This window comes from Chitinophaga sp. G7 BAM 1005 (assembly GCF_057126945.1).
On record NZ_CP181478.1, the window covers coordinates 1,903,158 to 2,018,500 of the forward strand.

The window sequence follows — 115,343 nt, forward strand, 5'->3', positions numbered from 1 at the left end:
ATAGCAGAGATCGCAGTCGGTGAGGTGTTGTTCTACCAGGTGGCGTTCCACATCGGTCAGCCTGCCTTCCATATAGCGGGGCAGCTGGTCCCTGCTGAGGCACCGGATGGCAGAAAAGATCTTCAGTACTTTCTCATTATTCGGTTTGTTACTTAGCATATCCCTGGTTCATAAATAACTTGGCAAGTTTCGCTTTGGCGGCTTTGAGTTGCGATCTTAACTTCTCCCTGGGAAGTCCGGTAGCAGCTGTAAGGTCGGCAAAGGATTTATTTTCAAGATAGAATTGCGTGATTAGTGCGTTGTCATCTGCACTCAGCCGTTGGAGGGCCTGTTCCAGCCGTACGATGAGGTCCTGGCGGTCGATGATATTGGTAGCGGCTTTGTCTACCGTATTTTCGATATGCAGCAGGTCTCTTCCGTCGCGTGATGGATAGAAGGGGATGTTCTTTTCAGGTTTCCCGAGGTATCCTTTCTGTATATGCAGGATCCATTCGTTGGCTCTGTAGATGGTTTGCGTTTTAAGACTGGCATTTAGTCTTTGCAGCAGGGCCGGGAAAACAATGTTGGGGTCGAGGTTGGGTTGGCTACTCAGATGAGGAATTGTAACAGCAACCAGTAAATGACTGTACCTGTCCATCAATACGCCTTCTGCTTCCCGGTCAAGCTGTTTCCTGGCGCGGGATATTAACTCCTTATCCGATAAATTGGTTAACTGTTGTTGCATAAACTTATTACTTTATATTTACGTACAAAAGCGGAAAAAGTTCATTTAGCGCATAAGATTATTGAATAGTAAACCGGATTTATACAATTAATATGCCATACGCCATTGTCATTGTGCCAGTTGCGCCATTAAGGAGTGCTGCCTCACATAAAAGCGAAATGATTTCCCAGCTCTTATGGGGAGCAGGGGTGGAGATCACCGAAACAGTTCCCGGCGGCTGGGTGAAAGTGAAAAACCAATACGACGGGTATACCGGCTGGGCCACTGCTGCCCACCTGGAAATGATAGATGAACCGTTGTACCTGGCGCCTGCGAAGTATTATTTCCCGGGCTGGGTAAACCGGGTTACCATGAACGGCCAGCCTATGCTGGTGCCATTTGGGTGCCTGGTGAAGAGCGACAGCGATATTTCCACGCAGTGGGGAACTATTGCTGTAAAATTTGAGGATAAGCCCCTTCCGCTCACTCATCCTGCATCTGTAGATATTACCGCCTTAAAAAGCGCTGCAACGCAGTTTCTGAACACCGGGTATCTCTGGGGTGGTTCCAGTGTTTTTGGTGTGGATTGTTCCGGTTTTACGCAGAACGTGTTTAAGCTGTCCGGTATTCCGCTTTGGCGGGATGCTTACCAGCAGGCTACCCAGGGGCATATTGTTGATTTTTTACAGGAAGCGCGCCTGGGGGATCTCGCCTTTTTCGATAATGAAGAGGGGCGGATTACGCATGTTGGTATTTTGCTGAACGATCATGAAATTATCCATTCTTCCGGAAAGGTACGGATAGATCCGATAGATAACGAAGGAATTATAAATGCGGATACGGGTTTGCGTACGCATCATCTGCGGATTATAAAGCGGTACTTTTAGGGGATCGCCTTCGGCGATTTTAAATTGTCTTGGAGCAGGATTACGCTGATTATACTGATTTTCTTGATTTTGATTCTTTTGATTTTTTATGATTTAATAATAATTAAGGGAGATATAAGCGATTATATCCGCTTATATCTCCCTTAATCCTTTATAAAATCCCAAAAATCAAAATCAGGAAAATCAGTATAATCAGCGTAATCCTGCTCCAAGACAATTTAAAATCGCCGAAGGCGATCCATCCGCTAACTCTGTTTGAAGATCTTCTTGTAATCTTCAAAGCTTTGCAGAATAATCTGTTTTGCTTTCTCTTTATTCTGGAATTCTTCCACCACAACGGTTTTCTTTTCCAGTTTTTTATATTCTTCGAAGAAATGGCGCATTTCGTCGATGAAGTGAGGGGGCAGTTCAGTAATATCGTTGATGTAGTTTACGCTCATATCGTTGGCTGCAACCGCGATGATTTTGTCATCTGCTTCGCCGCCATCTATCATCTGCATTACGCCAATGATTTTGGCATCAATGATACACATGGGAACACATTCAATCTGGGAGATTACCAGGATATCCAGCGGATCATGGTCATCGCAGTAAGATTGAGGAATAAAACCGTAGTTGGCAGGATAGTATACAGAAGAATATAAAACCCGGTCCAGTTTCAGCAAACCGCTTTCTTTATCCAGTTCATATTTAGCGCGGCATCCCTTTGGAATCTCTATAATTGCATTTACAACATTAGGCACTTCAGAGCCGGGACTCACACTGTGCCAGGGATTTGTCATCATAATAATCTACTTTACTTTAAGGTTTATTGTTCAATATTGGATTAATGTTGAAAAGTGAATAAAGTACTCACCTCACTTTTCATGGAGATATGGTCATGTTTCCGGTAAGTAAAAACAGGAATAAGCCACACATCTGATCATTAATGCGTGGCAAAATTAAGGGAACTAGCCGTTAATAGCTAAAAATTATCCTTTCCTTTTATGTAAAATACAAAAGAGGTGGTAATTATTTAGTTTCCGGGCGCCGACAGGCTGTTGACAGGCGCGCTGTCTGCGGGCAAAGCAGTAGAGTCGAAGGCAGCATTACCACCGGTTTGCGGTGTGTAATTGGGAATGATGCTGTCGAACGTCAGGGAAATTTTCCACTGACCATTTTCTTTCACCATCTGCAGGACTTCTTTCTGATGAGCGGAGGAATTCAGTATTGTAACAGCTGCTTTATCTCCGTTTTCTTCGATATTGACTACCTCGATATGGGCGTTTTTAATTTTTTCCCTTTCTGCGCCACTGCGGCGGCCGTCAAAGATGGCATAGATCTGTAATACCTGTTGAGATTCTTTTGTGGCATAATCCCTGGCCTGGTCGTAGTTCGAATCCTGAATCGCATGCATAAACGCCAGCGCTACCTCTTCGGGGGAAGCCCTTTTCTTACAACTGCCTAACAGCAATGTTGTAATCAATGCCAGTGTCATGATTCGAAAAAAATTGGTCATGCGGTCGATAAATTATAATATATCACAACAAAAATAGGGGTAAACTTCAATACTGCAAAGTCATCAGCTATAGCTCAGCGCAATTACAGGCTTCCGGACTGAAAGTCTCCCTCGGATAAAAACAGGTGAACTTACGGCAATCGCCGTTAACAAAGAGTTAAATATTGAGATAATTGTTATTTTGATACCCGGTTATCTGCCTGGCGGCTGCGCCATCCAAACAAATAACCAGCTATCAGAATAACAGGATATCAGCATGCCTTATTTTTCTTTATTGGCTTCATAAGCCTTGATGATGGCCTTTACAAGCCGGTGTCTTACCACATCTTCTTCATCAAGTTCCACATGCCCGATACCATCGATGTTACGAAGGATGCGGGTAGCCCTTTCCAGACCGGATTGCTGATTTTTGGGTAAATCTATCTGTGTAAGGTCACCGGTGATGATGGCCTGCGCAGATGCGCCGATACGGGTTAGAAACATCTTGATCTGCAGGTCGGTGGCATTTTGCGCTTCATCCAGGATGATAAAGGAGTTATCCAGGGTACGTCCACGCATATACGCCAATGGTGCAATTTCAATGACGCGGTTGGTCATGTAGTAACTCAGCTTTTCTGCAGGAATCATATCATCCAGCGCATCGTACAATGGCCGCAGATATGGATCGATCTTTTCTTTGAGATCTCCCGGCAGGAAACCGAGGCTTTCGCCTGCTTCCACCGCAGGGCGGGTTAGAATGATCTTTTTAACTGCTTTGTTTTTGAGTGCACGAACCGCCAATGCCACGGCGGTATAGGTTTTACCGGTACCGGCAGGACCTATTGCGAAAATGATGTCGTTCTTTTCCGCCAGCGCTACCATCTTTTTTTGATTGGCAGTGCGGGCCCTTACGGTTCTGCCGTTGGGTCCAAACACCAATACTTCATTGGGATTACGCTCGCTGAAATTGTCGACTCTAGTGCCTTCCTCATCTCCCAGAATCTGTTCAAAATAGTTCTCTGTCAGGTTACCATTCCGTTCCAGGTATTTAACGATCTGACTGATTTTTTCCGCCGCTGTAGCCACTTCTTCCGGTGCCCCACTCAATTTTAACTGGGTGCCCCTGGACAGGATCTTAAGCAATGGGAATTTCTTTTTCAGCAGATCAAGCTTTCCGTTGTTAACGCCGAAAAACTCAATGGGATTAATACTGTCTAAATTGATAATGGATTCAGTCAATGATTCTAAGGTTTAATTGTCCAGGAAATGATCGGTATTTTTCAATCCGAATATATTTAAATCTTGTATAACCTGGAGGATGCAATTGTTAAGCTATCACTAAATCCTGTACCCGTTCTGTTTAAAGGCTTCTACTTTAGCGGCGATATCTTTATTGCCCAAAGCCAGGATACGTGCCGCCAGTATAGCTGCATTACGTGCACCTGCCTTTCCAACTGCCAATGTACCTACGGGTAATCCTGCAGGCATCTGTACAATTGAATACAAGGCGTCAATACCACCCGGTAAACCGCCATCTAAAGGAACTCCCAGAACAGGCAGCGAAGTGTAAGCTGATACAACTCCCGGTAAAGCTGCTGCCATGCCCGCCGCGGCAATAATTACGCCAAAACCCTTTTCCTGAGCGGTTATACACAACTCTCTTACTTTATCAGGATTGCGGTGAGCAGAAGCTACTATCATCTCATTCTCAATTCCAAAATACTGTAAATGCTTCTGAGATTCTTCCATTACTGGCTTATCACTCTCGGAACCCATGATAATCAAAACTTTCATCTGATAATATTTAAATAATAATAATGTAATAAGTTATCTCAAAGATATTGATCGTTTAACAATTTCAGAAAACTCAAAATCCACAAGAGGTGGATAAATGATTGAACCAATCCACTCTTTCCCCTGTTAATTATGCGTTTATAAGGAATTGACCTTTAACCGACATTTTATTACTTTTACCTGTCTAATATTGTTTTTTATTATATAATGCCTACTTTAGGCGTTTCCTGACACAACGATCTTAGATTCTGCTATCATATGAATGTAGTTATGCAGGAACAGCATTACAGCCACTTACAGCATCTTGAAACCGCTATTAACGCCTTTGCACTCTCTGTTACCATAGATGCAGCGGGTGTGGTGACTGCGGTTAATACGCAGGTGATAGCGGCATTGCAGCCATCAGACGGCCCCTTCACCGGCCGTCCTTTTTTCGCCCTCTTCCGGCCTGCTCACCCGGAACACTGGCAGGACCTCTGGAGAAACCTGACGGAAGGAAAACCCGTACAGGAACAACTGTGTTTTCTTATCAATGCTGCAGATACCCAACTGTGGCTGGAAGCAGGCATTACACCGTTTTTTGGTGAAACCGGCGTCTTTACACACTGTATGCTTATCGGCATCGACATCACCGAAAGGAAACTCACTGAAATCAAACGCGCCCGTAATGAAGCGTACTACGGCCAGGTGCTGGAAAATCTTCCCCTCGGATTGCAGCAGTTTTCACCGGATGGCGACAACATGGACATGAACAGCCGCCAGCGGCAGATCTGGGGAAAACACCACGCCTTCTTTACCCAACCGGACTATAAATGGCTGAAAGACCCCTTCTACCGGCTTAATGGCCTCGCCGGTATGTTTGAAGAAGCCCGGAAAACAGGTAAAACCATCAAAAGGGAAATCCTCCTCAGCTACCGCGAGAAACACCACGAAAACATTACCCGGCTTTATCCCGTATACTTTGAAGCTACCATATTCCCGCTCACAGACCAGCAACGGAATATGGACAATATCTTCCTGATACTGGATGATATCACAGAAAAAAAATTATCGGAACTCAGTCTCCAGAAAAGCGAAAGACTCCTCGACAACATCATTGAGAACCTGCCTATCGGCTATATCCAGTTTGATAATTTTGGCTTTATCCGCCGGATCAATCAAACACAACGCTTCTTTTTTAATTCGCCGCATCCCGTCAGCCGTCAGCCTTTTAACGTGATGAACGATGAACTGGCTACCATGTTTGAACTGGACAAACTGTTTGTGCAGGCCCTGGAAGAGAACAAATTGCTCCGCGTGGAAAAGCGGATCGATTTCTCCCAGGACAAGCGATGGACGACCATAGACCGGGAAGTGTACCTTGACCTGACCGTGTTTCCGGTGATTGAACCGGTAGACAAGGAGATGATTGTGGTAGCGCTGGTGAATGATATCACCGACAAGAAACTACAGGAGCTGGAGATCAAGAAGAACCAGGAGTTCCTGCAGCAAACAGGTACCATTGGCAAAATAGGCGGATGGGAGCTGGATCTGGATAGTGGCCAGGTGCGGTGGACGGACCAGTCGTACCACATCCACGACTGCCCGGTAGATACCCGCATCGACCTCGAAAAGGCACTGGCGTATTATACGCCGGAAGCCCGGGAAAACCTCGAGGGGCTGATGCGGCAATGTATTGAAACGGGCAGGCCCTTCGATGCACAGCTCACGATCATATCTTCCAAACAGCAAGTAAAAAGGGTGAGAGCCATTGGGCAGCCAGGTTATGTGAACGGCCGGCTGGTACGCATGTACGGGGTGGTGCAGGACATGACCGAACAACTGGAAATCCGGGACGCACTTACCCGGAACACAGAGCTGATGCGCCTTTTCTTTGACACCATTGATATGGGATACGCCGCGATGGAGAAATCCGGGAACCTCAATTTCCTGAACCGGAAGGCAGAGAAAATGATCGGTCATCCGGTGGCAATGGGCAACAATATCTTCGAGGAGTTTCCGCGCCTGAGCGGCACCGTGTTTTATGCGCGGCTGCAGGAATGTATCCAGCAGCAGGCGTCACAGTCGTTCGGCATCTACTTCCCCGGGGCGGATAAATGGTACGATTTCCTCCTTACTCCCATGCAGGATGGAGGGATTTCCGTGTTTATGCGCGATATCACCGACAGCCGGAAATTGCAGAAAGAACTGCGGAAGGCTAACGAGCAACTGTCTAACCTGAACAAGAGCCTCCTGAACCAGAATAAGCAGCTGGAAGATTTTGCCCACATCACCTCCCATAACCTCCGGGCGCCTATTGCCAACCTGAAGGCGCTGATGCAGATGCACAACGAAGCTACAGCCCAGCAGGAAAGAGATCTTTACCTGGGCATGGTACACGAGGTGATTAAGAAGATTGATGAAACGCTGAACGACCTTGTGGAGGTGGTGCAGATCCGGAAAGATGTGAATGTGGAGAAAGAAAAACTGTTGTTTGCCGAAAGATTACAGAAGGTGAGGGATGTTTTGCTGGTAGATATTGAAACCAGCAATATCCAGATCACCTATGATTTTGATGATGAGCCGGTGATTGAATACCCGCGGGTATACCTCGACAGTATCCTGCAGAATTTCATTACCAACGCTATCCGGTACCGTTCTTCGGAACGTACGCCTGCATTGCATTTGCGGAGCTGGAAGGAAAATGACAACATTATCCTGAGCGTGGAAGACAACGGGGTGGGAATAGATATGGAGCGGTTTGGCAACAAACTTTTTGGCTTCCGTAAAACCTTCCATAAAAACAAGGATGCGAAGGGAATTGGCTTATTTATCACTAAAACCCAGGTGGAAGCAATGGGTGGTAATATAAGAGCAGAAAGTCATCCCGGAGAGGGAACCAAATTTATTATTACTTTTAGATCAGAATAAACCCCCTTTATGAGTTTAATCAATACGATTTTTATTGTAGATGATGACCCGATTCACCAGCAGATTGCCAAAATCATGATCGAACGTCAGGCTATCAGTAGTAATATCCGTGTATTTTCCGACGCACAGGATGTACTGGATCTTCTCCGGGAAAATGCGGGAGCAGCGCAGGCCTTACCGGATCTTATATTGCTGGATCTTAATATGCCTGTAATGGATGGCTGGGAGTTCCTGGAAGAATATGCTGTTTTTCAGGCGGAGTTGCCGAAGCAAATCAGGATTTTTGTATTGACTTCCTCCATTGATGAAAAGGACAGGGAACGTGTGAATGCTTACAAGTTTGTAACAGGATATCTCACCAAGCCACTATCAAAGGAAATTATTGCGCACTTGTCTTGAGTGCGTGAATGGTTTTTTCTGGATCGGCGGAAGAGAAGATGGCACTGCCTGCCACCAACACATTTGCGCCGGCCTGGATGAGTTGTGCGGCGTTGTCGGCGCTTATACCGCCATCCACTTCAATGAGTGCATGTGCATGGTTGTCTGTGATCAGCTGTCTCAGTTGTCTTATTTTCTGATAGGTTTGTTCGATAAATGTTTGTCCGCCGAAGCCGGGGTTCACGCTCATGATCAGCACCACATCAATATCCCGGATCACATTTTCGAGCATGCCCACGGGGGTATGAGGGTTTAGCGCCACACCGGCTTTCATGCCCAGACCTTTGATTTGCTGAATATTCCGGTGCAGGTGGATACAGGCTTCGAAGTGAACGGTGAGTATATCGGCGCCGGCCTTTTTGAAGTCGGCTGCGTATTTTTCCGGTTCTTCGATCATCAGGTGCACATCACAGGGTTTCAGCGCTTTTTTCTTGATTTGTGCAATCACGGGCAGGCCGTAGCTGATATTAGGTACAAACCGTCCGTCCATTACATCGAGATGGAACCAGTCGGCTTCGCTGCGGTTCACCATATCCACTTCTTTTCCCAGCTCCAGGAAATTTGCTGCCAGTAAAGATGGCGCTACTAAAACAGGATGTTTTTCCAAGTGCTCTATTTTTGAATGATGTAAATTTAAGTAATTACGGGTTCAATCTTCTCAGGGCTTCCTTTGCTTCACTGAAATCTTTCTTAAAGGAAGCGGCTTTTGTATAGTCTTCTATCGCCTGAGTTTTGTTGCCCAGTTGTTCGTGTACCGTTGCCCGGTAGTAATATGCCCATGCATCTGTTGGGGCTGATTTGGCCGCCAGGTTGTAATAGGTGTAAGCAGTTTTCCAGTCTTTTTTATGGCTGTAAATTTTTCCCAGCGCCAGGTAGGCCGGTTCAAAGCCGGGATCTGCCACGATGCATTTGCGATAGGCATTGAGTGCAGCGGGCAGGTTGCCCAGTTCTTCCTGGAATTGAGCCGCTTCAAATAAAGGATAAGCGTTGGTGGTATCCAGTTGCCATGCCTGTTGGTAATAGTTGAGGGCGGCAGTGGCTTTGCGGCTGCGGAGCAGGTCGCCCAGCTCCATGACGGCTTCAAATTCAGGTTGTTTACCGGCGGCCTGAACAGCGGAGGTGAGGTGACGGATAGCCGTGGTGGTGTCCTGTTTATCTTCCGCCATGCGTGCTTTCAGGTAGAATGCCTTGTCGCGGGCATCTGTCGTTTGTGCGAGCACGTTAGCGATGCTGTCTGCTTCGGCGTATTGTTTATTTTCTATCAGCGCAGTGGCCAGGCGGTATTCCAGGTACGTATAGCCGGGAGCGGTAGCCAGCGCCTGCTGAAAATTTGCGGCTGCTTTTTTATAATCATTCACGATCAGGGCGGCCTCGCCGGCGCCGGCCCAGTAGTCGGTGTTTCCCGGCATCAGGGAGGCGGCCTTTTCAAAATCGGCCTGCGCCAGTGCCGGGTTGGTATTAAACAGCAGCAGTGCGCGATGGTAATACAGATCGGGACTGTTGGGAAACTGTGAAATAGAATCCGTTACCGGCCGGATGATATCGCTGTACAACACGGAGTCCGGGCGGCTGGCAGTATTTTGCTGCCGGGTGCCGGCATTATTACATGCCTGGGCACCCATCAATAACAGGAGGATAGGTAAATACTTCATACTGGCGCCAAAACTACAGAATCATTATTGCATTAACCAGTTTTTGAAAGCAGGATAGTCGGCAGCCAGCAGGGTAGCCTGTTTTTCTTTACCATATAAAGACATCACTTTCGCGGGAGTATATATTTCTTCCCGGATAGATTTAGGGGCGGTGTCTTCAAATTTCACCGGGTGGGCTGTTTCCAGGAAAACGCCTGTCAGCTCCGGTGAATGTTCCAGGTAACGTTGCAGTCCCATGAAGCCTACAGCGCCATGAGGGTCCAGCATATAGTGGTTTTCCTTCCATACCTGCTCCATTGTGCGGGCGGTATCTTTATCATTAAAGCTGTAGGCTGTGAGTTTTTCTGCGAGGGAGGGGCGGCTGTTGCCAAACAGTTCCAGGATACGTACAAAGTTACTCGGGTCTGCCACATCCATCGCATTGGACATGGTAGGGGATGCTTTGCCGGGTTCATATTTACCACTTTCCATAAAACGGGGAACCGTATCATTGATATTGGTGGCGGCTACAAAGTGCGATACCGGTAATCCCATTGCGGCGGCCATCATGCCTGCGCAGATGTTGCCGAAGTTACCGCTGGGTACGGAGAACACAAGTTTGGGATGTGCCGCCTTCATTTGTTTGTATGCCAGGAAATAATAGAACATCTGGGGCAGCCAGCGGGCTACGTTGATGGAGTTGGCGCTGGTAAGCGGGCGTCGTGCCTGCAGTTCCTGGTCGAGGAAAGCGGTTTTTACGAGCTGCTGGCAGTCGTCGAAGGTGCCTTCTATTTCCAGTGCATGAATATTATTGCCGAGTGTGGTGAGTTGTTTTTCCTGCAATATACTCACCTTTTTGGAAGGGTACAGGATCACTACTTCCACGCCGGGAACATTATAGAATCCGTTGGCCACGGCGCCGCCGGTATCGCCGGAAGTGGCTACCAGTACGGTTACCGGGGTGGTGCTGTTGTGGCGGAAGTAGCCGAGGCAGCCGGCCATAAAGCGTGCGCCCACATCTTTAAATGCGAGGGTAGGGCCGTGAAACAGTTCCAGGGCGTAGGTATGACCGGTTACTTTTTGTACCGGGAAAGGAAAATGTAAAGTATCGGTTACTATCTTTTTTAATGCTTCTTCGGGTATTTCATCGCCTACAAACGGGCGGATTACTTGTAGTCCGATCTCGTGGTCCGTATAATTGTGCAGGTTATTGATGAAGTCTTTATCCAGCGTTGGTATCTGTTCCGGAAAATAGAGTCCTCTGTCTGGTGCTAATCCCTGTACTACTGCTGTTTCGAAATTTACCTGGTGCTGCTTGTTCTGTAAGCTGAAATACTGCATGAATAAAACGTTGTTAATTAGTTAGTCAATCACTTTTACACCGGCGGTGTTAATCTGGGAAACGTAGATTTTATAATCCACGCCAAGTGGCGCGTAAACGCTATCCATTGTAGCCGCTACTTTGCGGGCATTTTCTTCTCCTTTGCTGAGCATAAAAACAGAGGGACCGGAACCGGAGATACCGCCACCGAGGGCGCCGGCTTCTTTACATTTCAGTTTCAGTTCGTGGAAAGCCGGGATGAGGATGGAGCGGATGGGTTCCACAATCACATCTTCCAGCGAGCGGCTGATCAGTTCATAATCGTCCTGGTAAAGCCCGGCTACCAGTGCGCCTACGTTGCCCCATTGCCGGATGGCGTCTGTCATGAGTACTTTTTGTTTCAGTATTTCGCGGGCGTCGGATGTTTTCACTTCTATCTGCGGATGTATCACGGTTACCCACAGGTGTTCGGGGGTATGGAGGGTGGTAATATCCAGGGGGCGGTAGCTTCTTACCAGTGTGAAGCCGCCGAGGATGGCGGGAGCTACGTTATCTGCGTGGGCGGAACCGCAGGCCAGCCGTTCTCCTTCCATCGCGAACCTCACCAGTTGTTTTTTGGTGAAGGGTTCTCCCAGTAAGTGATTTACGCCTACCACCGCGCCGGCGCTGCTGGCGGCGCTGGAGCCGATGCCGCTGCCCGGATGGATCTTTTTAAAGATCTCTATTTCGATACCGATATCCGGCTGGTCGTATTTCTGTAATAATGCCTGAACGGCTACGCCGGCTACATTGCGCGATGTTTCCAGGGGCAGGTCCGCACCGTGGATGGCAGTAATGCGGATGCCTGGTTCGCTGCTCCTGCGAAGGATCATTTCATCTCCCGGCGCATCCAGCGCCAGTCCGATTACGTCAAAGCCACAAGCTACATTGGCCACTGTTCCCGGCGCAAATACTTTTATACTGTCCATATCACCTTTAAGTTAGTTTAATTTAATAATTGATTGTCAGGATTGCAACTCAATTCATGGAAAGTTTACAACCTGGCGCTCCGGATGATGTCTGCAAAGATGCCGGAGGCGGTAACGTCTGCTCCTGCGCCTGCGCCTTTTACGATCAGCGGCTGGTCTTTATACCGGCTGGTGGTATACAGCACGATATTGTCTTTGCCTTCCAGTTTAAAGAACGGATGATCGGGGGCCACGCTTTGCAGTCCTACAGAGGCTTTGCCATCTTCATAGCGGGCTACGAACTTCAGGCGTTTGCCTTCGGCGTCTGCAGCTTCGCGTAGTCCCTGGAAGTGACCGGCGTGTACATCCAGCTCTTCATAGAAGGCGGGTACAGAAGGGGCGTCGAGACATTCGGCGGGCAGGAAGGAGTAGTTGGTGATTTCATCCATTTCAATGGCGGCGCCGCTTTCACGGGCCAGGATGAGGATCTTTCTCATTACGTCTTTACCACTGAGATCGATGCGCGGATCGGGTTCGGTGTAGCCTTCATCCTGCGCGGCTTTTACTACTTCGCGGAAGCTGGTACCATTTAAAAAGTGGTTGAACACGAAATTGAGGCTGCCGGAAAGAACGGCTTCGATGCTGTGTACTTTGTCGCCGCTGCGGATCAGGTCATTCAGTGTATTGATGACCGGTAGTCCTGCTCCCACGTTGGTTTCAAACAGGAAGGAGGCGTTGTATTTGCGGGCGAGGTCTTTCAGTTGTTTATAATAGGCATAGTCTGATGAGCAGGCAATTTTATTGCAGGTAACCACGGAAATACCGTGTTGCAGGAATTCGTGGTATACGGCTGCAATGTCGCCGCTGGCGGTATTATCCACGAATACGCTGTTGCGGAGGTTCAGGTTTTTTATCTGTTGCACGAAATCGGCGGTGCTGATATGTTTGGCCTGTTGCAGTTGTTCGCGCCAGTTCAGTAGCGTGATGCCGGTTTCGCTGATGAGGGTATGGCGGCTGTTGGCCAGGCCGGTTACCCGGATCTGCAGGCCCAGTTCATGCTGGAGGTAGTGTTGTTGTTGTTCCAGTTGTTCCAGCAGTTTGCTGCCTACGTTTCCTGCGCCGGCAATAAAGAGGTTCACCTGTTTGAGGGGTGTTTCAAAAAAGGTTTCGTGCATTACGTTCAGTGCTTTTTTGATATCGGCTTTGTTGATTACAGCGGAGATATTTTTTTCGGTAGATCCCTGTGCGATGGCCCTTACGTTTACACCGTTCCTGCCCAGGGTGCCAAAGAGCTTACCGCTGGTGCCGTGATGGTTTTTCATTTTATCGCCCACTACGGCTACGATGCAGAGGTCTTTTTCCACCAGGAGGGGTTCTATCCGTTTTTCGCTTATTTCCTGCGAAAACTCGCTGTCTACCGCAGTTTTGGCTTTCAGCATATCTGCTTCATGGATGCCCACGGTGATAGAGTGTTCAGAAGAACTTTGGGTAATAAGGATTACGTTGATGCGTTCCCGTAAGAGGGATTCAAACAGCCGTTTGGAGAAACCGGGGATGCCCACCATGCCGCTACCTTCGAGGGTGAGCAGGGCGATGTTGGGGATACCGGAGATGCCTGTTACGGGGAAGCTGCGGTCGGCGCTATCCTGTATGAGGGTGCCATGATCTTCCGGGGCAAAAGTATTTTTGATCCAGATGGGGATGCGTTTACTCATCACCGGCTGGATGGTGGGGGGGTAGATGACTTTGGCGCCGAAGTGCGACAGCTCCATTGCTTCCACATAAGAGATGTGTGAGATAGGAATGGCCTGTGATACGATGCGTGGGTCGGCGGTCATCATGCCGCTGACATCTGTCCAGATATCGAGAACGGCTGCATTTACAGCGGCAGCGACGATAGCGGCGGTATAGTCGGAGCCGCCGCGTCCGAGGGTAGTGGTTTCGCCATCGGGGGTAGCGGCCACAAAGCCTGGGAGTACTACATAGTCGGCGGGCGACTGTGCAAAGAACTGTGTAATATGGTGATTGGTGGCAACAAAGTTAACGGCGGCGTGGCCGAAGTGGTGATCTGTTACAATGAGTTCTCGGCTGTCTTTACAAGTAGCGGAAAATCCCTGTTGTTTCAGTTTTTCGGCTACTATTACGCAGGACATCAGTTCGCCGTAGCTCATAATTTTATCCAGGGTACGGGGACTGAGTTCTGCTACCTGGAATATACCATCGCAGAGGTTTTCGAGGGCATTGAGTTTTTTCTTCAGCTGGCTGATTTGCCCGCTTTGTGCGGTGATAGGGAATAGTTCGCGGATGGTATCGAGGTGCCTGGCTTCAATTTCCTGTAATACACTTTTATAGTCTTCATTGCCCTGTTCCGCGAGTTGTCCGCAGCGTATAAGCTTGTCCGTTACTCCGCCAAGTGCAGATACAACGATAGCATATTTACCGGCTGGTTTATATTGTTTGAGGATGTTGCAAACCTGTTCTATTGCTTTGGCGCTTCCCACTGAAGTGCCGCCAAATTTTAATACTTGCATATGGAAAATTTATACGTAGATAAGTCCGGGTCCTCCCGGTTATGTACCACCCATGTGGTCGTTGGATAATATGTGAAAACTAACCCCGCAGTGGGGTTGTAATAATGGTGGTCGTTGTCGCCATAGTGCCCGCTATCTGCCTGGAGGCAGAAACCGAAGAGAACTGGTATGTGTAAAACGGTATCACTATTGGAATATGACGATTGTGTAACAAAAGTCCATAATTACACTGGTAAATAAAAGCGCAGTGGCTATTTTTAGAAATGTTTTAAAATTAGGGTAATTTGTTGATTTTTGATGCTTGTTATGGTTGTTTTTTAGAATTATATTCAAAATATAAACTGTGAAGTTGTGATTTCGTGATTTGAGATATTTGATAGAATGCTGTTTGTGTGACAATTTAATGACTATTATCTTTCCAAATCCTATCTGTCACAAAAACCATTTGGGAGTCACCGTTTTTCCTTACCTTAGCCGCCTAAACAATTGCCACTTGTCCATTTCACTGAAATATACAAGCAACAGTCAGCTTAACTACTACTTTCTCATGGCCACGCTTGCCATGGATTCGACTTTGGCATAACCTTTCCCAACGGCCGCTACCGGCCATCCTTCGTGTTTATATACCGTAACTTTGTAATAGTATTCAGTTGCTATTCCTGCGCATGTGTATCTTAATTTTTGCTGCCATCAGCAGGTTGCGCTGTATCATATAAATAAGGATCGTACACCAGTACAATGAATCATACACCCATTCAATCTTTTAATTGTACACCAGAACAATTTTCTCAAACCACCTGTCATGCCACATTATTATAAACTAGGACAAATACCGCATAAGCGCCATACCCAGTTCCGCAAACCGGACGGCCAGCTGTATTCGGAGCAGTTGTTTTCCACGGAGGGATTCTCTTCCCATTCCAGCCTGTTGTATCACTGTCACCCCCCTACGGAGATTGTAAAAGTAGATGAACCTTATTCCGTTGCGCCAAAGGTAGCCGAAGAGAAGATGCTGAAGCACCGCAGCTTTACCGGGTTTAATATTAAGCCGGAAGACGACTTTTTAAACAGCCGCAAGGCAGTGCTGGTAAACAGTGATCTCCATATTGTGCTGGCATCGCCCCGGAAAAGTATGGAAGGATATTTTTACAAGAATGCCGATGCCGATGAAATGATTTTTGTACATGAAGGCAGCGGCGTATTGAAAACACAATATGGTCAGCTGGAGTTCGGCTATGGCGATTACCTGGTAGTACCCCGCGGCACTATTTACCAGATTACTTTTAATACAGCAGATAACCGCCTGTTTATTGTAGAATCGTTTAGCCCTATCCGTTATCCGAAAAGATACCTGAGCAAATACGGGCAACTGTTGGAGCATTCGCCTTACTGTGAGCGGGATATCCGGCAGCCGCAGCACCTGGAAACCATTGATGAGGAGGGCGACTTCCTGATCCGTATTAAAAAGAAAGGGGTGATTTATCCCATTCACTATAAACATCATCCCTTCGACGTAGTTGGCTGGGATGGATGCGAATACCCGTTTGCCTTTTCTATCCACGATTTTGAACCGATCACCGGGCGGGTACACCAGCCGCCACCGGTGCATCAGACCTTTGAGGGTAACAACTTTGTAGTGTGTTCCTTCTGCCCGCGGTTATTTGATTATCACCCGCAGGCGATCCCGGCGCCGTATAATCACAGTAACATCGACAGCGATGAGGTATTATATTATGTAGACGGTGACTTTATGAGCCGTAAGCATGTGGTGCGGGGGATGATCACGCTGCATCCTGCGGGTATTCCGCACGGGCCGCACCCGGGAGCCGTGGAGAAAAGCATTGGCGCAAAAGAAACAAAAGAGCTGGCAGTGATGGTAGATACCTTTCACCCGTTGCAGATCACTGAAGCAGCACTGGATATTGAAGATGGCAGCTATGTAATGAGCTGGGCAGAATAAATGATTCACAAAAACCAACCAACTTATAAAACCAAAACAATTGAATGTTATGGAAACAGCATTAGTGAATGCGGACAACTTAACCGGTCAGCAGGACTTTTTACCACTCAACGGTACCGACTACGTTGAGTTTTATGTAGGCAACGCCAAGCAGGCGGCTCATTATTATAAGACTGCTTTCGGCTTTCAGTCGGTGGCTTATGCCGGTCCTGAAACCGGTGTAAAAGACAGGGTTTCCTATGTGCTGGTGCAGAATAAACTGCGCTTTGTACTCACCACCTCCCTGTTGCCGGATACAGAAATCGCCCGTCATGTTGCGAAACATGGCGATGGCGTGAAAGTACTGGCGCTGTGGGTAGACGATGCCCGCTCTGCTTACGAGGAAACGGTGAAACGCGGGGCTACGCCTTACCTGGAGCCGGTTACAGAGAAAGACGAATTTGGCGAAGTAGTGCGGAGTGGTATTCATACCTATGGCGATACTGTGCATCTTTTTATAGAGCGTAAAAACTATAAAGGATTGTTTATGCCGGGTTACAAGGAATGGAAAACGAATTACAATCCAACTGATACCGGTTTATTATACGTAGACCACTGTGTAGGGAATGTAGGCTGGAATGAGATGAATACCTGGGTTGGATTTTATGAGCGCGTGATGGGTTTCAGGAACCTGATCTCTTTTGACGACAGCGACATTTCCACCGAGTATTCTGCATTGATGAGTAAAGTGATGAGTAACGGTAACGGCCGTGTGAAATTCCCGATCAATGAACCGGCGGAAGGAAAGAAAAAATCGCAGATCGAAGAATACCTTGATTTCTATGGCGGGCCTGGTGTTCAGCATGTGGCCATTGCTACCAACGATATTGTGAAAACGGTAACTGAGCTGCAGAACAGGGGGGTAGCATTCCTCACGGTGCCACCGGTGTACTATGAAACCTTGCTGGATAGGGTAGGTAAGATTGATGAGGAGATTGCGCCGTTGCAAAAGTTAGGCATCCTGGTGGACCGGGATGATGAAGGGTACCTGTTGCAGATTTTCACCAAGCCTATCCAGGACCGGCCAACGGTGTTTTTTGAAATTATTCAGCGCAAGGGCGCGCAGTCTTTTGGCAAAGGCAACTTTAAGGCGTTGTTTGAGTCGATAGAAAGAGAACAGGCACTGCGCGGTAATTTATAATTCTTCTTATAATTCTTCAGCTCCCGGTGGGAGGTTACAATTATTTTAACTGCAGTCCGCTCTGGTTTCCCGGAGCGGATTTTGTCTTTTTGCCTGATTACACTGATTAGGCGGATTTTACTTTTTTCTTTAGGAGATGGGAGATTTAAAGATGGCGTGAACAGGAGATAGCCGATACTTAGCTCATACTTTACACATGCCTTTAATGTGGAGATGACGCGGACTTGATGTGGAGGTGACGTGGACTTGATCGGTAACGTATTGTCTATCAATGTGCTATAAGGGGTCCTGAGATATTCTTTCGATAGGTTTCATTCCGGAAAGGAACTGAATATCAATGCTTTAGGCACATTGTAAATGTAAACATAATCTGGCAAAAAGACAAAATTCCTCAAGGGATGTCATATTCAGATGTTAATAATATGTAAATAACGCGTTATTTTAAACCGTCCACTGATAGCCAGGCGCTACCAGTTTGGCCGTAATACTGCCTGCGCCTACAACGGAAAGTACCCGGTTCGCGCCACTTTCAGTTCCGGCCTGGACGCGGCTACTGTAAAACCGGAATGGATAAAGCTACAGTAAAGCAATAAACGCGTAACTTTACAATATAAAAATAAGAGTTCCGTTTTTTATGAGGATGCAAACGCTGTTCGGTGTATTGTTTTTGTTAGGTGGAATTTTCCAGGCCTTTACGGCTATATTGATTTATCAGGGCCATAAGCACTATATATTGAAGATTGCCAACAGGAAAGTGAGTATGGTAATATATTTTATTTTTGCCCTGTTATTGTTTTATCTTGCTTATATAAACCTGGTATAAACATTAAAATTTGTTAAATAGCATTATGAAGCGACTTGTTGTAATCGTCCTGATTTTGTTGGGTGCAGGTAAAGTTTTTGCCCAGCAATCTTTCCTCGACAACCAGAAAATGTTTCCTAAAGTAGGGGAGGCATACCGTGAAAAGGAGGAGTTGCTGAAAAAAGAATTCGAAAAGAAGGGTCTTACCTACCCTGCGAGATATATGTTTGTCCGTTCCTTCAAACTGGACAGTGAAATGGAGATCTGGGTGAAAAATAACCCCCAGGATACCTTCCGTTTGTTCAAATCCTACCGGGTATGTACACTCTCCGGTAAAATGGGGCCTAAACGCAAGGAAGGCGACCGGCAGGTACCGGAAGGATTCTATTATATCAACGATTTTAACCCTAACAGCAACTATCACCTGTCGCTGGGGATTAACTACCCGAATTTTTCCGACCGCATCCTGAGCGATCCGAAAAACCCCGGCGGTGAAATCTATATCCACGGGAATTGTATCACCGTAGGCTGTATTCCTTTAACCGATGAGTTCATCGATGAGGTATACATTTTGGCGGTAAATGCAAAGAATGCAGGGCAGGACTTCATACCGGTACATGTGTTCCCGGTGAAATTCGGTAACCCTGGTTCCATGAACTACCTGGGCACTTTTACGATGACAGACGGTTCTTCCAAACAATTCTGGGCGGAACTCAGATCGGCGTATGATTATTTTGAAAAACACCACCGCCTGCCGGTTGTACTGGTAGACGACAAAGGAAAATACATCCTGTAGCAGTTGCCACATTGCACAGGCCGATGGGTAGATGGAAGTCGTTATACAGACTTACATCTACCCATCTTCTTTTTTACTTCTTCCTGTTTTTAACATCGCTAATGCATATTTCACCCTTCTTTATTTGGTTTTTAGAAGAATTTTTTCCAACTTGTTCGAAGGTCAAATCAACTTACTATTTATGCACAGAAGAGACGCAATAAGGAATGTGGCGATTTTGTTGGGCACCGCCATTTCCGCTTCCACGTTATCGGCTTTAGAAAGCTGTACAGGTTCCGCTCCTAAGAACTACGATCTTCAAAAGCCGGAAACCAAAGCTTTACTGGCGGAGATAGCGGAAACCATCATACCCAAAACCAGTACTCCTGGTGCAAAAGATGCCAAAGTAGAAGACTTTATCATTGTGATGATGAACGATTGCTACAAGAAGGAAGATCAGCAGGTATTCCTCGACGGGTTATCAAAAATTAATGAGGCAAGTGAGAAGCAATTCAAAAAAGGCTTCATGGATATTACACCGGAGCAACGCACCGAACTCCTGACAGGAATTGAAAAAGAGCGCGTAGAATACAACAAGCGCAAAGATAAAAAAGAAGGGGATCCTACCCATTATTTCCAGTACCTGAAAGAATTAACCCTGCTGGGTTATTTCACCTCCGAACCGGGCGCCACCAAAGCACTGCGCTATGTAGCCGTTCCCGGTAAGTACGAAGGTTGCACTCCTTACACCAAAGGAGAGAAGGCCTGGGCGATATAATCTTCTTTTTACTTTCTAAATCCAAATTAAATGAACCTGAATATAAAAGCACAGGCTGAAAATACCTATGATGCCATCGTAATTGGCTCAGGTGTGAGTGGTGGATGGGCTGCCAAAGAACTGACGGAAAAAGGCTTAAAAGTACTCATGCTGGATCGTGGTAAACCACTGGAGCATGTGAAAGACTACGAAACCGCTACCAAAGATCCGTGGGAATTTAAACACCGCGGCCGCATCACTGTAGATCAGCGCGAAACACATCCTAAACTGAGCCGCGACTATCCCTACAGTGAACACAACGAGAAATACTGGATCAACGATTCCGAAAGTCCTTATAATGAAGTAAAGCGTTTCGACTGGTACCGCCCGGATATTGTGGGTGGTAAATCCATTATGTGGGGCCGTCAGTCGTACCGCCTGAGCGATATTGATTTTGAAGCCAACCTGAAAGACGGCATTGCCGTAGACTGGCCTATCCGTTATAAAGACATTGCTCCCTGGTATGATTATGTAGAGAAATTTGCCGGTATCAGCGGTACCCGCGAAGGTCTTCCGCAGCTGCCTGATGGTCAGTTTATGCCTGCAATGGAAATGAACTGCGTGGAGAAAGATGTAAAAGCCAGCGTGGAAGGAAAGTTCAAAGGCCGTATTATTACAATGGGTCGTGTGGCCAACATCACGCAACCGCTTCCGGGTCGGGAGAAATGCCAGTACCGTAACCTTTGCAGCCGCGGATGTCCGTTTGGCGCTTATTTCAGCACACAGTCCTCCACATTGCCGGCAGCGGTAGCTACCGGTAACCTCACGCTTCGTCCTGATTCCATTGTAAATTCCATCATTTATGATGAAAAGCAAGGCAAGGCCACCGGCGTAAAGGTGATAGATAAGCACACGAAGGAAATGGTGGAATACTATGCGAAGGTTATCTTCATCAATGGTTCTACCCTGGGATCTACCTTTGTAATGATGAACTCTACTTCGTCCCGCTTCCCGAACGGATTGGGTAACGACAGCGGTGTACTGGGCAAATACCTGATGGATCACCATTTCCGTACAGGCGCTGGCGGTACTGCAGAAGGATACGACGATAAATATTATTTCGGCCGCCGTGCGAACGGGATCTATGTTCCCCGTTACCGCAACATCGGTAGCGATAAACGTGATTATATCCGTGGATTTGGTTACCAGGGTGGCGCCAGCCGCTCAGGCTGGAGCCGTGGTATTGCTGAAATGGGTGTGGGTAAAGACTTCAAAGAAATGCTCACCGAACCGGGCCAATGGAGCATCGGTTTAGGTGGCTTCGGTGAATGCCTGCCTTATGAAGCCAACCAGGTAACCCTGGATACCTCTGTGAAAGATGCATGGGGCCAGCCTGTGTTGAAATTTGATGCAGAGTTCAAGGAGAACGAAAAGAAAATGCGTGTAGACATGATGAATGACGCCGCAGAAATGCTGGAAGCAGCAGGTATTAAAAACGTGAAAACATACGACAACGGATCTTATCCGGGTATGGCCATTCACGAAATGGGGACCGCACGTATGGGCCGTGATCCTAAAACATCGGTGCTCAACGGCTTTAACCAGATGCACGCTGTGAAGAATGTATTTGTAACAGATGGCGCCGCCATGACCTCCGCCTCCTGCGTAAATCCTTCTCTCACATATATGGCGTTAACTGCCCGTGCAGTAGACTATGCCGTGAAGGAACTGAAGAAAGGCAATATTTAAAAAATAATAAGTGCGTAGCGGTCAGGGATAGCTTTGGGGAAAGCTGATCCCTGGCCGCTTGTCGCGTTAAACACAACGATATGAATCTTAATATAAAGGCAGAGAAGGAAAATACTTACGACGCCATCGTAGTAGGTTCCGGTATCAGCGGCGGATGGGCCGCCAAAGAGCTGAGTGAAAAAGGACTGAAAACGTTGGTATTGGAAAGAGGCCGCAATGTAGAGCATATCAAAGACTACACCACCGCTATGAAAGCGCCGTGGGAATTTGCGCACCATCTCAGCACCTCCAATGAAATGCGGGACAATCATCCCATCCAGAGCCGTTGTTATGCTTTTGATGAAGCCACGCAGCAATTCTGGGTAAATGATAAAGAGAATCCTTACAATGAAGTAAAGCCCTTCAACTGGCTGCGGGGATACCAGGTAGGTGGCCGCTCCCTCATGTGGGGCCGCCAGGTATATCGTTGGAGCGACCTTGATTTCACTGCCAATGCCAAAGACGGTCATGGTGTAGACTGGCCTATCCGCTACAAAGACATTGCCCCCTGGTATAAATATGTAGAAGAATACATTGGTGTAAGCGGTCAGGCGGAAGGCCTGCCCCAATTGCCCGACGGCGTTTTCCTGCCGCCGATGGAAATGAACTGCCTGGAGAAGCATGTTGCTGCGCGCGTGAAAGAAAAGTACAACGACCGTATCATGACCATTGGCCGTGTGGCGCATCTTACCAAAGGATTAAAGGACCGTGGTCCTTGCCAGTTCCGTAACCTGTGTGCCCGCGGATGCCCGTTTACCGGTTACTTCAGCAGCAACGGCGTTACGCTGCCGGCAGCCGCCAGAACAGGTAATATGACCCTGCGCCCGGATTCTATTGTACTTGAAGTATTATATGATAAAGATAAAAGTAAAGCTACCGGCGTAAGGGTGATGGATTCCCATACCCTGCAAACAGTAGAATACTACGCAGATATTATTTTCCTGAACGGCTCCACACTGGGTACCAGCTGGATTATGCTTAATTCAGTTTCTGAACGTTTCCCTAATGGATTTGGCAACGACAGCGGACAGCTGGGGCATAACCTGATGGATCACCATTTTGGCGTAGGCGCCGGTGGAGAGTATGATGGTTTTGAAGACCAGTATTACAGCAGTGGCCGCAGGCCAAACGGTATTTATATTCCGCGTTTCCGTAACACCAACGCCAACACCCTGCAAAAAGATTATGTGCGTGGATTTGGCTACCAGGGCGGCGCACAAAGGGACCGTGGCATAAGCATGGACGGCATTGGCGTTCAGCTGAAAGAAGCCCAGGGCGAACCCGGCAAATGGAATATGGGCATCGGTTCCTGGGGCGAGCACCTGCCTTATTTTGAAAATAAGGTAGTGCTGAATAAAAACAAGAAAGATAAATACGGATTACCTACCCTTGATATTGACTGCGAATTTAAAGGCAACGAGCTGGCTATGCGCAAGGATATGAAGGCCAGCGCGATAGAAATGCTGGAAGCAGCAGGACTGAAAAATGTATATGGCTACGATAGTGCGCCTCCTCCGGGACATTGCATTCACGAAATGGGAACGGCCCGCATGGGTAAAGATCCGAAAACGTCGGTACTGAATGGTTTTAACCAGGTACATGCGGCTAAAAATGTATTTGTAACAGATGGCGCCTGTATGACGTCTTCCTCCTGTGTGAATCCTTCTATTACTTATATGGCGCTTACCGCGCGGGCATGTGATTATGCCGTTAAGGAACTGAAGAAAGGAAATATTTAAACTCCGCAAAAGGGAAACCAGCTTACCGGTTTCCCTTTCGCTTTTTTTTGCAGGTATACTGCAATGATAACTGTTAGCCTCTGAACAATCCCCGGAAGTATCCGTTAAGTCCCCGAAATTTCTTTCTCCACAAGATTATTTTTATTAATATTGATGGACGTAAAATTCCACCAGACGAACAATGGAAAATAATGGACTGCGCTGTTAATCATATCGTAACCTTACGTTAACAATGGCTTATTAATTTTGTCTCCTGCATGGACAATACAACTATTCTTATTTCACCTTTTCTGTTGCGTCGTTTCCGTGAAGGGGACGAAGAAGCGCTGCGTAGCTTACTGGATCTGCTGGGGCCAAGAGTATTGGGCTATTGCAGGAAGAAGGTGGCCATTGAGGAAGATGCCGAAGAACTATTGCTGGATATTTTCCTCAAACTATGGCACTTCCGCGAAAAACTGGATGAGACTGCTGATGTACAGGTGTTGTTATTTACGATTGCGAGAAATCATATCCTGAATTTTATCCGTAATAAAGCGAACCGCCGGCTGATGACCACAGATCCGGAGAACGCCTTGCTGCAGCCGGCAGACAGTATCTTACACCGGCTGGATTATAATGAGCTGTACAGGCAGTACCAGGGCGTGCTGGATTCGCTGGGCGACAAGCAGCGTGCAGTATTTCGTATGAGCAGGGAAGAGGGATTGTCGCACCGCGAAATCGCCGACAAACTCGGGATCTCCATACGTACTGTAGAAGCGCACATCCACAGCAGCCTTAAAGTAATAAAAGCAGAGTTGAAAGATGCCTATATCCTGTTGCTGATATTATTCTTCCTGAAATAATTTTTTTCTTCCACTAAGTAGTTCCCCCTTTTTTAGTGTATATATAGGAAGAAGTGAACTGTATATGATGAAACCTGATGCCGGCCTGTTACAGGAGCTGATAGAAAAAGTACAACATAACACTGCCAGCCAGGAAGAACTCCGGTTGCTTTTACAGTTGCTCGAAGAAAACAACCACGGCGAGCTGATGCCGGCGGAAGAATGGTTTCAAATCGAGCCGCAACCACTATCTGCCGGGTTGAAAAACAAAGTAGTGAATACAGCGCTGCAAAAAAACAGGTTGGTGAAACGGGGCTATTTCCGCCGTTGGTTGCCTTACGCTGCTATGTTGCTGGTATTGCTGGGCGTACTGTTATTATGGCCTCGCCATGATCCGCAGTATACCACCATTGCCGCCAGGGACGGGGAAATTAAACGGGTGGTACTGCCGGATAGTTCCGTGGTGATCTTAAATGCCAGGTCTGTTGTCCGTTACAGCGAAGCCTATAAAGCTGTATCCCGCGATGTAACCCTGGATGGGGAAGCTTTTTTTGAGATACATCCCGACAGGAAAATCCCTTTTGTTGTGCATACAGGTAACATGCGGACGCAGGTGTTGGGAACTTCTTTCAATGTGAAACATTATCCGGGTGAGAAACTGGTGGTGAGCGTTGCTACGGGGAAAGTAAAAGTAGTGGCGCCTGAAGGGAAACAGGTTGTGCTGGAAAAGGGAAGTAAGGTAAGCTATGATAGCGTCAGCGCTGCGTTTACAAGCTTCATGGAAGAACCGCATAAGATGAGCTCCTGGCAGCAGGGAATTATCAATATGGATAATCTTACGCTGGGCGAAGTGACTACTATACTGGAGCGATGGTACAGTGTGCGTATCATCCTGGAAACGCCGGGAATGGGAAGGCATGTATTGTCCGGGTTACAGGCCAATACATCGCTGGAATCTGTACTGGAATCTATTTGTTTTATCTATCATCTGCAATACCGGCGAGAGGGAAATATTATCCGTATGGGGAAAAAATAAACCGCTTAATCCTGTTTTAATACATACTACGCTAACAAAACCTAACGTATGATCCTAATTTTATTGTCTGCATTACGCGGCCCGGGAAGGGCCGTGAGGGTCTTTCTGTGCTCATTCCTGGCTGCAGCCATTTATATGGCGCCGGTACAGGCACAGGTGCAGGACCCGAAAACACAAACCGTCACTATTCAATTAAAAGAGGCGCCGGTAACTGTGTTGTTCCATGCCATAGAAAAGCAAACCACTTTCCGTTTCCTGTATGATAAATCGCTGGAAACTACCGGGAAGAAATTAACAGTGAACTACAAAAATATTGCGGTGGCCAAACTGCTGCAGGACATTGGTGAGCGTACCGGTTTGCAGTTCAGAACTTCCGGTCAGAACATTTCAGTGGCCATAAAAGATCAGTCTCCCGCCGCCAATCCTTCTGCCGGAGGCAAAAGAGAAATTACCGGTGTAGTAGTAGATTCTGCAGGCCAGCCGATGGTTGGTGTAACCGTTGCCATTAAAGGCACCCGGCTGGGTACCGGTACAGATGGTAATGGTAAATTTATTTTATCGGTAGATGACAACGCGGTGCTGGTATTTAGTTTGATGGGATTCCGTAAACAGGAAATTCCTGTACAGCGGAGAGAGAAGATAGACGTGGTGTTGGAAGAAGCATCTTCTGCGCTGGAGGAAGTAGTAGTGGTGGGTTTTGGTGAACAGAAAAAGATCAGCCTGGTAGGTGCGCAGGCAACTATTACGCCCAAAGAGCTGAAACAGCCGGTATCCAATCTTACGCAGTCGCTCGGTGGCCGCATAGCCGGAATGGTATCTGTACAACGCAGCGGGGAACTGGGTTACAACGATGCCAATATTTATATCCGCGGTATTTCCACGTTTACGCAGGGCTTCAGCGCACCGCTCACCTTAGTGGATGGTGTGCCCAGGAGTATTTCCAATGTGGACCCGGAAGACATTGAAAGTTTTTCTGTGCTCAAAGATGCTTCTGCTACGGCCGTATATGGTGTACGTGGCGCCAACGGCGTTATCCTGATCACTACTAAAAGCGGCAAGCCGGGTAAGCCCGCCTATAACCTGCGCTACACGGAAGGCATTACCCAGTTCTCCAAGCTCCCATCTTTTGCCGATGGGCCTACTTATATGAAATTGTCGAATGAAGCGTTAACCACGCGGGGAAGCGCGCCGGTATACTCCGATGAAGCGATCCAAAAAACCGCCGATGGCAGCGATCCTTATCTCTATCCCAATGTAGACTGGTTTAAAGAGCTTTTCCGTAACAACGGGAAAGTGAGAAATGCGAATGCCAATATCAGCGGTGGTTCCGAGAAAGCGGTGTATTACATTGGTCTTGGTTATTATGATGAGCTGGGGATGTATAGAACGGATGAACTCACGAAATATAATTCTTCCATCTTCCTGAAACGGTATAATGTTACTTCCAATATTACGCTGAAGCCTTCCGCTACTACTACTGTAAAGCTGGGGATACAGGGTTACCTGAGTAACGTGAACCTGCCCACGACCGGTGTATCCGACATCTTCACGGATGCATATTTTATGACACCCGTGCAGATTCCAACGCGTTATCCCGATGGCAAGGTGGCTGATATTCGTTCCGGCGGTTTGTCCAATCCCTGGGCAAGCCTTACCCAGGGCGGTTATGCCAATCAGTGGAGAAGCCAGGTGTACTCTAATCTGCGTCTTACGCAGGAACTGCCCTTCCTCACGAAAGGATTATCCGTAACGGGCATGTTTTCATTTGATGCCTATAACTATACCAGTAACCGCTATACAAAAGTACCGGATACCTGGCTGGCCACCGGCCGGGATGCCGGTGGTAATCTCCTGTTTGACCAGGTAGCTATTGGTACAGAATTTCTCCAGTATACAAAAAGCAACCAGGGAGAACGCACGTTCTATTCTGAATTTGGACTCAACTATAACAGGAGTTTTGGTAAGCACGATGTATCCGGCATGTTGCTGTACAACCGCAGCGACAAAGCCAATACCTATGCCGGCGACCTGGAAACTTCCCTGCCTTATCGTTTTCAGGGACTGGCGGGCCGTTTCACCTATGGTTTCCGGAACCGGTATTTTGCAGAAGTGAACTTTGGATATAACGGCTCGGAAAACTTTTACCCCGATCAGCGTTATGGCTTTTTCCCTTCCGCAGGTTTGGGTTGGGTAGTATCTGAAGAAAACTTCTTCTCCGGTATAAAAAATACGGTGTCACTTTTTAAGATCCGCTTCTCGCACGGGATTGTGGGCAACAGCAATATCGACGGCAGAAGATTTGCTTACCTGGCAACAGTAGCCAATACCAGCGATTATTATTTTGGAAAGAACATCAACCAGAAATTTACCGGTAAAGAAATTGGTGAATACGCAGTGGATGTGCAATGGGAAACTTCCCGCAAAACCAACCTGGGCTTCGATATCGGGTTATTGCATGATAACCTCACCTTACAGATAGATCTTTTCAGGGAATACCGCAGCGGCATTTTCCTGCGCCGTAAATCGTTGCCGGGTTACATAGGTATGATCAATGCACCTTTTGGTAATGTGGGCATCATTGATAATAAAGGGATAGATGCTTCCGTAACCTATAACCGCCGTTTCGGCGACTTCTCCCTGCAGCTGCTGGGCAATTTTACCTACAACAGGAATAAAGTAGTGGAGAATGATGATCCCAGCTGGAAGTATCCGTGGCTGGACCGTAAAGGACTGCGCGTAGGACAGCGGTTCGGGTACATCGCGCTGGGGCTTTTTGAAAGTGATAAAGAAGTACAGAATTCACCCAGGCAAACAGGCGATGTACGGGCCGGTGATATTAAATATAAAGACATCAACGGCGATGGCGTGATCGACTCCTATGATCAGGCTCCCATCGGGTATGGCGACGTTCCCGAAATTGTATACGGCTTCGGATTTACACTCGGCTATAAAGCGTTTGCACTGTCGGCGTTATTCCAGGGCGCCGCTCATGTGGATGTACTGCTGAACGGTGAAGGCACCATGCCTTTCCAGCAGGGACTGAGCCGCGGAAATTTATTCAGTAATATCAACGACCGTTGGACAGAAGACAACCCGCGGCAGGATGTTTTTTATCCCCGTATGATGGCAGGTTCATTGAATGATAACTATGCCGCCAGCACCTGGTGGATAAAGAACAGCGACTATATCCGTTTAAAGACTTTGCAGTTAAGCTATAACCTGCCCGCTTCCTGGATGAAACGAGCGAAACTGAAATCTGCCAACATCTTTCTGCAAGGGGTAAACATACTCACCTTCTCACCATTCAAGCTCTGGGATGTAGAAGTAGGCAATGGAAGAGGCGCTTCTTATTCAAGTACTAAATCATATTCTGCCGGCGTTGCCGTCAACTTCTGATAACAACGATCATTCATAAACATATTAATTCTCTCCGGATGAAAATAAAAAAGATAGTTCACGTTTTACTGGTCGGCGTTTCCCTGCAAACGGCTTCCTGTAACAGTAACTTCCTTGACCAGGTTCCCAGCGATCGTATTACCATTGAGCAGGTATTTAACCGAAGAAGATATTCCGAAGAATACCTTGCCAATATCTACGTTACTATTCCCAATGAAGCATACCGCAATACCTGTGCCTGGGAAGGATGCTCAGATGATGCAGACATCACTTATGACCGGCCCGGTTCCGGTTATAACACCTATCCCATGAACCTGGGTAACTGGAGCGCCGCTTCTGACTACATGAATAACTGGACTAAATTCTACCAGGGTATCCGTTCCGCCACTTATTTTATGCAGCATATTGATGGGAATAAAGAGATCCTGGCGCTGCCGAACGGACAGGATCTCATTGACCAGTATAAAGCAGAGGCGCGTTTCCTGCGGGCATTCTTTTATTATGGTATCATCCGTCAGTATGGCCCCGCCATTATCCTGGGGGATATCCCGATTGCAGGCGACTTACTCCCTACAGATGAAGAGATGCAGAAGCCACGGAATTCCTACGACGAATGCGTTAACTATATTGTATCGGAGCTGGATCTCGCCGCGCAGAAACTCCCCAAACATTTTACCGCGCAGGGCGAAAATGACTATGGCCGGGCCACACAGGCCGCCTGTAAGGCTTTTAAAAGCCGGGTATTATTACTGGCTGCCAGTCCGCAGTTCAATGGCAACCCCGACTATGCCGGCTTCCGTAACCTGGATGGCAAGCAACTGGTAAGCGCGCAATACGATCGTGAAAAATGGAAACGTGCCGCCGATGCTGCCAAAGACGTTATTACCGGTTTCAATTTTTCCCTGTACCGTAAGAATGATGCCGACGGAAACTTTGATCCTTATCTTTCTACCCGTGATGTATTCCTTGACCCCTGGAATTCAGAAGTGATCTTCACCAGGACCTCCAACGGGCTGAAAGACTGGGAACGTTCCGTAACGCCCCGTTTGGCCAGCGGATATGCAGCTGTAGCCGTTACACAGCAGCTGGTAGATGAATTTGAAATGGAAAACGGGAAAGGCATCTATGAATCCGGATCGGGTTATAAGGAAACGGGTTTTTCTTCAACAGCCACCAAATATACTACTGCCGGCACTTACAACATGTATGTAAACAGGGAGCCGCGCTTTTATGTGAATGTTAGTTACAATGGGAGTCTCTGGATCAATAAGAGCGAAGGCAACAAAGTGATAGAAACATTCTTCACAGGTAATACCGGTAAAAAGGGGTCCTGGGACTTTCCGCGTACCGGTTACATTGCCCGGAAAAACGTGCATCCCGACAGCAATCCGAGGATCACGCAGTATGTAGCCAGGCCTTTTATACTACTGCGTTACGCAGAAATATTACTGAACTATATCGAATCATTGAATGAATATGAACCTGGTAACCCGGATATTCTCAAATACCTGAACGAGATCCGTAACAGGGCCGGTGTACCTGATGTTGCCGGTGGACTGGGCCAGGCCGCCATGCGTGAAAAAATCAGGCATGAGAGGAGAGTAGAGCTGGCACTGGAAAGTTTGCGGTACTTCGATACCCGCCGCTGGAAGATTGCAGAACAAACCGATGGTGGAAATTTCTACGGGATGAATGTAGATGCCGGTACCAAAGTTACCGACCTGGTATTTTATCAGAGAACCATTTTTGAGCGGAGGGTTTTTCTGAAGAATTATTACCTGTTCCCTATTCCTCAATCGGAAATAGACCGCGACAGAAAGCTGGTGCAAAACCCGGGGTGGTGATTATTTCCTGACGATCAATTTTAGAAAAATGAAAATAAGAATATTACTACTATCGCTTGCCGCAACCACCGCCTGGAGCAGTTGCCGGAACGACAGCGAGGAACTGAAAGACATATCCGACAGCACCGCTGTTGTGTACATGCCACAGGCAGTTATTTCTCCTGCGGTGTATTCATTTGAAATATCCGGAAAGGGCGATAGTATTGTGTATGGCGCCTGTTATGGAGGGCCGCACTCACCTGCGTCGGACATCAACATAAAATTCAGGGTGGATGCTTCGCTGACAGATCATTTCAATAGCAACAATTTCACCAGTTACCCCGTGTTACCGGAGGGGAGCTATGAGCTGGAGCAGTCTGCTGCGGTAATACCGGCAGGACGATTCAGCACGGCGCCGTTGAACCTGGTAGTGCATATGGATAAACTGGATGGAGTAGGAAATTACCTGTTGCCGGTAACTATTGAAACCAGTATGAAAGTGAATGAAAAGCTGCGCACTGCTTACTTCCTGATCCGCGGGCATTATGCTTCCAACCCGTTTCCTATGCTGGACCGCAGCAACTGGAATATTACCGGTTTCTCGTCGGAGGAGGCCACCGGCGAAGGCACTGCCAACGGTCATGCTATCCATGCGCTGGATGGCGATACGACCACCTTCTGGAGCACCCGTTGGAAAGCGTCCAAGCCCGGGCCTCCGCATTATATTACCATTGATACGCAGGCGGAGCAAAAAATACACGGTATCCGTATTACCGGCCGCACGGATAAAAATACCGGCGAAGCAAAGGCCACCGGCAACCCGAAAAATATAATCGTGGAGCTGAGCCGCGATGGCGCCACCTGGAGCTATTCGGAGTCCTTTACGCTGGCCAATGATAAAGTAAGCACTATCTACCTGGCATATGCGCAGCAGGCCCGGTTTGTGAAGCTGACGGTTAATACCAGCCAGGGAGACATTTACCTGACGCATATAGCGGAGATCAATGCTTTCTGATGAGGAGATAAGCCGGACCGCACCATCGATTATATCATGACAACGCCGGTAAACCGTTTCTCCGTAACCCGGTATAACAGCCTTACCGGTTATGACGAAGCATTGAAAGCGTATGTTTCCGATCACCGGGCTATAGTAGCGGATATTAGTGTACAATAATAAGAACAGGCATCTTATAAAAAATCTTTAGAATCAAAGATTTTTGGTGTATTTTGTACGCTTATCTGCAACTTATTTGAACAATGAAGAAAGTAATCCTAAGCGGCATGCTGGCGCTATCCTGTTGGATGGGGCAGGCAGTGCAGGCGCAAAACAAACACTCTTTTGCATTAAGTAAAACTGATTTTATGCTGGATGGTAAACCCTTCCAGATGATCAGCGGAGAGATGCACCCGGCCCGTATACCGCATGAATACTGGCGTCACCGCATTCAGATGGCGAAGGCAATGGGTTGTAATACCATTGCGGCATATGTTTTCTGGAACTATCATGAACCGGTGAAAGGACAGTTTGATTTCAGTACCGGTAATCACAACATTGCCGAATTTATTAAAATAGCCCAGGAAGAAGGTATGTGGGTATTGCTGCGCCCCGGTCCTTATGTATGTGCTGAATGGGAGTTTGGTGGTTTACCTCCTTATCTCCTGCAAACACCGGATATAAAAGTGCGTTGCATGGATCCGCGCTACATAGCAGCAGTCGCCACCTACGTGGATCGTTTGGCAGCAGAAGTAAAGCCGTTGCTGGTAACCAATGGCGGACCGGTGGTAATGGTGCAGATTGAAAATGAATACGGCAGCTACGGTAACGACAAAGAATATTTAAATACGCTGAAAGATATGTGGGTAAAGAATGGTATCAATGTTCCATTCTACACTGCTGATGGGGCCACTGCCTATATGCTGGAAGCCGGAGGCGTGGAAGGCGCTGCCATCGGACTGGACTCCGGCGGATCGGAAGCGGATTTTGCCGCTGCAAAAAAACAGAATCCCGATGTACCTGCCTTCAGCAGTGAATCCTATCCGGGTTGGTTAACCCACTGGGGCGAACAATGGCAACGGCCGGGCATAGATGGCATTGCAAAAGAAGTGAAGTTCCTGATGGATACCAAACGTTCTTTCAACCTGTATGTGATTCATGGCGGCACCAACTTTGGTTACACTGCCGGCGCCAACTCCGGCGGAAAGGGTTATGAACCTGATGTAACCAGTTACGACTACGATGCGCCTATCAATGAGCAGGGAAATGCGACGCCTAAATACGAAGCATTGCGTAAGCTGATCGGTTCCTATCTCCCGAAGGGCAAAAAATTGCCAGCCGTTCCAAAACCAATCCCGGCAATTACGATTCCCGAATTTAATCTTACTCCATTTACCTCTGTATGGGATCATTTGCCGCAACCGGTGAAATCCCCGCAGCCAAAGCCGTTTGAAGCATATGGACAAGACTATGGCTTTATGGTGTATAAAACCACGCTGATAGGGCATAAGAGCGGCAAGCTGAGTGTAAAGGACCTGCATGACTATGCAACCGTATTTCTCAATGGCAAGTACATCGGGAAAATTGACCGCCGGCTTGGTGAAAAAACAATTGACCTGCCGGTGAGTGAGGTGAAGAATCCTGTACTGGAAATCCTGGTAGAGGGAATGGGCCGCATCAACTTTGCAGAAGCGCTGATTGACCGCAAAGGAATCACGGATCGTGTAGTGCTTAACGGTATGACACTGATGAACTGGGAAGTATACGGCCTGCCTATGACGGAGAAATTTGTACAGGAGCTGAGTGCTTCTTCCAATAATGCTGCTAAACCAGGTCAGTTTTTTAAAGCTACTTTTAACCTTGATAAAACCGGTGATACTTACATCGATATGTCGGGATATAAGAAAGGAATTGTTTGGGTAAACGGTCACAATCTTGGCCGCTACTGGGAAATAGGACCGCAGAAGAACCTGTACTGTCCTGCTCCGTGGCTGAAGAAAGGCGCCAACGAAATTGTGGTGTTTGATTTGCACCAGGAAACGGCTGCGCCGGTGAAGGGGGAGGATCACCTTCTGTGATTTTAAATTGTCTTGGAGCTGGATTACGCTGATTATACTGATTTGATTATGTTTTGATTTTTTGATTAATAATAATGAAGGGAGATAAAAGCGAATGTATCCGCTTCTATCTCCCTTCATCTTTTTAAAATCATAAAAAATCCAAAAACAAAAATCAGGCTAATCAGTATAATCAACGTAATACTGAGAAAGGCAAAATCCGCATCGCCGAAGGCGATCCTCTCCCCACCTTTGTGTACTATTTACACAAACGATTTATTTTCACTGCCTTGCTTTTAACAATGAAAATTGGTAACTTAGAAATGGTGGTTTTTCATTTATTTACTATTCTAAAAGTCTTGCTATGGGAAAGGTACGTAATATCCTGCAGGTAAAGGGTCATGCAGTATACTCCATAAATCCCGACAACACTGTTTTTGAAGCGCTCCAACTCCTTGTAGATCATAACGTGGGCGCATTAACAGTAGTTGATGAAGATGAACATTTCATGGGAATTTTTTCCGAACGTGATTATGCCCGCCGGGTGATCCTGAAGGGGCGTGCATCAAAGGAAACTTTGATCCGGGAAATTATGACAGAGCGTCCTATCACGGTTACCGAGGATGATTCCATTGAAGATTGTATGGGATTGATGACAGATAAAAGGATCCGTCACCTGCCGGTAGTTGACCAGCAGAACAGGCTGATGGGTTTGATATCTATTGGTGACGTAGTGAAATTTATTATTGACGACCAGCAGCACATCATCACCAGTCTTGAATGCTATATTACGGGTACGCATACCTGAGTATCGCATTTTAATCTTTTGTTTTATCATTGTATTTTTTGTAACTTCAGTTTCATATAGTCTTTACCGTATAGCAGCACTTGAAACGTTATGAAACCGGGTCCGTATCCGGTCTTCCCTCTTGATTTGGCGGTTTACAGACTAGCATTACCAATAATAGACATGTTCAGTAGATTGGAAAGCATACTACTGGTTTTATCTGATAGACAGGCATAACGGACTTTTAAGTAAATCGCTCGGGAGGGCGAACACTTTGAAAAGCGCTGTTTCTGACATCACCCCCATCTGGCCATTTTTAGCATATGGTGCTATTGTAGTGATACTCATCAGTATCATACTGGGGCTCTCTTATGTACTGGGGCAGCGGCATAAAGACCGCGCCACCGGTGAGGCTTATGAGTCCGGCATCATCTCCACCGGCTCTGCACGATTACGGTTCCCTTCCCAGTTTTACCTGGTAGCGATGCTCTTCGTTATTTTTGACATTGAAACGGTATTAATCATATCCTGGGCAATTGCCTACGAAGAAGTGGGCTGGACCGGCTTCCTCGGCGTTTCTGTTTTTATCTTCATATTACTGGCTGTACTTATTTACGAATGGCGTAACGGCGCATTGGACTTCGGGCCCGATGGGAAAAAGATTTTACGCGCGTATAGAAAAATGCGGAAGAAAACTCCGGCTCACGTTAACGGTTACACGGACATTAAGACACCAACACCACAGGCACTGACGTAGCAACAGCATGTTGATTTTATGAATCACGCATAGGTAAATCAACTTTTATATGAAATGGTGGCTGACCAACGCAAATGATGTAACGGGTAAGATATCCGGCAATACTTCTATGGAAGAAGTGATACAGCAAAGTGTAATGCTCACTTCCGTAGAAAGCCTGCTGGCATGGGGACGGAAAAATTCGCTATGGCCCTTCCATTTCGGCCTTTCCTGTTGTTTTGTAGAAATGGCTACCGCTATGACCCCTAAGTATGACATGGCCCGGTTTGGCGCGGAAGTAATCAGAGGTACTCCCCGCGAAGCAGATGTCATGATCATCGCAGGCACCGTATTTATAAAAATGGCGCCCGTCATTCAACGTTTGTATGAGCAGATGATGGAACCCCGCTGGGTAATATCTATGGGCTCCTGTGCAAATTCCGGCGGTATGTACGACATCTACAGCGTAGTACAGGGAGTAGATAAATTCCTACCTGTAGATGTCTATGTACCCGGTTGCCCCCCGCGCCCGGACGCATTTATGTCGGGTCTCGTTATGCTGCGCGACAGCGTAGGTAAGGAGAAACGCCCCCTCAGCTGGGTGATTGGCGAACAGGGCGTAATCCGGCCGGAAAAGATCTCCATGAAAGATACCCTGCGGGAGAAACGGCAACAAATGACAAAGTTTAAAACACCCGATGAAATATAATAACAATGCTTACTAACATTAACGGATATATGAAAAATTAAACCGGAAAAAGACCACAGTATTATCTTACCCCCATCTAAACTTAATACGCCATGCCAGAGCGCATTGCAGCGGAATTAAGCTCCCGTTTTGGTGATATCACCTTCGAACCTCAGGTTACACGGGATGGGACGCCCACCTTCTGGACGCCACAGGAGCATATTGTGGCCGTACTACAGTTTCTTAAATCTGAAATACAAATGCCTTATCGCATGCTCTATGACCTCACGGCCATTGATGAGCGTGCGTATAAACGGCAACAGAACGGGCATAAACCCTATGATTTTACCGTTGTTTACACACTTTTTTCCTTCGACAGAAACCAATTCCTGCGAATAAAGGCCGGTCTCCACGGCGAATACCCAACGCTGGAAAGTATCACTTCCGTCTGGACGGCAGCCAACTGGTATGAACGCGAAGTGTACGATATGTTTGGCATCCGGTTCAATGGTCACCCCTTACTGAAACGCATCCTCATGCCTTCCACCTGGGAAGGGCATCCGCTCCGGAAGGAGCACCCCGCACGCGCAACTGAAATGGGGCCGTTTAAGCTCTATGACGAGAAGCAGGACAGGGAGCAGGAGGCCCTGCGGTTTAAGCCCGAAGAATGGGGCTTAAAAAGCCATAGCGAAGACGCCGACTTTATGTTCCTCAACATCGGTCCGCAACACCCGGGTACCCACGGTGTTTTGCGCATCATCCTCCAGCTCAACGGTGAAGATATTGTGGACGCTGTACCCGACATCGGGTTCCATCACCGCGGCGCGGAAAAGATGGGAGAGCGGCAATCCTGGCATACCTACATTCCTTATACCGATCGTATCGATTATCTCGGCGGTGTGAATAATAACCTGGCCTACCTCTTATCGGTAGAGCAGCTGGGCGGCATAGATGTACCGCTCCGCGCACAGGTGATCCGCATTATGCTCTGCGAACTGTTCCGTATTGCCAGCCACCTGGTGTGGTATGGCACCTTTGCCCAGGACCTCGGGCAGCTGTCGCCCGTATTCTATATGTTCACCGACCGTGAACGCGTGTTCGAAATTATAGAAGCCATTTGCGGCGGTCGCATGCATCCTAACTGGTTCCGCATTGGCGGCGTAGCCCAGGACCTGCCCAATGGCTGGGAGCCGCTCGTGAAAAACTTTATCAGCTATTTCCCGAAACAGCTGAAAGAGTACGACAGCATGGTGATGAAAAACTATCTCTTTAAAGCCCGTACCAAAGGTATCGGTATTTATACACTGGAAGAAGCTATTGAATGGGGCGTAACCGGCCCCGGACTCCGGGCTTGCGGCCTGGAGTGGGATATGCGCAGGAAGCAGCCATATAGTGGTTATGAGAATTTTGCTTTCGAGATCCCGGTCGCACACAACGGAGATTGTTACGACCGAGCGGTAGTACGGGTGGAAGAAATGCGACAGAGCCTCCGCATTATTGAACAATGCGTGGCCTACATGCCGTCCGGCGATTATAAGTCGCACCACCCGCTGGCTACCCCTCCCGTAAAAGCACGCACCATGCAGGATATTGAAACCCTCATCCATCACTTCCTCAACGTAAGCTGGGGACCGGTAATACCCGCCGGGGAAGCCGCTGTTTGCACGGAGGCCACCAAAGGCTGGAACAGCTATTACCTGGTCAGCGATGGCAATACCGCCTCATACCGTACCAGGGTACGAACGCCTTCTTTCCCGCACATGCAGATGATTCCGCTGATCAGCCGCGGGTATACCGTGGCCGATCTGTTATCGATACTCGGAGGAATGGATTACGTACTCGCAGATATTGACAGATAATACAACAACATATGCTTTCTGCTATTGAAATAGAACAGATCACACATGAAATGCAGCAGGTGCCTGTGAAAAAAGCGGCCTGCATTGAAGCATTAAAAATTGTACAGGGGCAGCGCCGCTGGGTATCTGATGAAAGCGTGGCAGACATTGCCGCTATACTGGACATGAGCACGGCGGAAGTAGACAGTGTAGCTACTTTCTACAACCTCATCTTCCGGCGGCCGGTAGGCAGGCACGTGATCCTGTTGTGCGATAGTATCAGCTGCTACGTGATGGGCTATACGGAGATCAAACAACAACTGATGGAACTGCTGCAGATCAAATACGGACAAACCACACCTGATGAACGTTTTACGCTGCTGCCCAATGCTTGTCTTGGTACCTGCGACCATGCACCGGCAATGATGATAGACAACGACCTGTACAGGGATCTGACAACAGCTTCCCTTTCACAAATACTGGATCAATATTTATAAAGATGGAAAAACCGCTCACACAACATATACCCGCTTCCGGAGCGCCTCTTCACCTGAAGGAGTATGAAGCAGTGGGCGGCTATGCCGCATTACGTAAAGTATTGCAGGAGCTCACTCCTGCGGAAGTAACCGGCAAGGTAAAGGACGCCAATCTCAAAGGCCGTGGCGGCGCAGGTTTCAGCACCGGTATGAAATGGAGTTTTGTTCCGGCAGCAATAACCGGCCCGCGTTACCTCATCTGTAATGCCGATGAGATGGAACCCGGCACCTTCAAAGACCGCTGGCTACTGGAAGGCAACCCGCACCAGTTGCTGGAAGGAATGATCATTGCCGCTTATGCCATACAGGCCACACAGGGTTTTGTGTTTATGCGCTGGGCATACAAAGAAGCAGCGCAGATCATGAACCAGGCAATTGCAGATGCCTACGCCGCAGGATATCTCGGTAAAAATATACTTGGTAAAAACTACAACCTGGAGATGCAGCTGCATACAGGCGTTGGCAGATATATGTGCGGAGAAGAAACCGCGCTGCTCAATTCGCTGGAAGGGAAACGCGCTGTACCCCGCGCCAAACCGCCCTTTCCACAGGTAAGCGGGTTATTCGGCAAACCTACTATTGTGAACAACGTGGAAACGTTGTCTTATATACCGCATATTATGAGCAAGGGAGGCGACTGGTTCAAATCATTGAGCTATACCGCCGACGGGGGTACGAAAATATATGGTGTAAGTGGAAAAGTAAACAAGCCCGGCGCCTGGGAACTACCTATGGGCGTTACTATGCGGGAATTACTGGAGGAACATGCGGGCGGCATGAAAGCGGGTTTCCGTTTTCGCGGTGCACTGCCCGGTGGCGCTTCCACTGATTTCCTAACGGATGTTCACCTCGATGTGAAAATGGATTTCGCAGGAGTAGCTGCCGCGGGAAGCCGCCTGGGTACCGGCACTATGGTGATACTGGACGACCGCACCTGCCCGGTGGGGTTTGTACATAACCTGGAGCATTTCTTTGCACAGGAGTCGTGTGGTTTCTGCACGCCCTGCCGAGAAGGACTGCCCTGGACAGAGAAGATACTATACGCACTGGAACAGGGACAGGGCACTTATGCAGACCTGGAGCAACTGGAAATGCATACCAGTTTGTTAGGCCCGGGTAATACTTTTTGCGCCCTGGCGCCCGGCGCTATGGAGCCGTTGCAAAGCGCGCTGAAATATTTCCGGGAGGATTTTGAACAACACATCAAAGAAAAAAAATGTCCATATGCCGATCATACACATTGATAATAAATCTTACGAAGTAAAGGAGGGAAAGAACCTGCTTGAAGCTTGCCTGTCGCTGGGTTTAAACCTTCCTTACTTTTGCTGGCACCCTGCCCTGGGTGCGGTGGGCGCCTGCCGTCAATGCGCCGTTAAGGTGTTTAAAGATGAGGAAGATAAGAAGGGCCGGATCATCATGTCGTGCATGGAGCCGGTAAAAGATCAGCTTCGTTTATCCGTTGACGATACCGATGCCCGCAACTTCCGGGAGCATGTGATCGGCTGGCTCATGACCAATCACCCGCACGACTGTGCCGTATGTGATGAAGGCGGCTCCTGCCATTTGCAGGACATGACGGTAATGACAGGCCACTCTTACCGCGATTATCATTTCACCAAACGAACTTACAACAACCAATATCTCGGACCATTTCTGAATCATGAAATGAACCGATGCATCCAGTGTTACCGTTGTGTGAGGTTTTATAAAGACTTTGCCGGAGGTAAGGACCTGGATGTATTTGCCGCGCATAACCACGTGTATTTTGGCCGGCAGGAAGAGGGCACGCTGGAAAGCGAGTTTAGCGGCAATCTTGCCGAAATATGCCCTACCGGTGTGTTTACGGATAAAACGCTGAAGCAGCATTATACCCGTAAATGGGATCTGACCTCTGCTGCTTCGGTATGCCAGGGCTGCGGCCTGGGCTGTAACATCATTGCCGGCGAGCGTTATGGCGCCGTGCGACAGATCACCAACCGGTTTAATGGCGCGGTAAACGGTTATTTCCTTTGCGACCGTGGCCGCTATGGCTACGAATTTGTGAACAGCGGACAACGGATCAAAACGCCGATGGTGCATCATGGCCCTGCAGATAAGGCCAATGGCATCCCGGTGCTGCAGCATGTACATCAACGGATGACGCCAGGGAAGACCATCGGCATCGGATCGCCGAGAGCTTCCCTGGAATCCAATGCCGTACTGAAAGAACTGGTAGGAGAAGAAAACTTCTACCTGGGTGTATCCGCGGCAGATCACGACCTGGTATCCCTTTCCCTCAGAATACTGCAAGAGGGACCGGTGCGCAGCGCCTCCCTGCAGGAAGCGGCAGCAGCAGATGTAGTGCTGATCCTCGGTGAAGATGTAACCAATACGGCGCCAATGCTGGCCTTGTCGGTGCGGCAGGCGGTACGCCGTATCCCCGTGGAAGATGTGATCAACCATATCCACATGCCCGCCTGGCAGGATGCCGCGGTGCGGGAAGCCGTGCAGGACAGCAAAGGCCCCCTGTATATTTTAAATGTACAGGAAACAAAACTGGATGAACTCGCAAAGGGAGCCTATCATACCGCCCCTGATAATATTGCCCGTATAGGCTTTGGCGTTAGCCACCTGCTGAGCAGCAAAATGCCGGAAGTAAAAGGGATGTCGGAGCAGGGAAAAGCGATTGCCACAGAAATAGCTGCTGTACTGAAAGCAGCCAGGAACCCGCTTATCATTGCAGGTTATGGCGGCGGCAGTGAAGCCATCATCAAAGCTGCCGCCAATGTAGCGTGGGCGCTGCGCGACCTGGGTATTGATGCCATGCTTACTTACACGGCGCCGGAATGCAACAGCGTAGGGCTTGAAATGCTCGGCGGTCACCGCCTGGATTCGGCGGTAGACCGTGCCTTGAATAATGAAGTGGATACGGTGATCGTTTTGGAAAATGACCTGTACCGCAGGCTGAACCAGCACCGTGCCGAAAAGTTTTTTGGAAGGGTAAAGGACGTGATCCTGCTGGATCATCTTTACAATCCTACCGCTGAAAAAGCAACCATTATTTTACCGGCCGGCACGTTTGCAGAATCGGATGGTACATTGGTTAATAACGAAGGCCGCGCCCAGCGCTTCTTCCAGGTATTTGCGCCCGACTCCGCGGTGCAGGAAAGCTGGCGCTGGCTGTTGCAGATCGCCGCGATTAATGGTCATGCTTCACTCTCTGCATTGGAGCACCTCGATGATGTGGTGAGCCATATTGCACACGCATACAAAAAATTTGAAGGGATAGATAACCTTGCACCGCATGCCGATTTTCGCATTGCCGGCCAGAAGGTACCACGGGAACCGCATCGCTTCAGCGGCCGCACCGCTACACAGGCCAATGTAAATGTAAGCGAGCCACGCCCGCCACAGGATGCCGATACGGCGCTATCTTTTACAATGGAAGGATACCGGGGAGAACCCCCTTCTTCCATGATTCCTTTCTTCTGGGCGCCGGGATGGAACTCGGTACAGTCGGTGAATAAATTCCAGGTGGAAACAGGCGGACCGCTGCACGACGGTAACCCCGGCAAACGGCTCATTGAACCTCACGCCAACGGACATACGCCATTTTATACAGAGGTGCCGGAACCCTTTCTGCCACTCAAAGAACACCTGTTACTGGTACCACTCTATCATATTTTCGGATCGGAAGAACTGAGTGTGCATACACCGGGCATTGCAGAACGCGTTCCTGCCCCCTACATCATGTTGCACAGTGAAGACGCAAAGCGGTTGCAGGTAACCGCCGGATACCTGCTGCATTTCACCGATAACGGTCATCAATATACGTTGCCGGTGATCATTAACGATACATTACAGGAAGGCGTTGCCGGAATACCTGTGGGTCTTCCCGGCATGCAGATTTCAGAGGCGCCGCAACTGATAAAAGTATAATGCTATGATAAACATTTGGTGGATAATAGGCGGGGTGCTTTTTGCACTGTTAAATACGGCGGCCGGTCTTATTTGGGTGGAGCGCCGGATGCTGGCACTGTGGCAGGACCGCTACGGACCTAACAGGGCCGGGCCTTTCGGTCTGCTGGTGGTGTTGGCAGATACTATCAAGTTGTTTTTTAAGGAAGACTGGATTCCACCGTTTGCCGATAAAGTAGTGTTTGTATTTGCCCCGGGCGTGGTGATGGGGAGCGTGCTCATGAGCTTTGTGGTGATGCCTTTTGCACCAGGCATTGTGGTGGCGGACCTGAACATAGGGTTGTTGTTTTTCCTGGCCATGTCTTCCCTGGGCGTGTACAGCGTGGTATTGGGCGGCTGGGCTTCCAATAATAAGTATGCGTTGCTGGGCGCTATGCGCGGGGCTTCGCAGATGATCAGCTACGAGGTGTTTATGGGACTGGCGCTGATGGGCGTAGTGGTATTGAGCGGCTCTTTTAATCTTGCTGAAATAGTGGAGGCGCAGCGGAAAGTGTGGTTTATCATTCCGCAGTTTATAGGCTTCCTCATTTTCCTGGTGGCAGGCGTAGCAGAAACGCATCGTTTGCCTTTTGACATTCCGGAAGCGGAAAGTGAGCTGGTAGCAGGTTTTCACGCTGAATATTCCGGGATGAAGTTTGGTATGTTCTTCATTGGTGAATACCTGGGCGTAACGTTGATCTCCGGCATGCTGGTAACCCTCTATTTCGGTGGCTGGCTTGGACCTGCTTTTCTGCCGCCGGTATTATGGTTTGTGATAAAAACGTTTGCCTTTATCATGCTGTTCATCCTGTTTCGTGCCTCCATGCCGAGGCCGCGGTATGACCAGCTGATGGAGTATGGCTGGAAGGTATTGTTTCCTTTGTCGATTTTGAACCTGATGGTAACAGCTGCCATTAAGCTGTGGTTAAATACTTAAAAAGAAAAACATGTTTAGTCTGGTAAGAAGTATGTGGCTGATATTCCTGCATATGTTCCACAAGCGGGAAACATTTCAGTACCCGGAACAGAAGGCGCCGTTACCGGCCCGCTGGCGGGGCCGCATTGCGTTAACCCGTGATCCGGATGGAGGTGAGCGATGTGTGGGTTGTTACCTGTGTGCCGCGGCCTGCCCGGTGGATTGTATCTCCCTGCAGGCAACAGAAGACGATGCCGGCAGAAGGTACCCGGAGTTTTTCCGGATCAATTTCTCCCGGTGTATTTTCTGTGGCTTTTGTGAAGAGGCTTGTCCTACGTATGCGATACAGTTATTACCCGATTTTGAGATGGCGGAATATAACCGTCAGAACCTGGTATATGAAAAAGAGGATCTTCTCATCAACAGTGAGGGCAAGTATCCTGGATATAACTATTACAATGTAGCCGGTATGGCCATCCGTGGAAAAGATAAAGGCGATGCACAACAGGAAGAACCACCGGTAGATATTAAAAGCCTGATACCATGATAGGAACTGCATTTTATATTGCTGCGTTAATTGCGGTGTTGTCTACCGTAATGGTGATCACCCGGTATAATATTATGCATGCCTTGTTGTATCTCGTGGTGTCTTTACTGGCGGTGGCGGTGGTGTTGTATCTCTATGGTGCGCCTTTTATGGCAGCACTGGAAGTGATTGTGTATGCAGGCGCTATTATGGTATTGCTGATTTTTTTTGTGATGATGCTGAACCTGGGGAAAGAGTCGGCCGCGCAGGAGAAGCTATGGCTGAAGCCGCGCATCTGGATCTTTCCATCGTTGCTTTGCATTATCCTGCTGGGAGAGCTGGTATTCCTGGTGCTGCAGAACCGTCAGCCGGTATCCGGCGTCCAGGTCGTGAATCCGAAAGCCGTGGGCATTGCATTATTCGGCCCTTATATCCTGGCGGTGGAACTTACCGGGATGTTGCTGATGGCGGGCATTGTAGGGGCTTATCACTTAGGTCGTCAGAAAGAAAAAACATTGCACCGGTTCCTTGAAAATAATCAATCATGATAGTACATCCTACCACAGCAGGCATGCTGCTTGCCGGCGTTTTATTTGTGCTGGGGCTGATCAGTATACTGGTTCGCCGCGACATTATTTTTATGTTGCTGTCGGTGGAGATAATGCTGAACGCAGCCGGACTGGCTTTCGTAGTGGCTTCTTCCCACTGGGGCACCGCCGACGGACAGGTGATGTTCATCTTCATACTGGCTATGGCTGCAGCGGAAGTATCGGTAGGACTGGCATTGATCTTACAGTTATATCATCAGCTCAAAACACTGGACAGCGACGAAGCAGCAAAAATGAACGGATAAAATATTCAATTGTATGTTTCCTGCACTCATACCGCTCATTCCTTTTATAGGCGCTTTCCTGCTCATGCTTGGCTGGAAGCGTTTCGACCGTATAGGCGTTACCGTGATCGGATGCGGCAGTATCGCATTAGCGGCCATTGTGGCCATCATAATTGCCATACAGTTTGCGGCGAACGGTGAACAGGCTATTGTTCAGCATGCCGGCAACTGGCTGGAAGCCGGTGGATTTAAGACAGGTTTCGATTTCCGGATGGATGCCTTGTCGGTGGTATTTGTGCTGGTGATCACCATTGTGGGTTTCCTGATTCATGTATATGCATCCGGTTATATGCATGATGAACCGGACTACGCCCGCTTCTTTGCCTGTATGAACTTATTTGTAGGCGCTATGCTTACGCTGGTGATGGCAGATAATTTATTGTTGCTGTACTTTGGCTGGGAAGGTGTGGGTCTTTGCAGTTACCTGCTGATCGGTTTCTGGTATAAAGATCCTGCCAACGGGTATGCAGCGCGGAAAGCTTTTATTGTAACACGTGTAGGCGATACCGCTATGGCCATTGCTTTGTTTATGTTATTTCAGTACACCGGCACATTGAGTATTCCCGGCTTATTGGAAAGCAGTACACATATCTGGTCAGCGAACGACGGGGTGATTACTATTATTGCTTTGCTGCTGTTGGGTGGCGCGGTGGGTAAGTCGGCCCAGTTGCCGTTGCAGACATGGTTGCCGGATGCGATGGCCGGGCCTACGCCGGTGAGTGCATTGATCCATGCCGCTACAATGGTTACAGCGGGTGTTTATCTTATTGCACGTACACATACTTTGTTTGAACTGGCGCCGGCAGCGCAAACCACTACTGCCGTGATAGGCGCTATCACACTGGTGCTGGCGGGTTTCAGCGCGCTGGTGCAAACGGATATAAAAAGGGTGCTGGCTTATTCCACGGTGAGCCAGATCGGGTATATGTTCCTGGCGCTGGGTTGCGGCGCATGGTCGGCTGCAGTATTCCATTTTGTTACGCATGCTTTTTTTAAGGCGCTGTTGTTCATGGCTGCGGGTGCTATTATTGTAGCGTTGCACCACGAGCAGGATATGTTTAAGATGGGCGGATTGAGGAAGCAGCTGCGCAGTGTTTACTGGGTATTTTTGGTTGGCTGTGCTTCCCTGGCGGCAATTCCTTTTGTAACAGCGGGATTTTACAGTAAGGATCAGATCATCTGGTTGTCGTGGTCAGCGGCAGGGGGCCATGTGGCTTTCTGGCTGGCGGCCTTGCTGGGCGCGTTACTCACGGGCATGTACACTTTCCGCATGTTCTTCCTGGTATTTTATGGAGAAGAAAAAACGAAGGTCCATCACCGGCCGGGAAGCAGTATGATGATTCCGCTGTATATTCTGGCGGTATTATCCACTGTTGCCGGGTTTATAGAACTGCCGCATACGATGGGGCATGTAACGTTGTTCACTAACTGGCTGCAGCCGGTGTTGCCGGCGGTATCCATGTTGCATGAGAGCCTTGCGATGGAATGGACTTCGCAGGCATTATCGGCTTTGCTGGCGCTGGGTGGTATAGGGTTGGCCTATGCCTGGGTGGTGAAGCATCCCAAAGGTATGTCCGATTTCCTTGAGATGCCTGCCATCATGTGGCTGCGCGGCTACTGGAGCAGGGGATGGGATTTCGACGAATTGTACAATGTGCTGCTGGTACGTCCTTTTGTGTACCTGTCGCGTATCAATAAAAGGGACCTTATAGACACGCTCTATACCGGGCTGGCGGCGTTTATGGAATGGTGCCATAACGTGCTTGCACGTACGCAGAGTGGTTTGCTGCGATGGTATATACTGGGCGTGGTGCTGGGTGCGGTGGCGATATTGTCGGTACTGATCTGGCGGATTTATATATAACTGGAACGATTAAACGAAAAGTTATGATATTGCTGGTATTGATATTAATCCTTTTTGGCGCCGCGTTATTGTCGTGGGTAGCCGGCGTGAAAAACCACGCTGCGAGCCGCTGGATAGCCCTTTGCAGCCTGCTGGTAAACCTCGGGATTATTGCAGGGGTGTGGGTGGAACATAGCCATAGCAGCAGCAGCCGGTGGTGGTACCAGTTCCGCATGGATTGGATACCGCACTTTGGTATCAGCCTGCACCTGGCGATGGATGGACTAAGTATGCTGATGCTGGGGCTGACATTTTTCCTGGGAGCGCTGGCGGTATTAATTTCCTGGAAAGAAATTCAGACCCGCGTAGGGTTCTTTCACTTCAACCTGTTGTTTGTGCTGTGTGGTATTACGGGTGTTTTCCTGACGATGGATCTTTTCCTGTTTTATTTTTTCTGGGAGATGATGCTGATACCGATGTACTTCCTGATTGGTATCTGGGGTCATGAGCACCGGGAATATGCGGCCAACAAGTTTTTCCTGTTCACACAGGCCGGAGGCTTGCTGATGCTGCTGGCAATACTCGGTTTGTACTTTATACATAAAGCTAACACCAACGTATATACGTTTAATTATTTCGATCTGCTCAATACGCCCATGACGCCCTTTATGGAACGCTGGCTGATGCTGGGTTTCCTGGTTGCCTTCCTGGTAAAACTGCCGGCGGTGCCTTTTCATACCTGGCTGCCGGATGCGCATACGGAAGCGCCTACTGCGGGCAGTGTGGTGCTGGCCGGGCTGCTGCTGAAAACGGGCGCTTATGGCATCCTCCGGTTTGTGTTGCCGCTGTTTCCTGCTGCGGCAGCAGAGATAGCGCCTGTGGCCATGTTGCTGGGCGTGATAGGTATCCTGTATGGTGGCATGCTGGCCTATGCGCAAACAGATCTTAAAAGACTGATCGCCTACACCAGTGTAAGTCATATGGGTTTTGTACTGCTGGGAGCTTTCGCCTTCAACGAAATCGCTTACCAGGGTGTAGTGATGCAGATGATTACCCACGGCATCAGCACCGGTGCTCTATTCATTATTGCCGGAGCATTGTATGAGCGCATACATACCCGCAACCTCCGGCAGATGGGCGGGCTCTGGCTGCAGTTACCATTGATGGGCAGCGCTGCCATGATTTTTGTAATGGCATCTCTTGGTTTGCCGGGGTTAGGCAATTTTGTAGCGGAATTCCTGGTGCTGCTGGGTAGCTGGCAGGCCAATCATGTGCTTACCATCCTGGCTACTATTGGCCTGGTGGTGGCAACGGCTTATTCGCTGCGCATTATGCAGAAAGTTTTCTTCGGTCCGTGCGACCGGCAATATGCCATGCCCGATTTAAACGGGCGTGAGCTGGTGATCATAATAGCATTGGTAATAGTAATATGCTGGCTGGGCTTCCATCCGCAACCGGTATTGAACACTTCCCAAAACATTGACTATGTCGTTCGCTGATTTTTTAAGCCTGGGGCCGCTGATAACCTTATGTGCTGCGGCAGTGATAGCCATGTTGCTGGTAGCAGCCTGGCGTAATCACCGCATCGTGTACAGCTTTTCCCTTCTTGCTTTTGGTATGGCTATGGCGGCGGTGATTCCCGCCATTAAGTATATTCCGCACCCGGTGCCACCGCTGCTGGTGATCGATGAGTTTTCCCTCTTTAATTCCGGGTTGATCCTGGTATCGGGGTTTATTATCCTGTTGTTGTCGTTTAACTATTTTGAAGAAAGGGAAGAGCGGAAGGAGGAGTACTACATCCTCCTGATCCTGGCTACTATTGGCGCTTTGGTGCTGGTGGTGAGCCGTCACTTTATGTCGCTGTTCCTGGGCCTGGAAATACTGAGTATCAGTTTGTACGGATTAATTGCGTACCTGCGTGCCCGTGAGCGGTCTGATGAAGCGGGGATCAAATACCTGATGCTGGCGGCGTTGTCGTCTGCATTCCTGCTGTTTGGGATGGCGCTGGTGTATGCGTTTACCGGCCATATGGATTTCCCCGGAATAGGCGCGGCTTTACGGGAGGCTGGTTATTTGCCGGTGAGCGTGATGGCGGGTTTTGGTTTGATGCTGATAGGAGTGGGTTTTAAACTGGGTATTGTTCCTTTTCACATGTGGGCGCCGGATATTTATGAGGGTGCGCCGTTGCCGGTGGCGGCGTTTATTGCTACTGTTTCCAAAGGAGCTATGCTGGTGCTCCTGATCCGTTTTTACCAGGACATTCACGGTAACGACTACCCGATGTTGTGGTGGATAGTGGCTATTATTGCGGTGGGGTCTATGTTTGCGGGCAACTGGCTGGCACTCACACAGCAGAATATCAAACGTATCCTGGCGTATTCTTCTATTGCACATATGGGTTATATCCTGGTGGCTTTTTTGTCGGGCGTACAAACCGGGCTGGAGGCATTGGCATTTTACCTGGTGGCTTATTTTATTACGAGCATCGGCGCTTTTGGGGTGGTGATTGTGATGTCGAGCAGTTCGCAGGATGCGGAAACGATTGCCGATTACAGGGGGCTGTTCTGGCGTTATCCCTGGGTGGCTACGGTGTTTACGGCGATGCTGTTATCGCTGGCGGGCATTCCGCTTACCGCAGGTTTTATTGGTAAGTTTTATGTAGTGCTGGCGGGAGTGGACGGGCACCAGTGGTTCCTGTTGTTTATGCTGGTGATCAATAGTGTAATCGGTTTGTATTATTATATCCGGCTGGTGGCGGCTATGTTTGCGGCGCCTGCACAAGGGCAACAAACAATGGTGGTACCGGCCCTGCCCGTGGCCGGTAATATTACCCTGGTTATTTTAACCATACTGTTAATAGGGCTGGGTGTATATCCTACTGCTATGATGGCGCTGATTCAGCAAATGATGCGCATCCTGGTTTAACCTGCCCTGTTCTGTTCATCGCTGGTACCGGTTTTCCTTTCGCGGGCGGCTTTAATGGTGGCGCTGCCAAATTTATAGCTGAAGGAAAGGTTTACGGTGCGGAACTGCCAGGTATTGAAGATACTCATGTTCAGGTTGGCAAATTCTGCGGCTCCGCGGTAGCTTTCGTTCCGCAGGATATTGTTGTAGCTCAGTTTTACGGTGGCATTTTTATTCAGGAACACTTTCTGAACACCCAGGTTCAGGTTGTACTGTGCATAGCCCCTGAAAATACCAAAAATAAAAGGCGAGTTATAGTAGCCCATTACTTCTACCTTAAAATCTTTTGGAAGGGTAATGGTATTGGTGCTGCTGATATAATAATTAAGGTTAGACCGGTAATAAGGATCATTTGTTACAGGATCTTCAAAACGGTATTTGTTATAGGAGAAATCCGCGTTGTTGTCGCTGGTCCACCATTTTGTAAACTGGAAGGGCAGTGTAAACAGAATACTGTAGATATCTGTTTTGTCGTAGTTACGTTCCGTGCTGATAGAGGCTTTTGTGCTGTCGTCCTGTGTAATGAATTCTTCCATCATATCTTTAATCCGGCTGTAGCGGAAGGTGGCGATGTATTTGTCTTTGAACGTATAGGCCACTTCCGCGATGTTACTGTATTGTGGCCGCAGGTAAGGATTTCCCCTGAAGTAGGTGTACTTGTCCAGGTAAAACATAAATGGATTCAGCTGGCCGTACTGCGGTCTTTCTATCCTGCGTGACATGGCCAGGCTGACTTTATTCTTATCATTCAGCTTTTGTTCCACGTTGATGTTGGGGAAGAAGTCGACATAAGAGCGCTTTACATTTGTGCCGGTCGTAAAAGAGGTACCGGTAGATTCGGTGTTCTCTACTCTCAGTCCCAGTTGCAGATTTGTTTTCTGTATTTGCTTTTTGTAAGTGGCGTATGCGGCATAAATATCTTCCTGGTAGTTAAAGCGGTCGCTTAACGCAGGCGAGGGTTTATAGTTGCCATGAAACAACGAATCGAACTGCAATACGTTGGTGGTGGTAACGAAGCTGGTTTTAGCGCCTGCTTCCAGTTTACCTTCCTTTCCGAGCGGCCAGCTCAGGTCTGCTTTCAGGCTTTTGATAAGTACCTGTGTGCCGCCCGTAGTGCGGATGCTGTTGGGGTTACGGTTCACCTGTGTTTTGGCGTCGTACAGGCTATCGTTCAGCTGCATTAAGCGGTGATTGTTGAACTGTGCGTAGTCGGCGTCAAAACTGATTTCCCTTCCGCCGGCGGTATCGAGGATTATTTTATAGTTCAGGTTAAGCGCAATGTTATCGAACTTATTGTTGTTGGTGGTGAGGGAGTTCACGATGGAATCGGGCGGCATATTTACCTGGCCCAGGTTGGCATCGCTGTAAATCTGGTTGCTAAAGGAATTTTTATAGCCGTTGGCCAGTACGCCGATAGTTTGTTTATCGGTGATAAAGTAATCCATTCCTATTTTCAGGTAGTTGTTTTTAAAGCGGTTGCGCTGAAAGATATTTTGCTGAAGATAAGTGGAACTGCCATCGCTTTCCTTTATGTTCCGGCTGTATACGCGGGTAACCTGGCGGGGATAGTCGCCCTGGTCGAAATTACCGAACAGGTTGAATTTTTCCGTTCTCCAGTTAACATTACCGGAAATGCCATAGCGGCCGTATCTCGACTGGGTAAGGGTAGCATTTACGTTGCCATTGATCCCGGTCATTTTTCCTTTTTTAGTTTTTATGTTGATGATACCGCCGTTACCGGAGGCATCGTATTTGGCAGATGGACTGGTTAATATTTCAATGGAGGCGATGCTTTCCCCTGGTGTTGTTTTCAGGAGATTGGTTAACTGTTCGCCACTGAGGTAGGTCAGTTTACCATCGATCATTACGGTTACGCTTTGTCCTTTCAGGGTTACGTTTTCGTTGTTATCTACCTGTACGCCGGGCGCACGGCGGAGCAGGTCCAGTGCGGTATTGCCGGCGGCGCTTACGCTGTTTTCGATATTCATTACTGTTTTCCCGGCAGAGCTCTCAATAAAAGGTTTCTGGGCGGTTACATTCACGGCCTGGAGATTTTTGCCCAGAGTGTTCAGGCGGATGGTATCCAGGGTAATGGCTTTATGGCCGGCATTGAGCAGAAAGGTTTTGCTGTAGGTAGTGTTGTATCCCATCTGGGACGCCTGGATAAAATAATGGCCGTAGGCTATTTTTTCAAAGGCGCAGCTGCCGTTAGTGGTGGTCAGTTCTCCTTTCACCAGGGACGAGTCTTTAATATTCCTCACCATTACGCTGGTAAAGGGGAGCGGCTTGCCTTCATGGTCTGTAATTGTCAGTGTAATTTTTCCTGCGGAGTTAGTTTGTTGTGCAAGGGTTGTTTGCACACCAATAAAAAGCATTCCCAGGGCTACGATGATTGTTCTCATACTATCGTTTCCGTTGTAAATTTCTCAAAAGCTAATACCAAAAAAGGGGCTGTTATTTTCTGCTGCAGTTCTCCTGGTAGTATTGAAGTGCCGATCTTAAAACATCCTGTATTTTGCCGAGGGGCATTTTTGTTGTCTCATTCATAACACACGACGACGGGGTAGTGGAACAAGCAGGCGTTTCCCTGAAATATCCGAGGGTGATCAGGTAAATAGGCAATTCATCCGGGTTGCTGGCGGAAAGGTAGCCACGGTTGACCATTTTCCCTCCGCATGCTATGATCAGCATAACCACGGTACTCAGGCTTAAAACGATAGCAACTTTTTTCATACCACATTTTTACTAAAGACGAACGGGTACGAAAAAAGTTGCACGGAGGGCCGGAATATTTTTACTGGATAAATTTATCTTTTCCAGAGACGCTGTATGGTAGCGGGTGAACGTTGTTCCAGGAGTATGGTGTGGCCGTCGCTGAGTTCTTCCAGCAGGCCGGTTTGGTAATAGCGTACGGTAAGTAGTTCCAATCCTTCGTTGTAAACGATTTTAAACTGCTCGTGGAGCGTTTTTATCAGGAGTTCTATCTTTTCCGGGTTATTATCGATACAGCAGGAGAAATTGATCGCTCCGTTCTGCATCAGGTTAATTTTCACCTTCAGCCTGTGGAAGATCTCATAAATATCGCTGATCTTATCTTCGGTAATAAAAGAATAGTCTTTGGAGGTGATATTCAGTAAAACCTGGTTCTTTTTCAGCACAATGATGGGGGGCAGCTGTTTTACATCTGCGGTTTCCTTGATCACGGTGCCGGGCAGGTTTTTATCCAGGAAGCATTTCACCAGCAGGGGGATCTGCTTGTTCTGCAGTGGTTTAATGGTTTTCGGGTGGATCACCTGGGCGCCATAGTAGGCCATTTCTATCACTTCTCCGTAGCTGATCTCCGGTATATTTACGGTGTTGGGGAACAGCTTTGGATCGGCATTTTTCAATCCTTCCACATCTTTCCAGATGGTTTGGCTTTCGGCGTCGAGCATATTGGCGAAAACGGCGGCGGAGTAATCGCTGCCTTCCCTGCCCAGGGTAACGCTTTCGTTTTGGTCGGTGCTGCCTATAAAGCCTTGTGCAATCACAATATTGGTGCTGTTGAACAGGGGAACCACTTTTTCGGTTACCTGCCGCTGGGTGTAGGTCCAGTCTATATTGGCGTCGCGGAAGTTATCGTCTGTACGGAAAATATCCCTTACGTCCAGCCAGGTATTGTGGATGCCTATGCTGTTAAAGAAGGCGCTTACAATGGAAGTGCTGAGCAGTTCCCCCAGTCCCACCAGCTGATCGTAATAGTAATCGTAGGTACGCAGGGGTTTTTCTCCCAGCGTCCATTCCGCTTCGGTGAAGAATTGCTGCAGCTGGATAAATAAAGGATGGTCCTTTGTTCCCAGCAGGGCTTCGGCTACATTTACGTGTTGCTGCTCGATGTTAAAGAGGAGTTGCGCGGCGATTTCCCTTTTGCGCAGGAAAAAGTTTTGAGCCACCTTTTCCAGCTCATTGGTTGTTTTAGCCATTGCAGAAATAACAATGAGGAGTTTCTCGTCCGGAAATGACTGTACAATCTGAGCCACCTGCCGGATACGTTCAACACTTTCTAAACTTGCGCCACCAAACTTGAAAACCTTCATATGATAGTTTATCTTCTTTTTAAAAATTATTTGGCAAAGTAAGACAAGTTTAGAATTGTTTTAAAATCTGTTTGCAGATAAATGACAGTTCTGTTAAAATAGTTTCAATTGACTAAATTCGCCCATACAACCTAACGTTATGAATGTTAAGCAAAAAGTAATGACACTGGATGAATTTACTATCCAGGAGTTACGGAATTACCCGGGAGCCACCGGTCAGTTATCCGGTTTACTGCGTGATATCGGTCTCGCTGCTAAAAGGGTAAATGTGGAAGTAAACAAAGCCGGTATTGCTGATATCCTCGGAGAAGCCGGCAGAACCAATGTGCAGGGCGAATCAGTAAAGAAGCTGGATGAATTTGCCAATGAGCAGTTTATCGATTCACTGGAAACCAGTATTTACTGCTGTGGCGTGGCCTCCGAAGAAAATGAAAACTTCATCCCTTTTCATGATGAGCATTCCAAAAAATCGAAATACGTGGTGTTACTGGACCCCCTGGATGGTTCCAGCAACATCGATGTGAATGTATCCATCGGTACCATTTTCTCGGTATACCGCCGGCTTACACCGGAGGGTTCGGAGTGTGAACTGGAGGATTTCCTGCAGCCGGGCACCCAGCAGATTGCTGCAGGCTACATCATTTATGGATCTTCTACGATGATGGTATACGCTACCCGCCGCAGTGTGCAGGGCTTCACCCTGGACCCGTCTATCGGGGAGTTCTGCCTGTCGCACCCCAACCTGAAATGCCCGCCTGACAGCGATATTTTCTCTGTAAATGTGGGTTATTACCACTTATATGAGCATAAAATCCGTAAGTCGATTGATCATTTTATGGCGAGGAACGAAAATGACCGTATTTACCGTCACCGGTTTGTGGGCTGTATGGTGGCTGAAATACACCGTACCCTCATCCAGGGTGGTATTTTCATGTACCCGGCTTTTGGTAAATACCCGGCCGGCCGCTTAAGGCTTTGTTACGAGTGTAATCCCATGTCGTTTATTATGGAGAAAGCCGGCGGTGTGGCAATGGCCAACGGCAAACAGCGTCTCCTGGAGTTGAAACCGGTACAGCTGCATCAGCGGATGGCTATCTTTATAGGATCCAAAACAATGATGGATACCTGGCAGCGGATCATGAACGAGTAAACATAAAAAAATAACATAAAAAACGGTGTATAGCGGATACAAAATGTCCATTATACACCGTTTTTAATTTCTGGCACCCGGCTTGCTAAACCTGGCCTGGTTTTAATAGTCATATTAGTACTCTTTATTCATTTTTAATTATTAACTATTTTATTTCTATGTCGATTTTGAAGAACCAGCGGATCATTGCATTATTAGTCGCCCTGTTGGCCGTTTTCCAGGTTAGCGCGTGTTCACGTGCCAGCCATGCGGCAGACAGTAGTAATGCAGGTGCCAGCATGGATGACCAGATCCTGTACTACACCAACAAGTTCCGTCAGTCTAAAGGGTTGAAGCCTTTACAGCTGGATGCCACCATCAGCCAGCAGGCGCGCCGCCATAGCCGGGATATGGCCAACGGCAGCACTGGTTTTGGTCATGAAGGATTTGAAGAGCGCGTGGCCAACGTTTCCAAAAAGATGGGCCGCGTAGCCAGCGCCGCTGAAAATGTGGCTTATGGCACCCTTGATGCGGAAGCGGTGGTAAATGGATGGATCAAGAGTCCGGGGCACCGTAAAAATATGCTGGGCGATTATACGCTCATTGGTATCGGCACCGCGGATAAAGGGAGGATTACCTTCTTTACACAGGTGTTTATCAAACAGTAATGGAAGCGAAGGGGACGGCCGGTGGTTGTCCCCTTTGTTCATACGCTCTTTTTTTTCGCATTCTTTCTGTAATTTGGCCGCATGGAAAAGAAAAAGATCATTGAGGTAAGTAACCTGGTAAAAAAATACGGGGAGTTTACCGCGGTAAAAGGAATCAGCTTTGAAGTGTTTGAAGGAGAGATCTTTGGCCTGCTGGGCCCCAATGGCGCCGGTAAATCCACTACCCTGGAAATTATTGAAACCCTCCGGGAAAAAACAGCCGGCAAAGTGATGGTGGGAGGTTATGACCTCGACAAAGACCCTAACGATATCAAGAAGATCATCGGCGTACAGCTCCAGAGTTCCGGCTATTATCCCGGACTGAATCTCACAGAACTCATCGAAATGTTTGGCGGCCTGTATAACCAGCCCGTGGAGCCCATGACGCTCCTGGGAATGTTTAACCTGGAAGATAAGGCCAAAGCAAAATTCAAAGAACTTTCCGGTGGTCAGAAACAACGTTTTTCCATTGCCACTACGCTGATCAATAAACCACAGATTATTTTCCTGGATGAACCAACTACCGGTCTGGATCCGCAGGCCCGCCGCAATTTGTGGGAGCTGATCCAGCAGGTGCGGAGCCAGGGCACCACCGTGGTGATCACCACGCATTATATGGATGAAGCAGAATTCCTCTGTGACCGTTGCGCCATCGTCGACAGCGGTCTTATTATCGCTATCGACTCACCGGATGCCTTGATTGATAAACTGGTATCTTCCGGTTTTGAAAGAAAAAAGGAAGTGAAGAAAGCGAACCTGGAAGATGTGTTCATTCACCTCACAGGGAAAGACTTACGCGAAGAATAAACCAACACATAACGGATGGAATCACTGAAATATCCTATTGGCCGTTTTGAACCATTACCGGACTACACGCCGGAAATGTTGCGGGGATTTATTAACGACATCCGCTATTTGCCGCAGCTGGTGGAAATTGCTGTGCAGCAACTGGACGAATACCAGCTGCAAACGCCTTACCGCCCGGAAGGGTGGACGGTAGCACAGGTAATACATCACCTGGCCGACAGCCACATGAACGGATACACCCGCATGAAGCTGGCCCTCACAGAAGAACAGCCGGTAATAAAACCTTACGAGGAACAACTTTGGGCGGAACTGCCCGATGTGAAGTTTACGCCGGTAAATGTATCCATCACCCTGTTGCATGCCCTGCACAACCGTTGGGTAAGTTTGATGGAGCATTTATCTGATGCCGACTGGGAACGTACTTTTGTACACCCCGCCAATGGCACTACGCATCATCTGAAAACCCATGCCGCCAATTATTCCTGGCATGGTAAACATCACCTGGAGCATATCCTGCGCCTGAAAGAACGAATGGATTGGTAAAGCATTGTTATTATGAATATGGACTGGAAATTACTCTCATCGGAATATCTTTTTAAGGATGCCTGGCTTACTGCACGTATAGATACCTGCGAAACGCCCGCTGGCAAAATAGTAGCGCCTTATTACGTACTGGAGTATAACAACTGGGTAAATGGCCTGGCGCTCCGGGAAGACGGGCAGGTGATCATGATCCGGCAGTTCCGGCAGGGAGTAGGCAAAACATTGCTGGAAATCCCCGGCGGCACTATGGACCCCACTGATCCGGACCCTTTATTTGCCATGAAACGGGAGATGCTGGAAGAAACCGGGTATGCTTTTAAAGAATGGGTGTCGCTCGGCACTATTGCGCCTAACACTGCTTCCAGTAACAACTACACGCATATGTTCCTGGCAATGGGAGGGGAGAAGGTGCAGGATCAGCAACTGGATCACAACGAAGATATTGAAGTGGTGATTATGCCGCTGGAAGAACTACAGCAACTGTTACTGGATAACAAGATAGTACACAGTTTGCATACCACCTGTATCTTTTACGCGTTGCTGTATCTCGGTAAAATGACGATGAAATAGCTTACATCACTTCTGCCACAATAAAAAAGCTGCCACAAACGAGGATCATATCATCCGGCTGGGCATGTTGCCTGGCTGCCTGCAGGGCCGCCTGAACGGAAGCATAAGCATGGCCCTGTAACCCGCTGGCAGCTGCCATTTCGGCCAGCGCCACTTCGTCCATCGCGCGGGGGATCTGCGCTTTACAGAAATAATAATGCGCAGCAGGCGGGAACAACGGCAGCACTTTTTCTACTTCCTTATCTTTCACAAATCCTACTACAATATGTAACTGCTGGTAGTTAACATGTCCCAGCTGCTGCATCACTTCGCGGATGCCGGCTTCATTGTGGCCTACATCCAGTACGGTGAGCGGATGCCGCTGAATAACTTCCCAGCGGCCTCTCAGGCCGGTTAGTTTCTTTACGTGCGACAATGCCCGGGTGATGTGATCCCAGGTGATGTGCCAGCCGTTTTGCTGTAATATTTTTACCGCCGATAATACGCCCATTACATTTTTTTCCTGGTAACGGCCATTCAGATCCAGTTGTAAACGGCGCATCTGCTGTTGTCGTGTATCCAGTAACGTTATAGTGAAGTGATTGCTTTCAATGGCGCCGGAAGCTTCCATCCATTCCTGGTCTGCGAAGTGAATGGGAGCATTCAGTGTGTTGGCGGTATTGATAAATACGTCCTGTACTTCAGACTGTGTTTCGCTGATCACCACCGGTATACCGGCTTTGATGATCCCGGCTTTTTCAGCGGCAATTTGCGGGAGTGTATCGCCGAGAATATTTTTATGATCATAGCTGATATTGGTAATCAGCGATAGTTCGGGCGTAATCACGTTGGTACTGTCCAGCCGGCCGCCGAGGCCCACTTCAATGATCGCAATGTCCACCGCTTCCTGCTGGAAGTAGCGGAATGCCATTGCTACGGTGAGCTCAAAAAAAGAGGGCTGGATGTTGGTAATGTGTGTGTGCATCTGTTCCGTGAAATCAACCACAAAATCTTCCGGTACCATTTGCCCGTTGACGCGGATACGTTCCCTGAAATCCAGCAGGTGGGGAGACGTATATAATCCTGTTTTGTAACCGGCCTGCTGGAAGATGGCCGCCAGCATATGGCTGGAAGAACCTTTCCCGTTGGTACCGGCTATGTGTATGGTTTTAAAGCTGTGTTGCGGTTGGTCCAGCTTATCCAGCAATGCAATGGTGTTGTGCAGGTCTGTTTTAAATGCACTGGCGCCCACCCTGGTAAACATGGGCAGCTGTGCATACAGATAGTCCAGCGTTTCTTTGTAAGAGGTCATATCAGTAATTGTTAACCACCGGGCAATCTAACTGGCGGTTACGCTTCTTAAAGAGGCCGCCACCGCCCTCACCCCGTTCGAACATGCTTGAATTTAAGCGCAAAGCTACGAAAGCATTTGCACGGTCCACATGTTTTTGAAAGAGGTTCGTAAAAATTGTGCTGGAACCAATCAGCAGGGGGCCTATGCGGATACCTGCTCCTACATCGGCCTGGCCGTTGCGGTTAATGGTGAATGGCATATAGGCGCCAAACAGGTAGGTTTCATAGCGTGGCGTAATATTGAATTGCGTTAAAGCGTATGTTTTGGAGACATCGCGGTTGCCGGCGGTTAATGCAATAACGGCATGTGCGCTGATAAAAAAGCGGCTGTCGATATTATAATCGCCCATCAGGTTGAGGGCGGTGGGCAGCATCATATTAAAAGTAGAGTCGGTGCCCAGTGGTGTGAAATAATTATTGAGCCGGCGGGCGTATTGCTGCAGGCTTTCCTTGTTCTGGTACTGGATTTCTTTTGGCACTACATTATCTTTCACCAGGCTAAGGTTGGTGTTGGTAGGAGACCTGTTATATTTTATCCTGCCGATGTCGGTAATGGAAGCGCCTATACGAAATTTGTAGTCGTCGGCGTCAGTGTTTTCAGAAGCCCCAAAGCCGCCGTTATCCGGGCGGTATTCGTAGATCACGCCGATGTCTGCGCCGATACCGTTGTTCTGGAACAGCTGGAGGTTTTTTTGTGCGGGCGACTGCCAGTCGTCCATCTCTTTATTATAACCGTAATACAGCGTACCACTGGTAATGGTGGCATTGCTGGAAGAGTTCAGTCTGAAGTTGGCATCCTTTACAGATGCGTAACCTGCGGCCACGCCACTGAGCAGTTTCAGGGTAACGCCGGCTTTCCACCGGCCGCTGTAGGTTTCTTTGATGGTGCGTGCATAACTAAAGCCCAGTTCATGCCATATATGAGAAGAAACGCCTGCCTGCGGGATACTTAAATTAGTGTTGACATAGCCCGGATTGGGAAAATCCACGCCGAAGAAGTTAGCGATAGGCGTGGTGATGTTACCACCGCTGCTACTGCTGCGCATACGCCATACAAAGGAAACGGATTGTTTTTCATCGATGGCATACAATACAGATGGGAGTGCAATTTCCGCCATTTCCCAGCCCATTTGTTTCCTGTTGGCGCCTTCATCGAGGAAGTAATCGCGGTTTCGTACGAAAGAGTCAGGCCTGTTAAACAGTAAGGATTTGGGACCGCTTACATAAGTGTTGCCAACGTTTACATCCGCACCAATAATGTTTACATCCCATTTATAACGATAGCCGGCTGCACTGGCCGGGTTGGAGAATACTCCGTAAATACCCGCATAGTTACTGTTATTATAACCCGGGAAAGTTTGCGCCACAGCGGCTTGCATCAGCACGAGCAATATTGCGGTGCCGGAAAAGATACGGTTAAGTTTTACAATCATCGTTGGCGATAAAAAATAGGTTCCTCGAAATGACACAAAAAGTTTGCTCTTGTCAGTTTTTACAATCATAGGTAGAGATGTAGGAACGAATCAGATTTCCGGATGAAGCTATGCCGTTTCGGATCAGTTCCTGGTCCGATAAATAAAACAGCTTCTTTAAAAATCTGTATATATTATTTACTCTGCTTATTCTGCTTTGAAAAAGAAGCGTATCACTCCAAACTGTTCTTCCGGCGCGTCCGGGTTGGCATTGTATTTCAGTTGTCCGCTGGAGGCAGCCTTTTTGGCTATCTCGATCAGGCGGGGGTTACTGATAGTAGATCCTTTCATACTAAAAGTGGCGGAAGTCACATTTCCCTTTTGATCTACTTTTATATTGATGGCTACATAGCCTGTTTCGGTGCCGTCGTAAGTAACCTGTGGTCTGCCGATGAGGCTTCGTCCGTTCAGGTGGAAATCGGAGCGTCCGCCGCCGAGTCCACCACCCGTGTATCCGCCGCCGTTAGGGTTACCACCCAATTGACCGCGATCGCCGGGTTTACCGGTATTACCTTCTCCTGTAGCGTTATTGGAGCCATTGGCGCTGTTACCGCTGTTGGCACTGTTGCCGGTGCCGCCCGAAAATACCGCCTTTGGTTTTGGTGCGGGAGGTGTTGGCGCCGGTGGCGTTTCTGCAGGTTTTTTTGTAGGCTTAACAGGTTTTGGTTCTAATTTCTTTGGAATTTCTTTTGGTTTCTCTACCGGCTTTTCCGGTTTTTTTATTTCCGGTGCATCCTCCTCATCCTGGGTGGCAATGTCCTGCTGAGGTTCGGTATTGGCCGGGGCGGTAGCAGCCGGACTTTCGGCAGCTGCGGGTTCCGGCGCCGCTGCACTGGGCGGGTTGGGGTTTAATGGTTGTTCGTCTCCCATGCCATCGTCGGAAGTACCCAGGTTCACTTCCATGCCCAGATCCTGATCCGGTAATGGGGGAGGTGCAGAAAAACCGGTAAATACCAGCGCCACTAACAGCAATGCATGCACGCCGATAGTGATCCCTAAAGCCTGTATATTTTTTTTACCGTTTTTTTCCTCCATGATAACCTTATTGAGTGCCTGTTGAGGCCAAAGTTAATGTTTTGATCCAGAAAAAATAATCGCTCATCAAAAGATGAATTCCGGATCTTTGCAAAAACTGTGCTGTTAATCCAATAATCGTAAATTATTTTTCACCGATTTTATGAACCTTGCCCGACAAACGATCCGTCTTTATCAAAATGCCTATACCGGTCTTGCTCCTGCTACCTGGTGGTTGTCGCTGGTATTGCTGATCAACAGGAGCGGAACGATGGTCATTCCCTTTATGACCGTATATCTTACACAACATCTTCATTTCAGTATTGCCCAGGCAGGCCTGGTTATGGCCTGTTTTGGTACCGGTGCCATAGTTGGCGCCCTTTTGGGCGGATGGCTGTCTGATAAAATCGGTTTCTACCAGGTACAGTTCTGGAGTCTTTTCTCTAACGGATTATTATTCATTTTATTGGGTCAGATGCGCACCTTTGAGCAAATATGTGTCTGCGTATTTGTGATGAGTTCTGTGGGGGATGCCTTCCGGCCGGCCAACAGTATTGCTATTGCGGCCTACAGCTCGCCGGAAAACCGTACCCGGTCCTACGCCCTGAACCGGCTGGCAGTAAACCTGGGGTGGTCGGTAGGTCCCGCTATTGGCGGTATCCTTGCCAGCTTCAGCTACCAGTTGCTTTTCTGGGTAGATGGCTTCACCTGTATGCTGGCCGCCATCCTGATGCGGATTTTCCTGCCACCGGTACCGCCGCCGCCAAAAGCGGCCAAAACAGCCGTAAAGAAGGAAGACAAGGTATGGAGGGACCATATTTACCTGTGGTTCCTGCTTTTTGCCACGGTGAACGCGATCTGCCTGTTCCAGTTTTCCAGCATTGTACCGTTATATTTTAAAGAAGTGATGCACATGGAAGAATGGGCGATTGGTCTTAATATGTCTATGAACGGGATCCTGATTGCGCTGGTGGAAATGGTGATGGTGTACCGCCTCGACGGGAAAATGCCTAACCTGGCTTTTGTGGCCCGCGGCGCCATGATGGTTTGTTTCTCCTATATGTTACTTTGTTTCCTGCCGCCGGTATGGGCGTTGGCGATGGTGTTTATGGTGGTGATCACCTTCGGGGAAATGTTTTGCCTCCCCTTTATGAATAGTTTCTGGATCGGCAGGAGCCTGGACCATAACCGCGGGCAGTATGCCGCGCTTTATACGATTTCGTACTCCCTGGCCAATATTGTATCGCCCACAACCGGGGCTTTTGTGGTGCAGCATCTCGGATTTAAGCCGTGGTGGGGAATTACGGCGCTGGGGTGTGTATTGTCGGGAGGCGGCTTTTTGTGGTTGCAGAAGAAGGTGGGGACGGGCAGTCCGAAGGTTTGAGATATTGTCCAACACTTTACCATTATTGCCACATAATCGCTAATTTTGCAGAGAAATTAGTAAAATTGGTAAATGAAAGTAATTCAATTTACTGTCCCCGTTGCCGAAGAAGGTGCTGTAGTAATACAGGAAGATATCCTCCCTTACTTCTATAATTACCTGCATCGTCACAAAGAGGCGCAGGTAACACTTATTATAAAGGGAGAAGGCACCCTGATTGCCGGGAACTATACCCAACCATTCAAGGCGGGAGATATTTATGTGATTGGCGCCAATCAGCCCCATATGTTTAAAGGGGATGCCCGGTATTTTGAAAATTTACAGGAGAAGAATATCCACGCTATCCATATCTTTTTCGATCATGAACATGCACTACAGGGTTTATTTTCCCTGAAAGAGATGGACACCGTACGGAAGTTCCTGCAACTCACCGCCAACAGTTTGCAACTGCCTGCTGAATACGCGGAGAAAACAGCTGCCGATATATTAAAGATCTCCCGGCTCAGCGGTGCAGAAAGATTGCTGGCGTTTGTGGGCATGCTGGTGTATTTCTCCAAACAGGTGAAGGATTGGAAGTCTCTGTCCACAGGGTTTTCCAGGCACTCTTACAGCGAATCGGAAGGGCTGCGGATGAATGATATTTACCAGTATACCCTGGAACATTATGCGGAGAATATTTCGCTTGGACAAATTGCCGGTGTGGCGCATCTTACCACCTATGCTTTTTGCAAGTACTTTAAAAAACATACGCGCAAAACCTACCTTGAATTTCTGAATGAGATCAGGATCAATGTAGCCTGCAAAAATATTATCAACGGGGACTTCGATAGCATTGCAGCAGTGGCGTATGCTACAGGATATAATAACCCGATCACATTTAACAGGGTATTCAGAAAGGTGACCGGTATGTCGCCTTCCGCCTATGCGAGGCAATACCGCTTTGCGGAAGCATTAAAGTAGCAGCAAACCCGTTAAGCCTGTGGTTGTTCGAAAGACCATCCATCCTCTTAATTCCGCAAAGAAAGGGCCGACCTTTTTTAGGTCAGCCCTTTCTTTGGAGTTCAGTGATAGGTACATGTTATGCACCTGTATCAATATCATTTTGGTTAGTATTCATGATTAAGTGTTTTTATTATTTGAAGTTAAGGATTTTTTTCTATAATCAGAACATATCCTTGTTTAGGATAGATAAGCCCTTTATAGTGGAATTCATAGCAAGTATTGTTGCTGTAAGTGTTTTTAACGAATGGCTGTAAAGTTCCTGCACTAATAAAAGATAGTTTTAAACTTCCCTTTAAAAATACTTTTAATTCAAAATTGTGGATTAAATAATCTTTCATTAGGCCAATTATGTTGTCAAATTTCAAAGAGTATTTTTTCTCTATTTTAGTTTCAAATCTATATACATCTTCGTGTTTAAGGTCGACGGAATAGGTTGTTAATATATCATTCTGAGATATATTTTCGGTGACATATGGTGAATATTTTTTACTATTAATATTAAACTCAACGATTTTAAAATCGATTTCTGCCCTATTCCTGTTGAACTTAATTCTGTTGGAGGCAATATGTGTGAATTTTTCTTTTCTATCTGTAGGATAAACAGTGTATTGGGAATATTGAGTTACTTTGATGATATCCTTTTCTTCATCGATCAGCTCAATTTCCAGTGTTTGTTGATAATTATCATAATAAAGCACATGTTGAGTGGGGAAATAAATATTTCTTACGTCCTCTGTAATTTCTTTACTTATTTTCGGAAACTTGTTTTTGAACACTACTTTGGAGACATTTTCCCATATTTCTGCGAGATCCCTTCTATGATTAAGATAGTCGGCTTTGTAGATAATATTGACAAGTTCATCTTTGAATACTCCCATGAACTGCATAGACTTCAGCAATACAGCAAAAATACCACTTGCCAGGAGTGTGGATCCCATTCCGGCGATATAAATTTTAATTTTAGACGATTCCTCGAAATGGCCAAATGTTCCATACGTGAAAAATAATATTCCTATAACCAGTGTAATAGCTGGTATTGATGATTTAATACTTTGTTTTGTAAACATGCCGAAGAAATGGTTAAAGATTTACAAGGTGTTTTTGTTTTGAGTGAGGCAAAATTACGTATTGGGATTACCGGGGTATTCATGGATTTGTCAATGGGAAGTGATTAACAAATGAAGACAGTGGCAGCTTAAAAAGCAATTATAGGATTTTTGAAATACCGATTTTGTACACATGAATGAGGATGAGCTAAAAAATATCACATAAGATATCTTTTAGCTCATTTTTCATTGTAAAATAAGGCTGATCAACTTTTTACTTTTGGGTCAGTCCCAATAATCAAGTCTGTTTTCAGTGAGCAAAATCGCTCATATAATCGCCGGTAATACGCTCCATCGGAGGGTTGAAGTAACCAAACTTCAGGTTCGGGAATTCTTCGTGGATCAGTTCCTGCAGCTGTTTTACGCCTAAGCATTCTCCTGTTTCCGTTACGCCCAGTTTGCCGAGGTACCAGTCGGGATCAATATTGAAATTACGCCACTGGATCATATTCAGGCCGGTTTCCCGGATCAGTTTACGCAGCGCTTCATATTCATCTGCGCTGTCTGTCATGCCCGGAAATACGAAGTAGTTGATGGACGTCCAGCCGCCGGATTCACGCACTACTTTCAGGCTTTCGATGATGTCTTCAAAAACGTAGTTGTTAGGGCGGTAATACGGGGTATAATATTTTTCCTGTGCGGAGTTGAGGCTTACGCGGATGCTGTTCAGGCCCGCTTCACACAGGGCTCTTACGGCATCCGGTTTGCTGCCGTTGGTGTTGATATTGATACTGCCTTTGGGCGTGTGTTTACGTATTTCGAGGATGGATTCGCGGATGGTTTCCCACATCAGCAGGGGTTCGCCTTCGCAGCCCTGTCCGAAGCTGACGATAGGGAAGGGGGCCGATTCCAGGTGGGGTACGGTGTACTCCACAATTTCTTCCGCGGTTGGTTTAAAGCGGAGACGGTCCTGTGTGGAAACAATGCTTTCTTCTTCCGGCTGGAATGAAATGCATCCAACACAATTGGCATTACATGCAGGCGAGGAAGGAATAGGGCATTCCCATCTTCCCATAAAATAATTACGTGCGGCAGGACACTCATAGGTGAGTGCGCAATTCTCTGCGAGATGCTGCACCAGCCTGTTGTGCGGATATGCTTCCACCAGGGTTTTTACGCCCTGCTTTACCTTTTTATCATCAAAGCCCGCGCATTCCTGGCGGATATCTGCTTCAATACGGGTGGCGGGTACATAAAACTTACCATCCAGCCAGCCTACTGCGGTATAACAGAACAGCGGCAGGGTGGGTGCGTCCGGCATGGTTTCGTAGGCAGCCAGGTAAAAACCGGTATGCGCCGGCGGTATAAATGCGGCTACGGCCCAACCTTTATCACAAAGCTGCATATCGCCGGTGGTGGCATTGATACCAATACCCCGGCGGCCGGGCAACTCATACAAATTACCTCCTTCCGGTAATTCAATCCATTCATCTGCTTCTACCGGCCACGCATCCCAGCCGCTACGGCCGGTTACATGCATGGTAGTATCTTCAAAAATATTACCGTTACCGTCTGAGTATAATATGTAAGGTGTTTGTTTTAGCATTTTTTGTTTTTATGTTATTGAACCCTGCTCCGGAAGAAATCATTCAGTGCTTCCCTTTGTGCTGCGCCTGGCTCATCCAGTATTTCCAGTTGCAGAATCTTGTTGTTCTTAAAGTCTATTGTGAGCAGATCGTTCCGCAAAATTACGTTATTCAGTTCGTTCCAGCCAACCAGCCTTTTTGAGAAGGTGGTGGGCAGGGTAATCCCCGTGGTATCCATCTTTACGTAAGAAGGTTGGAAAATACGGTATTCCATCCAGCCTACGTAGGCGAGCCCGGCGCCTACCAGGAACAGCAGCAATGCGGTAACCGGGTTGAGGTGCGACAGGAAATACAAACTGCCGGTAAGGCAGATGAGCGCTTCTATCATCCGGGCTACGGTGTTGGCTTCGGTAAATTTCTTAAATCTTCTCATGGTAAAAGGGAAGCCGATACACAATAAGCCGATTACCAGGAAAAAAAATACCAGGAACCAGTTTGGTTGCGGACTGCGGTAAATACCGATCGCGTTAAACAGGAACAGTATGCCGGTAAGCCCATGCATTACCGGGAGTAACCGGATTCTGCTGGGGGTATTCGGATGCAGGATGCGCAAACTATGCATGAACAGGAATGTGAGATTAAGAATTAGAACTGATCAACAGGTTGCAAAGTTTGAACAACACACGGGCGCCTACGTTGGCATCCCATTCGTCGTGTGAGGTGCTTACTTCGTTCAGATCAAAACCGATCAGTTTTCTGCCGCTGTCGAGTACTTTTTTAAAGAGATAGTATACCTGTTCTGCTTCAAAACCGCCTGCTACCGGGGTACCGGTATGAGGGCATAATTTCGGATCCAGTCCGTCGATGTCAAAACTGATATATACCTGTTGTGGTAAAGCGGCTACGATGCTGTCGCAGATAGCTTTCCAGGATTCTCCTTCAAATTGTCTTTCCTTGATTTGTTTATCAAAGAAGGTAACTACGCGGCCTTCGCTGTTATTGATATAATCCACCTCTTCTTCGCAGTAATCGCGGATGCCTACCTGTACCAGTTTAGAGAGCTGCGGTACTTCTGCCAGCGCATTAAACATAATGGAGGCGTGGGAATATTTGAATCCTTCGTATGCGTCACGGAGGTCGCAATGGGCATCGATCTGGAGGATACCAAATTCACCTTTGTGTTCACCGATTGCTTTGAAGAAGCCGAGTGGCGTACTGTGGTCGCCGCCCACCAAACCTACCAGCTTGCCTCTTTCCAGGAGGGCTTTGGTTTGGGTGTATACCCATTCATTCATGGCCCTGGTACCGTTGCTCACGTCTACCAGTGTTTTTTTCAGGAATTCATTTTCAGAAATATCTCCCCCTTCGGTCAGGAATTTCAGGTACAGCTCTGCTTCCTTGCGCAGGTAATCGCTGCGCAGCAGGAGGTGCTTGTCTGGTTCCCGCATGTAGAAACCCTGTTTCCAGCCGTCTTTTACATCTGCGTCGTACAGGTCTACCTGGAAGGAAGCCCTGAAAATATGTTCGGGGCCGCGGGCCGTACCATTATTATAGGAAACGGTTACTTCCCAGGGAACAGGTAATAACACCAGTCTTGCCTCTTCTTCGGAAAAAGGCAAGCCAAAAACGTTGTTGGACAGCAGGCCAACCGAGTTAGGGTCAAATTGAGATAAATCTGCCATGATAAAGTCGTACTTTTCTAAATTCCGCGCAAAGATAGGATTATGTTTACTTACAGCCGTCCTTCTCATAAAAAGAATTGCCTTTTATATAAAATTTGTCGGAAGAAGGTCATTTTGACTTAATTTTGCCGATTAATCGGAAACAAATAAAGTAAGGCAAAAAGGAAGGAATAGTAGAAGCGGCGTTGGTAAAGGGTTTTTGCAGCTTGTGTCTAATCAATAGGGAAGATAATTTTCATATGAAAAAAACAAATATTATTCTACTGGTGGTAATTGCGGTGGCAATTGGAGTGATAGTGACTATGGTGGGTGATTTTAGTACCTATGAAACTTTTGCAACAGCCCGTGAGAAAGAAGGGAAGGAGTTTCACGTAATTGGTAAACTCGATACCCTGAAGGCGATGAGCTATGATCCAACTAAAGATGCCAACCTGTTCAGCTTCTATGTCCACGATAAAACCGGGGAATCCCATAAAGTAGTTTTCTACGGCGCCAAACCTACCGACTTCGAAAAAGCCGAATCCATTGTACTGACCGGTAAAATGGAAGGCACTGAATTTCACTGCAGCAAAATACTGATGAAATGTCCATCCAAGTATAAGGACGACCAGGTTGCAGTAAGCAACAAACAGATATAATTAGCTATATGTATATGATTGTCGTCGTAGGATGATCAATGCCACAATATTCACATCTCTCAGAGGAATTTTATGAAGTTTGTAGGGGAACATTTACTGCCGGGCCAACTAGGCCACTTCTTTGCCATACTGGCATTTGTAGCATCTATGGTAGCCACTGTGGCTTATTATAATGTAGTTAAAGGAAAAGAACCCCTGATCAGGGATTCCTGGAAACGACTGGCGCGCTGGTCTTTCATTATCCAGTCGGCCGCCGTAATAGGTGTATTCACCTGCCTGTACTTTATCCTGTATAATCACTATTTCGAATATAAATACGCATGGCGCAACACTTCCCGCGACCTACCTATTCAATACCTGTTGTCCAGCCTCTGGTCCGACCAGGAAGGCAGCTTCCTGCTATGGAGCATCTGGAACAGCATCCTGGGGATTTTCCTGATCCGCACTTCCAAAAACTGGGAAGCGCCGGTAATGACCATCTTCTCTCTCGCGCAGCTGATTATGGCAAGTATGTTGCTGGGTATTTTCATCCTGGGTTATAAAGTGGGCAGTAATCCTTTCATGCTGTTGAGGGAAGCGCCTGAAAACCAACTGGCGCCTATCTTCCAGACAGCAGACTATATGCAGCATATCCACGACGGAAACGGATTGAATGTTACGTTGCAGAACTACTGGATGGTAATCCACCCGCCAGTACTGTTCCTGGGCTTTGCTTCCATGATCATTCCATTTGCTTTTGCGTTTGCCGGTTTATGGACAAAAGATTATACCGGCTGGGTAAAACCGGTACAACCCTGGGGATTGTTTGCCATTATGATGCTGGGAACCGGTATTATGATGGGCGCTGCCTGGGCCTATGAATCGCTCAACTTCGGCGGTTACTGGGCATGGGACCCGGTAGAAAATGCGTCGCTGGTACCGTGGCTTACCATGGTGGCAGGCGTGCATACGCTCCTGGCTTATAAAGCCACCGGGCACTCGCTGAAATCTACTTTCTTCTTCTTCTTTATTTCCTACGTACTGATCCTGTACTCCTCTTTCTTAACAAAGAGCGGCGTATTGGGCGATACTTCCGTACACTCCTTTACCGATATGGGTATGAGCGCACAGCTGTTGATTTCCATGCTGGTATTCACGGTTCCGGCCATCGCCCTGCTGATTATACGCAGAAAAGAAATTCCTTCCGTAAAGAAAGAAGAGAACAGCTATTCCCGCGAGTTCTGGCTGTTTGTAGGTTCATTGATCCTGCTGATTGCAGCCATCCAGATCACCTTCACCACTTCTATTCCTGTATGGAATAAATTACTGAGCCTCACCGGGCTGAAGTCCACGTTCAACATGAACGATATTGCGCCGCCGTCTGACAGTATTTTCCACTACAACAAAATCCAGATCTGGATTGCGATTGTACTGGGCGTATTAACGGCCATCGTGCAGTTTATGCGGTACAAGGATACTCCACGCGGCGAGATCACAAAGAAACTGCTGGTACCCACTATTGTAGCTGTGTTATTAACCGCGCTGGTAGCCTGGAAAGGAACCATCACCTACGATACTTATGGCGCCGGCTTCCTCACCGCTATTTACCTGATGTTGTTTGCCAGCATTTATGCTATTGTGGGCAACTTCTTTTATATTTTCTCCGGTCTGAAAGGTAAAATCAAGAATGCAGGCGCCTCGGTGGCGCATATCGGTTTTGGTATGGTGTTGCTGGGTGTACTGATTTCCTCCGCCAAAATGGAAGTGATTTCGCTGGACCGCATGAAGATGCTGGGCGATGGTATTTTTACAAAGGAAAGCAAACAGAATCCGCGCGAAAATATTATGCTGCCAAAGGATGTGCCGGTGGAAATGGGCGACTATCACGTTACCTATGCCGGTGATTCTGTAGCGCAGGGAGATCCCAAAACATATTATGTAGTGCATTACGAGAAAAAGGATAAACAAACCGGCAAGGCGCTGGAGCGTTTCACCCTTTACCCGGATGCGTTTGTGAATAAAAAGGAAAATGCGCTGTCGTCTAACCCGGCTTCGAGGCATTACCTGACAAAGGATATCTTTACCTATGTATCTGCCGCGCCTAACCGTGAAGAAGCCGCTAAAGAAGATACCACACCTTATGTTACCCATGAAATGAAACAGGGCGATTCGGTGTTCTTCTCCAAAGGATTTATTGTGCTGAAAGGATTAAACACCAAACCGGAAAGCCGCAATTACATTGCGCAGAGTGGCGACCTGGCCGTAGGCGCAGAGCTGGAGGTATACACACAAACAGATGATCACTTTAAGCTGCAGCCGATCTATTTTATCCGCGACAGCAGCTACCAGTATAGCGTGGAAGATACGCTGGCGCCGTTGGGACTGAATGTACGGTTCTCGAAAATTATGCCTGCGGAGAATAAAATAGAGCTGAAAGTAAAAGAAGCATCCGGTTTCAGCGATTATATAGTGATGAAAGCGCTGATATTCCCTTATATCAACGTGTTGTGGCTGGGTATCATTATTACGGTGATTGGCACCGCCATGAGTATTTATCAGAAAGTAAGAAGAAGATAACTGCAGATATTTTTTTAGGGAGAATCCTTCAATGGCGTGGCCGTTGAAGGATTTTTTATTGATTAAATAACCGGCAGGGCAGCGGCATTTCAGAATTCTTATCTACATTTAGCTGGAATAAATATCCTTATAATGCGTAGGTGGTTGCGTATATCCCTGATTGTTATAGCCACAGCTTCCGTGGCGTATCTTCTTGGCCCCAAACCGGCGGAACCGGTTTATGAACATAGTCTGCCGGCAGTACCGGCTGCAGGCCCTGCCCTGGAAGCCTATATAAAGCATAAAGAAGCCGCGCACCGGCTGAAACCGGATAACGAAGCCCGTATTGTATGGCAGGACTCCGGGTTTCATAAAACGCCTTATTCCGTGGTATACCTGCATGGCTTTTCCGCCAGCCAGGAAGAAGGGAACCCGGTACACCGCAATTTTGCCGCGCGTTACGGGTGTAACCTTTACCTGTCGCGGCTCGACGGGCACGGGATTGACACCAGCGATCCGCTGCTGCATATGACGGCGGCAGGTTTGTGGAAAGATGCAGAAGAAGCGTTGAGCATAGGCAAGGCGCTGGGCGATAAGGTGATCCTGATGACCACCTCCACCGGCGGCACGCTGGCGCTGAAGCTGGCAGCGGCTTATCCCAATGATGTATATGCCATGATCAATATGTCGCCCAATATTGAAATCAACGACAACCTGGCTTTTCTTGCCAATAACCCGTGGGGGTTGCAGCTGGCCAGAACGGTGAGTAAAGGTGATTTCAGGCGGAGCGATGACAAGAACCCGGAAACCGCAAAGTACTGGTATAACAATTACCGCCTGGAAGCAGTGGTGCAATTGCAAAACCTGCTGGAGTCCAGCATGGTACCTGCAACGTTCAAAAAAGTGCACCAGCCGGTGCTGAACCTGTACTATTATAAAGATGAATTGCACCAGGATAAAACAGTGAGGGTGGCCGCCATCCTGGAGATGGAAAAGCAGCTGGGCACACCGGATTCGTTAAAGGAGGCCGTGGCTGTTCCCGGCGCCGGCAACCATGTAATGGGCTGCGCGCTCACCGGCCATGATATCCCTGCGGTGGAAAAAGCGATAGACAATTTCGTAATGAATAAGTTACATATGAGGCCGGTGCGATAACACTTTTTAGTTAACCCGGATTCTGAAATCTTTTATAACTTGTGGTAACATTCCATCTACAAGCAACGTTAAGTTAACTATGCGTATCCGTATTAAACAGATCATCGTTTCATTATTCCTGGTACTGGGCATATCCCTTTGTCACACGGGAGCGATGGCTCAGGAAGCGCATGGTGCTGATGTGATACCGTTGCATGCCATGATAGTGGGGCGTGATACCGTTCCGGTAATTACCCTGGCAATATTTGATGTAGTGGCAAAAATGCCAAAGGCGCTGCGTAAGGAACGCGAGCGCTGGAGCCGTTTACGCAATGCCGTATATGTAACCTATCCTTTTGCCAGATCGGCGGCGAAGGTGCTGAAAGATGTGAACAGCCGCATGGCTGCCATGAATAAAAGGGAACGCAAAGCCTTCCTGGCCAGTAAGGAAAAAGAACTGAAAGCCCAGTTTGGCGATAAACTTGAAAACCTCTCCGTTTACCAGGGCAAAGTACTCATGAAACTGATCGACCGCGAAACGGGTCAGAACTGCTTCGAAATCATCAAGGAACTCAAAGGCGGCTTTAATGCCCGTGTATGGCAAACCGTTGCTTTCTTTTTTGGAGGCAACCTGAAAAGCGATTACGACAAGCAGGAAGACCGCGACATCGAGGTGATTGTACAGGAGCTGGAAATGTACCAGCAATTCCGCGCCTACAATTAATTGGGTTATCTTCGTAATATTCGCCTATCATGAAAAGGGTTTATTATGAAAGCAAGGATCTTACTTATCAGCATATTATTATTTACTTCTGTTGGGGCTATGGCACAGGTTGCCGGTGATGATCCCGTGTATGTACTGGACAGCGTGGTAGTAACGCCGGTGGCTATGGGGCAGGTATCGCCCGACCGTATTGGCGTGATCACCATTGCCAAAGGCGCCAAAGCAGTGCTGAAGTATGGCAGCCAGGCGGAGAACGGCGTGGTGTATATAGAAACCAAACCCTTTGCCCGAAAAAGGGTGAATGCCTTATTGAGCAGTGAATCCCCCGCATATGACAGCTTGTTGCATAAATACGGCAACGACAGCAGCTTTTACTTCATCGTAAATGGTAAACCGGTTACCCCTACCAATGAAACCGGTTTTATGACCATAGACCGGAAGACTTTCCGTTCCATAAAGGTTATTTCCGACAAAGAGGTACAGGATAAGTACCAGGTGATGGACCGGAAGGCCGGGATTGTTATCACCAGTTCAGAAGATTAAATATTTTCCCATCTTTGCACCTCAATTTACAGCATATGAAACTAGATATACTGGCTATAGCGGTGCACCCGGACGATGTGGAGCTGGGTTGCGCCGGCACACTGATGGTGCATGCACGGCAGGGAATGAAGGTAGGCGTGGTGGATCTCACCCGGGGGGAACTGGGCACCCGTGGTACCCCGGAACTGCGTGAGCAGGAAGCACAGGCAGCGGCGAAGATCATGGGACTGGAAGTAAGGGAGAACCTGGGGCTTGCTGATGGCTTTTTCAGAAACGATACAATGGAGCAAATGGCGATCATTACGGCGATCCGTAAGTACCGCCCGGACATCGTGCTGGCTAATGCGATGGATGACCGTCATCCTGACCACGGAAGGGCCGGCAAACTGATTGCCGACAGCTGTTTCCTGGCGGGATTAAGAAAAGTGGAGACTATTGCAGATGGGCAGCCACAGGAAGCGTGGCGTCCGAAGCAGGTTTTTCACTTCCTGCAGGACCGTTATCATGAGCCGGATTTTGTAATAGATATCAGTGCCGTGATGGAGCAGAAGCTGGATGCGATTAAAAGCTTCAGTTCGCAGTTCCTGGCGCCGAAAGATCATGAGCCGCAGACTTATATTTCCGGTTCGGGCTTTTTCGACAGCGTTATTTACCGCGCAAAGATGTTGGGTAAGATGGTGGGGGTGGAGTATGCCGAGGGCTATACTTCCGCTAAAATGATCGGTATCCGGAATTTTGCGGATATGATCAGTGAAACTACCTGACTGAATACCTGGGATATGCCTGGAAGTGGCTGTGGACATGCTTAGGAGTAGCCTTTGACATGGAGTAATGGTGGAGGTGACGTGGAGGGGAGGTGGACTTGATCTGGAAACCTTTTACTGTATTGGGTTAGCGGCGATTTTGATAACGCTGGTTATTCACCTGGAAGCGATTGGGAGACTATGACGGAAATATCCGCTATGGTCTCCCAATTTCTTTTTAAGGATAAAATATAAGTAAGGTGAAAGATAATAAAAGTTAAGGGGGCAGGCGTGTAGTCCGGTCGCATCAGTACTTACCGGCATATAAAAGTCCGACCCCGCTTTGGGGTGTTTTCAGAAACGGTCAATGGGACCCGCTAAACACTAAATGAACAGATCTCGGGTAGCGTCAAATTCATCGTGTTTGATGATGCTGTTTTTAATAAACGGGATCAAAGCAAGTCCAATCGTGATAACCACCAGTAAAAAGTATTTTTTCTTCATTTCCATGCTAAATTGATTAAAAAAGTCCACTTATATAACTAAATAACGTGCCAAATTGTTACAGAAATAGCATAAAAATGTTAAGTCCGGAACATTTTTTTTGCTTATAGTTGCTGTGTTCATTGTTACCCGCCCCCCCGCAGTGAAAAGGCACATATATAGAGAAACTCAATACCACATTTTTAAAATCTATTTGATTAATAATGAATGTAATGTGATCTTTGCGCCGTCAAAGAATAAAATCATTAGTCTGTAAATCAAAAAGAGAATTAGTTATTATGAAAAATGTTATCTTATCCGTAGGGTCAGAGTTTCCCGAATTCAAAAAAACGGCTGTAGTATCAATTGAAAAAGGTAAGGAATTTTATGAATTGTCTTCTGACGAACTGAAGAACTCCGGCAAATGGATGGTGATGTTCTGGTGGCCTAAAGACTTTACTTTTGTATGTCCTACTGAAATAGCTGAATTTAACAAACATGCGCAGGATTTTGCTGATCGTGATGCGGTGTTGATCGGTGCATCTACTGACAGTGAGTTTGTGCATGCTGCATGGAGAAGAGATCATGAAGATTTGCGTGGCCTGCAGTTCCCTATGCTGGCTGATACTTCCAAATCCCTTGCTACTGAGCTGGGTATCCTGGAAGCCAATGAAAAAGTGGCTTACCGTGCTACTTACATCGTAGATCCCCAGGGTATTGTACGTTGGGTTTCCCTGTACGACCTGTCTGTAGGCCGTAGCGTGAAAGAAGTGCTGCGTGTACTGGATGCGCTGCAAACAGATGAGCTGTGTCCTTGCAACTGGACTAAGGGTGAAGCTACGCTGACTGCTTAATTAACCAGGTCATTTACTGTTTTATTGGGAAGAAGGTTGTTCTGCCGGGATAAACGTGGCAGAACAGCTCCTTCTGCTAATAAAATTATTAAATAAAAAAATTACTTATTATGTTTGCAACTACAAATCAGGATACGGCTGTTCAATTACTGGAAGCGGTAGGGTTAACGGCGGATTCGGTTTCAGGAAAACTGCAATCCCTTGTAAATGTGGATGCGCGGTACCTGAAAGATCTGAAGATCAACGTATCCAATTCCCTGGCGGCGGCTACCTTGTCGAAGAAAGAGGCGTATATGATCGGGCTGGCAGTGGCGGTGAATGAGAAGCATGCGGATCTGCAGGCGTCGTTTGAGAAGCTGGCGGTGCAGGAAGGAGCAACGGACAAGGAGATTGCAGAGGTGATCAGTTGTACTTCCCTCATGAGTGCCAATAACGTATTTTACCGTTTCAGGCATTTTGTGAACAAGGAATTTTACACCGCTACGCCTGCAGGCATCAGGATGAGCATTATGGCCAACCCGGTATTGGGGAAAGAGTTTTTTGAGTTACTGAGCCTGGTGGTATCTGCGCTGAACGGATGTGAAATGTGTGTAACTTCGCACGAAGAAGCGTTGCTGAAACATGGAACGGATCAGCAAAGAGTGTTGGAGTCGGTAAGATTGGGGGCGGTTTTACGTAGCCTGATCGTACTGTTGTAAAAAATATTTTTCGGCAAAAGACAGATGTAAATTTGCCTGATAACCGAATGGTTATCAATATTTTGCATTGTGTTCACATATTAAGAAGCCGCTTTTTATGAGTGACTTTTATGCATTTGTGAATAAATTCATTTAATAATATTTGCAAAATCCATAAATAAATTGGACTTTTGCATTCCTAAATTTTTAGATCATGGCAAGAGTATGTCAGGTGACAGGAAAGAAGCCGATTACAGGTCACCATGTTTCCTTCTCCAACATTAAGACGAACAGAAGGTTTCTTCCTAACCTGCAAAAGAAACGTTTTTTCCTGGCAGAAGAGGACAAATGGATATCATTGAAAGTTTCTGCTGACGGTTTAAGAACCATCAACAAGAGAGGTTTGTATGCAGTTGTGAAGGAATTGCGTGCAGCTGGTCAGGCAATCTAATTCTAAGACTCACTTAATTTGTAATACACAATGGCAAAAAAAGGTAATAGAGTGCAGGTAATTCTGGAGTGCACAGAGCACAAAGCTTCTGGCCAACCCGGAACTTCCCGTTACATCTCTAACAAGAATAAGAAAAATACTCCTGAGCGTCTGGAGTTGAAAAAGTACAATCCTATTTTGAGGAAAGTGACTGTACACAAAGAAATTAAATAAGTAATTGTTGATGGTGAATGGCTGTATTAGCATACTGCCAGTTAGCCATTGGACCATAAAAACAATAGAATACCATGGCAAAAGTAGCTTCAAAGAACGCGAAAGTAAAAGATACTAAAGCAGCAGCTGAATCAAAGGTATGGACTAAGGTTATCAGAGCAATCCGCTCTCCTAAAACCGGTGCTTATACTTTTAAGGAAGCAATCGTGCACAAGGATAAGATCCAGGAGTACATGACCCAAAAGTAATTCGGCTTTACTAATAATACTGAAAGGCTGTCCTGTTAAGGGACAGCTTTTTGCGTTATGCGCGGATTTTGTCTTTCCCGCTGATTACGCTGATTATACTGATTACCTTGATTTTACTTTTTGGATTTTAAAATGATTTAGAGGATTTTGGGAGATACAATGGATATATCCGCTTATATCTCCCAAAATCATTTTAAAATCCCCAATGGTCAAATCCTCTAAATCCTCTGAATCAGCGTAATCAGCGGGAAAGACAAAATCCGCATATCCGCGAATTTTCGCGTATTTTAGCAACCTAAAAAAACCGGAATGTACCGGACCCAATTAATCTAAATTATGAGCTTTTTCAATAAACTATTTTCCAGGGAGAAGAAGGAAAATCTGGATCAGGGTTTACAAAAAACCAAAGAGAGCTTCCTGAGTAAAATAGGACGCGCCATTGCAGGGAAGTCCACCGTAGACACTGAAGTATTGGATAACCTGGAAGACGCCCTTATTTCTGCAGACGTTGGTGTAGACACTACCGTAAAGATCATTGACCGGATCGAGCAGCGTGTAGCTAAAGATAAATACCTGGGAACCAGTGAACTGAACAGAATGTTGCAGGAAGAGATTGCAGCATTGCTGGTAGACGCGCCAGACAGTGGCTTCCGTGATTTCGACATACCGGCTGGCAAGAAGCCTTATGTAATTATGGTGGTAGGCGTAAATGGTGTGGGTAAAACCACTACCATTGGTAAGCTGGCCTACAACTTTAAGAAAGCGGGTAAGTCGGTGATGCTGGGTGCGGCAGATACCTTCCGTGCGGCGGCAGTGGATCAGCTGACGATCTGGAGTGAAAGAGTGGGAGTGCCTATTGTAAAGCAGCAGATGGGGTCAGATCCCGGCGCGGTGGCTTTTGATACGGTACAGAGCGGCGCTGCCAAAGATGTGGATGTAATTATTATAGATACCGCCGGCCGTTTGCACAACAAACTCCACCTGATGGATGAACTAGGCAAAATTAAGCGGGTGATGAAGAAAGTGATTCCTGACGCTCCGCATGAAGTACTGCTGGTGCTGGATGGCTCTACCGGGCAAAATGCGCTGGAGCAGGCTAAACAGTTTACAGCTACCACAGAGGTAACGGCCCTGGCTATTACCAAACTGGACGGCACTGCGAAGGGTGGTGTGGTACTGGCAATTGCCAACCAGTTTAAGATACCGGTAAAATACATTGGTATTGGTGAGAAGATGGAGGATTTACAGGTATTTAATAAGGAATCTTTCGTAGATTCATTATTCAGTGTAAATGCCTGATTCCCTGATTATTGTGAATGTTATTTATCAACCGGCATAAATCTTATCTAATATTTTACTTTAAGTAAAAACAATCGGGCTCCAACAGGAGCCCGGCTCATTTTTTGATCAACATTAAAGCTCTTTGTTTGTAATTATAAAATCGCACTGCATTTATTAAATTTGGACAATTGTTCCCTTTTTGTACCCTTTTTAACAATTCGTAAGTATGATAGTACAGCACATAGATCGAGTTGAAGATATTACACCAGCGGAATTCAAGAAGAACTATTACCAGCCACGTAAACCTGTAATTATTCCGGCGGCGGCGCTTAGCAAACACTGGCCGGCCTATAACAAGTGGACATGGGATTATTTCAAATCAATAGTTGGCAGTAAAACGGTTGGGGTATACAATAATGAGCGCGCCAACGAAAATACCCTTGTAAACGGGGCAGATGATTACATTACTTTCGGGGCCTACCTCGATATGATACAGCAGGGACCGGTAGCGCTCCGGATCTTCCTGTTTAATATTTTTCAGCATGCTCCCCAGCTGGTGGAAGATTTTACTTTCCCGGATGAATTTGCCTCCGGATTTCTGAAGAAGTACCCGATGTTATTTGTGGGGGGCGCCGGTTCGGTGGCGCACATGCATTATGACATTGATCTTTCGCACATTTTCCATACCCAGTTTATTGGGCGTAAGCGGGTGCTGCTGCTGGAAAATAGCCAATCGCCCCTTATTTACCGGATGCCTTTTACCGTGGAGAGCGCGGCTAACTTTGTGAACTGGCATGAGCAGCTGGACCAGGACCAGTTTCCGGCGCTGAAACATGCGCGGGGGTACACTACCATCCTGGGCCACGGGGATACCATGTTTATGCCGGCGGGCTACTGGCATCATATGGAGTACCTGGATGGCGGTTTCGCTATGAGTCTCCGGGCGCTGGATCCTTCTTTCGTAAATAAACTAAACGGGCTTTACCACCTGGTGGGGCTGCGGGGAATGAACAACCTCATGATTAAGATGGCGCCCAGGTGGTGGTACCATTATAAAAGACAAAAAGCCCGCGAACGTGCCAACAGGGCCATGCAGACGCTGAGCTGACCTGATTCCAACGTTATGCTAAGTAACTAATGAACAGGTACTTAGCATTAATTTCCAATTGTCAAATCTTTTTACTAGCTTTGCACCTTCCTTAACCCCCACTAAGACTCAAGTCACATACAGTAAGTCTGCTGTTACATTCAATCAGTGTCTGTGTGTCTTCGTGGCGGTAGCGGTTCAACAAATGATTGACCGCTTGTTTAAAACATTCGCGCTTGAAGACAAAAACTTTAAAGAAAGACAAGGTTAATATTATTACGCTTGGTTGTTCCAAGAACATGGTAGATTCAGAAGTGCTGAGCGGTCAGCTCATGGCTAATGAAATCGATGTGGTGCATGAAAGTGCAAAACGCGATCATAACATTGTTGTGGTGAACACCTGTGGATTTATTGACAAGGCCAAAGAAGAATCGATTAACACCATTCTGGAACAGGTAGAGCTGAAACAACGTGGCAAGCTGGATAAGGTTTATGTAACGGGTTGTTTGAGTGAGCGCTACCGGGGTGACCTGGAATCAGAAATAGGGGGAGTAGATGCCTGGTTTGGAACGATGGAATTACCCCTGTTGCTGAAAAAGTTTGATGCAGATTATAAAGCAGAACTGATTGGAGAAAGATTACTGAGTACCCCGTCTCATTATGCTTACCTGAAAATAGCGGAAGGTTGTAACCGTACCTGTTCTTTTTGCGCTATTCCGCTGATGCGGGGTGGCCATGTTTCCAAGCCTATTGAGGAGTTGGTAACAGAAGCGCAGAAACTGGTGAAATCCGGTGTAAAGGAAATCATGCTCATTGCGCAGGAGCTGACCTATTATGGTTTGGACCTGTACAAGCAACGCCGTTTGGGAGACCTGATGCGTGCGTTGGCCGGAGTGGAAGGACTGCAATGGATTCGCCTCCATTATGCTTATCCCACCAAATTCCCGATGGAGATCCTGGATGTGATGAACGAGTTCCCGAATATCTGCAAGTATATTGACATGCCGCTGCAACATGCTTCCAATGCCATGTTGAAGGCGATGAAGCGTCAGATTACAAGGGAGGAAATTGAACAGCTGGTGCATGACATCCGTGCCAAAGTACCAGGTATCTGTTTACGTACTACCCTGATTGCCGGTTTCCCCGGTGAAACGGAGGATGACGTGGAAGAGCTGAAAGGTTTCCTGGAAAGAATGCGTTTTGACCGTGTAGGGGTGTTTACCTACAGTCATGAAGAAGGAACCAGCGCCTACGAACTGGAAGATAATATCCCGGCAGAAGAAAAGGAGAGCAGAGCGCAGGAAATTATGGAAGTACAGCAGGAAATCTCCCTGGAAAAAAACCAGGAGAAAGTAGGGAAGATCTTTAAAGTAATAGTAGATAAAAAAGAGGCAGGCAGATACCTTGCCCGTACCGAGTTTGATTCGGTGGAAGTAGACAACGAAGTGATTATAGACACTACGAAACGCCTGAAACCGGGCGACTTTGTAGAAGTACGGATCACCAAAGCGTTTGATTACGACCTCGAAGGAGAACTGGTAGCTAACAGCTAATCACTGAAGGCCACCAACAGCCGATAGCTAACGCTAAAAGCTGAAATAATATTTCTAACAGCTGATAGCTAACTGCTAAAAGCTATATCCACAGCTCCCGACGGAGCTTGATTAATGCAAATCAATGACTACATTTGAATCACTGGGCTTACAAGAGCCTATCTTAAAGGGAATTACGGACCTGGGCTTCGTTTCCCCAACTCCCATCCAGGAACAGGCAATACCAGTATTGTTAGGAGGTGACCGCGATTTCGTAGGTCTTGCCCAGACGGGCACCGGTAAAACTGCTGCATTTGGCCTGCCTTTGCTGCAGCAACTGGATCTGAAAATAAATAAACCACAAGGACTGATTTTATGTCCTACCCGTGAACTCTGTTTACAGATCACCAATGATCTGAAAAACTTCAGCAAATACCTCGGCGATGTGAGCATCGTAGCGGTATATGGCGGTTCCAGCATTGTTCAGCAGCTGCGTGAACTGAAAAGAGGAGTACACATTGTGGTGGCTACTCCCGGCCGTTTACTGGATATCATTGACCGTGGTGCGGTTAATTTTGACAATGTGCGTTATGCTATACTGGATGAAGCAGATGAAATGCTGAACATGGGATTCCAGGAAGATATCAACAGCATCCTGTCTAACACCCCTGAAGGTAAAACTACCTGGTTGTTTTCTGCTACCATGCCACAGGAAGTTCGCCGTATCGCCAAGAAGTACATGGAGGATCCGTTTGAACTGACCGTAGGTAACAAAAACAGCGGTAACGTTAATATAGAACACGAATACTACGTAGTGCGTCCGCGTGAAAAATATGCGGCCCTCAAACGTATCGTGGATTTCAACCCTGAAATTTTTGGTATCATCTTTACCCGTACCAAAATTGAATCCCAGGAAATTGCTGAATCGCTGATCAAGGACGGTTACAATGCAGATGCCCTGCATGGCGACTTAACCCAGCAACAGCGTGATAAGGTGATGAAACGCTTCCGCGAAAGAGCGCTGCAGGTATTAGTGGCTACAGATGTGGCTGCCCGTGGTATCGACGTGGATAACGTAACACACGTTATCAACTACGATTTACCGGATGACGTAGAGAACTACACACACAGAAGCGGCCGTACCGGTCGTGCCGGTAAATCAGGTATCTCTATTGCTATTATCAGCAGCCGTGATACCGGAAAGATCCGCCAGATTGAACGTGTGATCCAGAAGAAATTTGTAAAAGCTGAAGTACCGGATGGCTTCGCAGTATGTGAAAAACAACTGTTTGGCCTGGTACATAAAGTACATAACGTAGTAGTAAACGAAGAACAGATTGAACCTTACATGGAACGCATCAACGAAGAGTTTGCCTCCATGAGCAAGGAAGACCTGATCAAACGTTTTGCTTCTCTGGAATTCAACCAGTTCCTGGAATACTACCAGGATGCGCCTGATCTGAATGCAAAAGACGACAGACGCGTCGGTACACTGGGCGAAGACAGAGGTCCGCGCAGAAGCGATGGCAAGTTCACCCGTTTATTCATCAACCTGGGTTCAGTAGATGATTTCAACCGTGGCGATATGCTCCGTTACCTGTGTGACAATACTGGTCTCCGTGGCAATAAAATAGGCCGTATCGATCTGAAGGGTGTTTATTCCTTCTTTGAAGTAGAGAACGAGGAACTACCAAAAGTAACTGAAGCTTTCAAGAAAGTGGAATACAACGGCCGCAGCGTGCGGATAGAAATGTCGCAGGATGGCGACAGACGCCCCCGCACCGGTGGTGGTGGAGATCGTGGTCCGCGTCGTGAAGATGGTCCGCGTAAAAGAAGCTGGAGTGCAGAAGGTGGCAGCCGCCCGGGTGGTAGCCGCAGCGGTGGCGACAGACGTGAGTCTTTCGGCAGCGGTGGCAAACCTCCGTACAAGAAAAAATACTAATCCGGAAACGGAATAGCGATATAAAAAGAGAAAAGGTGTCCATCGGGCGCCTTTTTCTTTTTATGTAAATATCTGTTTCATAGTATAGGTCATTTTCCCAAATTTAAACTATCTTGTTCATCAAGACACCCAATTCACACGTTAATATGACCGGAGATACAAATCGCGCTTTACAGTACGTAGAACCATTTACTCTTTTTTCTTCCAGTGATATAACGCTTTTCCAGGCAGGCTCACATTACCGGCTATACGAAAAGTTTGGCGCTCATGCTATGGAGGTAGAAGGCGCCAATGGCACGTACTTTGCCGTTTGGGCGCCGGACGCAGCATTTGTAGCATTAATGGGGGATTTTAACGGATGGGATCATTACACCCATACGCTTTACCCGCGGTGGGACAGCTCCGGTATCTGGGAAGGTTTTGCGCCTGGTGTGAAGCCTGGGGCTCTGTATAAGTATTTTATCCGTTCCAACAGCGGGGAAGAGCTGATTAAAGGAGATCCTTATGCCAATCACTGGGAGGTACGTCCTAAAACGGCGTCGGTGGTATGCCCGCTGGATTATGAGTGGGATGATAAGAAGTGGATGGACCACCGCCGGAAAAACAATGCGCTCGACAGTCCTTTTGCCGTATACGAGGTGCACCTCGGTTCCTGGCGCCGCCCTGATCCTTCTGATCCGGAGCGGGTGTATTCTTACCAGGAAATAGCCGATATGCTGGTGCCTTATGTAAAGGAAATGGGCTTTACCCATGTGGAGATGATGCCCATTATGGAGCATCCTTTTGATGGTTCGTGGGGGTACCAGGTCACCGGGTACTTTGCGCCTACTTCCAGGTATGGCACGCCGCAGGATTTTATGGAGATGGTGGAAGCCTTTCACCTGGCGGGTATTGGGGTGATCCTGGATTGGGTGCCGTCGCATTTTCCGTATGATGCGCATGGGTTGTTCCGTTTTGACGGATCGCATGTGTATGAATATGCGGATATGCGTAAGGGTTATCATCCGGACTGGAACAGTTATATTTTCAATTATGCGCGGAATGAGGTGCGGTCGTTTTTACTGAGCAATGCTGTTTTCTGGTTCGACCGGTTCCATGTGGATGCCATCCGCGTAGATGCGGTGGCGTCGATGATTCACCTGGATTATTCCAGGGAGAGAGGCGCGTGGGAACCCAATGAAGTGGGTGGAAATGAGAACCTCGAAGCCATCAGTTTTCTGAAGAAGCTGAATGAAACGATATACGCCCTGTTCCCGGATGTACAAACCATTGCGGAAGATTCTACTTCCCATTATGGCGTATCCCGGCCAACTTTTATGGGTGGACTGGGCTTTGGTATGAAATGGATGATGGGCTGGATGAATGATACCATCGATTATTTTAAAAAGGATCCTATTCACCGGAAGTGGTACCAGAACGATCTGACATTCAGTTTGGTGTATGCGTTCGGAGAAAACTTTATGCTGCCGCTGAGCCATGATGAAGTGGTACACGGGAAGTCGCCCATGCTGTATAAGATGCCTGGCGACGACTGGCAGAAGTTTGCCAATCTGCGGTTGTTGTATAGTTATATGTATACCCATCCCGGCACCAAGTTGCTGTTTATGGGAGATGAGTTTGGGCAAACATCTGAATGGAATTACCGTGGGGAGCTGGACTGGCACCTGATGAAGCATGCCAGCCACCAGGGTTTGACAGCTTTTGTAAAAGACATCAACCAGTTTTACGCCACTACTACCGCGTTATATGAACAACAGTTTGATGCAGCGGGTTTTGAGTGGATCACCGTGAATGATTATGATAATTGTGTGCTGGCCTACGTGCGGAAAGGAAAAGAAGCCGGTGATATTTTGCTGGTGGTATTGAACATGACGCCGGTAGTGCGCGAAAACTACCTCGTGGGACTTCCTGTGGCGGGAGCGTGGCAGGAAGTAATGAACAGCGATGCACCGGAGTATTACGGCAGTGGAGTGGTGAACACCGGTGTAATCCGCACCGTTAAACAGATATATAACGGCAGGGACTATACGATTTCATTGCGTTTACCACCTTTGGGGGCTACTATACTGAAGCTCCTGAGCCAGGGCGAGCGTTGAGTGCCGGCCGGTAATAGTAATCGTAGTTGACTGATTATTTTATTGAGATAAAATTTTTAAAGGAGATAAAGCAGGAATATCCTGTTTTCATCTCCTTTATTTTTTTAAGATAAAAAAAATCAGAACATACAGTTTCAAGTGAATCAATCCGTTTAAAAAAACTATTAAAAAAAATGTTCTCCCGGTTAAACTTTGCCTCCTTTTTTCTATCTATCAGCAATCTGATCCCTGCTGCAATAACTGGCTATGGTGGTACGTTTTATGTGGTATCAGTGTTTCAACCAGATCAATTCGTCCATATTTTTATTTAGTTACATAAAACCGTTCTTTTTATGAAAAACATTCTCCGCAAACCGGGGCATGGTTTGGTGATGGCAGTGTTGGCTGCTGTTACATTAGCAGGCGCCTGTAAAAAGGATAATTCTGCTTCTACCACGCCTATTCCGGACAATAAGCAAAAAGTAAGTCTTTATTTGTCAGATGATCCGGGTTACTTCGACAAAGTATTACTGGACATCCGTAGTGTGGAAGTGCTGGTGGACACCTGCGGTAAAACGGACGACGACAACTGGTCGGACCGGGACCGTTGCTGGTGGGATGAAGACCGCGACCACGACCGGAACAGCGGGCGGGATACCTGTCAGTTGTGGGATTCATTGGATATTAACCCTGGTGTTTATGACCTGCTGACATTGAGGAACGGAGCCGATACCCTGCTGGCCGGCGGTGTGGTAGCAAAAGGAACGATGGAACGGATCCGTATTACCATTGGCGACCAGAATTCGCTGGTAAAGGACGGTGTTACTTACCCGGTGAAATCGATCTCCGGTCAATCGAAGATCATTGTGCGGGTGCGTCATAACGAGTGGGACGAGCTGAGTGCGGATAATCTGCAGTTGTGGCTGGACTTTGATGTACAGCGCTCTATTATCAGAACATGGAATGGAAAATTCATCCTCAAACCCTACATTAGCGTATTTACCATTCTTAAAATGGGCAGTATTTCAGGTAAGGTAACCCCGTGGGATGCTTACCCGGTGATTTCTATTTACAACAACAGCAGTGATACGTTATATGCGCTGCCGTGGAGAAGCGGAGAGTATAAGGTACGTGGTTTGAAAGTGGGCGACGACTGGAATGTTTTTGTAAATGCCTCCAACGGTTACCAGGATACTACGGTTACCGGTGTGAAGGTAGAACGGGGGAAAGATACGCGGATAGGGAATATCCAGCTGCATAAGTAACGCGCGCGTAGTTTGTCTTTCTCAGGATTAAACTGATTACGCTGATTTGATCACTTTTGATTTTAAAGGATTTGGGGAGATATAAGCGAAAATATCCGCTTATATCTCCCCAAATCCTTTAAAATCAAAAGTGATCAAATCCCTGAATCAGTATAATCAGCGTAATCAGCGAGAAAGACAACATCCGCGTAAAATATTTAACTTGTGACAAAGTAATATCTATGAAGAAACTGTTGTTTTTATACCTGTTGTTATTGAGTGTTTGCAGCATGGGAATGGCCCAGGCGAAGGTTAACCAGCGCGACGGGCAAAGCCGGAAGCAGGGGCGTTGGGTAGAGGAAGTGGGAGAAGTGCGGGGGGAGCCGGGTTATACGTGGGAAGGCGTGTATAAAAATGACCGGAAGGAAGGTGTTTGGAAAAAGACTTCTGCTATTGGTAATTTACTGGCGGAGGAAACTTATAAGAACAATGTGCTGGATGGTTATTGCAAGTATTATTTCCCTAACGGGAAGCTGAGTGAGGAGGGTGCTTTCCTGGCCACTGAAATTGAGGGGCAGCGGGATACGATCATGATCATTGATCCGGTGACCAATGCGGAAACGCCCACGGAGATTGTAAGACTAGGTAATTCCGTTCGTAACGGGGTGTGGAAGCTATATGATGAAGAAACGGGGAAGATGGTGAAGGAGTATTATAAGCGGGGGGAAACCGTTACCGCAGATGAGTTGGGAGATAGTACCGAAGTTGCCGCCCCTGCTGTAAAGAAGGCTCCGCTGCAGCTGCCGCATGAAAATGCCGGTAAGCAGAAAAAGAAGGGGTAACCAAAATGAACAGACGGGAAGCTAAAATGAACAAAAAGATTTGTCTGTTTTAGCTTTTTTTATGTAATTTCATCAACAGGATGTGATCTTATAGAACCCGTAAGTCACCAATAAGTTTTTATTGCCAATCCTTTTAACTTGTTTGTATGAAAAGCCTTACTATCAACCACGCAGAAAATCCTCAGGAACTACACGGAATTGAATATACTACTGACCGGATGGAAATCCTTTTCAGAGCTATTTTTATCTTTTTGGTGTTTTGTGCATTGACATCTATTTTCTTCTTGTCTATTTTTTATTAAGCATAAACAATTATCATCAACGTGAAAAAGGCTCAATGATGGTGATTCATCGTTGAGCCTTTCCGTTTTTATGAATTGCTAAATTGATTTTTTAAGATGTAACTCTTATTCAGAGTGGATCTACAGGTCATTTTCCATAATTTCTGATTCCGGGACTCTTAATTCAATGTTAAGGAGTTATTCATTTTGTTCATTATGCGTTTATCGCCTCTGCACATTTTGTACAATGATATTAAGCATCTACTTTTATATTTCTAAAGTTGGCATAGGTTATGAAACCGGCGCGAGATCTCTATCTGAAGTGCCTTTCTTTTTTCTTACCACTTTAGCGGATCTGTTTCTACTTCATTGATATTTCTTCAAAGTTTCTTGGTACAACAAATGACACGGTATTATCTGCCAGCAGGTTTTCCGGCAGTAAGGCAATGGCTTGTCCGTCTACCAGCAGGGTAGTGGGTTTGAAGGGAATGCCATGTACAATGATCCGGTGATTTTTGTACGATGTTTCGTAGTTGATATAAGATTGTTTTTTAAGATAAAATTGTTGAGTAGTAGAACGTTGTTTGAAGCGGATGACGTTATACTGTCCGTTTTTGTAGCCGTAGTGATCGCCGGCATCTTCGTACAGTACGCTTTTCACTTCTGTGTCACCGAAGTAAACATGCAGCAGCATTTCTGTAACCGGTGTTTGCTGGGTGTACTGCATTTCCGGGAATTCCGGTAATACAGCGCCGGCCTTTACAAACAGGGGGATTTCGTCCAGTGGTGTTTTTACTTTGATTTCTTTTGCGCCTGCATATTTCTGATCGTTCCAGAAATAGTACCAGTTGCCTGCGGGTAGGTATACTGCTTTTTCCTGCATGCCTTTTTCGCTTACATGACTGATCAGCAGGGAATCGCCAAACATAAATTCATGCGAGCAGTTATGCGTGGCCACGTCTGTTTGCGCCACGAAAGCCAGGGGGCGCAGCATGGGCGTGCCGTGGGTGGCGTATTGCCAGAAGGTGGTATACAGGTAGGGGAGCAGTTTATATCTTAACGTAATAAACCTGGTCACTACTTTTTCGTACTCTGGTCCAAAGCTCCAGGGCTCCTGGTTGAAGCCGGTTTCATTACTGGCGGAGTGGGTACGCATGAGCGGGTGGAAAACGGCCAGTTGAATCCAGCGGGTATACAGTTCGCCATCGGGTTCGCCGATGAAGCCGCCGATATCGCTGCCGGTAAATGAAATACCGGAAACGGCTAAACGCTGGCATTGCACGCTGGCCAGCCAGAGGTGTTCCCAGCTGGATACGTTATCGCCGGTCCATACGGAAGACCAGCGCTGTGCGCCGGCATAGCAGGAGCGGGTAATGAGAAAGGAGCGGTTGGGCATCAGGTATTTTTTCATACCGGCTGCGGTGGCCTTGCTCATCAGGTGGCCGTATACGTTATGGGCCTTGCGGTGACTTACCTCTTCGCCGTCGTAGTCGTGGCGGACATCTTCAGGGAATGAGCCCATTTCAAATACGGCGGGTTCGTTCATATCGTTCCATACGCCGCGTACGCCGGTTTCGGCCAGGCTTTTGAACAGGCTGCTCCACCACTCCCGTACTTCGGGGTTGGTGTAGTCGGGGAATACGCATTTGCCGGGCCAAACGTCTCCTTCCATGAGTGCGCCATCGGCGCGTTTGCAGAAGTAGTTGTTTTTGATGCCTTCCTGGTACACGGCGTAGTCGGCGTCTACCTTAATGCCCGGATCAATGATCACTACTACTTTAAAACCTTCAGCGGCCAGTTCTTTGATCAATCCTGCGGGATCGGGGAACCATTCCTTGTTCCAGGTAAAGCAGCGGAAGCCGTCCATATAATCGATATCCAGGTAGATGACATCGCAGGGGATCTTCCGTTTCCGGAATTCTTTTGCGATTTCTTTTACGCGGGTGTCGGGGTAGTAGCTCCAGCGGCACTGGTGGTATCCTAATGCCCATAATGGCGGCAGTTCGGGGGTACCGGTGATTTTTGTATAGGATTCGGCCACTTCCAGCAGGTCGGGGCCGTAAATAAAGTAGTAGTTCATTTCACCGCCGCGGGCCCAGAAACTGCAGGCATCTTCCCTTTCTTTACCAAAATCAAAGATGGTGCGGAAGGTGTTATCGAAGAAAATGCCGTAGCCGATGCCATGATGCAGGCCGTAATAGAAAGGGATGTTCCTGTACAGGGGGTCGGTATCTTTCTGATAACCATAGGCATCTGTTCCGTAGTTTTCCAGGCGTTTACCCCGGAGATTCAGCTCGGTGGGTTTATCGCCCAATCCGTAGAAGCATTCCCCTTCCTGTACTAACTTACTGCAATACTGGATTTTACCTCCTTTGAGGAGGTAGTGCTGCCAGTGGTAACCCATTTCATCCTGGTTGATCACTTTCCCTTCCTTATCTGAGATGGTGATGCGGAGGTTATCGCGTGCTATAAATATCTTTAGTTCGTCTGTATAGATCTCAAAAGTTTCTTCCCACTCTTTGATACCGAATGCGATGGGTGATTCTTCCAGCGTATCGCTGGTGGCGTAGGAGAAGTCCCGTTGAAAAGAGCCTTCCGCAGCATATCTGAAGCGGATGATCTTGTCGGCAATTACCCTTATTTCGAGAATTGTTTCTGTAGTATAAAAACAAAAATAGTTTCCTTCTTTTTTCCAATCCCTGATACCATCGGGATAGTGTTTGGCGCCGTATTTACTGGACGAGGTTTCAACTTGCATAATCTCTTTTTCTGGATGCGCGGTAATGCGTTAACGAGGTCTTAAATTACATAAAAAAATCAGAGTAGTGGTAGTCCTTTTGCGTTAGATGCTTCTTTTTCTACGTTTACCCTTTAAATTAGCTGCTTTGCAAAAAATCTCCCCAGGTAAATAAATTACTTATTAACTTCATATCAATAAATTTACTTTTTGCTTTAACCTATTTTAGTGGGTGCACCTTTCCAGGAGCACCTTTTTGTTGGCAGCGGGCCGGGTTAACGGTGGTCCAGCACCCCGATTTCTTTTGCGGCTACATATACTTTCGTTCCTTTCCTTGCTTTTGCGGCGACATTAAATCCTTTACCGATTTTTTTCCAGTGATGACCGCCATCTTCTGAAATATCAGTGCCGGAAGTACCCGTAGCGATGAGCAGTTGCGGGGTGATCCAGGCCACGCAGGAGCGGTATCCGCCGGGAGGGGCAGCGGGAGCTTCCCAGCTGCGGCCGCCGTTGGCCGTGAGCATACAGTTGCCTGTGCGGGCGGTATCCTGCTTATAGTCGCCCCCTACGGCGATCCCGTTGGCAGTGTCGCGGAAGGCGATGGAAAATACGCCGGTAGTACTGCTGCCCTGTATCAGCGGGATCGTGTAGGCTTGCCCGTTATCCCCGCTTTTAAAGAGCCGGGCTACCTTGCCGCCGGTGGCGAAGTAAACGTTGTTCCCGGGAAACAGCGCCATGCTGGTGCCGCTGGCGGCGAAGATGGCTTCTCCTTCTGCAGCAGACGGCAGAGTGGGAGTGGGATCGGCTTTCCAGCTGCGGCCGCCGTTATGTGTCCGGATGACAGTAAATTTCCCGTCGATCGGATCACCAATAGCGATGCCTTCCTGTTCGTTAAAAAACTGCATGGCATCAAAGAAAATGCCCGGCCTGTTATCGTAGAATACCTGCTTCCAGGAATTTCCCCCATCTTCCGTTAAAAAAATCAGCGCCGGGGCGCCGGCATTCAAAACAATGGCTTTACGGGCATCAAAAGCATACAGTGAACGCCAGTCGCAGCTATCGCAGCCGGTAACGGTGGTCCATTTCCAGTGTTTACCACCGTTGGTGCTGTTGCCGACCTTGCCGCCGGTACCGGAAGCCCATACCACCTCATCTGTTACCACGCTGAGGCCCCGGATACTTTGAACCGGAGTAGCCGATATGATGTTTATATGATAACCGGTTGCCATTTCCTGGGCGGCTGCCGGGCGAAAAGCAAATATTAAAGTATAGCATCCCAACAGCAACAGGCGGCGCCATGTCCTGCATTTGTGAGTGATAAAGGGCCACTGCCGGGTATTTAAGCCTGGCCTGCCGGGTGTGGTGTTGGCTGTATTCATAAAGCATTTCGTTTATTCCCAATCTGTTACCGGGAAGAAAATTACAAAATTGCTACAAAGTGTGACGCAGATTTATATATTTGCAGATTACCTAACCTGCTTACTCACTAACAATATTCCAGTGCATCAACCGCATCGCTTAAAAATGTTTATCCTATGCTGTATATGGGGGCTCTTCCCCGGGATACTGCATGCGCAGGACAAACCATACATTTTTGACAGCTATAGCGTTAATGAGGGCCTTTCTCAAAGCACGGTATTCGATATCACCCGCGACGACCAGGGATTTATGTGGATTGCCACCCGCGACGGGATTAACCGTTTTGATGGCTATACCTTTAATGAATACCGGTATAAACCAAGCTCTCTTTACAAGGCGGGCGAAGGAAAAGGGGAGCTGGTAGCCCGCGGATCTACCGGCAACCGCGCGGTTATCAACCGTTTTGATCTGAAAGGGTATAAAGGTTTTTCTTTTTATAAAGACAGTCGCTCCCAACTGCTGCTGGCCCACAACAACGGGATCAGCGTGTACGATAAATACAAGAATAATTTTAGCAAACTGCTGGAAGATACAACCATTATAAATGCTGCGGAACGTGACAGTAATGTGAAGTTTGAGATCCTGGGAGAAGATACGGCCACAAATACGCTGTGGATATGGCGACCCATGAAAGGCATCTATGTGCTGGATAATACCACTTACGCCATACGTCGCATCATCCTGTATCCGCCGCAGTTTATGCAAAGAGGGATATTACCTTCCGCAGTGATGAAAGATGGGAATACCATCTGGATGAACGGGGATCAGGGCGAACTTTTTTCCCTGAATATCAAAAATCTCCGCATCTCCACCTATTGTTTGCCGGGTGTGGGCGACAGGCCATTGCTGCGCAACCTGAACAAAGACTCCATGATCATTATCAGTGCAGGTCATATTACGCTCTTCAACAAGCAACGCAACAAATTCAGCGACCTGGTTTTTGATATGAAGAATGAAAAGGGGGAGCCATTCATTCCCGCTGTGTCTGAACTGGATCAGTACGGCAACGTATGGATAGGCGGAAGCGATGGCGTGCTGATATACAGTATTGCGCTTAATGAAATTGTGCGGCATATTGTGAGCTTTAATACTTTTGAAACGCGGTCGTTCAATGATGTATCGTGGCTTTACCGTGATGTAGCAGACAACATGTGGGTAGGCACAGACGGCGATGGTCTGAAAAAATATTCCCCGCATAAAAAAGTATTTAACCTTTACCGTTCGCCTTACATCACGCATAACATGGTGCAGGCCGTGTACAAGCATGATGATGGCAAGTTGTATGTGGGACTGATGAGAGATGGGTTGAATATTTATGAAGACGGGGGAAAATTCCTGGAGCGTATTTCCAATGAATTATATCCGGGGAAATTTCCGGGCAACGATCTGGGCGCTATTTGCAGAGAGAATGGAGATCAGCTCTGGCTGCACTTTGCGGGGATGCACATCGGCCTGTTCAATGTGGAAACCAAATCGTTCCTGGATCTCACAGGAAAGGTAACGGCATTGGGTTTACCTACGCAGCTTGCGCCCTTCCCCTTCCTGTTTAAGCGCACCAACGGACAATTATATTTCAATTATGGCGGCTACCTGCTGATGTTTGACAATACCGAGAAAGGATATGAAGTAGCTGTAGTACATAATTTTTCAGATGAAGTATTGACTGCTTTTTATGAAGATTATCTGGGTAATCAGTACGTGGGTACGAAATCGGCGTTGTATATAAAACGTGTAGCTGACTCCCGTTGGAAAAGCGTGTTCCTTGCTCCCGGCACTACCGTAAAATCCATCAATAAAAATGCGCATAAAGAGTTGCTGGTGGCCACCAACAAAGGATTGTTCATCCTGGATGATGCAGGCCGTATCAAGCAGCATTACAACAGTTACGACAATCCCAAACTGATCAATGATTATATGTATGGCGTGTTGCTGGATGATAGAGACCGGATCTGGGTGAGCCATAATAAAGGACTGTCACAGATCAATCCGTTGACAGGTGAAATTACTACTTATAATTATGAAGATGGATTACAGTCGAACGAGTTTAACACCGGTGCATTTTACAAGTCAATCGACGGCGAATTATTTTTTGGCGGTATCCGTGGTGTGAATGGATTTTATCCAAAGAATTTCCGGGACAATTTATCCAATGCCAAAGTGATCATCCGCCGGATGGAGGTGCTGGACAAGCCTTATGAATCTGACACGGCCATTTCGTTGCTGAAGAAAATAGAGTTGCCTTATAACCAGAATACCATTGCGATAGAATTTGTGCCGCTGGAGTATACCAATCCGTTAAAGAACAAGGTGCAGTATAAGCTGGAAGGCGCGGATGAGGACTGGGTACAGGCCGGAACTTTCAGGATGGCGCGTTACACCAACCTGCATCCCGGCAGTTATGTGTTTAAGTTGAGAGCATCGAATAATGATGATATCTGGAGTACCGTTCCCACCACACTGGAGATCGTGATCCGGATTCCTTTCTGGCAGTCGCTGTGGTTCCGCTTTTTATTATTGCTGTTGCTGCTGGGCATTGCTTATTATTTCTCTACCCTGTATCTGGATTATAAGATCCGGCATGAGAAGCTGAAGCTGGAAAAGGAGCAGGCGGTAGACCAGGAGCGGGCGCGTATTTCCAGTGACATGCATGATGATCTTGGATCCGGGTTATCTACGATCCGGTTGCTGAGTGAAGTGGCTAAGCGGAAAATTCAGGATCCATCCCAGACGCGGGAAGTGGAGCGGATTTCTGAAACGGCGGGAGAAATGGTGGACAAGATGAGTGAGATTATCTGGGCGATGAGTTCATCCAATGATTCGCTGGCCAACCTGATTGCTTATATGAGAAGTTTTGCGGCCGAATTCCTGGAGCATGCGCACATCACGCATCAGTTTTATATTCCTGAAACGATTCCAAACATTAAGTTGAGTGGTGGTACGCGGAGGAATATTTACCTGGCGGTGAAAGAATCGTTGCATAATGTAGTGAAACATGCGAAGGCGACAGAGGTAATTGTGGAAGTGAAGATGCATAAAAATATGACGATAATGATTAAGGACAATGGAAAAGGGTTTGACCAGGAGAAGGTGAGGTTGTTTGGAAACGGATTAAAAAATATCCAGAAAAGAATGATATCAGTTGGAGGAAATGCGGATATCAGCTCGAATAATGGAACAATAGTTTTTCTCGATATCCCACTAAATTAACATACATTTGTTTTTAATAACATTTAAGTGTTATAATTCCTTTAAACATGACGGTATACTCAAAGAAGAAGTCCCAGGATAACATGGAGACTATCACTATTGCGATAGTAGAAGACAATCATGATATCCGCACGGCTATGGAATTGCTGATTAATGGTTCTGACGGTTATGCCTGTGTAGGGACATTCAATAATGCGGAAACTGCCGTGGAGCAAATCCCTCAATTGATGCCTAATGTAGTGTTGATGGATTTCAACCTGCCGGGTGGTATGAATGGTATTGAATGTATTGCGCAGTTGAAGCGGGAGCATCCTGATATGCAGTTTATGATGCTGACAGTGTATGAAGATGACGATAAAATCTTTATGGCGCTGGAGGCAGGTGCGAGTGGTTATATTCTTAAAAAAACATCTCCGGGTGAATTACTGGAAGCCATCCGAGATTTATATGATGGCGGTTCCCCGATGAGTTCGCAGATAGCGAGGAGAGTGGTGGCATTTTTCCAGAAGCAGGCGAAGCCGAATCCGGCGCTTGAAGCATTGACTACACGTGAAAAAGAAATCCTGGATCAGTTGTCGAAAGGTTATTTGTACAAAGAAATTGCCAGTAACCTGTTTATCAGTATTGAAACGGTAAGACGCCACGTACATAATATTTATGAAAAGCTGCATGTACGCAGCCGTACTGATGCGGTGAATAAATATTATAACAGATAGTCAGTAATTCAGGGATTTTATTGTTTGCTGAACAGGAAGCAATAAAATCCCTGAATGTTTTTCAACGGTGTGCTGTTTTAGGTTTGAACACCAGGTGCACAGATAATACCACAGCAGCAATCAACAGGCAGGCAAGTTTAAATAACAGACCAGTTTTCATAGGATAGGGATTTACGGTTAATAGGTAATATGGTTAAGGCATAACACTCCCTGATGGCTATTGCCAGGCTGATGTGACCAGTTGTGAATATTGTATGAAAGCCGTTTGTTGGTAAAAGCAGGTAAAATTGATCATCGCATCATTTGCCATGCATCAAATTTCCGGATAAGGCGAAGGAATTTATTTCCGATGCTGTTATCCTCTTCTTTTTTAATGAAGTAAGTAGCTACGAGTGCTACCAGAAAAACTGCGGTAAGCAGGATTAGGAATAGTATTTTCATAAGGACATAGGTTAGGATATCTCAAAATTGTTGACTTATGTAAATATAAATAAAATTCTGATATAAGGATTCATTCACATTAGTTTTTTTTATACCATTTTCATGTGATACTTCCCGAAAATCCCCAAAACTGTTCATTATCTCCCGGAAATATAAAATTTAACAGTCTTAATACATTGGTAATAAATAATGTAAGCATAGTGTATAACTTATACTTGGGATGATTCCCTGAATCCTTTATTTTTGCCAGCAATCAGATTTTGCTAAAAGATTTAGTATCCTTGCAAAACATTGCATGACCTGCGAAACAATAGTATTTAGGAAATTATAATATATTATGGCAAACACGGACAAAACGGATAACAAAGATCTATTTGCTTCCTATACGGAAGACTCCATACGGTCGCTGGACTGGCGGGAGCATATCCGCCTCCGGCCTGGTATGTATATCGGTAAACTGGGTGATGGATCGAGTATGGATGATGGTATTTACATCCTGCTTAAAGAGGTAACGGATAACTGTATTGACGAGCATACGATGGGCTTTGGCAAACAGGTTGATATCAAAGTAACGGAGCATCATGTCACCATCCGCGATTTTGGCCGGGGAATTCCTTTGGGAAAGGTGGTGGATGTAGTGAGTAAGATCAATACCGGCGCCAAGTACGATAGCAAAGCCTTTCAGAAATCAGTTGGTTTGAACGGGGTAGGTACCAAAGCAGTAAATGCTTTGTCCAGTTACTTCAAGGTGCAGTCTGTTCGTGACGGCCGCATGAAAACCGCTGAGTTTGAGAGAGGGGTTTTAATAAAAGAGCATAAAGAAACCGCGACTACGGAACCCAATGGTACCCTGGTTACGTTCACACCGGACGACACGGTATTTAAGAACTACCGTTTTATCCCGGAATTCCTGGAGAACCAGATCTGGAACTATTGTTTTTTGAATGCGGGTCTCACCGTTAGCTTTAACGGCAAGAAATACATTTCAAAGAATGGTTTGCTGGATTTGCTGCAGCGTAAAACGAATGAAGAGGATCTGCGTTACCCGATCATTCACCTGAAGGGAGAAGATATTGAAGTAGCGATTACCCATGAGAGCCAGTACGGAGAAGAGTATTATTCTTTTGTAAACGGGCAGCATACCACCCAGGGTGGTACGCACCTGGCGGCTTTCCGGGAGGCGTTTGTAAAAACGGTGCGCGACTTCTACAAGAAAGATTACGAGGCTACTGATATCAGGGCATCTATTTGTGCGGCGGTATCCATCCGGGTACAGGAGCCGGTATTTGAATCGCAAACGAAAACCAAGCTGGGGTCACAGGTAGTTTTTGAAAATGGGCCGTCTGTAAAGGCGTTTGTACTGGAATTCCTTTCCAAACATCTCGACGATTACCTGCACCGTAACCCGGCGATTGCCGATGCGTTGAAGAAGCGTATTGAGCAGAGTGAGCGTGAGCGCAAGGAGCTGGCGGGTATCAAGAAACTGGCGAATGAAAGAGCGAAGAAAGCTAACCTTCATAACAAGAAGCTGCGCGACTGCCGTTTGCACCTGAATGATGAGCTTACGGGGAAAGATAAGGGAGAACAGGAAGCCCGGAGGTTGGATTCCACCATCTTTATTACAGAGGGTGATTCTGCCAGTGGTTCCATCACCAAATCGCGCAACGTGGAAACGCAGGCGGTGTTTAGTCTGCGTGGTAAGCCGCTGAACAGTTTTGGTCTTACCAAGAAGGTGGTGTATGAGAACGAGGAGTTCAATCTCCTGCAGCATGCGTTGAATATTGAGGACGGGCTGGAAGGGCTGCGCTACAATAACATTGTGGTGGCTACCGATGCCGATGTGGATGGTATGCACATCCGTTTGTTGCTGTTGACTTTCTTCCTGCAATTTTTTCCTGACCTGGTAAAGAACGGGCACGTATATATCCTGGAAACGCCGTTGTTCCGGGTGCGTAACAAGCAGCAAACTATTTATTGCTATAATGAAGATGAGAAACAGAAGGCGGTAAAGAAGCTGGGCAACAAGCCGGAGATCACCCGTTTTAAAGGATTGGGAGAAATTTCTCCGGATGAATTTGGCCGTTTTATCGGGGAAGATATCCGTATTGAGCCGATCATTTTATCGAAAGATATTCACGTCCAGAAGTTACTGGAATACTATATGGGTAAAAATACCCAGACCCGCCAGGAGTTTATCATCAACAACCTGCGGTATGAAAAGGATTTAGTAGAAGAAACAGTATAGAAAGGCATATGGGCTTAATACACATTGTTTTTGGTCAGTCTTCAGTTCCTGTGTTGGGAGAGGCGATAGCGATGGATGAGAAAATGAGTGGAGAGATCCGCTGTTTTGAAGATGATCTGTCCGTTGGACCGTTATTTATCCTGGACACCAAAGAGGGCCGTGCCGGCCGTCGCCAGTTCTGGCAGCAGCTGGCGGGTATAGAACCGGCAGTTCCGGCAGCCGGTGAAGAACCGGCCGCGGAAGAAGTGACCGGCGATCCTGATGATGCCGATCTTTTTAAATCCCTGAAAGCGCAACTAAAGGAAGACCCCGAACAGGAAGTATGGATATGGGCCGGGCAAAACGCACGTGATGTATGCGGGTACTACTGGCTGGTAAGTCAGCTGTATGATTTTGCAGGACGCATCCATATTATTTACCTCAACAACCTGCCTTTCCTGAATGAAAAGGGAGCGGTGTTTTATCCTACACATCTGCACCAGATATTGCCAAAGGAATTCCTGAAGGCAAAGAAGCTGGCGCGTGCTATTTCACTGGCAGAATACGAGCTGGATGGCGATGAGTGGCATCGCCTGATGAATGAGAATGCAGGTATCCGTTTACTGGAAGGAGGAAAGAAGATCAAAGGAGAACCCACCCTGTTTTATGACAAGGAGTTACTGGCGCAGAGTGGAAAAGAGTTTGTAAAAGCATGGCGGGTAGTGCAGCAGGTGACGGGTAAACTGAAATACCCTGTGATGGACCAGTTCCTGGGCTGGCGGCTGAAAGAGTTGATCCGCGACGGCAAGCTGGAGAGCAGGGGCGATCTGAAAACCATTCGTGATTTTGAAGTGAAGCTGCCAGGAGAAACCGTTGAAAATCCAACCACCGTATGATAACCGTAACACCACTGGAACTGATGGGTGCTGATGACCGCGGCAGCGGTTATTTCTGGAACTGCAACCGTACGGGCGATTTCCTGGTTTGCTACCGGAATGCCGGCAGCAGCAGCGGTCAGCATTACCACGAAGGTAAAAGCGATAATAAAAATCCGGAAGTACTGTACCTGTTTACCGGCAAGGCCGCCATTCACTGGTGTGCGCTGGGAGGGCATGAAATAGTGACTACGGAGGTAACGGCGCCGGCCAGGGTAGAAGTACCTGTGAATGTGTGGCATCAGCTGGTGGCCATTACAGATTGCTGCTTTATAGAACTGAACTCCCTTGAAGATGTACAGAAAGACAGTGTACGTATCTGGCGGGAGGATTTTGAAAAAATGATTAACGTAAAACCGTAAGTGTATTATACATGGACATGGAAAATAAAACATCAGACGAATCTCTGCACAATGTCATCCACGTTGGAGGCATGTATGAGAGCTGGTTCCTGGATTACGCCTCTTATGTAATCCTGGAGCGGGCGGTGCCCAGCATGGAAGATGGGCTGAAGCCCGTACAGCGTCGTATCCTGCACGCCATGAGAGAAATGGACGATGGCCGTTATAATAAAGTGGCCAATGTGATCGGGCAAACGATGCAGTATCACCCGCATGGGGATGCTTCTATCAGTGATGCTATTGTTAACCTCGGACAAAAAGACCTGCTGATTGATACCCAGGGTAACTGGGGCGATGTAAGAACCGGTGATGATGCGGCAGCAGCCAGGTATATTGAGGCGCGCCTGTCGAAGTTTGCGCTGGATGTAGCATTTAACCCTAAAACTACTTCCTGGCAGCTTAGCTACGACGGCCGTAAAAACGAGCCACTGGCATTACCGATGAAGTTCCCGCTGCTATTGGCACAGGGAGCGGAAGGTATCGCGGTTGGTTTATCTACCAAAATATTACCACACAATTTCATTGAACTCATAGATGCTTCGATAAAATACCTCCGTGGCAAAAAGTTTGAACTGTTCCCCGATTTTGTTACCGGCGGGATGGTGGATATTGCCAGCTACAACGATGGTAAACGCGGTGGTAAAGTAAGGGTGCGTGCACATATTGAAGAGAAAGACAAAAAGACGCTGCTGATTAAGGATGTACCTTATGGTATCACCACCACGCAGCTGATGGAGTCTATTGTAAAAGCCAATGATAACGGCAAGATCAAGATCAGGAAAGTAGTGGATAATACCGCTGCGGAAGTGGAAATAGAAGTGCAGCTGGCGCCGGGTATTTCACCGGATATTACCATTGATGCGTTGTACGCATTCACGGATTGTGAAATCTCCATTTCCCCGAATGCCTGCGTAATCGTAAGTGATAAACCACAGTTCCTCACTGCTTCCGATCTGCTGAAATCTTCCGCTGATTATACCAAAGACCTGCTGAAGCAGGAACTGGAAATCAAACTGGCGGAATTACAGGAGAAATGGCACTATACCTCCCTGGAAAAACTCTTCTTTGAAAAAGGGATCTACAAGGAACTGGAGCAAAAGCATAAGGACTGGGAAACCGTACTGAATGCGATTGATAAAGGGTTTACACCGTATAAGAAACAACTGAAACGCGAAATTACCCGCGAGGATATTGTGAAACTAACGGAAAAGCCTGTACGCCGTATTTACCGGTTGGATATCAATGAACTGAATGAACAGATCAAGGGTATTGAAGCGGAAATTAAAGAAGTGAAGAATCACCTGGCGAACCTCACCGATTACACCGTGGCTTACTACGACAACCTGCTGAAGAAGTATGGTAAAGGCCGTGAACGTAAAACGGTGATCAAAACATTCGACAACATCCAGGTAGCGCAGGTGGCTATTGCCAACACTAAAATATATGTGAACCGTGCAGATGGTTTCATTGGTACTTCCCTGAAAAAAGATGAGTTTGTGGCAGATTGTTCTGACCTCGACAGCATCATTGTATTCCGCCGGGATGGTAAAATGCTGGTGACGAAAGTAGCCGATAAAACCTTTGTGGGCAAGGATATCATTCATGTGGATATTTTCCGTAAGAATGATGAGCGTACTACCTACAACATGATCTATGTGGAAGGTAAGACGGGGGTGAGCTACGCCAAACGTTTCAATGTAACGGGTGTTACACGCGACAAAGAATATGACCTGGCGCATAAAGGAGAGAAAAATTCCAAAGTGCATTACTTTTCTTCCAACCCTAACGGGGAAGCAGAAGTGGTGACCATCAAGCTGAGCCCGAACTGCAGCGCGCGTAACAAGGAGTTCGACCTGTTTTTTGAAACTATTGCGATCAAGGGACGTAGCTCTATGGGTAACGTGGTCACCAAATACCCTATCCGTGGTGTGAAGTTTAAGGAAAAAGGGGTATCTACACTGGCCGGACAAAAGATCTGGTACGATACAGAAACCGGTCGTTTGAATACCGAAGAACGTGGCGTGTATATTGGCGCTTTTGAAGGGGAAGACAAGATCTTTGTTGCCTTTAAAAATGGTACTTATGAGCTTACGAATTATGATCTTACCAACCGGTACGAGTCGAATGATGTAGTGTATATTGAGAAGTTCAACCCGGAAAAAACGGTAACGGCCATTTACTTTGACGCTGATAAGAAGCAGTTCAATGTGAAACGTTTCCGGATTGAAACGCAGACATTGAATAATAAATTCAACTTCATCAAGGAGGGGGCGAACAATTACCTGGAAATGGTGACCACGCATACCCAGCCTGTGGTGTTGCTGAAAACAGGCAAGAAACGCAGTCCGGAAGAAGAGGAAATAGACCTTTCCGAATTTGTGGAAGTTACCGGCTGGAAGGCAGTGGGAACAAGGATTGCAGGGGATGACCTGATCAGTGCAGAGTTATTGTCTGAAGATGAAGATCCGGATCCGAATGAAGAAGGACCGGCAGGCGGACAGGGCGAATTGTTCTAGTTGCCTGTTGTGGAAGATATAAAAAGCGGATAGCAAATAATGCTGTCCGCTTTTTGTTTTTGTAAGATGATTATATTTTGCCGCCCAGGTTTCTGATCATCTTTTCCAGGAAGTTGATAGCCGCCAGATATTCTTCTGTTGTGATGCCTTCCATTACTTTTTCCCGGTTTTTCACCTGGAGGGCTTCGATGGCGGCGTACTCCTGTTTCCCGGCATCCGTAAAGGAATAGAGATCATCGGTATGTTGGATCCAGTTGCGGTTGAGCAATATTTCCAGGACTTCGTCCAGCTCTGCTTCGGTGAGGAAGCGGCTTACCTGGTGGTAAAACAGCTCTTTGGAAATCTTCTCGTGCTTGTCTATATTTTTCAATACCTGCCAATGAAACCTGTTGATGTCAAAGGATTCGAAAGCTATATTGGTGTAGTGGGTGATGAGGCTGTCGGCTTCCTTCAGGTACCAGCCGATGGGCAGCTTTTGGTCTATTTCGGATTGCATAAAGTTGTTTTTAATCTTTGATGGGGGTGGTTACTTCGATCATGATAGTGTTGAAGATAAAGTAGAACCCGAAGGTCTTGCGCATGATCTGTGGCACCTGGTCCCGTACGATTCCTCCGCTTTGCAGTCGCTCCCAGGTGGCAGTTACTGCGGCTTTATCTTCCAGATAAAATCGAGGTAGGTTTCAAATAGTGTCCGGGTTGCCGGCATCTCTTTTACGCTGAGGTTTAAGTGATTAAGTTGCATTGTAATGTTGTCGGTAAATGAATGTTCGCTCTTTTATAATGCAAATATAGGAGAATGATTGTTTTTTTAAAGAAAAAAATGAATTTTTTCAGATGGGGTATTAGCTGGGATCGGCGATGAAGTTATTGTTGCTTTCCATATTCAGGGGGATATAGATCCGTTCCCATTCGTTGCCATCGGTTACTTCCCAGGTATGGCCGGGGCCGTCGATATCTTCTGCGATGAGGATAATGCCGGGTTCAAGGATGAAGGTATCGCCGTTGGTGACGGTAAATTTGAGTCTGCCTTTCAGCGTTATCACAAACTGGCGCCGGGGCGCCGGGTGGGGGATATTTTCCAGCTGACCGGTTCCGGTTTGACAAAAGAAATAGTTCACATCAATTTTGTTCCGGGTCGGAATCTTACCGGTTTCAAAGGAGCAGTCTGTTTCGTTGATATTGAAAAGCCTGATGGCCCTGATGTATGTTGATTCGTTGTCCGTTGCTGCCATGTGATTGCTTTATTGTTTCTTCTTTTGTGTGGGTTTCTTTGGTGTTGTTTGTTGAAAATCTTCTGCCGACTTTGGCTGGGTCATACTTTTTTTCTTCTGATCCAGCGGTTGCGGGGTAGGAGCGCCTTTCCCAAGCGGGATGGCATCATGAAAAATTTTATTTACATGCATCCATTTGCCGGCCTGCCATTTGAAGCCTTCGTAATCCATATCGGTTACGTAGGTGAATTTCTTCATGGGCTCATTGGTTTCAGAGATGAGGTGATCAAACACGATCATATCCAGTTCCTTGTTATAGTTGAGCGTAGCGGTGCTTTCTTTTTTATATTCAATGATAAAGCGGTTACGCGTGGGTTTTGGGGTGCTGTCTTCCGCAAAACTAAAAAACGGGCCGCCCAGTACTGGTGTTCCATTTTTAAATGTGAGCATTTCCACTATTTTCTTCTGGCTGCGGGGATTGTTGGCATCCCAGCCGAAGAGTGTATAATACTCTTTGTTGAAGTAGTGGCGGTGCACAATATTGTAATAGAGGCAGCCGTACCAGGATTTATTATCGCTGATGGTATCGGTGTTGGTCATATAATCGGAGGCGTCAAACAGGGGAAAGAGTTTCAGCTGTCCGTCGGGGGTATTCATCTGGATGGCGCCGAAATGGCGGTAGAAGCCGTTTTCGCGCTCCAGCGCCCAGGTGAAGATGCGGAAGGTGCTGTCCTGTGGATATTGAATGGAGATTGTTTTCAGGGAATCGAACGGAAAACGGAAGGAGTATTTTGTTTTCAGTGTTCTCACCAGGAGGGGAATGAATTCTTCCGTAGCCCGTTGCCGGCCATCATCGCCTTTCCCGTTGAAGATATCCTGACTAAGGACCTGCAGGGTATCCTGGTTACGCATTAACTGTTTCAGTCCTGCTGCATCCGGCTGCTGTGCCAGGGCCAGCAGGGAGATAAACACGAGGAGCAGTGACAGTAGTGGTTTTTTTGCCATATCTATTATACGGTTACGGCTGAGAATTATTGTACAGCCTGTGCAAACTGCAGCAGGTTTTGATATCGCTGATCGATCAGCGGGTGTGGAAAGGGTGTTTCAGGGCGGGTAGACGGGATAAAGATGGTTTGCATGCCCAGGCTTTTCCCGAACTGCATGTCACTTAATGTATTGCCTACCATTACGGACGTGCTGAAATCAATATCCGGGAAATCGTGTTTTGCCTGCATACCCATGCCGGTGGCTGGTTTACGGCAAGGACTGTTGCTATCTACATCCGGGCAAAAATAGATACCATCAATTTTGCCGCCGTGCCGTTCAATTTGTTGCAGCATTTGCGTATGAATTTCCTGTAAGCCCGCTGTAGTGAGCAATCCGCGGCCAATACAGCGTTGGTTGGTGATCACAATAATGCGTTCGAAACGGTTCGCGAGAATGGGCATAGCCGCCAGCACGCCTTCACTGAAGTGAAACATATCCGGCCGGAGCACGTATCCGTCGCGGATTTCATCGTTGATTACGCCGTCTCTGTCGAGGAATAGGGTCATGATACCAATACTTTTTTTGCTGCTTCGTAATCTTCCGGGATACCGATATCGATGAAATAGGTATCGCTGATGAAACCGTATAATTTTCCTGCGTGTGCGCCGGGCTCCAGTACTTCTTTCTCAAAAGAAAATTTCTCCGGCAGCGACAGGCTTTCCAGGAAACCGGCGGAAGTGCGGTAGATGCCGCCGTTGATCAATCCTTCTTCACAATATTTTTTTTCATGGAAACGGGTGATCTGCTGATGTTCATCCAGCTGGATGCTGCCATAGCGATCAAACTGTTTCATGGGTTTCAGCGCCAGTGACAGCGGGCTTTGATGGGCCTGGTGAAAGTTATTGAATGCGGCGAGATCCACATCAAAATAAGTATCGCCGTTAACGATGAAGATCTCGTTGCCTTTCACGGCAGACAGGGCATTGATGATACCGCCACCGGTGCCTAATGGTTCCGGTTCTGTGGTAAAGGATACACGTAGCGGCAATTTCATGCTGTTGCACCAGTTTATGACTTGTTCAGACAGGTATCCGAGCGACAATACCGCGTGGTTAATGCCTTGTTTATGCAGGTATTGCAGCAGGTAATATAAAAAAGGATGTTCACCGAGGGGCGCCATGCATTTAGGCTTATCGGCCACTACGCTTCTGAGGCGGGTGCCGAGGCCCCCGGCGAGTACGATACATTCTCTCGTCATGCGCCAAACAGGTTGTTTTCCACTATTTCGCAAATAATATGTCCTACGGTGATGTGTGCTTCCTGTATGCGGGGCGTATCGCCGGAGGGGATATTGATCAGGTAATCGCTTCCTTCTTTCATTTTGCCGCCGGTGGCGCCGGTCATGCTTACAACGATCATACCCTGTTCCTTTGCTACTTTTATAGCTTCCAGGATATTAGTGGAGTTACCGGAGGTAGAAATGCCTACCAGTATATCTCCCGGGCGGCCGATGCCTTTCAGGATGCGGGCATATACCTGGTCGTAGCCATAGTCGTTGCCTACTGCGGTGATATAAGAAGTATTGCAATGCAGGGCCTCTGCATACAGTGGCTGGCGGTCTTTATAAAACCGGCCCGAAAATTCTGCGGCCAGGTGTTGTGCATCTGCGGCGCTGCCGCCGTTACCGCAGAAAAGGATTTTATGATCAGTTTGCAGGCTGTGTGTAATGGCTTCTGCTACCAGTTGGATGGTATTTAACAACGGTTCATCCTGGCAGATGGCTTCTTTTACAGCGATGCTTTCCCGGATCTTATTGGCAATGAATTGTTTCATCAGCAGATTTTTTGATTTGTTGCGTCCTTAAATGCTCCACGTTTGAATACCGTGATTAGTAAAGGTATAGCGTTTAACATCTCCGCCAAAACCGCTTAGTGCGTCTACCACAGCGAAGCGGGTATTTTTCGGACAATAGAAGATCATGAATCCGCCACCGCCGGCGCCTGAGATTTTACCACCGCTGGCGCCGGCTTTGCGGGCAGCTTCGTAAATTTCATCGAGCTGGGGGTTGGTGATGCCCTGGGCCATCTTCTTTTTATTTTCAAAGCCGTAGTTCAGGATTTCACCGATTTTATCGATGGTGCCCCGCAGCAGTGCTTCCTTCATCATCACCGCCTGTTCTTTCAGCTGGTGCATGGCTTCTATGGAAGCATCTTTTTTATCGGTTACATTTTTTTGTTGTTCGGAGATGATGGCAGAAGATAACCGGCTGGTAGATGTATAGAACAGTACCAGGTTATTTTCCAGTTCATAGAGGTTTACTTCTTTGATGCGGAGGGGATTTACAATTACTTTATCGCCCTGGTAAAACTCCATGAAGTTTACACCGCCAAAGGTGGCTGCGTATTGGTCCTGCTTACCACCGGCCTGGTTCAGGTCTTCGCGTTCAATAGAATAGGCGAGGTGGGCCATGTCATATTCTCCCAGTGGTAATTTGAGCCATTCCGCAAATGCGCCCAGTACAGCTACCACGAGGGTAGAGGAGGTGCCGAGGCCGGAGCCGGCAGGAGCATCTACAAAGGTGGTGAGTTTAAAACCGGTGGATGGTAAGGAGCCATAATCTTTTTGTACGCGGTTAATCACGCCCTTGAGGATATCCAGTTTGCCATCTAACGGTAAAGGGTATACGGCATCATAAGTAGCTGTTTCCCTTCTGTCTGCGCAGTCAAAAATCACTTGTCCGTTCTGGAGTGGTTCAATAGATGCGCGTGCATATAAAGAAATGGTGGCGTTGAGGATGGCGCCACCGTATAAGTCCGAATACGGGCTTACATCTGTGCCACCACCGGCAAGACCTATACGTAAAGGTGCTTTGCTTCTGTAAATCATGCTAGTTGTCAGGTTTAGTTTGTTGGCGATGTAGTCAACAATTATGATGCCGCTGTATTCACCAGCGGCAGATTCATCAGCGATCCGCTGCCAGCGTATGAATTTCTTTTGCCAGCCTGGCCCATGAATACTGGAGTTTCTCTTTCCGGAGAGCTTCCACCATATCTGCTTCGCGGTTTTCCACGAAATATTTTTCGATAGCGGCTGCAATAGATGCTGGTTCCGGTGCTGCCTGGAATCCTACCACGCCATCCGGCACCATTTCCACGAGGCCGCCTACATTGGTTACCACCATTGGTTTTTCAAAGTGATAGGCGATCTGTGAAATGCCGCTCTGGGTAGCGCTTTTATAGGGTTGTACCACCAGGTCGGCGGCACAGAAATAGTTTTTAACGGCTTCGTTGGGAATGAAATCGGTGTGCATCAGCACACGGTCGCCCAGTTGCAGTTTATTCAGCAGTTCCAGGTAAGGGGCTGCATCTTCATAATATTCACCGGCTACGATGGCGTGTACATCCAGCTTTTTCAGTCTTTCATCCGCCATTGCCTGCAGCAGGAGGTCGAGACCTTTATACTGGCGGATAAAGCCAAAGAAAAGAATATATTTTTTGCCCGGGTTCAGTTTCAGTTGGGTGCGGGCTTCTTCTTTGGATATCAGGGGGCCGTAGTTATCGTAGATAGGATGCGGAATGAGGGAGGCTTTTTTTACCGGTTCAAATACCCGCAGGTCGTTGAGTACCGACTGGCTCATGGCAATGAAGGCATCTACCGGTTTCAGGAAGTACTTTGTAAAAGCAATATCCCCGGGTCTTTTTTCATGCGGTACTACGTTATCCAGTACTGCAATTACTTTGGTATGTTTTCTTTTGCCTAACCGGAGCAGGGAGCCTAATGCCGGGCCCATGATGGGCAGCCAGTATTTGGTGATGATGATATCCGGGTTCATTTTCCGGATTTTGCGGCCGGTTATTAACCAGTTCAGCGGATTTACGGAGTTGATCAATCTTTTGATGCGGAGATGTGCCGGAGCGGGGTCGGTAGAGAACTGGCTTTTTCCGGGGAAAAAGAATTTGGGGTATTGTATGGTAAAGGTCCATATTTCAACCTCATCTGTTTGCTGGAGTTCTTCTGCGAGTCGCTCGTTATAAGCAGCCAGCCCACCCCGGAAAGGGTAGGCTGTACCTAAAATAAGTATTTTCTTTTTGTTAGCCATAGATTCAGATAACGATAGTGAATGAGCGGATCAGCGTCTGCGGTTATGTAGATGCGATAACTGCAACTCTTCATCCGTAACATTACTGGTGTGGTCCATCCGCTCTTCCACCAGGTAGGAATTACGTTCGGTGGCATTGCGTGTTACCAGCTCTCCGATAAAACCGGTGAGGAATAACTGGGAACCGATGATCATACAAAGCAGCCCGAAATAAAACAGGGGTCTGTCTGTCATATTTACTTTATCAAAGAATATTTTTGCCAGTGCGAGGTAAGCGGCTACTACAAATCCCACGAAGAAGGAGAGGGAGCCCAGTGCGCCGAAGAGGTGCATGGGGCGTTTGCCGAATTTGCCGATAAACATGATGGTGGCCAGATCCAGGAAGCCGTTGATAAAGCGTTCCAGTCCGAATTTGGTGACGCCGTATTTGCGGGCGCGGTGTTCCACTACTTTTTCCCCTATTTTACGGAAGCCATTCCATTTGGCGATAACGGGGATATAACGGTGCATTTCCCCGTATACTTCTATGGACTTCACCACTTTTTTGCGATAGGCTTTCAGACCGCAGTTCATGTCGTGCAGTTTCACGCCGCTCATGCGGGTAGTGGTGTAGTTGTATAATTTTGAAGGAAGGTTTTTGGTGAAGGCATTATCGTAACGTTTCTTTTTCCAGCCGCTCACGAGGTCGAATCCTTCTTCCACGATCATGCGGTAGAGTTCCGGTATTTCATCCGGGCTATCCTGGAGATCGGCATCCATTGTGATTACTACGTCTCCCTGTGCTGCATTGAAGCCTTCGTTGAGGGCGGCTGACTTGCCATAGTTGCGCTGGAATTTGATCCCTTTTACAAGGGGATTCTGCGCAGCCAGTTGTTGTATAACGGCCCATGAGTCGTCGGTACTGCCATCGTCCACCATCCATACCTCGTAGGTGAAATGGTGTGCGTCCATCACTCTTTCAATCCATGCCGCGAGTTCCGGCAGGGATTCTTCTTCGTTTTTTAAAGGAACGATTACGGATATGTTCATCTTAACAGAATAGTATTATTATAATGGTCTTTCAGCTGGCTTTTTGCGTAAGATCAGTGCGATAATTGCTGATACTGCAAAATAGAATATAATTCCCTTCAGAAAGTCCATGAAAGATTTTTTAATACCAACGTTGAAATCGGTTTTACTTAATTCATCCAGTTGTTTATCAATTTCCTCCTGCGGGGCTTTGAATTTGTGCATCCACTTTTCTGTAGACTCCAGCAGGTTATCTTTCAGTGCGCCTACCAGTGATGGATCAATATATTTATACAGTATATACTGGTAAACGGTAATAAAGGCCGTTCCGATGATAAACGCCGTGAATACGGGTTTCAGTACTTCTTTAAAACCGATATAACCTCCCTGTTGTTTTCTTGCTTCCAGGCCGGCGAATATTGCAATAACGATAAACACTGCCAGTTGCAACACGCTGTTCCACCATGCAAACAGTACAGATGGGCCGGCGACGTAGGTAATTACGTTCAGGAATATCAGGGATACGCCTCCCACTATGCCCCATAACAGGCCTGGGTTAGAACTTTTCTGCATATAGGTTAATTATTTAGATGAAATACGGGTCCATTCACAGTGGCATGTACTTTTCCCTTCAGTTGTTCGCCAATATACGCTGAATTTTTGGACCGGGAAGCGATGTGGGCTTTGGTAAACTGCCAGCTGGCTTCCGGGTCAAAGATGGTAAGGTTGGCGGCGGCGCCTTCCTGCAGGGCAGGCTGCGGCAAACCGAATATTTTCCGGGGGTGAATGGTGAGCATGTTGATCAGCTGTTCCAGCGGCAGGTGGGGCAGGTATTGCCTTATTACGCCGAAAGCGCTTTCCAGGCCGATCATACCGTTTTTAGCGTATTCAAACTCTACCTGTTTGGCATCCCAGTCCTGCGGTGTATGATGGGTGGCGATGCAATCTATGGTGCCGTGTAAAACGGCTTCCTGCAGGGCTTTCACATCGTCTGCACTGCGCAGCGGCGGATTTACCTTCAGGTGGGTATCGTAGTTGATGAGCTGGGCATCGGTTAATGACAGGTGATAAGGCGTTACCGAGCAGGTGACTTTGATTCCTGCTGCTTTGGCGGCCGCGATCATTTCCACTGATTTGCGGGTGCTGACACCGGTAAAGTGGATGCGTGAATCGGTGTATTTCGCCAGCTCAAGGTCGCGCTGAATGATGAGTTCTTCTGCCAGTGCGGGTTTGCCGGGCATTCCCAGCCGGGTGGAGTAGATGCCTTCGTGCATGAGTCCATGTGCGGAAATACTCTGGTCATCCGGCAGTTGTATGAGGGTGCCGTCGAATGCTTTGATGTATTGCAGCGCTTTGAGCATGAGGCCGGGCGACTGTAAAGGTTTGAGGCCATCGGAGAAGGCTATGGCGCCTGCCTGCTGCATTTCATACATTTCTGCGAGGCCGGTACCTTCCAGGTTTTTAGTGGCAGCGCCAATTGGCAGTACTGTGACCGCCGAATGACGGGATCTGCTCAGTACGTATTCGATTTGCGGTTTGGTATGCAGGGCAGGCTGGGTGTTAGGTACTACCATCACGGTGGTATACCCACCGGTAGCAGCAGCCTTGATGCCGCTTTGCAGATCCTCTTTGTGTTCCTGTCCGGGGTCGCAGAAATGTGCGAAAACATCCATCCAGCCGGCGGAAACATGCAGGTTATCACCTGAAATAACCGTTGCCCGGGCATCTTCGAGGTTGTTACCGACCTGCTGAATGATGCCGTTCTGAATAGAAATGTCTTTTTGCTGCCCGTGCAAGGGTGAGGAAGGCGCTATGATCTTTACGTTCTTGAGTAGTATGTGCATGCTTTACGTTCTATAACCGGTCCGAAAATACAGGGGCAAATGTAACATAAAACTGTTAATTGTTGAAGGGAAGGGCGCCCTACTTTTCGGATGGCTGTTCAGGTTGGTATGATAATTGAAAATGCAGGGGTAGCAGATCAAAATAACTACTGATGATTGATTACCTTTCTAACCTCGTAGCACGGATATGCGACCGCTCAGAACAATTGCATAATGGCCAGACGACCAGCTGGCAGGCCCTTCGCGAAGCAGAACAACTCGCCAATCACGCTTATATACCCCTACTTTATCAATACATTGAGCAGGAGCCCGACAAAGATAAGCGCCGCGCCGCCTGCTTTATTATCACCCAGCTTTCCAGGAATACCAATGATCCGGAAGTAATCCGTTTCCTGTTGGACCGGCTCAGAATTGAACAGGACGCCGATATGATCACTGCCATGCAGCAGGATTTGGAACGCGGACTTGCCATACCAGGCTATATTAACCTGGAACCGTTACTAAATAATACGCTTTCACTTAATAATAATGTCCGCCGCTCCGCACTGCTGGCGCTCAGAGGTACCCGCCACCCCGCGGTGGAAGACTGGGCCCTGAACCTGCTGAAGCGCACCGTGAATGAATATGACATCTATTATGTTACCCTGTTGCTTCATAAAGTAGGTACCCAGAAAAGTGTGCCCGCCCTGCGCAGGCTCCTGGAATACCATCGTCAGGATGTGAAAAGCCTGGCCTTCGCTGCTATCGCTGATATTGAGAAAGAGAAAGAAGCCATGTTCTATACGCGCTGCCTCATGCGCGGACAACTCAAATTTGAAGCGATGGAAGCCATTTATAAATACGCTGATGAGAATGCGATCCAGGCAGTAACCGCCCGCATTACTGAGCTGTTATCGAAAAGACGCAGCAGCGCCCGGATGACGATAGAAACCGTAAAGAATGGCTTTACAGACCTGATGCTGGGCATGGAATTCCTGTTCCGCTTCCGCACCGCGAAATCGGATGTGAAAAAAACATTCTCCTGGATTACAGAAAAACGAGCCGACTACCTGTTGCCAGAAGAAAGGGAATGGGTGAAAAAACATCTTGTGAGCGCGTAACGGGTAAAACCTTAATTTAGCTCCCCAAAAAGAAGGATGAAGAAAGCTTTCCTATTGCTTTTGACAGGATGGATGACGGGTGGGCTGCAATATACCTATGGCCAGCAGCGTCAGTACACCATGACGGAAGCCACCAATGGGCTCCGGCAGCAATTGGCCCCCGAACGGTTAAAACAGTTTGAATGGGTACCCGGTGAAAACGCCTACACCAGGGTGCTATCGGAAAAAGACAATTACGCCTGGATAAAGGTGGCGCTACCCGCCGGTAAAACAGATACCCTGCTGACACTGTCCCGGCTCAATGAACAGTTATTTTCTTCCAAACCTCTTCGCGGCGTACCTCCGCTGCATTGGCTATCCGCCACCAGCGCCTGGTTTTCAATCGGCAACACGCTATATAAAGGACAACTGCAAAATGGCGTTATGCAATTCAGCCATTGGTGCGAATTACGCAAAGAAGCAGAGAATGTAACAGTGAACAACCAAAGCGGCCAGATTGCCTGGACAGAAAAGAATAACCTCTTTATCCGCACCACCAGCGGCAATGTACAGGCAGTTACCAACGACGCCGATATCAATATTGTGAATGGAAAAAGCGTTCACCGCGAGGAATTTGGCATTGATAAAGGTACCTTCTTCTCCCCCAAAGGCGATCAGCTGGCATTTTACCGCATGGATCAGCGCATGGTAAATGATTACCCGATCATCGACTGGTCGGTAACGCCTGCGCATAATACCAACATCAAATACCCGATGGCAGGCGGTAAATCACATGAGGTAACACTCGGTATTTATCAGCCATCTACCCAAAAAACTATTTTCCTGAAAACCGGCGGACCGGCAGATCATTACCTGACCTGTGTTACCTGGGCGCCTGATCAGCAATCCGTTTACGTTGCGCTGCTGAACCGCGAACAAAATCACCTGTGGCTGAACCAATACAGTGCTGCCACCGGCGAACTGGTAAAAACATTGTTTGAGGAAACAGATGCTAAATACGTACATCCTACCCATCCGTTAACTTTTGTTCCCGGCACAACCGATCAGTTTATCTGGTGGAGCGAAAAAAGTGGCTATAACCATTTGTATCTCTATAATACCAACGGGGAACAACTGCGGGAGATTACCTCAGGTAATTGGGTGGTGAATGAACTGACGGGTTTTAATCCGAAGAAAAATGAAATCATCATAACGGCTTCTAAAGAAAGCCCGATGGAAAAACACCTGTATAAGATTAATTATAAACAGAAAACAGCTGCGCTTTCGCCACTGGATAAAGCAGCCGGCTGGCATGATGCACAGGCCAGCACCGATGGCAGTTGCGTGTTGGATGCCTATAGTTCCGGTACCACGCCCTATGTGGCGAGAGTAGCTGCCACCACTGGTAAATTTGAGCAAAATATTATTACCGCTGCCGATCCGCTGAAAGATTTCCAGCGTCCGCAGATCAGGCAGGTAACCCTGAAAGCTGATGACGGTACGGCTTTATATGGTAAACTGATCCTGCCGGTTAACTTTGATTCTACCAAAACTTACCCGGTAATTGTATACCTGTATAATGGGCCTAATGTGCAGTTGATCCGTAACACTTATCCCTACAGCGGTAATCTCTGGTATGAATACATGGCGCAGCATGGCTATGTGATTTTTACAATGGATGGCCGCGGCAGCGATAACCGTGGAAAAGCTTTTGAACAGGCCACTTTCCGGCAGCTGGGTACGGTGGAAATGAATGATCAGTTACAGGGTGTGGCTTACCTGAAGTCGTTGCCGTATATTAATCAGCAAAAGATGGGCGTACATGGTTGGAGCTTTGGCGGTTTTATGACTACATCGCTGATGCTGCGTCATCCGGATGTGTTCCAGGTAGGAGTAGCCGGCGGACCGGTGATTGACTGGAGCATGTATGAAATTATGTATACCGAGCGCTATATGGATACGCCGCAGGAAAACCCGGAGGGATATGCCAATTCCAACCTGCTTACCAAAACAAAAAATCTGCAGGGGAAGCTGATGCTGATCCACGGCACCAATGATGATGTAGTGGTTTGGCAGCATTCGCTGGATTTCCTGAAGGCTTGTGTAGATAACGAAGTACAGGTAGATTATTTCGTATATCCGGGACATTTACATAATGTGTTGGGAAAAGACAGGGTTCACCTGATGCAGAAGATCACGGATTATTTTGATGCCCACCTGAAGTAGTTTTCAGATTTCTCCTTAAAGCGAAGATCATAGCGAAAAATTAATATTCGCTGTTATCTTCGCTTTATTATTTTACGCTACTTGCGATCAGCTAATCTTAAACAGTCAACAATGAAGTATTTATTCCTCGCTATGAGTCTCTTAACAGTTACCTCGTTAGCGGCACAGCAAAAGAAACACAAAGTGTTATTTATTATTGCGGATGGTATTCCGGCAGATGTGATTGAGTCGCAGCCCACCCCTCACCTGAAGCGTATAGCGAAGGAAGGCGGGTATTGCCGTGCCTACGTAGGAGGGGAGAAGAAGGGTTACTCACAGACGCCTACTATTTCAGCGGTAGGCTACAATAGTTTGCTCACCAGTACATGGGTGAATAAACACAATGTATGGGACAATGATATTGCCGCGCAGAATTATGCCTATCCCAGCATTTTCCGGTTTTTTAAATCGGCCTATCCTGAAAAGAAGACCGCTATTTTTTCCACCTGGCTGGATAACCGCACCAAGCTGGCAGGAGATGGATTAGCGCAAACGGGTAATCTGCATATTGATCATGCGGTGGATGGGCTGGAACTTGATACCGTGCAGTTTCCGCATGATAAAGACAGCTGGTATATCCACCTGATTGATGAAACCGTAGCCGGTAAGGCAGCAGATTTTGTAAGAAGTGATGCCCCTGATATGACCTGGGTATACCTGGAGTACAGCGATGACATGGGACATCGTTATGGCACCGGTGAGCGGATGGATACGGCCGTGCGGATGACGGATGATATGGTAGGTAAGATCTGGGATGCGATGGAATACAGGCGGGCGAATTTTAATGAAGACTGGCAGATCTATATCACCACGGATCATGGTCGTGATGCGCATGGCGGTCATGGTCACGGTGGGCAATCGGACCGTGAGCGGACCACCTGGATTGTAACCAATGCAAAAGGTTTGAATCCTTACTTTAAAACGGCGCAACCGGGTATTGTAGATATT

100 protein-coding genes (2 of these 100 cut by a window edge) are annotated in these 115,343 nt (G+C 47.4%); 64 read left to right on the forward strand and 36 right to left on the reverse strand.

Features of this window, described 5'->3' with window-relative positions; translation table 11 throughout:
- Together ACMXI2_RS07660 and ACMXI2_RS07665 are read right to left on the reverse strand one after the other, a co-directional pair.
- Positions 1-159, reverse strand: the start of a protein-coding gene (locus tag ACMXI2_RS07660) for a tetratricopeptide repeat protein (protein WP_483781109.1). Its footprint begins 921 nt before the window's first position; the window shows 159 of its 1,080 coding nt (coding positions 1-159); it begins with the start codon at positions 157-159; its stop codon lies beyond the left edge, outside the window.
- On the reverse strand, positions 149-724 hold the full coding sequence (locus tag ACMXI2_RS07665) for an RNA polymerase sigma factor (RefSeq protein WP_483781110.1): 576 nt from the start codon (positions 722-724) through the stop codon (positions 149-151). Before ACMXI2_RS07665 ends, ACMXI2_RS07660 begins: the two co-directional genes overlap by 11 nt.
- Before the next feature lie 92 nt (positions 725-816).
- Between ACMXI2_RS07665 and ACMXI2_RS07670 the strand changes: the two genes are divergently transcribed.
- The gene (locus ACMXI2_RS07670; RefSeq protein WP_483781111.1) at positions 817-1,590 is read left to right on the forward strand and encodes a C40 family peptidase; all 774 of its coding nucleotides are present in this window, start codon (positions 817-819) and stop codon (positions 1,588-1,590) included.
- Between the two features lie 245 nt (positions 1,591-1,835).
- Here the strand turns inward: ACMXI2_RS07670 and ACMXI2_RS07675 are convergent, their stop codons facing one another.
- The 4 genes from ACMXI2_RS07675 to purE form a co-directional block, all read right to left on the reverse strand.
- A complete protein-coding gene (locus ACMXI2_RS07675) occupies positions 1,836-2,375 on the reverse strand; it encodes an inorganic diphosphatase (RefSeq protein WP_483781112.1) in 540 nt (179 codons plus the stop codon).
- A gap of 230 nt (positions 2,376-2,605) precedes the next feature.
- Positions 2,606-3,088 carry a DUF4878 domain-containing protein gene (locus ACMXI2_RS07680; protein WP_483781113.1) on the reverse strand — a complete coding sequence of 161 codons (483 nt, stop codon included), beginning with the start codon at positions 3,086-3,088 and terminating at the stop codon, positions 2,606-2,608.
- 261 nt (positions 3,089-3,349) lie between these two features.
- The gene (locus ACMXI2_RS07685) at positions 3,350-4,306 is read right to left on the reverse strand and encodes a PhoH family protein (RefSeq protein WP_483781114.1); all 957 of its coding nucleotides are present in this window, start codon (positions 4,304-4,306) and stop codon (positions 3,350-3,352) included.
- 99 nt (positions 4,307-4,405) lie between these two features.
- Positions 4,406-4,861 carry a 5-(carboxyamino)imidazole ribonucleotide mutase gene (purE, locus tag ACMXI2_RS07690; protein ID WP_079468143.1) on the reverse strand — a complete coding sequence of 152 codons (456 nt, stop codon included), beginning with the start codon at positions 4,859-4,861 and terminating at the stop codon, positions 4,406-4,408.
- A 258-nt stretch (positions 4,862-5,119) separates the two neighbouring features.
- On the opposite strand from purE, the gene ACMXI2_RS07695 reads away from it, so the two are divergent.
- Positions 5,120-7,771: a PAS domain-containing protein gene (locus ACMXI2_RS07695; RefSeq protein ID WP_483781115.1), complete on the forward strand. Its 2,652-nt coding sequence runs from the start codon at positions 5,120-5,122 to the stop codon at positions 7,769-7,771.
- A gap of 9 nt (positions 7,772-7,780) precedes the next feature.
- Complete coding sequence (locus tag ACMXI2_RS07700; RefSeq protein ID WP_483781116.1) at positions 7,781-8,170, forward strand: response regulator; 390 nt, start codon at positions 7,781-7,783, stop codon at positions 8,168-8,170.
- On the opposite strand, the gene rpe is transcribed toward ACMXI2_RS07700, so the two are convergent.
- The 5 genes from rpe to thrA all read right to left on the reverse strand — a co-directional run bounded on the left by rpe (position 8,151) and on the right by thrA (position 14,639).
- Entirely contained in the window at positions 8,151-8,816 is a 666-nt protein-coding gene (gene rpe, locus ACMXI2_RS07705) for a ribulose-phosphate 3-epimerase (protein ID WP_483781117.1), read from the reverse strand. The genes ACMXI2_RS07700 and rpe overlap by 20 nt on opposite strands.
- Positions 8,817-8,850: 34 nt before the next feature.
- A complete protein-coding gene (locus tag ACMXI2_RS07710; protein WP_483781118.1) occupies positions 8,851-9,861 on the reverse strand; it encodes a tetratricopeptide repeat protein in 1,011 nt (336 codons plus the stop codon).
- Positions 9,862-9,885: 24 nt separating this feature from the next.
- Positions 9,886-11,181 carry a threonine synthase gene (gene thrC, locus ACMXI2_RS07715; RefSeq protein WP_483781119.1) on the reverse strand — a complete coding sequence of 432 codons (1,296 nt, stop codon included), beginning with the start codon at positions 11,179-11,181 and terminating at the stop codon, positions 9,886-9,888.
- A gap of 21 nt (positions 11,182-11,202) precedes the next feature.
- Positions 11,203-12,129 (reverse strand): homoserine kinase, encoded by a 927-nt coding sequence (locus ACMXI2_RS07720; RefSeq protein ID WP_079468137.1) that lies wholly within the window; start codon positions 12,127-12,129, stop codon positions 11,203-11,205.
- A gap of 65 nt (positions 12,130-12,194) precedes the next feature.
- On the reverse strand, positions 12,195-14,639 hold the full coding sequence (gene thrA / locus ACMXI2_RS07725) for a bifunctional aspartate kinase/homoserine dehydrogenase I (protein ID WP_483781120.1): 2,445 nt from the start codon (positions 14,637-14,639) through the stop codon (positions 12,195-12,197).
- A gap of 802 nt (positions 14,640-15,441) precedes the next feature.
- Between thrA and ACMXI2_RS07730 the strand changes: the two genes are divergently transcribed.
- The 27 genes from ACMXI2_RS07730 to ACMXI2_RS07860 all read left to right on the forward strand — a co-directional run bounded on the left by ACMXI2_RS07730 (position 15,442) and on the right by ACMXI2_RS07860 (position 49,390).
- Positions 15,442-16,599: a homogentisate 1,2-dioxygenase gene (locus tag ACMXI2_RS07730; RefSeq protein ID WP_483781121.1), complete on the forward strand. Its 1,158-nt coding sequence runs from the start codon at positions 15,442-15,444 to the stop codon at positions 16,597-16,599.
- 49 nt (positions 16,600-16,648) lie between these two features.
- Positions 16,649-17,779 carry a 4-hydroxyphenylpyruvate dioxygenase gene (gene hppD, locus ACMXI2_RS07735; RefSeq protein ID WP_483781122.1) on the forward strand — a complete coding sequence of 377 codons (1,131 nt, stop codon included), beginning with the start codon at positions 16,649-16,651 and terminating at the stop codon, positions 17,777-17,779.
- Positions 17,780-18,627: 848 nt separating this feature from the next.
- Entirely contained in the window at positions 18,628-19,377 is a 750-nt protein-coding gene (locus ACMXI2_RS07740; RefSeq protein ID WP_483781123.1) for a L,D-transpeptidase family protein, read from the forward strand.
- 181 nt (positions 19,378-19,558) lie between these two features.
- On the forward strand, positions 19,559-20,134 hold the full coding sequence (locus tag ACMXI2_RS07745) for a gluconate 2-dehydrogenase subunit 3 family protein (protein WP_483781124.1): 576 nt from the start codon (positions 19,559-19,561) through the stop codon (positions 20,132-20,134).
- Positions 20,135-20,164: 30 nt separating this feature from the next.
- Positions 20,165-21,862, forward strand: coding sequence for a GMC oxidoreductase (locus tag ACMXI2_RS07750; protein WP_483781125.1), 1,698 nt, complete (start codon positions 20,165-20,167; stop codon positions 21,860-21,862).
- Positions 21,863-21,942: 80 nt separating this feature from the next.
- Positions 21,943-23,640, forward strand: a complete 1,698-nt coding sequence (locus ACMXI2_RS07755; RefSeq protein WP_483781126.1) for a GMC oxidoreductase — start codon at positions 21,943-21,945, stop codon at positions 23,638-23,640.
- A gap of 257 nt (positions 23,641-23,897) precedes the next feature.
- Positions 23,898-24,482, forward strand: coding sequence for an RNA polymerase sigma factor (locus ACMXI2_RS07760; RefSeq protein ID WP_483781127.1), 585 nt, complete (start codon positions 23,898-23,900; stop codon positions 24,480-24,482).
- A 64-nt stretch (positions 24,483-24,546) separates the two neighbouring features.
- Positions 24,547-25,497 carry a FecR family protein gene (locus ACMXI2_RS07765; RefSeq protein WP_483781128.1) on the forward strand — a complete coding sequence of 317 codons (951 nt, stop codon included), beginning with the start codon at positions 24,547-24,549 and terminating at the stop codon, positions 25,495-25,497.
- A gap of 48 nt (positions 25,498-25,545) precedes the next feature.
- Positions 25,546-28,893 (forward strand): SusC/RagA family TonB-linked outer membrane protein, encoded by a 3,348-nt coding sequence (locus tag ACMXI2_RS07770; RefSeq protein ID WP_483781129.1) that lies wholly within the window; start codon positions 25,546-25,548, stop codon positions 28,891-28,893.
- 38 nt (positions 28,894-28,931) lie between these two features.
- Positions 28,932-30,737, forward strand: coding sequence for a RagB/SusD family nutrient uptake outer membrane protein (locus ACMXI2_RS07775; protein WP_483781130.1), 1,806 nt, complete (start codon positions 28,932-28,934; stop codon positions 30,735-30,737).
- Positions 30,738-30,765: 28 nt separating this feature from the next.
- Entirely contained in the window at positions 30,766-31,731 is a 966-nt protein-coding gene (locus tag ACMXI2_RS07780) for a BT_3987 domain-containing protein (protein ID WP_483781131.1), read from the forward strand.
- Between the two features lie 36 nt (positions 31,732-31,767).
- Entirely contained in the window at positions 31,768-31,890 is a 123-nt protein-coding gene (locus ACMXI2_RS07785; protein WP_483781132.1) for a hypothetical protein, read from the forward strand.
- An 83-nt stretch (positions 31,891-31,973) separates the two neighbouring features.
- Positions 31,974-33,788 carry a glycoside hydrolase family 35 protein gene (locus ACMXI2_RS07790; protein WP_483781133.1) on the forward strand — a complete coding sequence of 605 codons (1,815 nt, stop codon included), beginning with the start codon at positions 31,974-31,976 and terminating at the stop codon, positions 33,786-33,788.
- 343 nt (positions 33,789-34,131) lie between these two features.
- The gene (locus ACMXI2_RS07795; protein WP_079468123.1) at positions 34,132-34,575 is read left to right on the forward strand and encodes a CBS domain-containing protein; all 444 of its coding nucleotides are present in this window, start codon (positions 34,132-34,134) and stop codon (positions 34,573-34,575) included.
- 253 nt (positions 34,576-34,828) lie between these two features.
- Positions 34,829-35,311, forward strand: coding sequence for an NADH-quinone oxidoreductase subunit A (locus ACMXI2_RS07800; protein WP_483781134.1), 483 nt, complete (start codon positions 34,829-34,831; stop codon positions 35,309-35,311).
- Positions 35,312-35,360: 49 nt separating this feature from the next.
- The gene (locus ACMXI2_RS07805; RefSeq protein WP_079468121.1) at positions 35,361-35,999 is read left to right on the forward strand and encodes an NADH-quinone oxidoreductase subunit B; all 639 of its coding nucleotides are present in this window, start codon (positions 35,361-35,363) and stop codon (positions 35,997-35,999) included.
- A 92-nt stretch (positions 36,000-36,091) separates the two neighbouring features.
- Entirely contained in the window at positions 36,092-37,837 is a 1,746-nt protein-coding gene (gene nuoC / locus ACMXI2_RS07810) for an NADH-quinone oxidoreductase subunit C/D (protein ID WP_483781135.1), read from the forward strand.
- An 11-nt stretch (positions 37,838-37,848) separates the two neighbouring features.
- Positions 37,849-38,313, forward strand: a complete 465-nt coding sequence (gene nuoE, locus ACMXI2_RS07815; protein ID WP_079468119.1) for an NADH-quinone oxidoreductase subunit NuoE — start codon at positions 37,849-37,851, stop codon at positions 38,311-38,313.
- Between the two features lie 2 nt (positions 38,314-38,315).
- Complete coding sequence (gene nuoF / locus ACMXI2_RS07820; RefSeq protein ID WP_483781136.1) at positions 38,316-39,596, forward strand: NADH-quinone oxidoreductase subunit NuoF; 1,281 nt, start codon at positions 38,316-38,318, stop codon at positions 39,594-39,596.
- Entirely contained in the window at positions 39,577-42,270 is a 2,694-nt protein-coding gene (nuoG, locus tag ACMXI2_RS07825) for an NADH-quinone oxidoreductase subunit NuoG (RefSeq protein ID WP_483781137.1), read from the forward strand. The genes nuoF and nuoG overlap by 20 nt, the downstream gene beginning before the upstream one ends.
- A gap of 4 nt (positions 42,271-42,274) precedes the next feature.
- Complete coding sequence (nuoH, locus tag ACMXI2_RS07830) at positions 42,275-43,225, forward strand: NADH-quinone oxidoreductase subunit NuoH (protein ID WP_483781138.1); 951 nt, start codon at positions 42,275-42,277, stop codon at positions 43,223-43,225.
- A gap of 10 nt (positions 43,226-43,235) precedes the next feature.
- The gene (gene nuoI / locus ACMXI2_RS07835) at positions 43,236-43,751 is read left to right on the forward strand and encodes an NADH-quinone oxidoreductase subunit NuoI (protein ID WP_483781139.1); all 516 of its coding nucleotides are present in this window, start codon (positions 43,236-43,238) and stop codon (positions 43,749-43,751) included.
- Positions 43,748-44,278 carry an NADH-quinone oxidoreductase subunit J gene (nuoJ, locus tag ACMXI2_RS07840; RefSeq protein WP_483781140.1) on the forward strand — a complete coding sequence of 177 codons (531 nt, stop codon included), beginning with the start codon at positions 43,748-43,750 and terminating at the stop codon, positions 44,276-44,278. The genes nuoI and nuoJ overlap by 4 nt, the downstream gene beginning before the upstream one ends.
- Positions 44,275-44,583, forward strand: coding sequence for an NADH-quinone oxidoreductase subunit NuoK (gene nuoK / locus ACMXI2_RS07845; RefSeq protein WP_079468113.1), 309 nt, complete (start codon positions 44,275-44,277; stop codon positions 44,581-44,583). Before nuoJ ends, nuoK begins: the two co-directional genes overlap by 4 nt.
- A 13-nt stretch (positions 44,584-44,596) precedes the next feature.
- Positions 44,597-46,486 carry an NADH-quinone oxidoreductase subunit L gene (gene nuoL / locus ACMXI2_RS07850; RefSeq protein WP_483781141.1) on the forward strand — a complete coding sequence of 630 codons (1,890 nt, stop codon included), beginning with the start codon at positions 44,597-44,599 and terminating at the stop codon, positions 46,484-46,486.
- Positions 46,487-46,509: 23 nt separating this feature from the next.
- Positions 46,510-47,964 (forward strand): NADH-quinone oxidoreductase subunit M, encoded by a 1,455-nt coding sequence (gene nuoM / locus ACMXI2_RS07855; protein WP_483781142.1) that lies wholly within the window; start codon positions 46,510-46,512, stop codon positions 47,962-47,964.
- Positions 47,951-49,390, forward strand: coding sequence for an NADH-quinone oxidoreductase subunit N (locus ACMXI2_RS07860; protein ID WP_483781143.1), 1,440 nt, complete (start codon positions 47,951-47,953; stop codon positions 49,388-49,390). Before nuoM ends, ACMXI2_RS07860 begins: the two co-directional genes overlap by 14 nt.
- On the opposite strand, the gene ACMXI2_RS07865 is transcribed toward ACMXI2_RS07860, so the two are convergent.
- The 3 genes from ACMXI2_RS07865 to ACMXI2_RS07875 all read right to left on the reverse strand — a co-directional run bounded on the left by ACMXI2_RS07865 (position 49,387) and on the right by ACMXI2_RS07875 (position 53,505).
- On the reverse strand, positions 49,387-51,831 hold the full coding sequence (locus ACMXI2_RS07865) for an outer membrane beta-barrel protein (RefSeq protein WP_483781144.1): 2,445 nt from the start codon (positions 51,829-51,831) through the stop codon (positions 49,387-49,389). The genes ACMXI2_RS07860 and ACMXI2_RS07865 overlap by 4 nt on opposite strands.
- 52 nt (positions 51,832-51,883) lie before the next feature.
- A complete protein-coding gene (locus ACMXI2_RS07870) occupies positions 51,884-52,162 on the reverse strand; it encodes a hypothetical protein (protein ID WP_483781145.1) in 279 nt (92 codons plus the stop codon).
- A 74-nt stretch (positions 52,163-52,236) separates the two neighbouring features.
- Entirely contained in the window at positions 52,237-53,505 is a 1,269-nt protein-coding gene (locus tag ACMXI2_RS07875) for an aspartate kinase (RefSeq protein ID WP_483781146.1), read from the reverse strand.
- A gap of 139 nt (positions 53,506-53,644) precedes the next feature.
- Between ACMXI2_RS07875 and fbp the strand changes: the two genes are divergently transcribed.
- The 5 genes from fbp (at position 53,645) to ACMXI2_RS07900 (ending at position 57,261) form a co-directional block, all read left to right on the forward strand.
- Positions 53,645-54,655: a class 1 fructose-bisphosphatase gene (fbp, locus tag ACMXI2_RS07880; RefSeq protein ID WP_483781147.1), complete on the forward strand. Its 1,011-nt coding sequence runs from the start codon at positions 53,645-53,647 to the stop codon at positions 54,653-54,655.
- 158 nt (positions 54,656-54,813) lie between these two features.
- Positions 54,814-55,302 carry a CAP domain-containing protein gene (locus ACMXI2_RS07885; RefSeq protein WP_483781148.1) on the forward strand — a complete coding sequence of 163 codons (489 nt, stop codon included), beginning with the start codon at positions 54,814-54,816 and terminating at the stop codon, positions 55,300-55,302.
- Between the two features lie 81 nt (positions 55,303-55,383).
- A complete protein-coding gene (locus tag ACMXI2_RS07890; RefSeq protein WP_483781149.1) occupies positions 55,384-56,148 on the forward strand; it encodes an ABC transporter ATP-binding protein in 765 nt (254 codons plus the stop codon).
- 15 nt (positions 56,149-56,163) lie between these two features.
- Positions 56,164-56,691 (forward strand): YfiT family bacillithiol transferase, encoded by a 528-nt coding sequence (locus tag ACMXI2_RS07895; RefSeq protein ID WP_483781150.1) that lies wholly within the window; start codon positions 56,164-56,166, stop codon positions 56,689-56,691.
- Between the two features lie 12 nt (positions 56,692-56,703).
- Positions 56,704-57,261, forward strand: coding sequence for an NUDIX hydrolase (locus ACMXI2_RS07900; RefSeq protein WP_483781151.1), 558 nt, complete (start codon positions 56,704-56,706; stop codon positions 57,259-57,261).
- Position 57,262: 1 nt separating this feature from the next.
- Here ACMXI2_RS07900 and ACMXI2_RS07905 read toward each other — a convergent pair whose 3' ends face one another.
- The 3 genes from ACMXI2_RS07905 to ACMXI2_RS07915 form a co-directional block, all read right to left on the reverse strand.
- Positions 57,263-58,552 carry a bifunctional folylpolyglutamate synthase/dihydrofolate synthase gene (locus tag ACMXI2_RS07905; protein WP_483781152.1) on the reverse strand — a complete coding sequence of 430 codons (1,290 nt, stop codon included), beginning with the start codon at positions 58,550-58,552 and terminating at the stop codon, positions 57,263-57,265.
- 1 nt (position 58,553) lies between these two features.
- Positions 58,554-60,026: a DUF5723 family protein gene (locus ACMXI2_RS07910; protein ID WP_483781153.1), complete on the reverse strand. Its 1,473-nt coding sequence runs from the start codon at positions 60,024-60,026 to the stop codon at positions 58,554-58,556.
- A gap of 186 nt (positions 60,027-60,212) precedes the next feature.
- Positions 60,213-61,100 carry a hypothetical protein gene (locus ACMXI2_RS07915; RefSeq protein WP_111578773.1) on the reverse strand — a complete coding sequence of 296 codons (888 nt, stop codon included), beginning with the start codon at positions 61,098-61,100 and terminating at the stop codon, positions 60,213-60,215.
- A gap of 142 nt (positions 61,101-61,242) precedes the next feature.
- Here ACMXI2_RS07915 and ACMXI2_RS07920 point away from each other — a divergent pair, with 142 nt between their 5' ends.
- Both ACMXI2_RS07920 and ACMXI2_RS07925 read left to right on the forward strand, forming a co-directional pair.
- A complete protein-coding gene (locus ACMXI2_RS07920) occupies positions 61,243-62,463 on the forward strand; it encodes an MFS transporter (protein ID WP_483781154.1) in 1,221 nt (406 codons plus the stop codon).
- Positions 62,464-62,535: 72 nt separating this feature from the next.
- On the forward strand, positions 62,536-63,423 hold the full coding sequence (locus ACMXI2_RS07925) for an AraC family transcriptional regulator (protein ID WP_483781155.1): 888 nt from the start codon (positions 62,536-62,538) through the stop codon (positions 63,421-63,423).
- 182 nt (positions 63,424-63,605) lie between these two features.
- On the opposite strand, the gene ACMXI2_RS07930 is transcribed toward ACMXI2_RS07925, so the two are convergent.
- From ACMXI2_RS07930 to ACMXI2_RS07945, 4 genes are all read right to left on the reverse strand, one after another.
- Positions 63,606-64,532: a hypothetical protein gene (locus tag ACMXI2_RS07930; protein WP_483781156.1), complete on the reverse strand. Its 927-nt coding sequence runs from the start codon at positions 64,530-64,532 to the stop codon at positions 63,606-63,608.
- Between the two features lie 289 nt (positions 64,533-64,821).
- Complete coding sequence (locus ACMXI2_RS07935; RefSeq protein WP_483781157.1) at positions 64,822-66,117, reverse strand: radical SAM family protein; 1,296 nt, start codon at positions 66,115-66,117, stop codon at positions 64,822-64,824.
- 14 nt (positions 66,118-66,131) lie between these two features.
- A complete protein-coding gene (locus ACMXI2_RS07940; RefSeq protein WP_483781158.1) occupies positions 66,132-66,719 on the reverse strand; it encodes a hypothetical protein in 588 nt (195 codons plus the stop codon).
- 16 nt (positions 66,720-66,735) lie between these two features.
- Positions 66,736-67,779: an agmatinase family protein gene (locus ACMXI2_RS07945; protein ID WP_483781159.1), complete on the reverse strand. Its 1,044-nt coding sequence runs from the start codon at positions 67,777-67,779 to the stop codon at positions 66,736-66,738.
- 239 nt (positions 67,780-68,018) lie between these two features.
- Between ACMXI2_RS07945 and ACMXI2_RS07950 the strand changes: the two genes are divergently transcribed.
- From ACMXI2_RS07950 to bshB1, 6 genes are all read left to right on the forward strand, one after another.
- On the forward strand, positions 68,019-68,417 hold the full coding sequence (locus tag ACMXI2_RS07950) for a cytochrome c maturation protein CcmE domain-containing protein (protein ID WP_483781160.1): 399 nt from the start codon (positions 68,019-68,021) through the stop codon (positions 68,415-68,417).
- A 72-nt stretch (positions 68,418-68,489) separates the two neighbouring features.
- Entirely contained in the window at positions 68,490-70,973 is a 2,484-nt protein-coding gene (gene ccsA, locus ACMXI2_RS07955; RefSeq protein ID WP_483781161.1) for a cytochrome c biogenesis protein CcsA, read from the forward strand.
- Positions 70,974-71,105: 132 nt separating this feature from the next.
- On the forward strand, positions 71,106-72,107 hold the full coding sequence (locus ACMXI2_RS07960; RefSeq protein WP_483781162.1) for an alpha/beta hydrolase: 1,002 nt from the start codon (positions 71,106-71,108) through the stop codon (positions 72,105-72,107).
- A 79-nt stretch (positions 72,108-72,186) separates the two neighbouring features.
- Complete coding sequence (locus ACMXI2_RS07965) at positions 72,187-72,810, forward strand: DUF4294 domain-containing protein (protein WP_483781163.1); 624 nt, start codon at positions 72,187-72,189, stop codon at positions 72,808-72,810.
- A gap of 45 nt (positions 72,811-72,855) precedes the next feature.
- Positions 72,856-73,353 carry a hypothetical protein gene (locus ACMXI2_RS07970; RefSeq protein WP_483781164.1) on the forward strand — a complete coding sequence of 166 codons (498 nt, stop codon included), beginning with the start codon at positions 72,856-72,858 and terminating at the stop codon, positions 73,351-73,353.
- Between the two features lie 35 nt (positions 73,354-73,388).
- The gene (gene bshB1, locus ACMXI2_RS07975) at positions 73,389-74,117 is read left to right on the forward strand and encodes a bacillithiol biosynthesis deacetylase BshB1 (RefSeq protein WP_483781165.1); all 729 of its coding nucleotides are present in this window, start codon (positions 73,389-73,391) and stop codon (positions 74,115-74,117) included.
- A 363-nt stretch (positions 74,118-74,480) separates the two neighbouring features.
- On the opposite strand, the gene ACMXI2_RS07980 is transcribed toward bshB1, so the two are convergent.
- A complete protein-coding gene (locus ACMXI2_RS07980) occupies positions 74,481-74,606 on the reverse strand; it encodes a hypothetical protein (protein WP_310009537.1) in 126 nt (41 codons plus the stop codon).
- 272 nt (positions 74,607-74,878) lie between these two features.
- Here ACMXI2_RS07980 and ACMXI2_RS07985 point away from each other — a divergent pair, with 272 nt between their 5' ends.
- The 12 genes from ACMXI2_RS07985 (at position 74,879) to ACMXI2_RS08040 (ending at position 87,025) form a co-directional block, all read left to right on the forward strand.
- Complete coding sequence (locus tag ACMXI2_RS07985) at positions 74,879-75,433, forward strand: peroxiredoxin (protein ID WP_483781166.1); 555 nt, start codon at positions 74,879-74,881, stop codon at positions 75,431-75,433.
- 110 nt (positions 75,434-75,543) lie between these two features.
- Positions 75,544-76,131: a carboxymuconolactone decarboxylase family protein gene (locus ACMXI2_RS07990; protein ID WP_483781167.1), complete on the forward strand. Its 588-nt coding sequence runs from the start codon at positions 75,544-75,546 to the stop codon at positions 76,129-76,131.
- Positions 76,132-76,324: 193 nt separating this feature from the next.
- The gene (rpmB, locus tag ACMXI2_RS07995; RefSeq protein WP_079468087.1) at positions 76,325-76,561 is read left to right on the forward strand and encodes a 50S ribosomal protein L28; all 237 of its coding nucleotides are present in this window, start codon (positions 76,325-76,327) and stop codon (positions 76,559-76,561) included.
- Between the two features lie 30 nt (positions 76,562-76,591).
- A complete protein-coding gene (gene rpmG / locus ACMXI2_RS08000) occupies positions 76,592-76,774 on the forward strand; it encodes a 50S ribosomal protein L33 (RefSeq protein WP_079468086.1) in 183 nt (60 codons plus the stop codon).
- 74 nt (positions 76,775-76,848) lie between these two features.
- Complete coding sequence (locus ACMXI2_RS08005) at positions 76,849-77,022, forward strand: DUF4295 family protein (protein ID WP_079468085.1); 174 nt, start codon at positions 76,849-76,851, stop codon at positions 77,020-77,022.
- A gap of 336 nt (positions 77,023-77,358) precedes the next feature.
- On the forward strand, positions 77,359-78,321 hold the full coding sequence (ftsY, locus tag ACMXI2_RS08010; protein WP_079468084.1) for a signal recognition particle-docking protein FtsY: 963 nt from the start codon (positions 77,359-77,361) through the stop codon (positions 78,319-78,321).
- Between the two features lie 208 nt (positions 78,322-78,529).
- Positions 78,530-79,411 (forward strand): cupin-like domain-containing protein, encoded by an 882-nt coding sequence (locus ACMXI2_RS08015; protein WP_483781168.1) that lies wholly within the window; start codon positions 78,530-78,532, stop codon positions 79,409-79,411.
- A gap of 215 nt (positions 79,412-79,626) precedes the next feature.
- Positions 79,627-80,943 carry a 30S ribosomal protein S12 methylthiotransferase RimO gene (gene rimO / locus ACMXI2_RS08020; RefSeq protein ID WP_483781169.1) on the forward strand — a complete coding sequence of 439 codons (1,317 nt, stop codon included), beginning with the start codon at positions 79,627-79,629 and terminating at the stop codon, positions 80,941-80,943.
- Between the two features lie 124 nt (positions 80,944-81,067).
- A complete protein-coding gene (locus ACMXI2_RS08025; protein ID WP_483781170.1) occupies positions 81,068-82,864 on the forward strand; it encodes a DEAD/DEAH box helicase in 1,797 nt (598 codons plus the stop codon).
- A 146-nt stretch (positions 82,865-83,010) separates the two neighbouring features.
- A complete protein-coding gene (gene glgB, locus ACMXI2_RS08030; RefSeq protein WP_483781171.1) occupies positions 83,011-84,960 on the forward strand; it encodes a 1,4-alpha-glucan branching protein GlgB in 1,950 nt (649 codons plus the stop codon).
- Positions 84,961-85,292: 332 nt separating this feature from the next.
- Positions 85,293-86,204 carry a DUF4382 domain-containing protein gene (locus ACMXI2_RS08035; protein ID WP_483781172.1) on the forward strand — a complete coding sequence of 304 codons (912 nt, stop codon included), beginning with the start codon at positions 85,293-85,295 and terminating at the stop codon, positions 86,202-86,204.
- Between the two features lie 221 nt (positions 86,205-86,425).
- Positions 86,426-87,025 carry a toxin-antitoxin system YwqK family antitoxin gene (locus ACMXI2_RS08040; RefSeq protein ID WP_483781173.1) on the forward strand — a complete coding sequence of 200 codons (600 nt, stop codon included), beginning with the start codon at positions 86,426-86,428 and terminating at the stop codon, positions 87,023-87,025.
- Between the two features lie 642 nt (positions 87,026-87,667).
- On the opposite strand, the gene ACMXI2_RS08045 is transcribed toward ACMXI2_RS08040, so the two are convergent.
- Positions 87,668-90,064: a glycoside hydrolase family 31 protein gene (locus ACMXI2_RS08045; protein ID WP_483781174.1), complete on the reverse strand. Its 2,397-nt coding sequence runs from the start codon at positions 90,062-90,064 to the stop codon at positions 87,668-87,670.
- A gap of 254 nt (positions 90,065-90,318) precedes the next feature.
- Entirely contained in the window at positions 90,319-91,422 is a 1,104-nt protein-coding gene (locus ACMXI2_RS08050) for a WD40/YVTN/BNR-like repeat-containing protein (protein ID WP_483781175.1), read from the reverse strand.
- A 145-nt stretch (positions 91,423-91,567) separates the two neighbouring features.
- Between ACMXI2_RS08050 and ACMXI2_RS08055 the strand changes: the two genes are divergently transcribed.
- Together ACMXI2_RS08055 and ACMXI2_RS08060 are read left to right on the forward strand one after the other, a co-directional pair.
- Positions 91,568-94,669 carry a sensor histidine kinase gene (locus ACMXI2_RS08055; RefSeq protein ID WP_483781176.1) on the forward strand — a complete coding sequence of 1,034 codons (3,102 nt, stop codon included), beginning with the start codon at positions 91,568-91,570 and terminating at the stop codon, positions 94,667-94,669.
- Between the two features lie 47 nt (positions 94,670-94,716).
- A complete protein-coding gene (locus tag ACMXI2_RS08060) occupies positions 94,717-95,385 on the forward strand; it encodes a response regulator transcription factor (protein WP_483781177.1) in 669 nt (222 codons plus the stop codon).
- Between the two features lie 291 nt (positions 95,386-95,676).
- Here ACMXI2_RS08060 and ACMXI2_RS08065 read toward each other — a convergent pair whose 3' ends face one another.
- The gene (locus ACMXI2_RS08065) at positions 95,677-95,826 is read right to left on the reverse strand and encodes a hypothetical protein (RefSeq protein ID WP_159454179.1); all 150 of its coding nucleotides are present in this window, start codon (positions 95,824-95,826) and stop codon (positions 95,677-95,679) included.
- 337 nt (positions 95,827-96,163) lie between these two features.
- On the opposite strand from ACMXI2_RS08065, the gene ACMXI2_RS08070 reads away from it, so the two are divergent.
- From ACMXI2_RS08070 to ACMXI2_RS08085, 4 genes are read left to right on the forward strand one after another with little or no spacing between them, the layout of a single operon-like run.
- On the forward strand, positions 96,164-98,071 hold the full coding sequence (locus ACMXI2_RS08070) for a DNA topoisomerase IV subunit B (protein WP_483781178.1): 1,908 nt from the start codon (positions 96,164-96,166) through the stop codon (positions 98,069-98,071).
- Positions 98,072-98,079: 8 nt separating this feature from the next.
- Positions 98,080-98,946, forward strand: coding sequence for a DUF1835 domain-containing protein (locus ACMXI2_RS08075; RefSeq protein ID WP_483781179.1), 867 nt, complete (start codon positions 98,080-98,082; stop codon positions 98,944-98,946).
- Positions 98,943-99,347, forward strand: a complete 405-nt coding sequence (locus ACMXI2_RS08080; protein WP_363435147.1) for a hypothetical protein — start codon at positions 98,943-98,945, stop codon at positions 99,345-99,347. The genes ACMXI2_RS08075 and ACMXI2_RS08080 overlap by 4 nt, the downstream gene beginning before the upstream one ends.
- A gap of 17 nt (positions 99,348-99,364) precedes the next feature.
- On the forward strand, positions 99,365-101,902 hold the full coding sequence (locus ACMXI2_RS08085; protein WP_483781180.1) for a DNA gyrase/topoisomerase IV subunit A: 2,538 nt from the start codon (positions 99,365-99,367) through the stop codon (positions 101,900-101,902).
- A 70-nt stretch (positions 101,903-101,972) separates the two neighbouring features.
- Here ACMXI2_RS08085 and ACMXI2_RS08090 read toward each other — a convergent pair whose 3' ends face one another.
- The 11 genes from ACMXI2_RS08090 to ACMXI2_RS08140 all read right to left on the reverse strand — a co-directional run bounded on the left by ACMXI2_RS08090 (position 101,973) and on the right by ACMXI2_RS08140 (position 111,051).
- Positions 101,973-102,398: a MarR family winged helix-turn-helix transcriptional regulator gene (locus tag ACMXI2_RS08090; protein ID WP_483781181.1), complete on the reverse strand. Its 426-nt coding sequence runs from the start codon at positions 102,396-102,398 to the stop codon at positions 101,973-101,975.
- A 346-nt stretch (positions 102,399-102,744) separates the two neighbouring features.
- Positions 102,745-103,134 carry a cupin domain-containing protein gene (locus ACMXI2_RS08095; RefSeq protein WP_483781182.1) on the reverse strand — a complete coding sequence of 130 codons (390 nt, stop codon included), beginning with the start codon at positions 103,132-103,134 and terminating at the stop codon, positions 102,745-102,747.
- Between the two features lie 9 nt (positions 103,135-103,143).
- On the reverse strand, positions 103,144-104,118 hold the full coding sequence (locus ACMXI2_RS08100) for a hypothetical protein (protein WP_483781183.1): 975 nt from the start codon (positions 104,116-104,118) through the stop codon (positions 103,144-103,146).
- 26 nt (positions 104,119-104,144) lie between these two features.
- Positions 104,145-104,666 (reverse strand): D-glycero-alpha-D-manno-heptose-1,7-bisphosphate 7-phosphatase, encoded by a 522-nt coding sequence (locus ACMXI2_RS08105; RefSeq protein WP_079468064.1) that lies wholly within the window; start codon positions 104,664-104,666, stop codon positions 104,145-104,147.
- Positions 104,663-105,358, reverse strand: coding sequence for a nucleotidyltransferase family protein (locus tag ACMXI2_RS08110; protein ID WP_483781184.1), 696 nt, complete (start codon positions 105,356-105,358; stop codon positions 104,663-104,665). The genes ACMXI2_RS08105 and ACMXI2_RS08110 overlap by 4 nt, the downstream gene beginning before the upstream one ends.
- The gene (locus ACMXI2_RS08115; RefSeq protein ID WP_483781185.1) at positions 105,355-105,933 is read right to left on the reverse strand and encodes a D-sedoheptulose-7-phosphate isomerase; all 579 of its coding nucleotides are present in this window, start codon (positions 105,931-105,933) and stop codon (positions 105,355-105,357) included. Before ACMXI2_RS08115 ends, ACMXI2_RS08110 begins: the two co-directional genes overlap by 4 nt.
- A 27-nt stretch (positions 105,934-105,960) precedes the next feature.
- A complete protein-coding gene (locus tag ACMXI2_RS08120) occupies positions 105,961-106,986 on the reverse strand; it encodes a GHMP family kinase ATP-binding protein (RefSeq protein ID WP_483781186.1) in 1,026 nt (341 codons plus the stop codon).
- A 76-nt stretch (positions 106,987-107,062) separates the two neighbouring features.
- Positions 107,063-108,199, reverse strand: a complete 1,137-nt coding sequence (locus ACMXI2_RS08125) for a glycosyltransferase (RefSeq protein ID WP_483781187.1) — start codon at positions 108,197-108,199, stop codon at positions 107,063-107,065.
- Between the two features lie 30 nt (positions 108,200-108,229).
- Complete coding sequence (locus ACMXI2_RS08130) at positions 108,230-109,228, reverse strand: glycosyltransferase family 2 protein (protein WP_483781188.1); 999 nt, start codon at positions 109,226-109,228, stop codon at positions 108,230-108,232.
- Between the two features lie 18 nt (positions 109,229-109,246).
- Complete coding sequence (locus ACMXI2_RS08135) at positions 109,247-109,780, reverse strand: DUF4199 domain-containing protein (RefSeq protein ID WP_483781189.1); 534 nt, start codon at positions 109,778-109,780, stop codon at positions 109,247-109,249.
- A 5-nt stretch (positions 109,781-109,785) separates the two neighbouring features.
- Positions 109,786-111,051 (reverse strand): dihydroorotase, encoded by a 1,266-nt coding sequence (locus ACMXI2_RS08140; protein ID WP_483781190.1) that lies wholly within the window; start codon positions 111,049-111,051, stop codon positions 109,786-109,788.
- A gap of 152 nt (positions 111,052-111,203) precedes the next feature.
- Between ACMXI2_RS08140 and ACMXI2_RS08145 the strand changes: the two genes are divergently transcribed.
- From ACMXI2_RS08145 to ACMXI2_RS08155, 3 genes are all read left to right on the forward strand, one after another.
- Positions 111,204-112,151 carry a hypothetical protein gene (locus ACMXI2_RS08145; protein WP_483781191.1) on the forward strand — a complete coding sequence of 316 codons (948 nt, stop codon included), beginning with the start codon at positions 111,204-111,206 and terminating at the stop codon, positions 112,149-112,151.
- 36 nt (positions 112,152-112,187) lie between these two features.
- Positions 112,188-114,356, forward strand: a complete 2,169-nt coding sequence (locus ACMXI2_RS08150) for a S9 family peptidase (RefSeq protein ID WP_483781192.1) — start codon at positions 112,188-112,190, stop codon at positions 114,354-114,356.
- A gap of 111 nt (positions 114,357-114,467) precedes the next feature.
- On the forward strand, positions 114,468-115,343 hold the 5' portion of the coding sequence (locus ACMXI2_RS08155) for an alkaline phosphatase family protein (RefSeq protein WP_483781193.1). The gene runs 354 nt beyond the window's last position; the window shows 876 of its 1,230 coding nt (coding positions 1-876); its start codon is at positions 114,468-114,470; its stop codon lies off the right edge, out of view.

Bases quoted from the DNA above. Each gene is read 5' to 3' on its own strand.
- ACMXI2_RS07665 (WP_483781110.1), bottom strand. From the start codon at position 724: ATGCAACAACAGTTAACCAATTTATCGGATAAGGAGTTAATATCCCGC.
- ACMXI2_RS07670 (WP_483781111.1), top strand. From the start codon at position 817: ATGCCATACGCCATTGTCATTGTGCCAGTTGCGCCATTAAGGAGTGCT.
- ACMXI2_RS07675 (WP_483781112.1), bottom strand. From the start codon at position 2,375: ATGATGACAAATCCCTGGCACAGTGTGAGTCCCGGCTCTGAAGTGCCT.
- ACMXI2_RS07680 (WP_483781113.1), bottom strand. From the start codon at position 3,088: ATGACCAATTTTTTTCGAATCATGACACTGGCATTGATTACAACATTG.
- purE (WP_079468143.1), bottom strand. From the start codon at position 4,861: ATGAAAGTTTTGATTATCATGGGTTCCGAGAGTGATAAGCCAGTAATG.
- ACMXI2_RS07695 (WP_483781115.1), top strand. From the start codon at position 5,120: ATGAATGTAGTTATGCAGGAACAGCATTACAGCCACTTACAGCATCTT.
- ACMXI2_RS07700 (WP_483781116.1), top strand. From the start codon at position 7,781: ATGAGTTTAATCAATACGATTTTTATTGTAGATGATGACCCGATTCAC.
- ACMXI2_RS07710 (WP_483781118.1), bottom strand. From the start codon at position 9,861: ATGAAGTATTTACCTATCCTCCTGTTATTGATGGGTGCCCAGGCATGT.
- thrC (WP_483781119.1), bottom strand. From the start codon at position 11,181: ATGCAGTATTTCAGCTTACAGAACAAGCAGCACCAGGTAAATTTCGAA.
- ACMXI2_RS07720 (WP_079468137.1), bottom strand. From the start codon at position 12,129: ATGGACAGTATAAAAGTATTTGCGCCGGGAACAGTGGCCAATGTAGCT.
- thrA (WP_483781120.1), bottom strand. From the start codon at position 14,639: ATGCAAGTATTAAAATTTGGCGGCACTTCAGTGGGAAGCGCCAAAGCA.
- ACMXI2_RS07730 (WP_483781121.1), top strand. From the start codon at position 15,442: ATGCCACATTATTATAAACTAGGACAAATACCGCATAAGCGCCATACC.
- hppD (WP_483781122.1), top strand. From the start codon at position 16,649: ATGGAAACAGCATTAGTGAATGCGGACAACTTAACCGGTCAGCAGGAC.
- ACMXI2_RS07740 (WP_483781123.1), top strand. From the start codon at position 18,628: ATGAAGCGACTTGTTGTAATCGTCCTGATTTTGTTGGGTGCAGGTAAA.
- ACMXI2_RS07745 (WP_483781124.1), top strand. From the start codon at position 19,559: ATGCACAGAAGAGACGCAATAAGGAATGTGGCGATTTTGTTGGGCACC.
- ACMXI2_RS07750 (WP_483781125.1), top strand. From the start codon at position 20,165: ATGAACCTGAATATAAAAGCACAGGCTGAAAATACCTATGATGCCATC.
- ACMXI2_RS07755 (WP_483781126.1), top strand. From the start codon at position 21,943: ATGAATCTTAATATAAAGGCAGAGAAGGAAAATACTTACGACGCCATC.
- ACMXI2_RS07760 (WP_483781127.1), top strand. From the start codon at position 23,898: ATGGACAATACAACTATTCTTATTTCACCTTTTCTGTTGCGTCGTTTC.
- ACMXI2_RS07765 (WP_483781128.1), top strand. From the start codon at position 24,547: ATGATGAAACCTGATGCCGGCCTGTTACAGGAGCTGATAGAAAAAGTA.
- ACMXI2_RS07770 (WP_483781129.1), top strand. From the start codon at position 25,546: ATGATCCTAATTTTATTGTCTGCATTACGCGGCCCGGGAAGGGCCGTG.
- ACMXI2_RS07775 (WP_483781130.1), top strand. From the start codon at position 28,932: ATGAAAATAAAAAAGATAGTTCACGTTTTACTGGTCGGCGTTTCCCTG.
- ACMXI2_RS07780 (WP_483781131.1), top strand. From the start codon at position 30,766: ATGAAAATAAGAATATTACTACTATCGCTTGCCGCAACCACCGCCTGG.
- ACMXI2_RS07785 (WP_483781132.1), top strand. From the start codon at position 31,768: ATGACAACGCCGGTAAACCGTTTCTCCGTAACCCGGTATAACAGCCTT.
- ACMXI2_RS07790 (WP_483781133.1), top strand. From the start codon at position 31,974: ATGAAGAAAGTAATCCTAAGCGGCATGCTGGCGCTATCCTGTTGGATG.
- ACMXI2_RS07795 (WP_079468123.1), top strand. From the start codon at position 34,132: ATGGGAAAGGTACGTAATATCCTGCAGGTAAAGGGTCATGCAGTATAC.
- ACMXI2_RS07805 (WP_079468121.1), top strand. From the start codon at position 35,361: ATGAAATGGTGGCTGACCAACGCAAATGATGTAACGGGTAAGATATCC.
- nuoC (WP_483781135.1), top strand. From the start codon at position 36,092: ATGCCAGAGCGCATTGCAGCGGAATTAAGCTCCCGTTTTGGTGATATC.
- nuoE (WP_079468119.1), top strand. From the start codon at position 37,849: ATGCTTTCTGCTATTGAAATAGAACAGATCACACATGAAATGCAGCAG.
- nuoF (WP_483781136.1), top strand. From the start codon at position 38,316: ATGGAAAAACCGCTCACACAACATATACCCGCTTCCGGAGCGCCTCTT.
- nuoG (WP_483781137.1), top strand. From the start codon at position 39,577: ATGCCGATCATACACATTGATAATAAATCTTACGAAGTAAAGGAGGGA.
- nuoH (WP_483781138.1), top strand. From the start codon at position 42,275: ATGATAAACATTTGGTGGATAATAGGCGGGGTGCTTTTTGCACTGTTA.
- nuoI (WP_483781139.1), top strand. From the start codon at position 43,236: ATGTTTAGTCTGGTAAGAAGTATGTGGCTGATATTCCTGCATATGTTC.
- nuoJ (WP_483781140.1), top strand. From the start codon at position 43,748: ATGATAGGAACTGCATTTTATATTGCTGCGTTAATTGCGGTGTTGTCT.
- nuoK (WP_079468113.1), top strand. From the start codon at position 44,275: ATGATAGTACATCCTACCACAGCAGGCATGCTGCTTGCCGGCGTTTTA.
- nuoL (WP_483781141.1), top strand. From the start codon at position 44,597: ATGTTTCCTGCACTCATACCGCTCATTCCTTTTATAGGCGCTTTCCTG.
- nuoM (WP_483781142.1), top strand. From the start codon at position 46,510: ATGATATTGCTGGTATTGATATTAATCCTTTTTGGCGCCGCGTTATTG.
- ACMXI2_RS07860 (WP_483781143.1), top strand. From the start codon at position 47,951: ATGTCGTTCGCTGATTTTTTAAGCCTGGGGCCGCTGATAACCTTATGT.
- ACMXI2_RS07865 (WP_483781144.1), bottom strand. From the start codon at position 51,831: ATGAGAACAATCATCGTAGCCCTGGGAATGCTTTTTATTGGTGTGCAA.
- ACMXI2_RS07870 (WP_483781145.1), bottom strand. From the start codon at position 52,162: ATGAAAAAAGTTGCTATCGTTTTAAGCCTGAGTACCGTGGTTATGCTG.
- ACMXI2_RS07875 (WP_483781146.1), bottom strand. From the start codon at position 53,505: ATGAAGGTTTTCAAGTTTGGTGGCGCAAGTTTAGAAAGTGTTGAACGT.
- fbp (WP_483781147.1), top strand. From the start codon at position 53,645: ATGAATGTTAAGCAAAAAGTAATGACACTGGATGAATTTACTATCCAG.
- ACMXI2_RS07885 (WP_483781148.1), top strand. From the start codon at position 54,814: ATGTCGATTTTGAAGAACCAGCGGATCATTGCATTATTAGTCGCCCTG.
- ACMXI2_RS07890 (WP_483781149.1), top strand. From the start codon at position 55,384: ATGGAAAAGAAAAAGATCATTGAGGTAAGTAACCTGGTAAAAAAATAC.
- ACMXI2_RS07895 (WP_483781150.1), top strand. From the start codon at position 56,164: ATGGAATCACTGAAATATCCTATTGGCCGTTTTGAACCATTACCGGAC.
- ACMXI2_RS07900 (WP_483781151.1), top strand. From the start codon at position 56,704: ATGAATATGGACTGGAAATTACTCTCATCGGAATATCTTTTTAAGGAT.
- ACMXI2_RS07905 (WP_483781152.1), bottom strand. From the start codon at position 58,552: ATGACCTCTTACAAAGAAACGCTGGACTATCTGTATGCACAGCTGCCC.
- ACMXI2_RS07910 (WP_483781153.1), bottom strand. From the start codon at position 60,026: ATGATTGTAAAACTTAACCGTATCTTTTCCGGCACCGCAATATTGCTC.
- ACMXI2_RS07915 (WP_111578773.1), bottom strand. From the start codon at position 61,100: ATGGAGGAAAAAAACGGTAAAAAAAATATACAGGCTTTAGGGATCACT.
- ACMXI2_RS07920 (WP_483781154.1), top strand. From the start codon at position 61,243: ATGAACCTTGCCCGACAAACGATCCGTCTTTATCAAAATGCCTATACC.
- ACMXI2_RS07925 (WP_483781155.1), top strand. From the start codon at position 62,536: ATGAAAGTAATTCAATTTACTGTCCCCGTTGCCGAAGAAGGTGCTGTA.
- ACMXI2_RS07930 (WP_483781156.1), bottom strand. From the start codon at position 64,532: ATGTTTACAAAACAAAGTATTAAATCATCAATACCAGCTATTACACTG.
- ACMXI2_RS07935 (WP_483781157.1), bottom strand. From the start codon at position 66,117: ATGCTAAAACAAACACCTTACATATTATACTCAGACGGTAACGGTAAT.
- ACMXI2_RS07940 (WP_483781158.1), bottom strand. From the start codon at position 66,719: ATGCATAGTTTGCGCATCCTGCATCCGAATACCCCCAGCAGAATCCGG.
- ACMXI2_RS07945 (WP_483781159.1), bottom strand. From the start codon at position 67,779: ATGGCAGATTTATCTCAATTTGACCCTAACTCGGTTGGCCTGCTGTCC.
- ACMXI2_RS07950 (WP_483781160.1), top strand. From the start codon at position 68,019: ATGAAAAAAACAAATATTATTCTACTGGTGGTAATTGCGGTGGCAATT.
- ccsA (WP_483781161.1), top strand. From the start codon at position 68,490: ATGAAGTTTGTAGGGGAACATTTACTGCCGGGCCAACTAGGCCACTTC.
- ACMXI2_RS07960 (WP_483781162.1), top strand. From the start codon at position 71,106: ATGCGTAGGTGGTTGCGTATATCCCTGATTGTTATAGCCACAGCTTCC.
- ACMXI2_RS07965 (WP_483781163.1), top strand. From the start codon at position 72,187: ATGCGTATCCGTATTAAACAGATCATCGTTTCATTATTCCTGGTACTG.
- ACMXI2_RS07970 (WP_483781164.1), top strand. From the start codon at position 72,856: ATGAAAGCAAGGATCTTACTTATCAGCATATTATTATTTACTTCTGTT.
- bshB1 (WP_483781165.1), top strand. From the start codon at position 73,389: ATGAAACTAGATATACTGGCTATAGCGGTGCACCCGGACGATGTGGAG.
- ACMXI2_RS07980 (WP_310009537.1), bottom strand. From the start codon at position 74,606: ATGGAAATGAAGAAAAAATACTTTTTACTGGTGGTTATCACGATTGGA.
- ACMXI2_RS07985 (WP_483781166.1), top strand. From the start codon at position 74,879: ATGAAAAATGTTATCTTATCCGTAGGGTCAGAGTTTCCCGAATTCAAA.
- ACMXI2_RS07990 (WP_483781167.1), top strand. From the start codon at position 75,544: ATGTTTGCAACTACAAATCAGGATACGGCTGTTCAATTACTGGAAGCG.
- rpmB (WP_079468087.1), top strand. From the start codon at position 76,325: ATGGCAAGAGTATGTCAGGTGACAGGAAAGAAGCCGATTACAGGTCAC.
- rpmG (WP_079468086.1), top strand. From the start codon at position 76,592: ATGGCAAAAAAAGGTAATAGAGTGCAGGTAATTCTGGAGTGCACAGAG.
- ACMXI2_RS08005 (WP_079468085.1), top strand. From the start codon at position 76,849: ATGGCAAAAGTAGCTTCAAAGAACGCGAAAGTAAAAGATACTAAAGCA.
- ftsY (WP_079468084.1), top strand. From the start codon at position 77,359: ATGAGCTTTTTCAATAAACTATTTTCCAGGGAGAAGAAGGAAAATCTG.
- ACMXI2_RS08015 (WP_483781168.1), top strand. From the start codon at position 78,530: ATGATAGTACAGCACATAGATCGAGTTGAAGATATTACACCAGCGGAA.
- ACMXI2_RS08025 (WP_483781170.1), top strand. From the start codon at position 81,068: ATGACTACATTTGAATCACTGGGCTTACAAGAGCCTATCTTAAAGGGA.
- glgB (WP_483781171.1), top strand. From the start codon at position 83,011: ATGACCGGAGATACAAATCGCGCTTTACAGTACGTAGAACCATTTACT.
- ACMXI2_RS08035 (WP_483781172.1), top strand. From the start codon at position 85,293: ATGAAAAACATTCTCCGCAAACCGGGGCATGGTTTGGTGATGGCAGTG.
- ACMXI2_RS08040 (WP_483781173.1), top strand. From the start codon at position 86,426: ATGAAGAAACTGTTGTTTTTATACCTGTTGTTATTGAGTGTTTGCAGC.
- ACMXI2_RS08045 (WP_483781174.1), bottom strand. From the start codon at position 90,064: ATGCAAGTTGAAACCTCGTCCAGTAAATACGGCGCCAAACACTATCCC.
- ACMXI2_RS08050 (WP_483781175.1), bottom strand. From the start codon at position 91,422: ATGAATACAGCCAACACCACACCCGGCAGGCCAGGCTTAAATACCCGG.
- ACMXI2_RS08055 (WP_483781176.1), top strand. From the start codon at position 91,568: ATGTTTATCCTATGCTGTATATGGGGGCTCTTCCCCGGGATACTGCAT.
- ACMXI2_RS08060 (WP_483781177.1), top strand. From the start codon at position 94,717: ATGACGGTATACTCAAAGAAGAAGTCCCAGGATAACATGGAGACTATC.
- ACMXI2_RS08065 (WP_159454179.1), bottom strand. From the start codon at position 95,826: ATGAAAATACTATTCCTAATCCTGCTTACCGCAGTTTTTCTGGTAGCA.
- ACMXI2_RS08070 (WP_483781178.1), top strand. From the start codon at position 96,164: ATGGCAAACACGGACAAAACGGATAACAAAGATCTATTTGCTTCCTAT.
- ACMXI2_RS08075 (WP_483781179.1), top strand. From the start codon at position 98,080: ATGGGCTTAATACACATTGTTTTTGGTCAGTCTTCAGTTCCTGTGTTG.
- ACMXI2_RS08080 (WP_363435147.1), top strand. From the start codon at position 98,943: ATGATAACCGTAACACCACTGGAACTGATGGGTGCTGATGACCGCGGC.
- ACMXI2_RS08085 (WP_483781180.1), top strand. From the start codon at position 99,365: ATGGAAAATAAAACATCAGACGAATCTCTGCACAATGTCATCCACGTT.
- ACMXI2_RS08090 (WP_483781181.1), bottom strand. From the start codon at position 102,398: ATGCAATCCGAAATAGACCAAAAGCTGCCCATCGGCTGGTACCTGAAG.
- ACMXI2_RS08095 (WP_483781182.1), bottom strand. From the start codon at position 103,134: ATGGCAGCAACGGACAACGAATCAACATACATCAGGGCCATCAGGCTT.
- ACMXI2_RS08100 (WP_483781183.1), bottom strand. From the start codon at position 104,118: ATGGCAAAAAAACCACTACTGTCACTGCTCCTCGTGTTTATCTCCCTG.
- ACMXI2_RS08105 (WP_079468064.1), bottom strand. From the start codon at position 104,666: ATGACCCTATTCCTCGACAGAGACGGCGTAATCAACGATGAAATCCGC.
- ACMXI2_RS08110 (WP_483781184.1), bottom strand. From the start codon at position 105,358: ATGACGAGAGAATGTATCGTACTCGCCGGGGGCCTCGGCACCCGCCTC.
- ACMXI2_RS08115 (WP_483781185.1), bottom strand. From the start codon at position 105,933: ATGAAACAATTCATTGCCAATAAGATCCGGGAAAGCATCGCTGTAAAA.
- ACMXI2_RS08120 (WP_483781186.1), bottom strand. From the start codon at position 106,986: ATGATTTACAGAAGCAAAGCACCTTTACGTATAGGTCTTGCCGGTGGT.
- ACMXI2_RS08125 (WP_483781187.1), bottom strand. From the start codon at position 108,199: ATGGCTAACAAAAAGAAAATACTTATTTTAGGTACAGCCTACCCTTTC.
- ACMXI2_RS08130 (WP_483781188.1), bottom strand. From the start codon at position 109,228: ATGAACATATCCGTAATCGTTCCTTTAAAAAACGAAGAAGAATCCCTG.
- ACMXI2_RS08135 (WP_483781189.1), bottom strand. From the start codon at position 109,780: ATGCAGAAAAGTTCTAACCCAGGCCTGTTATGGGGCATAGTGGGAGGC.
- ACMXI2_RS08140 (WP_483781190.1), bottom strand. From the start codon at position 111,051: ATGCACATACTACTCAAGAACGTAAAGATCATAGCGCCTTCCTCACCC.
- ACMXI2_RS08145 (WP_483781191.1), top strand. From the start codon at position 111,204: ATGATTGATTACCTTTCTAACCTCGTAGCACGGATATGCGACCGCTCA.
- ACMXI2_RS08150 (WP_483781192.1), top strand. From the start codon at position 112,188: ATGAAGAAAGCTTTCCTATTGCTTTTGACAGGATGGATGACGGGTGGG.